Below are 113935 nucleotides of genomic sequence, written 5' to 3'. Positions count from 1 at the left end.
TTCTCGTGTTTTCTCATTCACTGCCTAAGAAATACCGAAAAGCGGTGACTTATATTTCAGGGATCAGCGGCTTTATCATTCCGTCCATCCTGATCATGGTTCTTCCAATTACCCATGGTGGATTTATCTTTCAGGAGAACAACGTCTACTCTTTAGATCTTGGACTGGTCTTTACAAGTGCAAATGTTTATTCTTTTGTCGGCTTTGCCATCTTCAGCACCCTTTTTCTTTCGTCCTTGCTTTTAGCTGATTTCTCTAATGTAGCTAATGAAGATGAAGCTTACAGCATTTATAGAAGAGGGGCGCTCATTACGGGTCCACTTTCACTCATGATGGCCTTTTTTATCATGCTGACATTACGAAGCGAGGCGAATTGGCTGTTCACAAAAATGATGCAGAACATCCCTATTCTTCTTGTATCTCTCCTAATGTTCCTGCTAGCAGGACTAGCTCTATTTTTACCAAACAGCCGTTTTAAGCATCGGAAAGGGAGACCACGCCTTGCCGTCATTGCGATTACCATTCAATATTTCTTAGCAAGCTACGTGTACGGGCGTGCTCACTTGCCTTACATGGCCTATCCAGATATTACAATCATGTCTGGATTTACAGACCCTGTCACATTTAGGGCATTATTCATCACCTATATTGTAGGTTTTATCATCTTATTTCCTGGGTTCTATTTCTTCTGGAAATTATTTATGAAGGATAAGCGCTATATTCGTCAGGAAGATTAACATGAATGGACGTGCTTCATTTCGGTTACATTATAGATGAAAGACATACTCAAAAGGAGGTCATCTGTATGAGTCAAAAAATCCTTTGTGAAGTCAATAACTGTTCCTATTGGAATGCTGGAAACCGCTGTGGTGCAGATGCAATCTATGTCGTCAGCCACACAGGAAATACGGCTGAGAAAAGCGAAGAAACGGATTGTAAAACGTTTAAACCACAAGATCTTTAAGTCTCATTAAAGGAGGCGCTTCAATTTGAAACATGATCGGCTGCTTCAAACGTTTTTTGACGAAATTCATGACGCGGATGAAGCCGCATTCCATCAAGCCGCTCACTCCTTTTTAAACCTTTGGGATTATGAATATGGACATGCAGCAAACATGCCCAATGAAATGCATCAGTATATCGGACAGCTTGCTTATGACAGCGAGCTGGTTGAAGAGTAAGAAAGAGCGGATCACCGCTCTTTCTTTTTTGTTCAGACAGGAAGGAAAAACTTTCTCTCACTTTACATAGATTCTATTTGATATGCAAAAGGTGATTCCTTCGTTTTTATCTCACAAAATCATGTTTTGTAAACACGTCGATTTTATCTGAAAACGAACGGAGCGCTTGGTAATCAACTTCCACGCCCATTCCTGGCGAACGAGGCACCTCAATAAACCCATTTTCAACCTTAATTTCAGGAAAAATGATATCCTGCTCCCAAAATTTTGACGAAGCTGAAATATCACCGGGAATTGTAAATTGAGGAAGCGAAGCAAGTGCCACGTTCTGCGCTCGGGAAATACCTGTTTCAATCATCCCTCCGCACCATAGCGGAATTTGATGCTCCTTACTGAACGTATGAATTTTAAGAGCCTCTGTCAGTCCGCCAACTCGTGAAGGCTTCACATTAATAATTTGACAGCTGCCAAGCTCTACAGCTTTTCTGGCATCAGCTAAAGAACAAATACTTTCATCTAAACAAATCGGCGTTTTTAAATGCTTTTGCAAATGGCGGTGGTCCACAATATCATCTGCAGCTAGAGGCTGTTCAATCATTAATAAACGAATATCGTCGAGCTGCTTAAGCTTGCTAATATCTTTTAATTCATAAGCAGAGTTTGCATCTGCCATTAATGGCAAATCAGGAAAAGACTCTCTTATCTTTTGAAGAAGTCCAATATCTTGTCCCGGTTTAATTTTTACCTTCACCCGCTGATAGCCTTGATCAACAAATTGCTGGATTTGCTCAAGCATATCGTCAATTGGGCCTAACCCCGCCACAACACCAGATGGTATTCTATCTTTTGTGCCGCCTAATACATCGCGTAAAGACTTATTCTCACGCTTCGCATAAATATCCCAAACAGCCGCTTCAATGCCTGCTTTCGCCATCCTATTGCCTTTAAAATGATACAGACTGTCAGGTATTTCTGAAGGATGTGTAAAGGTGCGCGTCAGCACGTTCGGGATAAAGAAAGCCCTCAGCATATGATAGCAAGTCTCAATTGTTTCTTCTGTATACCACGGAGAAGAAAAGGCAGATACCTCTCCCCATCCAGTCAATCCTGTTTGATCTTTTACTTCAACAATAATAAACTCACGCTCTGAAATGGTTCCAAGACTTGTTGTAAATGGTTGTTTAAGCTTCATCGTGACATGATATAAAATTACTCGTTCAATTTGAATCATTTGAAAACCCCTTTGATCTGAGTCTGTGCCTTTGCAATTTATTTGATGCATTTCTTGGCAGCTCGTTCACAAAGTGAAAAGCGGTGGGCCATTTATATTTGGCTAAATGCGACTCACATAAAGCATAGAGCTCATTTTCCGGTATCTTATCATCTGTTACAAGGAAAGCTGCAGGTACCTCTCCCCATCTATCATCATACATACCCGTTACTCCGGCTTCCTTTACATGCGGATGTGTTAACAGAACCGCTTCAATTTCCGCAGGATAAATATTTTCTCCGCCAGAAATAATTAAATCTGAACGGCGGTCAAGCACAAATAAGAACCCCTCCTCATCCACATAGCCAATATCACCCGTTTTCAGCCAGCCCTCATCAAAGGCAGCCGCGGTCGCTTCTTCACGGTAAAGGTATCCTTTCATCACATTTGCACCTTTCACCATAATTTCGCCATGCTCAAAAGGACGGCAAATGCGATCACCATCTAGAATTTTCAGCTCACAACCAAAAAGAGGTTTTCCTGCTGACCCAAGCTTCTCTACACTAAATTCAGGTGCAAGCGTCACAATTTGTGAACAGGTTTCCGTCATACCGTACGATTGAAAGACAGGAAAGCCCTTCTCTTTGCTTTCTTGGAGCATCGCATAAGGCGCAGGTCCTCCGCCTAATAAAAGACAACGCAAAGAAGACGGACATTCTTCTAGTCTGCTTAATAAACGAGCTAACATCGTCTGCACAACAGAAATCATCGTCACACGATGCCGTTCAATAGAATCCTTTACTTCATCGACGTCAAACTTCTGATGAAGCACGACTGTCATTCCATATATTACAGACTTAAATAAGGCAGATAAGCCGCTAATATGAAAAAGAGGCAGGGCAATGAGCCAGCGGTCATCCTCTCTGAGACCCAAATTCAATGCAGAGGAAACAGCACTATGAAAATGATTGCCAAACGTTTGCTCTACCCCTTTTGGACGTCCTGTTGTCCCAGATGTGTACATGATGGTCGCTGTTTCATTCAAATCAATTCCGCTCTCGATTGTCTTTTCATGGCCTTTCTCTGGTTGAGGTAAAGTTTCCATTGTATAAACGGGTAAATCACCCTCATGATCGCTTGCATAACTAGATTCTGTTAATAACGCCACTGCTTTTGCATCTTCTAGCTGATAGAGCCTTTCAGCTTTTGTCAGCTTATTATTCAATAGCACGATTTTTACCCCTAATAAAAAACAGGCATGTACAAGCAGCACCATATGAGGATGATTGTTCATCAAAAGCGCAACCGTTTCCCCTTTTTTCAATGATGCCTGTGCAAGTCTATTTGAAAGCTCGTCCGCTTCTTGAGCTAATTCGTGAAATGTCCACTCTGTCTCTTGATAAATAAGTGCAACTCGATCTGGCGTTAAATAGGCACGGTGCAGCAGCCAATTAGGTTGCTTCATCATGACACCTCCTTTTCGTAAAAGAAAACAGCTTAGTCTGATGCACTAAGCTGTTGTTCATTGATATCATTGAATCAAGGGAAACGCGGGAACTGGCCGAAGTCCGGCTTGCGTTTTTCCTTAAAGGAATCGCGTCCTTCTTTTGCTTCATCTGTTGTGTAATAAAGAAGTGTCGCATCTCCTGCAAATTGCTGAATTCCAGCTAATCCATCCGTATCTGCGTTAAATGCAGCCTTCAAGAATCGTAAAGCAGTCGGGCTCTTTTCTAGCATCTCCTCACACCACTTCACTGTTTCCTCTTCAAGCTGATCTAATGGGACAACTGTGTTAACAAGTCCCATATCAAGCGCTTCTTGTGCATTGTATTGACGGCATAAGTACCAGATTTCTCTCGCTTTCTTATGACCAACAATACGTGCAAGATAGCCTGAACCGTAACCGGCATCAAAGCTGCCTACTTTTGGACCTGTTTGTCCAAAAATCGCATTATCTGCTGCAATTGTCAGATCACATACTATGTGGAGAACGTGTCCGCCTCCGATTGCATAACCTGCAACCATTGCAACAACTGGCTTTGGAATGACACGAATCAAACGCTGTAAGTCTAAAACATTTAGACGTGGAATTTGATCGTCTCCTACATAACCGCCATGGCCGCGGACTTTTTGGTCTCCACCAGAACAGAATGCTTTTCCGCCAGCACCTGCAAGTACGATCACACCAACTTCTGAATTATCACGAGCTCGTGAAAATGCATCGATTAATTCACTAACAGTCTTTGGGGTAAACGCGTTATGTACGTGTGGACGATTAATCGTAATCTTTGCGATCCCATTATACGTTTCATATAAAATTTCGTCATACTGACGCTCAGTTTGCCATTCAATAGCCATCAATATTTCCTCCTCTAATCTTGCGCTAAAATAAACTCACTTACTATTTTACCAAAAAAATGTGGTTGTTCCACATGAACTGTATGCCCGGTATGCTCTGCCAATATGAATTGACTTTCCTTCAGCTCCTGCTGCATACGTTTGCCGATATGGCAGAACTTTTCATCAAGCGTTCCGCAAATAAGCAAAACAGGCAAATGAATATGCTTTAATGCCTTCCAAACAGACGGCTGTGAACCTGTTCCGATGCCTTCTAAGCTGCGAGCCAGCCCAAGAGGATTGGCTTTCAGTCTTCCCTCTCTCAGTTCAGTCTGCCTTTCCGCTGATAAAGTTTTCTGCGAAGCAAACAAAGGAATACTTTCCCAAAAATCCACAAACTTCACTAAGCCTTCATGCCTGATTTTTTGAGCAAGCTGATGATCCTGCTTCAGTCTTGCCATCCGCTCTTTAAAAGAGTGAAGCCCTGGAGACGTACTCTCAAGGATCAGTTTGTTGACACGATCTGGATAACGAGCGGCAAATGATAAAGCAATACGCCCTCCCATAGAATATCCGAGAATATTCACTTTGTGAAGCTTTAATTGGTTTAAAATCTCTGCAAGATCTGCCAGCTGCTGAGACATGGCATATCTTCTCACACTTTCTGGCGAGTCCGTACGCCCATGTCCGAGCAAGCTGACCTGAATCAGTCTTGTATTCTCCAAATAACCATTCAAGAACGTCCAAGACGCTGCACTTCCAGTGAAGCCGTGTAAGCATAATGTGGCATTTGCTGCCGAAGGGTTCTGATCCACCACTTCGTACGCTACCCCATCACGCATTCTTATGATGAGAGAAGGCATTCTTTTTTCACTTCTTTCAATATGTCATCCATCATATGACGATGCTTGTCTACACGGGAATGACGATCTGTTTCAACTTCAATTAAATGAAGCCCAGGTTCATCGATATGCGCCATATACACATCATGTAACTCTTGTTTCGTTGCGGGTTTCGAATAGGTTCCCCCATATAACTTCGATGCATACTCAAAATTCAGTCCTGTCGGCGTTCCAAAGAGCTTTTCATAATAAGGTTCATCAGACGCCTGCGGAAGGAAAGAAAAGATACCTCCCCCATCATTGTTTATCAAAACCACTGTCAGCGGAATGTCCATCAGCTTAGCTGCAAGCAGACCGTTCATATCATGGTAAAATGATAAATCTCCAATGACTAAAGTGACAGGCTGCTTCAAAGCTGCATACGTGCCAAGTGCTGTGGACACAACGCCGTCAATGCCATTTGCTCCGCGATTCGCCATCATTCGAAAAGGCTTGGACTGAGTTTCAAAAAAGGTATCTACATCACGAATCGGCATACTATTTCCGATAAAAAGGACACTCTCTTTTGGCAAGAGGTGCTGAAGCTGACGATATACATTCCCTTCGAAGGACAAATCCTCATCTGAATAGCGGGCTGCATTCGTTCTGAATGAAGAATTAGCATTCTGCCATCGGTTTAAGAAACTTGTCTCTTTACGTTGGACTGCTTGCTTTAATGCTGCTTCTACAAAAGCAGCCACATGACTTTCTATAACGTATGAAGCACTTAACCCAGGATCACGGAAACCTCCGGCAGCATCTACAACAATCTGCTTCACTTCCGCATGTTTTTCCAGCCACTTGAATAAAGGCTTAGATACAGGCATCGGTCCAAAACGAATGACCATATCCGGCAATAGATGCTGCTGTAATGCTTCATCTTTTAATAAAGAATCATACGCATCGATAATGAGATCTTGATTTTCATGCCCGTTGCGCAAAAGAGAAAGTGGGTCAGCTAAAATAGGTAAATGCAGGGCTTTCGAAAGGCGTAAAACTGCCTCTTTTTCTTCCTGTGTATGAAGTTCACCAGCCACAATCAATCCCTTTTTGGATTGGTTCATGACGGTTACGATTTCAGACATCACCCGATCATTAGGGAAAGCCTGACCTGATGCTAATACCTTTTTCGTATCCTCTTTTTCTCGCGAGAAAGGATCAATAGACAGATCAGGAAGCAATGGCTCTCTCAGAGGTACATTGACCTGAACAGGCCCCTTTGGCTCCTGCATCGACATGTGATTTGCTCTCGCAGCTGCCGCCTGAACATAACGCAGCATCGTTTGACTGTCCTCCGGCAATGCTAAGTCTGTGAACCATTTAACAAACTTACCGAATAAGAATTGCTGATCAATCGCTTGAGGTGCCCCAACTTCCCTCAATTCGTGCGGCCGATCAGCAGTTAAAACAATAAGAGGTACACGAGAATAATGCGCCTCTACAACGGCTGGATAAAAGTTAGCAGCTGCCGTACCTGATGTACAAATAAGCAGCACTGGTGATTGACTTGCTTTTGCAAGACCAAGCGCATAAAAAGCAGCAGACCGTTCGTCCACTAAAACATGAACATGGATGTCTTGATGAGCAAGAGCCAGCATCGCAAGCGGAGTTGAACGAGAACCAGGACAGACAACTGCCTCTTTCACACCACCTTGGACGAATTCATCCATCAATCTGCCTATATATGTTGTCATGATGTGATTATTCAATAGGATGACCTCCAAGAGCAGACAGCATTGGTCTTAACTTCACTTGTGTTTCTTCATACTCCTGCTTTGCAAGGGAATCCTCTACAATTCCGCAGCCAGCGAACAAACGAACTCGGTCTTCCTCAATAAGACCTGACCGAATGGCTACAGCAAATTCTCCATTATCCTGAGAATCAATCCAGCCTACCGGCGCTGCATACCAGCCGCGCTTGAGCGGTTCGATTTCACGAATCACTTCAACCGCCTTTTCCTTTGGATATCCGCCTAGTGCCGGCGTCGGGTGGAGCTGCTCAATTAATGAAAAGAGGGAACAGCTGCTTTTAATTTCTCCCACAATCGGTGTAAACAAATGCTGAATGTTTTTTGTTTTATAAAGACTTGGTTGATTTGGTTTATGCACATGAAGGCAATTGGCTTCAAATGCTTGCTCAATCATATTGACGACAATTTGATGTTCAATCAAATTCTTCTCATCATGCAGCAGTTCCTCACCTAATGCGTGATCCTGCGCTTCATCTTTTCCGCGAACAATGGAACCTGCTAAACAGGAGGAAAAGACCTCTCCCCCGCTTTTTTTCACTAAGCGTTCCGGCGTCGCTCCGACAAATGCTTGTCTTCCCTGTTCAACCGCAAATACATAACTCGTTGTTTGATGCTTTAATAATTCCGCTAATAGTGGAGCGAGTTCAATTTGATTTTTATAGTGAAGCAAGACTTCTCTTGCTAAAACAACCTTTTCATATTCGTTTGCACGAATGTGGTCTGTCGCTTCTTGGATCGCCTTCATCCATTCCTTCACATCCAGCTCTTCCACATGAACAAGTTCAGCTTGTCCACCAGTCCGAACTGGTAATGTCTCGAAACGTGAGGCTTTTTGTTCTAATTCCTGAATAAGCTGATGAACATTCCCGTCCACCTGCTTCCACTCATTGATCGTAAGAAAACTGCCTTCTTTTGAAACAGTCAGCATGATCGATGGCACAAAAAAATGAGCCTCGCCAAATGCTTCCCAATGACGCGCCTTCTCTTCAAACGGATCAAACGAGAATCCTCCAAATAAAAGCGGACCAACAGCCGCTTGCTTTAACTCCTTCTCATCATGAAAATGGAACATGTGCTGCTTGAGCTGTTCCCATTCTTGATGGACTATATCGAATCGTTCCTTGCCTTGCTCAGATGATTTAATGACGGCCGCTCTGCCAAGTCCAGAAAATATCATTTGGCTTTCTGGATCAGACCAAAAAAACCGCTCGCCTAAAAAATCCGCTTCGCCGCTTTGGAAAAAGGCAAGAGGATCCAGATCGTCAACTCTTCTGGAGTAGCTTATCAAAACAGCATGGTTGACGTTATTCGCTTCTTCTAATGTCGCAAGCGCTTCCTGCCGGAAAGTACTTTGCACTGTTGTCACCATGATACATTCCTCCAAAATCCATGAATTACATAAAAAATAAAAACATAATGAAAAAATACATGAACATTCGAATATGTCGAATGACCTGCTTTTCTATTATAAACCTTAACAGATGAACTTAGTAAAGAAAACAGCTTCTAAAACCTCGAATCCTTATTATATCACGCTTTCAAGATTTTTTCGCTCCTCCTTATTGAAACGAGAGCATCTAAAGCAAAATGGCAGGACCGTTCTAAAATCAAAGCTTCCTTCGATATGGCAACGATTAGCAAACATCTTTTTCCCGATTCATCGCATCAATATATTGACACCTTTTTGAACTTTGCTAAACTGGAATTTGGACGTGTACGTATTTTTTTATTTAAAGGAGTATATTTTATGCAGCATCAATCGATATCAGATCAGCTTTCACCAATAAAGCCTGATAAAAACTGGCGTATTTGGTGGAATTTACTACGACCGCATACACTAACAGCGGCATTTATTCCCGTTACTTTAGGAACTGTTTTAGCACTTCCAAGTGGTCAAATACATGTTGGGCTATTTTTAGCCATGCTGTTTGCATCTATGTTTATCCAAATCGCAACAAACATGTTTAATGAGTACTTTGATTATGTTCGCGGGCTGGACAACGAGAAATCTGTCGGCATCGGCGGAGCCATTGTAAGAAACGGTGTGAAGCCAAAGACAGTCCTCAGCCTCGCTTATGCATTATTTGCGCTTTCTTTATTACTTGGGGTCTATATTTGCATGATGTCTAGCTGGTGGATTGCACTAATAGGACTTATTTGTATGGCAGCAGGCTATTTCTATACTGGCGGCCCTGTACCAATTGCATATACACCGTTTGGAGAACTTGTTTCAGGTGCTTTTATGGGATTAGGAATCATCCTGATTAGTTTCTATATCCAAACAGGCACACTGACGTCTAAAGCAGTTCTCATCTCACTACCAATTTCTATTTTAGTTGGTGCCATCTTACTGTCGAACAATATCCGTGATTTAGACGGAGATAAGGAAAATGGACGAAGAACACTTGCCATTCTTGCTGGACGTAAAGCTGCAGTGAACATTTTACTTTCCATGTTTTTGGTATCATATGTACTCATTTTTGTTTATATCTTCACAGATATCGTCGGTCTTTGGAGTCTTCTTGTTTTACTCAGTGTGCCAAAAGCCTATACAGCCATTAAAGAGTTTAAGCAAAAAGAAAAACCGATTGAATTAATGAATGCCATGAAATCTACAGCTCAAACCAATACATTTTTTGGTTTTCTGCTGACGATCGCTTTGATCTTACAATACTATATCGCGTAACAAAGAACGCCTGCAGCCGCAGGCGTTTTTTAATAAGGAATTGCTTCAAATTGGAACTAGTCTTACATACAAAATTGCTCATACTAACAATATGTTTGATATGAAAGGATGATCGCTTTGTTGTCAAAAGACGAATTACACCATTTGAAGCAGCGCCTTCTCGATGAAAAGAAAGAACTTGAAGCCAAAAGCCATGACGATGAACAGAAAGTATCCTTTCCTTACGATTCAGTCGGAGAACTATCTGCCTATGATAACCACCCGGGTGATCAAGGGACAGAGCTGTTCGAGCGTGGGAAAGATATTGCTTTAAACAGTATGGAACATGAACATTTGCTAGACATCAATGAAGCACTTCAAGCCATTGCAGACGGCTCTTATGGACTATGCAAGGTCTGTAAAGCCCCTATTCCAAAGGAACGCTTAGAAGCCTTGCCTACTGCCGTCACATGCACAGAGCATTCAAAAGAACAGACCGTTTCACAAAACCGTCCGATTGAAGAAGATTTATTAAGTCCGCCAGCGGGACAATTTGAAAATGAAGAAAGTGCTGCGTACGATGGAGAGGATGCCTACCAAGACGTAGAACGCTACGGAAACTCTGAGACCCCGTCTGATATGGAATTCCCTCCTCTGACATACGATGATGTGTATACACAATCAGAAGATGAAGATTATGTGGAGGACTACGAAGGATTTGCAGCTGCTGATATTGAAGGAAAAGCAAGCAAGGTGTATCCGAACAAAGCACACGAGGCCTATGAAGAAGCATTAGACGAAGAAGGTGTCATGACGGTATTTGGTGACTTGAAACCGTACGAGGAAGAACCTTATACAGAAGAAAATCATTAGTCCCCTCATATTGGGGGCTTTATGTTTATATCATGTAATGATTGGGAAATCACTTTAAGAGTGAATTTGATTGGAGGAGATTCTTGATGGCTAGAAAAAGTATCATTTGGGCGATTGTCGTCTTCTTTATTACATACGCACTATTCTCTATTGCCGGATTCTTGTTCCCCATCGACAGAGAATGGTATGACGCATTAAATAAGCCAGAATGGACACCTGGTGGCGGTGTGATTGGTGCTGTGTGGGCTGTCTTATTTGCACTCATCTCATTGTCCGCAGCGATCATTTATGGAAAATATGGTTTCCAAAAAATCACTTTACCATTTTGGATTCTTTTCCTTTTAAATTACGTATTCAATCAAGCCTTTAGCTTTTTTCAATTTACACAAAAGGATTTGTTTGTGGCTACGATCGACTGCCTGCTCGTTGCACTGACAGCACTTGCACTTGTCATCGTCTCACGTAAACTAAGCAAAGTTGTTCCAATTTTACTGATCCCTTATGTCTTATGGGGCTTCTTTGCGACATACTTGTCTTATACGATCTATTCCATGAATATGTAAAAAAAGACCGCCATGATAGCGGTCTTTCGTTTTGAAGAAAACAAAAAAGAGATCTTTGACAAGATCTCTTTTAAAAATGACCCGTACGGGATTCGAACCCGTGTTACCGCCGTGAAAGGGCGGTGTCTTAACCGCTTGACCAACGGGCCATACAATAATGGCGGAGAAGGAGGGATTTGAACCCTCGCGCCGCTTACGCGACCTACACCCTTAGCAGGGGCGCCTCTTCAGCCACTTGAGTACTTCTCCATTTGGCTCCGCAGGTAGGATTCGAACCTACGACCGATCGGTTAACAGCCGATAGCTCTACCACTGAGCTACTGCGGAAGATCATGGTGGGCCTGAGTGGACTCGAACCACCGACCTCACGCTTATCAGGCGTGCGCTCTAACCAGCTGAGCTACAGGCCCATGAACAGATATACAAATGGAGCGGGTGATGGGAATCGAACCCACGACATCAGCTTGGAAGGCTGAGGTTTTACCACTAAACTACACCCGCAAAAATATGTATGGGGCGATTGATGGGAATCGAACCCACGAGTGCCAGAGCCACAATCTGGTGCGTTAACCACTTCGCCACAACCGCCATACTATGAATATTTTTATAAAAGTGGCTCGGGACGGAATCGAACCGCCGACACACGGATTTTCAGTCCGTTGCTCTACCAACTGAGCTACCGAGCCAAGTATTATTTTGAAAAATGGCGGTCCGGACGGGACTCGAACCCGCGACCTCCTGCGTGACAGGCAGGCATTCTAACCAACTGAACTACCGGACCATTTTGGTTGCGGGGGCAGGATTTGAACCTGCGACCTTCGGGTTATGAGCCCGACGAGCTACCGAACTGCTCCACCCCGCGATGATATGGTTTTTAAAAAAATATGGCGGAGGAAGAGGGATTCGAACCCCCGCGGGCTTTGACACCCCTGTCGGTTTTCAAGACCGATCCCTTCAGCCGGACTTGGGTATTCCTCCGTATAGATGGTGGACCTTGTAGGACTCGAACCTACGACCGGACGGTTATGAGCCGTCTGCTCTAACCAACTGAGCTAAAGGTCCTTTATAGCGGCGGAGGGGATCGAACCCCCGACCTCACGGGTATGAACCGTACGCTCTAGCCAGCTGAGCTACACCGCCATGATCAAAACAATCTTTTAAAAAGTGGAGCCTAGCGGGATCGAACCGCTGACCTCCTGCGTGCAAGGCAGGCGCTCTCCCAGCTGAGCTAAGGCCCCATAAAAGATGGTCGGGAAGACAGGATTCGAACCTGCGACCCCTTGGTCCCAAACCAAGTGCTCTACCAAGCTGAGCTACTTCCCGATCTTAATGGCGCGCCCGAGAGGAGTCGAACCCCTAACCTTTTGATCCGTAGTCAAACGCTCTATCCAATTGAGCTACGGGCGCTTATTTATAATGCCGAGGGCCGGACTTGAACCGGCACGGTAGTCACCTACCGCAGGATTTTAAGTCCTGTGTGTCTGCCAATTCCACCACCCCGGCGTGGATGGTATAAGCGGAAGACGGGATTCGAACCCGCGACCCCCACCTTGGCAAGGTGGTGTTCTACCACTGAACTACTTCCGCATTACAGGATTTCTTTATTTTATTTGGCAATGCGGGTGAAGGGACTTGAACCCCCACGTCATAAAGACACTAGATCCTAAGTCTAGCGCGTCTGCCAATTCCGCCACACCCGCATGAAACATGGTGAGCCATGAAGGACTCGAACCTTCGACCCTCTGATTAAAAGTCAGATGCTCTACCAACTGAGCTAATGGCTCGCTTTAAAAGCGACTTGTCTATCTTACCATATGAAAGTGGTGCCGGCAAGAGGACTTGAACCCCCAACCTACTGATTACAAGTCAGTTGCTCTACCAGTTGAGCTACACCGGCTTTATCTATCCTAACATTATGTAAGAATAAATATGGTGGAGGATGACGGGCTCGAACCGCCGACCCTCTGCTTGTAAGGCAGATGCTCTCCCAGCTGAGCTAATCCTCCACTATGTAGGAATCTCTCGATCCGACAAAGATTATTATATACAGGTTTTAATCATTTGTAAAGGCTATATTAAAAAAATTTTATTTCATTTTTCATTGCGTATTTCTTTTAACAAATGATCGTCATTTCACCTATTCAAACAGCTGCTGTTCCACGTTCAGCAACTGAACTTCTCTCTTCTATATTCTCTTTTAAAACGCTCAATTCCTTCAGAAATATTAGCAGTCCCTCATTTTTATACTTTAATGATATATGTATCGCTTTAGCCGTAAGCATTTATAATAATCATATAGGCCTACACATCTTTAATTTAATCAAAAATGTGTGTAGTTTCCCTATATAAGCTGTACTCTGTCTCTCTATTGTTTTTATAGATAAAGTTTCATGCTCATTTTCTCTTTTTGTCCAAGTATTTCACACGCTGCTTTTGGACATAAAATGAAGCCACGATCTTTTATCAAACAAGTGAATGTATGTACCCTCAACTTGCACAAAAAAGACCAGTTCCGACTGGAACTGGTCCTTATAGAAGCTTGGCGGCGTCCTACTCTCACAGGGGGAAACCCCCAACTACCATCGGCGCTGAAGAGCTTAACTTCCGTGTTCGGTATGGGAACGGGTGTGACCTCTTCGCTATCGCCACCAAACCTGATGGAGAGAATGTTCTCTCAAAACTAGATAACAATGTTCATGCTTCACAATTTAATATAGGTTAAGTCCTCGATCTATTAGTATCTGTCAGCTCCACGTGTCACCACGCTTCCACCTCAGACCTATCAACCTGATCATCTTTCAGGGATCTTACTTCCTTGCGGAATGGGAAATCTCATCTTGAGGGGGGCTTCATGCTTAGATGCTTTCAGCACTTATCCCGTCCGCACATAGCTACCCAGCGATGCCCTTGGCAGAACAACTGGTACACCAGCGGTGCGTCCATCCCGGTCCTCTCGTACTAAGGACAGCTCCTCTCAAATTTCCTGCGCCCGCGACGGATAGGGACCGAACTGTCTCACGACGTTCTGAACCCAGCTCGCGTACCGCTTTAATGGGCGAACAGCCCAACCCTTGGGACCGACTACAGCCCCAGGATGCGATGAGCCGACATCGAGGTGCCAAACCTCCCCGTCGATGTGGACTCTTGGGGGAGATAAGCCTGTTATCCCCGGGGTAGCTTTTATCCGTTGAGCGATGGCCCTTCCATGCGGAACCACCGGATCACTAAGCCCGACTTTCGTCCCTGCTCGACTTGTAGGTCTCGCAGTCAAGCTCCCTTGTGCCTTTACACTCTGCGAATGATTTCCAACCATTCTGAGGGAACCTTTGGGCGCCTCCGTTACATTTTAGGAGGCGACCGCCCCAGTCAAACTGCCCACCTGACACTGTCTCCCTGCCCGATAAGGGCAGCGGGTTAGAAGGTCAATACAGCCAGGGTAGTATCCCACCGATGCCTCCACCGAAGCTAGCGCTCCGGTTTCCAAGGCTCCTACCTATCCTGTACAAGCTGTACCAACATTCAATATCAGGCTGCAGTAAAGCTCCACGGGGTCTTTCCGTCCTGTCGCGGGTAACCTGCATCTTCACAGGTACTATAATTTCACCGAGTCTCTCGTTGAGACAGTGCCCAGATCGTTGCGCCTTTCGTGCGGGTCGGAACTTACCCGACAAGGAATTTCGCTACCTTAGGACCGTTATAGTTACGGCCGCCGTTTACTGGGGCTTCAATTCGCACCTTCGCTTACGCTAAGCGCTCCTCTTAACCTTCCAGCACCGGGCAGGCGTCAGCCCCTATACTTCGCCTTACGGCTTCGCAGAGACCTGTGTTTTTGCTAAACAGTCGCCTGGGCCTATTCACTGCGGCTTCTCGGGGCTTTAACACCCTAAGAAGCACCCCTTCTCCCGAAGTTACGGGGTCATTTTGCCGAGTTCCTTAACGAGAGTTCTCTCGATCACCTTAGGATTCTCTCCTCGCCTACCTGTGTCGGTTTGCGGTACGGGCACCTCTCACCTCGCTAGAGGCTTTTCTTGGCAGTGTGGAATCAGGAACTTCGCTACTAAATTTCGCTCGCCATCACAGCTCAGCCTTTACGGGAAACGGATTTGCCTATTTCCCAGCCTAACTGCTTGGACGCGGATATCCAATACCGCGCTTACCCTATCCTCCTGCGTCCCCCCATTGCTCAAATGGTGAGGAGGTGGTACAGGAATATCAACCTGTTGTCCATCGCCTACGCCTTTCGGCCTCGGCTTAGGTCCCGACTAACCCTGAGCGGACGAGCCTTCCTCAGGAAACCTTAGGCATTCGGTGGACGGGATTCTCACCCGTCTTTCGCTACTCATACCGGCATTCTCACTTCTAAGCGCTCCACCAGTCCTTCCGGTCTAGCTTCACAGCCCTTAGAACGCTCTCCTACCACTGTTCGTAAGAACAGTCCGCAGCTTCGGTGATACGTTTAGCCCCGGTACATTTTCGGCGCAGAGTCACTCGACCAGTGAGCTATTACGCACTCTTTAAATGGTGGCTGCTTCTAAGCCAACATCCTGGTTGTCTAAGCAACTCCACATCCTTTTCCACTTAACGTATACTTTGGGACCTTAGCTGGCGGTCTGGGCTGTTTCCCTTTCGACTACGGATCTTATCACTCGCAGTCTGACTCCCAAGGATAAGTCATCGGCATTCGGAGTTTGACTGAATTCGGTAACCCGGTAGGGGCCCCTAGTCCAATCAGTGCTCTACCTCCGAGACTCTTACCTTGAGGCTAGCCCTAAAGCTATTTCGGAGAGAACCAGCTATCTCCAGGTTCGATTGGCATTTCACCCCTACCCACACCTCATCCCCGCACTTTTCAACGTGCGTGGGTTCGGGCCTCCATTCAGTGTTACCTGAACTTCACCCTGGACATGGGTAGATCACCTGGTTTCGGGTCTACGACCACGTACTCATGCGCCCTATTCAGACTCGCTTTCGCTGCGGCTCCGCATCTTCTGCTTAACCTTGCACGGGATCGTAACTCGCCGGTTCATTCTACAAAAGGCACGCCATCACCCGTTAACGGGCTCTGACTACTTGTAGGCACACGGTTTCAGGATCTATTTCACTCCCCTTCCGGGGTGCTTTTCACCTTTCCCTCACGGTACTGGTTCACTATCGGTCACTAGGGAGTATTTAGCCTTGGGAGATGGTCCTCCCGGATTCCGACGGAATTTCACGTGTTCCGCCGTACTCAGGATCCACTCTGGAGAGAATGACATTTCAGTTACAGGGCTGTTACCTTCTTTGGCGGGCCTTTCCAGACCTCTTCGCTTATATCATTCCTTTGTAACTCCGTATAGAGTGTCCTACAACCCCAAGAGGCAAGCCTCTTGGTTTGGGCTGTTCCCGTTTCGCTCGCCGCTACTCAGGGAATCGCATTTGCTTTCTCTTCCTCCGGGTACTTAGATGTTTCAGTTCCCCGGGTATGCCTTCTCATACTCTATGTATTCAAGTATGGATACTACTCCATTACGAGCAGTGGGTTTCCCCATTCGGAAATCTCCGGATCAAAGCTTGCTTACAGCTCCCCGAAGCATATCGGTGTTCGTCCCGTCCTTCATCGGCTCCTAGTGCCAAGGCATCCACCGTGCGCCCTTTCTAACTTAACCATTTCTTACTTTAGAAAGAATCACTATGTGTGATGAACTTTGCATTGCATTCAATGTGAATGTATTACTTATTGTTATCTAGTTTTCAAAGAACAATCCTGTCTCGCTAGAGACATGTTTTGAAGGAATGATCCTTCAAAACTAAACAAGACGAAAACGTACGCTGCTCCATATATCCTTAGAAAGGAGGTGATCCAGCCGCACCTTCCGATACGGCTACCTTGTTACGACTTCACCCCAATCATCTGCCCCACCTTCGGCGGCTGGCTCCATAAAGGTTACCTCACCGACTTCGGGTGTTGCAAACTCTCGTGGTGTGACGGGCGGTGTGTACAAGGCCCGGGAACGTATTCACCGCGGCATGCTGATCCGCGATTACTAGCGATTCCAGCTTCACGCAGTCGAGTTGCAGACTGCGATCCGAACTGAGAACAGATTTATGGGATTGGCTAAACCTTGCGGTCTTGCAGCCCTTTGTTCTGTCCATTGTAGCACGTGTGTAGCCCAGGTCATAAGGGGCATGATGATTTGACGTCATCCCCACCTTCCTCCGGTTTGTCACCGGCAGTCACCTTAGAGTGCCCAACTGAATGCTGGCAACTAAGATCAAGGGTTGCGCTCGTTGCGGGACTTAACCCAACATCTCACGACACGAGCTGACGACAACCATGCACCACCTGTCACTCTGTCCCCGAAGGGAAAGCCCTATCTCTAGGGTTGTCAGAGGATGTCAAGACCTGGTAAGGTTCTTCGCGTTGCTTCGAATTAAACCACATGCTCCACCGCTTGTGCGGGCCCCCGTCAATTCCTTTGAGTTTCAGTCTTGCGACCGTACTCCCCAGGCGGAGTGCTTAATGCGTTAGCTGCAGCACTAAGGGGCGGAAACCCCCTAACACTTAGCACTCATCGTTTACGGCGTGGACTACCAGGGTATCTAATCCTGTTCGCTCCCCACGCTTTCGCTCCTCAGCGTCAGTTACAGACCAGAGAGTCGCCTTCGCCACTGGTGTTCCTCCACATCTCTACGCATTTCACCGCTACACGTGGAATTCCACTCTCCTCTTCTGCACTCAAGTTTCCCAGTTTCCAATGACCCTCCCCGGTTGAGCCGGGGGCTTTCACATCAGACTTAAGAAACCGCCTGCGAGCCCTTTACGCCCAATAATTCCGGACAACGCTTGCCACCTACGTATTACCGCGGCTGCTGGCACGTAGTTAGCCGTGGCTTTCTGGTTAGGTACCGTCAAGGTGCGAGCAGTTACTCTCGCACTTGTTCTTCCCTAACAACAGAGCTTTACGATCCGAAAACCTTCATCACTCACGCGGCGTTGCTCCGTCAGACTTTCGTCCATTGCGGAAGATTCCCTACTGCTGCCTCCCGTAGGAGTCTGGGCCGTGTCTCAGTCCCAGTGTGGCCGATCACCCTCTCAGGTCGGCTACGCATCGTCGCCTTGGTGAGCCATTACCCCACCAACTAGCTAATGCGCCGCGGGTCCATCTGTAAGTGACAGCCGAAACCGTCTTTCACCCTTGAACCATGCGGTTCAAGGAACTATCCGGTATTAGCTCCGGTTTCCCGGAGTTATCCCAGTCTTACAGGCAGGTTACCCACGTGTTACTCACCCGTCCGCCGCTAACATCCGGGAGCAAGCTCCCTTCTGTCCGCTCGACTTGCATGTATTAGGCACGCCGCCAGCGTTCGTCCTGAGCCAGGATCAAACTCTCCGAGGTATGCAGGATGCATATCACACATGCGTTGCTACACGATGTAGCGAACTTAGCATGTGATCATTTCCTGCCTCGCCAGCGTTTGACTGACTACCTATGAAGTATCATAGGATTTTTTTATAAAAACTCGAATTAACAGGTACGTTTTGTCTTGTTTAGTTTTCAAAGATCATTTTCGTCGTCTCTCAGAGGCGACTTTATTAATATAACATTCTATCAAGATAAAGTCAACAACTTTTTTCTTAATGTTATTTATCAACCGCGCTGTTTCAGCGGCGAATACAAATATAACACCTTTTGAAAGAAGAAACAAGTATTTTTTCTAAATAATTTATTTTTCCTTATCTCTTCCTATATATCGATACAAATGCTGCTCATCTCGGGAATTGTCTATTGTTGATCCTGCAGGTCTTTAGTATATTTATAATAGATTGAAACTAAATAACCGCAGGGGGAGCTTTGTGCTGAGAGTGAACATTCGTTGTTCTGACCCTTTGAACCTGTCAGTTAATACTGAAGTAGGAATGTGGAATCACTTGGATACATGGTGTATTCAAATCGATATGTTTTTCTATGAATAACATACTCATCCTTACACAGTCTCTCCTTGCTCAATTCATGAAAAAGGAGATTTTTTTATGCAGCAATCAAATCAATTGGTACGACTGATGGAAATCGCGATTATGACTTCACTTGCACTTGTATTAGATTACTTATCAGGTCTCTTTTTAAGAATGCCGAATGGCGGATCTCTTGCTCTGATTATGATTCCCGTCATTCTCATGTCTATTAGATGGGGGATATCTACCGGATTTATCATCGGTGTGTTAATCGCAGGTCTTCAGCTGATGAATAGCCCGATCATCGCTACACCTGTTCAAGGATTCCTCGATTACTTCGTTGCATCTGTTGTCATTTCTTTAAGCGGCTTGTTTTCTGGATTGATCAAAAAGGCCATTCAGGATCAAAAGCGAAAGCAGCAATTTTTCTATATTACCTTAGCTGTTTTTGTTGCTAGTTTCTTCAGGCTACTGACGTTCTTTATTTCTGGCGTCGTTTTCTTTTCTCACTATGCACCGAAAGGAACACCAGGATGGGTCTACTCTTTAATTTATAACAGCACATATATGGTTCCTTCATTTATTATTTGCAGTATTGTTCTTTGTATACTCATTCCAAGTGCGTCCCGTTTGGTTTTTCCTCATCAAAAATAACCGGCTGATGACAGCTGGTTATTTTTTTATGCATAATTTTCTGCTCTATGGAATCTATTAATAATAGAAGATTTCATGCTGGAGGTACGACAATGAGCCCTTACTCCATTATGCTTTGCTGTTATATTCTCAGTCTGGCTTATTTCTTGGCAGGTTTCTATGAAGCTTTAAAAATAGCAGGTGTGAAAGGAAAAGTAGAAGCTTCACCGTTTATTTCTTACATGTTGCTTGCTGTACTTTTCACTTTTTTCTCTCATTATTACTGGAAGCTGACGATTTAATTCGTTTTACATGGTTATTCAATCTAGACAGCTCCCATCCATACCCTATTTCATTATGGTTCTCGCCAGCCAGCTCGAACTGGCTGGTAACGACAAAACTAGGTTGAAGCTTTTGATAAAATTGTTTCGCCGAATTTTGTTCAAACACCCATAGCAGCATATTCTGATAACCCTTTTCTATTAAATATTCCACTCCTTTTTCCATTAGAGCAATACCCGCACCTGATTTCTGTTTCTGTTGGAATAAATAGATGGCATATAGCTCTCCATCATATGTAGAATAACGTTCATCACGTTGTTTTCCGAAAGTGGCAAAACCAAATACGCCATCCTCATCTTCTGCGACAAACGTGCCTTCAAGCGATCTTTTTCTCCAGCTCTCTTCCCGATCTTCAATGGTTAAACCATCTAAATATTCCTGCGAAATAATCCCTTGATAAGTCGTCTGCCAGCTTTTCACATGAATCTCGGCGATTTTTGGAATATCTTGATGTACAGCATGTCTCACCTTCATCCGCTCCACTCCTTTTAGCTTTTTCCACCTTATCTTCATTATGATAAATTTCTATTACATAGAATTCAATGACTAGCGTTTTGTCAGCACATCTTTCAATGGTTAAACCTTTTTCTATAAAAAAGAGACACCTTCTGGTGGAAGGTGTCTCTTGATTTTATTCTTCTATTTGATGGTCAGCTTTTTCAATTTTTCTTGGTTGTTTGATTTCATTTGTCAGCTCTTGAATGCTTTGTTTGACATTGCCTTTGCCAGAAAAGTTCTCGATAATTTCTTTCACATCAATTCCAGAGGATGCTTTCAGGCTTTCTTGCAGACTGGACATGAGATTTGTGGCATAGCCTGTAACTTTATTGGCACCGCTGCCTTCACCGTTACCGCCTGTATCCACAACAGTAATTTTATCAATGTTAGAAAGTGGTGCAGATACTTGCTTCGCATATTCAGGAAGCATTTTGACAATCATATCAAGGATCGCTGCCTGACCATACTGTTCGAATGCTTCCGCAATTTTCTCTTTCGCCTCGGCTTCTGCAAGTCCTTTTAGTCTAATGACTTCTGCTTCTGTTTCCCCTTTCGCACGATCCGCTTCCGCTTTGGCAAGCCCATCAATTCGGACTTTCTCAGCTTCTGCTTTTGCCATTGCTTCAATGCTGTATTTCTTCGCATCTGCTTCAGCAAGACGTTTCGCTTTTTCTGCCGCAGCCGACTGCTCAACAGCATAACGGTCCGCATCCGCTTTCTTTTTCACTTCAGAATCGTATTGACGTTCACGACGCTGAATCTCTTTTTCTTCTAATTCAATTTGTTTCTGACGCTCTATGATTTTGACTTGCATTTCTTGTTCAGTTACGTGCTGACGGTTACGAGCTGTTTCTAGATCGTACGCTTGGTCAGCACTTGCTTTTGCTGTATCCTGTTCACGTCTGAATTCTGCTCTTTTCAGCTCATTAATCTTTTCTGCTTCAGCGATTTCAGTAGCGCGCTCAAGCTCAGATTTCTTCGCATCTTTATCTGCTTCGGCACGTTTGATCCGTGTTTCTTTATCTGCTTCAGCTGTTGCAATATCTGCATCGCGTTTTACTTGGGCAATTCTTGGTTTACCTAGAGATTCTAAATAGCCATTTTTATCACGAACATCTTTGATCGTAAACGAAACAATGACTAGACCCATTTTCGCTAAATCTTGAGAAGCAACGCGTTGTACTTCTTGTGAAAATTTCTCTCTGTTTTTATAAATCTCTTCAACTGTCATTGACCCTAAGATGGAACGAAGGTGACCTTCTAATACTTCTCTCGCTTCGTTTTCACGGTCTTCTTTTGTTTTACCTAAAAATTGCTCTGCAGCAGTAGCAATTTCTTCAATCGATCCACCAATTTTTATGATGGCCGTTCCATCCGCCATGACCGGCACACCTTGTTCGGTATAGACTTCAGGTGTTGAAACATCTAGCTTGCTAGATAGTAAGCTGAGCGGCTCTGCTTGTTGAAAGACTGGAAGGACAAAGGTACCGCCGCCTCTTACAATCTTAATCTTGTTTCCACCTTCGTCCACGTGGACATTTTTACTTCCTAGATAACTTCCTGTGACGATTAATGCTTCATCTGGACCTGCTGTCCGGTATTTAGAAACAAATACACCAATAAGTGCAATAAGAATGACAAGCACAATTCCAATGATCACTAAAATAGTTGTTCCTGGCATTGCATTCCCTCCTAGATTTCTTCATTTGGTATAACAGATAAGACGCCTTTGTTCACTTCGACAACTAGCACACGGGTCCCGTATGGAATCTCCTCTTGGTCGAAACTGACAGCTGGCTTTGAGATTTTCCCGCTGTTACTGATTAACAGCACTTCTCCAAACCCGTCTTTTGGAACAGATACAATGATCTCCCCAGTTCTTCCTTTTAAATCGGCCTCCGTATATGAGAGAGATTCTTCAGCAGAGGAAAGCGGGATTAATACAAATACATTCAAACAGGTCACAAGGATCACTGCGAGAATGGCAGATAATAGTGCACCAAGTCCACTTCCTACAATTGCTGTTTTTTCAGAAATAAACCCTCCAGCCGAGAAAAAGGTAAGAAATGCGAGGATCAATGTTGGTTGAAGGAATGGAATAGGGATCGCTTCAAACCATCCATCAAATACATCGCCGAAAAAGACGAAAACAAGTGTCAGGATTCCTGATATCATTAATATGTATAAATACAGCGTCTGAAGAGGCAGCCCGAACACATCCATCTTCCTCATCCTTTCTTCATGAAATGAACATCTTTTGTTTCATTTAGAGCTCACCCACCTCCAATGTATTCCTTCTAACAGGTAATACGAACCACTTTTGTAAAGGTTTCATATTTCATCACAATTCTTCAAAGGGATTTTCGGATAGCTCAAGAATGATTGTCATGTACCATTATGTTAAAATTTGATCTTGAGGTGATGAAGAAAATGAGTTTATTACATGAAGCAAGACAAGAATTGTGGCACGAGCTGCAAGGTTTGAGCGAAGAACAATTGAACCAAAAATTATCTGATGATACTTGGAGTATTCAAGAGGTAGCAGATCATTTAAAGAAAATGGACCTAGTTGCAGCAAAACATCTCGCTGCTGAGGGAAAAAAAGCACCGATCAAAGAATATGAACCAAAGCCGGTGGAAATGGCAGAGGATCGTTCAAAAAAAGCCACTGCGCCTAGTATTGTTGCGCCTGAGCGCAAGCATGTGACACCTACACATTTAAAGGATGAGCTCGATACAGCTCGTGAGCAGCTCAATCAAATTTTATCAACATTTACTGAGGAAGATTTCAAACGTGTCATTGCACACCCTGTGTTTAAAGAGCTATCCCTTAAGCAATATCTTGATTTCATCGGCGCACATGAAAAACGCCATATTCATCAAATCAAAGAAATTAAAGAACAACTTTAAAACATAAAAAGGACTCCCTTTTGGGAGCCTTTTTTCATTGTTACACTGTTTTAGGTGTTAACTCAAAGCAGCGCGCATATATCCATTTGTATGCTTTTTCGTTTAGATCTCTTGGGTTTCCTACTGTTTGCGGATCTTTCATCGCTTCTTTAGATAAACGATCAATCATATCTTTTGATACACCTTGTTCTTCTAATGAAGGAATTTCTAAATCTTCTACTAAATCATACATCCAGTTCACGGCTGATTTGGCTGCTTCCTCTATTGACATTCTGCTTGTATCAATCCCAAACGCTTGCGCAATTCGAGCGAATTTTTCCGGATACCCTTTCCAGTTATACTCCATCACTGGTCCCATCATCGCTGCAACACACTGACCGTGCGCGACAGGAATAATGCCTCCGAGTGTTTGACTCATCGCATGTGCAGCGCCAGCTGATTCACTTCCATAAGAAAGCCCGGCAAGCATCGCAGCTTGTGCCATTCCATATCTGGCTTCTAAGTCCTCACCATCAGCAAAGGCACGGCGAATATAATGAGCTGCATATTCAATGGCCATGAGCGCTACCGCATCTGTAATCGGCTGAGCAAATTTCATCGTATAGCATTCAATCGCGTGAGCAAGCGCATCAATTCCAGTCATTGCTGTCACATGAGGCGGCATGGATACATGAAGCTCTGGGTCAATCACTGTAAGATGAGCTGCAATAAGAGGTCCACCAGTATTGAATTTGAATTCTCTTTCTTCATCAGTAATGACTGCCCATTGCGTCACTTCTGAACCTGTACCAGCTGTTGTCGGAATAGTGGTTAATGGCGGGATTCTGTTTTCAAGCGGTTTTTTCCCCTCTGCCGCTTCGTAATCAAGGACTGAGCCTTCATGAGTCGCCTCTACTCCAATTGCCTTTGCTGTATCCATTGAGCTGCCGCCGCCTACTGCAATTAATCCATTACAGCCTTCTTTTTCATATAAAGCAGATCCTTCGTTCACTAGACGGACTGGCGGATTTGGCTCTACTTTATTAAATAGAACGACATCAATTTGTGCTTCTTTTAATGAAGCAATTACGGGGTCCACCACGCCCGCTTGATAAATGCCGGGATCTGTTACAAGCAATACCTTTGAAACGCCGTATGCTTTTACTTCTTCCCCTACATGTTTAACTGCACCAATGCCGTGTTTGATGACAGTCGGAATTTCAAATGTATGGAATTTCTGCATGCTTTCAATTTTCATATTTAGTGTCATATAGAATCTCCTCCAAATGCGTAATTTTTATTTAAACCAATGAACCGCTTCAGGTTTTGTATTTCGATATAAATGCTTCACCTCGGTATATTCTTCAAGTCCCGTGCGTCCTAATTCACGCCCAATGCCTGATTGCTTGTAGCCACCCCAAGGTGCTTGAGCGAAATAAGGATGGAAGTCATTGATCCAAACCGTGCCTAATCTTAATTGCCGAGCCACTCTTTCGGCTTTGCTGATATCCGAAGACCACACAGCTCCTGCTAATCCATAAATCGTATCATTTGCCAGCTTAATGACTTCTTCCTCTGTACGGAAGGATTCAACTGTCAGGACAGGTCCAAAGACTTCTTCCTGCACAATCCGCATATCTGACGTGCAGCCTGAGAAAATGGTCGGCAAGTAGAAGAACCCATTTTGCAGCTCCTCTGCGTCAGGTCTTTTTCCACCTGTCTCTAACTTAGCGCCTTCTTCTAAACCGATGCTGACGTATTTTTCTACTTTTTCACGATGCTCAGCTGAGATGAGCGGTCCGCTCTGCGTCACTTCATCAAAGCCGTTGCCTAGCTTGATTTGTTTCGTACGCTTCACCAGTTCTTCTACAAATTCATCATGAATGGATTCTTCCACCAGCAGACGTGACCCCGCTGAACACACTTGCCCTGCATGGAAAAACACAGCATTCATTGCCTGGTCAACCGCTACGTCTAAATCAGCATCTTGAAACACAATATTCGGATTCTTTCCGCCAAGCTCAAGGGCTATTTTTTTCACATTCCCGCTGGCTCCCTGCATAATTTTCTTCCCTGTTTCAATACCGCCTGTAAATGAAATCAGATCTACTTGATCATTTACAGCAAGCTCATCACCAACGGTTGCCCCAGGTCCAAGCACTAGGTTTGCAACGCCTGCTGGAACGCCCGCTTCTTCCATGAGTTTAAATACTTTTATTGTGGTGAGTGGTGTGATTTCACTTGGCTTTAGAACGATTGTATTTCCCGCCGCAAGTGCAGGAGCGATTTTCCAGCTTGCTTGAAGCAATGGATAGTTCCAAGGAGTGATTTGTCCGCATACACCGACAGGCTCTCTGACTAATTCACTTTTCGAGTTTGGAATTGGCGATGCAATGATTTCCCCGCCATCTTTATCAGCCAGACCTGCGTAATATTGGAACACGTTCGCAATATCGTCCATATCTGCCTTGCTTTCCTCTAATGTTTTGCCTGTATCAAGCGATTCCAATTTGGCTAGTTCATCAAGATCACGTCTAATCAATTCAGCTATCTTAAACACAATATTTCCTCTTTCAAGTCCAGGCAGGTTTGCCCAGTCCCCTTGATCGAAGGCTTTTCTCGCTACTTTAATGGCTAGCTGCGCGTCATTTCTAGATCCTTCGCTGACTGTCGCGATCACTTCTTGATTGAACGGATTGATGATATCCCGTGTGTCGCTACTTTTAGCGCCAACCCATTGTCCGTCTATAAATAGCGTTTGACTCATAGAAGGAACCTCCTCTGATTCTCTTTAGTAAGTTTGTTAAATAAAAATTTAACGTTTTGAACATAATTAACTTATCATGTTCAAATTTTTCTGTCAAAGGGAAATATGCTTCATTTATTTTGACATTTTGTATTCTTCCGTTAACATATAGTCCATAAAGATTTTTTTGAACGGATTGAATTTTCTTAATAGAAAGCAGGGACAAAATGAAAAAGCAGGAACAGCCGCAAGCAGAAGATCGTATTTTAGCTGCTAAAGATCTAGTCATTGATTCCATAGCTGAAACGATGGATCTCTATGGCATTACACGAAGTGCAGGTATTCTATATGGGACGATGTATTTAAATGAGGAAATGACTCTGGATGAAATGCGTGAAGAGCTGCAAATGAGTAAGCCGAGTATGAGCACAGGTGTGAAAAAGCTGCAAGACATGAATATTGTCAAAAAGACGTTTCACCGTGGCCGAAGAAAACACAGCTTTGTTGCTGAAAAAGACTTTTTTAAGTTTTTCACTAACTTTTTTCCACAAAAATGGGAACGAGAGGTTGAGGTGAATTTAACGGCAATTGAAGAAGCGCAAGAGCAGCTTCAAGAGGTGGCGCATGATGATCAGCTAGAGGAACATATAAGAGAGGAAGCGCAGCAGCTCATTGAGCAGCTTGAAAGCTCAAAAGCCTATTATGACTGGTTGAGACGATTAGCCCAATCTGTTCATTCTGGTGAAATTTTTGATTATATTCCAATTGAGCAGAAGGAAAAATAGACGATGTGTTTACGTTTTACAGCTTGAATTTCACAGGAGGATTGATTATAATAAATTATGTCGTCATACCTCGGGGCATTAGCTCAGCTGGGAGAGCGCTACGCTGGCAGCGTAGAGGTCAGCGGTTCGATCCCGCTATGCTCCATACGAAAAACCATTCTTGAGAAATCAAGGATGGTTTTTTTATGTACATATCTTCTACAGTTCTGTTTGTTCTTTGTTTTTTCTTAGTCTTAATAACTTTATGATGCGGTATGTAATCACAGAAAGATAAGTAACGATGAGAATGATTGTATAGGACACAGGAAAATCACTCGTCATTCCGTGATAAATGAAATAGATGAGCAACGCTGACAGCATGATGATCTGGAACAGTTCTTTTTTCATTTTTCTCTCCTCTCACAATAGTGATTTGGTTGATTATATCACAAAAGATGTTATTTTTTGTTAGCTATCAGCAAGGAGGCATTTCCTCACTTGCTGATAGTTTTTTTATACATCATCACTTTTTCAGCAATTGTTCGATTTTGTTCTTCGTCTTCGGTCCGTAAATTCCGTCTGCAGCTAAGCCGTTCATAAGCTGAAAACGCTTGACTGCATTCGCTGTTTTCGGTCCATAATAGCCGTCAATCCCGTTGTTTTTTGCCCCTTTGTCTGGGTAAAAATAGAGGGAAGATAAGGCTTTTTGGACGGCTGTGACTTGAGGGCCTTTTGTTAAGGGCCTGGTTACTTTTAAAATGCCCGACGGCAGGTTTGACGATTTCTGTTTGGAAGCGGGTGCTTTGTGGCTCAAGCTTTCTGCCTGAACTGGTTTTCTTGTGCTTTTGCTGCCGGTATGTGCTGTGGCTATGCCAGCTTTAAACTGATCCCATCGTCCAAGAAGTTTCCTTGGACACTCTTTCCCGCTCCAATGTTTATGAGGCACTACATTTGATAAAGGAATCCCCAAATCTCCAATCAGCTTGCGAATGAGCCATTGGGCATTTTCGACTGCTTGTTCAAAGTTACCGTCTGCATTTTCACAAATTTCAATTCCAATTGACTTCATATTGCCGGTGCCTCTGCCATCCCCTGCGTGCCAGCCGTTTTCGTTTAACGGTAAATGCTGATAAATCACCTGATCATCAACAGTGTAATGCCAGCTGACACCTGTACTTGAACGTGCAACAAACGCTGCATGACTGGCCGCATTAGCACCTTTTGCACTGTTTGACGTATTATGCACTGTAATATAGAGCGGCTTCATCGTGTTTCCTGGTCTGTTGCGATGTTGTTTTGGGATCAATGCTTGAATGATTTTCACCATGTCGTTTCTCCTTCAAGTATTATTTTGTTAGCCCTCTTTGTTTCAGAGCATCTTTTTGTAATTGGCCTTTGTAGGTCACATAATTGTTTTTAAACCAAGCTATTACCGCTGTGACCATAGTAAAAATCGTAGAACCTGCCACATAAAGTGCTTCACCTGCGGTTTGTACTTGCTCCTCACTAATCGGCAGCACCGTCTGTCCAAACATGACAAGCGTTTGATTGATCAGAGCAATAAAAAGAAGCACTGTGCGAATCACAGTGCCTTTGTCGAATGTTTTCATGATCTTTCCTCCTATTTTAAATTTCGTTCTATTTTGTCGAGTTTGTCGATCACGACATCATACTTCTCACTAAACTTTGCTAGTACATCATTTTGCGCCTCGATTTGCTCATTGAGCTTGTTTTCTCGTTCCTTTGTTGTGTTTAATACGTAAAACAGCACCCAACAAAACAACACCGCAAACGGTCCTTGTGTCATTAAATATTGAGTCAAATCCATTTCCACTGCACTCACCTACTCCCTCACTTTGCCCATTTTAAAGAAGGCAAAATAAAAACGCCTATTCAGCGTTTGTTGGATATTCTTCTTTTGTTATTTCTTTGTATTGTTCCGGCGTAATCTTCTCGAAACGAACAAATTTTGCTACATCTTCATTTTCATAACACTTCCATTGATAGAACAATGAAATACTACGGAACCAATCCAATTAAATGACCCCCTTTTCATTCAGCAACATGATAAGTTCTGATATTGTTTTTGATTGTTCTTCTACTCTCTTTTCTGACTCTGTAAGCTGCTGAAGCAGGTCAACATTTTGATGTTTTAATAGATCAATTTCTGTTGGTGGCAGCGTTTTTGGCTGCAAGCTATCAATGTATTCCTGTGTTGCCGACTCATACCATGCTTTTTTCGTTTCATTGTATTTACCTTTGTACAAACCATCTTGAGGTCTTACATTTGTATATCCTTTTGGGATGTCTGCATCCTCTTCAATTTCTATTTCTTCCCCTGGAAGGTAATTGAATTTTTCGTCGTATTTATATATCCAGTTCACTTTCATCCCTCCTGTGCCGCCATGAATTTAAAGCCGAAAGTAATAAATTCATTTGGGTTTGTTGAATTGGAGACACTTTGTATATACACATTACCATCAGTATCAATATGTGTCCTGTGTGTTTGCGGTGTTGAACCAGCACCAATACTAGATGCTACCCCTATGAAATGCATTCCCTGTATAGGACGATAACCACTTGGCAATGTAAAAACAGGTACTGCAAAACCGATAGTACCCCCTGTAATAGAACCAATTAACTCTACCTCTCCAAATGGATTCTTATAAAATTGCACTTTTTGAGTGCCGTATTGTTTCCATCCATTTATTATTGTTGTCGGGGATTTCCATTCTATTTGCTCTGCGCTGGTTAACAAACGTTCCCATTTTGACCATACGCTATTTACAACTGTTTTTCGCCATGTCCGGCCGAGATTATCAAAAGCAATAATAGAACCGTAGTTTCCTGCACTATTACATACCCAAACCCCTCGTAAAGCAACACCTGGTCCGTTAATAGCTGATGTGTCTGAGGTGAAATGGACAAAACCTTTATAACGAGGTAGTATGTCATGAAAATCAACAGAATTGATTATGTGAAATTTTCCAAAACCATCTGGATTGGTAATAGGAAATGCTTGAATAGCATTTAAATCTTTAACTGTGAGCTGCCTTTCCCATTCAGTCCATGTATAGTCAGTCTTCCTAATTCTATAAAAAGAGTTCAGACCATTGACTGCATCATAGATAGCTTGTAGCAGGGTATTCCCATAACTGATAACAATCATAAATGCCCTTTTGATCCCTTGTGGACCATTTAGACCTGCATTATAAACGAGATACATTCCTGTTTCCGTAATTTCGTTATAGTCGGTGGTCTCACTTGTACCTTTATAAAAGGGTTGACCGTTATCCCTTGTTATTTTATGAAGCTGACTGTTGTTCCATTTATCTTTTTCAGCTGCTGTCGGAATCTGAGTCCAAGTGATAGACAAATGGCTAGAATTATAGTAGAAGTAATATGCATTGCCTGATGTATCTATCGCAAAACCTGTTCCAATGTTATTTTGTCCCACTGTCTGTATCCCTCTAATGGCGAATTGTGAAGGGCTATCCTCTATTCCACTGGGCGCATAAAATGTACATGTCCCTTTGTCTTTAATTGAGTCATAAATTTTTGAGCCGACAGGAATATTTAAAAGTTGTACTCCATTATCTCCTGTAATTTTATATAGCTGCGACTCATTCAATTTCTTTTTTTCTAGTTCTGAAGAGTGCTGTCTCGAATCATCGATATGATTAGTTAATTGTTCTGATAGACCAGTGTCGTTATGAATCAGTATTTTCAACATATCGTTGAATAGATCAGCATGAGCTTTATCACTCGTTTCAAAAGAACGAGGAGTTTTTATATCCAATTTGTTCTCTCCTTTGTTTCAATGAGATTGAGAATAATTTATGATTTAATAGTTTTTTAACGCCATCGCAATCACCTTTTTTCCGGCAAAAAAATAAAGCCATTAGGCTTCGTATTTGTCTCCTGTTATGTGTTGATAGTCATCTGCCGAGATCCAGCCGATGCTTACATAAAATGCAATGTCCTCTGGGCCGTAACACTGCCAATCCCAAAATTGTTTGATATCTGCTACAGTTGGAAACATCATTCTGAAGTCCTCCCTTTCTGCATAGCCAATAGCTTCGTTAATTGTTTTGATAATAAAGCATTTTGTTTCTTTAAAAGTTCTATATCACTTGGTGGGAGAGGGGCTGATTTTAAGCTATCTATATACTCTTGTGTCGCTGATTCATACCATTGTTGTTTTTCCACATCAAATGCTGCTTTATAAAATGAAGGATTATTGGGTGGTGCAATTGTTGTGCATTGCTCTGGAATGACATAATTGCCTTCATCATCCCTTTCGAACACTTCGATAGGTCTGACCAATTCATTTTGATGATTGTATTCATAGGCTTGTATCATCTTTATCACTTCCTTAATTTAATGGGACGACTGTGTCAAAATAATAGCCAGTTACTGCACTGTTGTTCACTGCATGTAAACCAGTTAGTTTTAGCTCTCCTGTCTTATATATATATAGTTTACTATGACCTGTTGTGCCTGATACTGGGACTGATACTACTATGCCTTTATCGGGTAAGCCTGTATTTGGAATACTTCCACAGATCACTTCTCTATTTGCTTTCAGATGGCCCCTTAACAATAATAAGTTTCCCCATTTAACATATTGGACCGGTCTGTCTCCAATAGAGGAACCATTGGCTAGTGTGACATCTAGCCACTTGACACTTTCAAAATCAGCATCAGTTACTATTTTTTTCCACCCTTTGAAAACACCGTCAGTATGAACCGTACCAAACCAATGAGTGTTGTCATAACTTCTAATGATATGAATAGTCTTTCTACCATTTACAGTTTCTAAGATATCGATATTAAACCAAGAAGAATCATTATCGACAGGCATATTTACAACATTAGATCCAACAGCAAAGTAAAATCCGGATGGCAGCGTTAAAATATCGGTACCTATTGGCATTGAAAGTCTTAATCCCTTTGAGTTTAATAGATTATGGTCATTGAGACGTTTCCAACCGCTCCACTCTTGTTGAGTACCTGTTACATCAGTTGTTGAACGATTAATATAGACATCTCCTGTATTGTTTGCACCGATGATCCAGCCGTAGGTATTTTCACTAAAAACAGACAAAGCCCTCATGGAACTTCTTGTCGGAAGATCTGGATGTGCTTCATGGATGTACCATGAGTGAACTCCCGGCAATTTTATCAGCTTATCTAAAATGCTAGGATCATCCGCATTAATTCTTTCAAAAGCTTTTCCATCATCAGCAGTGATTTTAGATAATTGTCCTGCATCCCATTTGTTTTTTTCATTTCGAGTCGGCATTTGCACCCAGTTGATTCCAATGTCTTTTACATAATAGGAAAAATAAAATGCATTGCCTAATGTGTCAATTGCGATTCCTACACCAATATTGTTTTGTCCTACAAGCTGGAAGCCTCTTAATGCAGCGTTCCCAATAGCAGGAGAATCAACTACTCCTGAACCTCCTGGGGCATAGAATGAGCAAGCACCTATCGCTTTAATCTCCTCATAGATACTGCCACCAGCAGGGATATTAATCAATTGGGACCCGTTATCATTTGTTAGTTTATATAGCTGTGATTCATTCCATTTCTTCTTTTCTGAATTAGAGACGTGAGGGTTTGTATCTTCTGCATGATGATGAATTTGAGCTAATAGTTCTGTATCATTTTCAATCAAGATCTGTATCATCTTATTAAATAAATCTGCATGCGCTTTGTCATTTATCTCAAAAGAACGCGGTGTTTTTAAAACCATATTTCTCCCCCTTATAAAGTTTTAAAGTGATTTTAATTCTTTTATGTCATGTAATATCTGTGTCATTTGTTTGGTTAAAAAGGCATTTTGCTCCTTTAATATTTCAAGATCATTAGGTAATGGTTTTGTTTTTAGGCTATCGATATAATCTTGCGTAGCTGTTTCCTCCCATTTCTGCTCTTTAGGATTAAATTTTGCAATATACGATTCAACAGGAGGAGGTACATCGGTAAACCCTTCAGGAATTTTTTCATGTTCATTGATGAGTTTTTCTTCACCAGGCATATAAATCAATTGATCATTATATTTATAAATCCACATTTTAGTTCCTCCTATAATGTACTGAATTTAATTAAAAAAGTAATGAATTCTGTAGGGTTGACAGAGTTAGAGGAAAATTGTACACATACTCTTCCGTCATTTGAGATAAATGTTCGATGATATTGTGGTATCCCAGATGTACCAAGACTAGAAGCAACCCCCACATAATAAACAGAATGTTTCGGGCGATATCCCTCTGGAAGGACAAAAACAGGAATTTCACCTAAGGCACCATCTCTAACAGCACCATTTATCTCCACTTCTCCCAAAGCATTTTTACCAAAACGAATAGGCAGCGCACTTGAACTATATTCTTTCCATCCGTTTAAAAGTCTTGGTGTGGTCCATGTAATTTGTTGATCAGCCTCACTCAAATTACGTCTCCAGCCTTGCCAGCCTAAATTTAGATCAAGGTAATTCGTATACATGTTGTTTTTGTTATCAATAGCAATGACCCATCCATAAGTTCCTTTATTATTACTATCAGACGAAGTAAAATGATAAAATCCTCTGGCAGATGACTCAGAGGGGTTATCTTTTGCACCAGCCACGGAATAAAAAGTGCCGAATGTTTTACCAGTTTCAGATATTTTATCTAGAAGACTATCTGCTGCATCTACAGATACACGAACACCACCTGTGTCATTAGTAATTTTAATTAATTGACTTCCATTCCATTTATTTAAATCGTTTATACTCGGAAGAGGTGTCCAAGTAATAGTCATATGCCCATGATTGTAATAAAAGCTGTATGCCTTCCCTGCTATATCTACCGCAAAGCCTGCCCCTATGTTATTTTGGCCTACTATTTGCATGCCTCTCAGTGATATATTTGACGATGATGGAGAATCTTCTACTCCAGGAGCTGCATAAAATGTACATGTTCCTTTATCCTTAATCGCATCAAATATTTTTGAATCTGCTGAGACATTGATAAGCTGCATACCATTATCTGCAGTTATTTTATAGATTTGCGAGTCATTCCATTTTTTCTTTTCTTCTTCAGATGCATGTAAGTTCATATCTTGAGTGTGACTCGTAAGCTGTTCTAACAGTCCATTGTCGTTTTCAAGCAAGGTTTGGACCATTTCATTGAATAAATCAGCATGAGCTTTGTCACTAGTTTCAAATGTTTTCGGTGAATTTATTTCCATTAAAATCCCTCCATTAATAAATATCATCAATCTCAAAAACGAATTCGATGTCGCCGTCTTTTTGTTTGTCTGTCATGGTGCGGATGGCGGTGAATTTGCCGTTTTCGTCGACAAGTGCTAGTTCGTTGATCACTTCTCCTGCCAGTTCTCCTTCGGCAATCGTGCAGGTATAGCGGATTTTTGCTGGTTCCATGAAGGTAAATGAATCAATATTTTTTTGAACTAATTCCTTTTTGAGTGCTTGTTCGGTACCGTCGAGAGAGATCGGTTTTCCATCCTTCGTTCCCCCATTTCCAAATGCCATTTTGACGACTTTTGTGAGTTTTGTTCCTTCTGCTCTTGCCTTTGCCATTTGTTGACGTGCATACAGTGTTGTTACGGTTAATTGATCAGCCATTGTGATCCTCCTTATAACTCTATTTTTTTAGAAGTTGCTGCGAGCATTTTTGATCCGTCCAGCGGAACAGATCCATCAAGAATCCAGTAATGGTCCTTGATCAGTAAGCTTCCCCCCTGCTCAGTTTGGACATGTACAGGCAGACGGAATGTCATCTTCTTTTTGGTTTGATGCTGAAGATGATTTTTTGTGCGTAAAGTCAATGCCGCTCCTTGCTTCGTTTCATGTACTGCTCCAGTCATGACATAGTTCATGCGATGTGCTGTTTCTGACTGATGTTGAAGCCGCATTCTCATGTTTAATGAATGCCGAAAACGAGCAGGCACATCCGTTGTACCTCGTGTTCCACTGAGATAAAACGTACCATTTAAGACAAATTCACCATTGAGTAAAATCGGGATATGATCGAAAAAACCCACCCTGCTGCGCAGTGTGAGCCTCCCGTGATGATCATTTTTTTCATGTACGTCGGTATGATGAAAAGCAGTGAACGTATAAGCCAAGTGAGCAGGCTTTAACGTTTCAAGAATTTCTACAATATATCTCGTGTTTTGCAGATCATCTAGATTCACACGTAAGGCGAAGTGATAACGATTGGTTGTGAGACGGATGACAGCACTTGGATTCTTGAGAAAGCGATTCACTGATTTCTCTAATGAAAGATACGTGATTGGTGGAATATTTGACATCATATTGAGTAAGCGCGCCCTGCGCAGTTCAATTGAATCATCTGATTCCCGCTGCACCTTCAGCATTCTTTCCCATCTGTTCAATCCCCATGTCGCTGTTAAAGGAAAGAACTGATCCGTTAAATCGAAAATGGATTCGTCCAATTGCTCAAATTCCGGTGCCTCTGTCTTGAGCAGGTGATCCACTTCATAAATTTCTGTAAAATATGGCGGCAAATAGTTTTTCATTTCATCCTGTTTGCTCAATAACCTTCACCTGCCTAAGACGCGGAATCTCAATGTCCTGTAATACTAAGTTTTTCGACTCGCCATTCAATAACACATCTGCATAATCTGACACACTTTCTGAATGATACAAAATATCATTTAAGGCGGACATTCGAATGGTACTCTTTTCAAATGCGATTGATTTCAACAACGTCTTGACCTTTTCTTCTATTTCTTTCTGAGCTCCTTCAAGGGTCCAGTCCATTTGAAGTTCGACAGCCACTTCTATGTCGATATCTAGCCATTTGGCGCTTTCAACGGTTGCTTTTGAGCCTATAGGTGCTTGTCCTTCTCCTTCACCTGGCACTGGGTCGATATATTCCTGTACCCTTTTGACAAGAAGGTCTGATGCAACATCTAAATTGCCATCTGTGATGACAATTTTGACCGTCCCTTCTCCGTTCCAAAGCGGGAACACTTTCGCTCTACCAACACCGGCTACTTCCTCAGCCCATTTTTTATAATGCGCCCTGTTGGCACTGACAGCCTCTCGCCTCGCACGTATTAAATATCGATCGTATAATGAAGCGTCATCTTCCTCCTCTTGACCTGGTATTACCAGTTCTTTCATCTTAATCGATTCAAGTCCTGGAATTGTATCAAGTGACAGCAGCGGCTGATCTGTTAATTGAACATTACCGGCTTTACCAGGTGTCTCGCATTCTAGCGTGCCATCCTTCGAATATTGGAAATAAACGTCTTCAATAAAAAAACGTGAGCCAGCTGGAATATTGATATTTTCTGGCTGAATGGCCGCTGACCAAACCGCTTTAGTGGCTGGTTTTCTTTCGATCCCTACTTCAGCAGCCCGCCGATCTAGAAACTCTCCTTGTGCTGTATCTGCAAAGACCAGCTCAAACACTTGATCAAGCCAAATATAGGATTGGGCCAGTTCAGCAGCAGCAGGTGCCAAGGCATTCCAAATCACACTGTTTTCTCTTTTATCTATATCATCTGGCAGTCTGTCCAGCATTCTTTCCATTAATGCTTCGTACGTCTGTTCCTCAAACATCGCCCTCCATCACCTCCTCTATTTCTAATGTGCCCTCATCTGTGACAATAGCTAATTTGACATGAAACGAGTCATTTTGCTTTGTGACCTCTAACTCTTCAATATGATCAATCCGCTCGTCAACGAGCAGTGCCTCCTCTAGCAGCCTTGGAATCTCCATTTCTTTGTATTCATCCGTGGCTTCTGTATCCGTCAACAGCTCCTGAATTTCTGTGCCAATGTCGTGACTGTAGATAGGATGTGCATACCGCTCTGTCCTAAGTGTCATATAAATAAATTGCCGGATTGCTTCAATACCTGAGATGGTTTCGCCTGTCAGTCTGCCAGTTTCAAAATCTATTCGATACGTCGACGAGGTTTCGACCTCTTCGTCTTCTTCTATTTCCTCGATTTCTTCCTCTGGTGAAAGTGCCACGTTCATCACCTCCTTTACAATTTGTCGATGATGTAAAAGGACTGCCCTCCTGCCATTGCAAGCACCATAATACTGTCTCCTCTTTTCAGCTCATCATCCTCACCCTTATTTAAGCGCTTCGGCCAAATCAGTAATTCTTCTGGAATGATCAGCTTATGATTTTCATTTAATCGGATGCTCAGCGGGGAAACCGCCGTGACTTCTCCAATGACAAGATCGATTGGAGATTCTGCGTCTACTGCATTCACTGCCAATCGTTTAATCGCTTCACTTAATCTCACGCTTGATCACCCTTTGGCATGGAATTTTTCTCAACAACATCAATTGTCATGGTGTGTTTCACCCCACTGAATTCGTGTTTGTCTTGATCGATCCAGTAAGTTTTTTTTACGTTGATTTCAGGAATTTTCAAATAGATTGGGAGACCGCTTTGCAGCTCAGGAATTCCTAGCGCTTGGATGCTTTTGACTTCTTGTTTGACGCCTTTTTTCTCTGCCAGCCGTACTTTGGCTCTTTTTTGCAGCTGCGGCTGGTTAATTTGCCCCGTGACTGTCTCAACATGCTGTAAAATACCGTATTTATTCTGACCGGCTTTATCCTGTTCGATCACAACAATCTCGGATTTACTGCCTTTTTTCTTATTTTTCCCCTGTTCATCAGCAGACGTACGCATCTTAACACGAGTGGCTGTCTCTTCAATCGAGGTGCTGTATTGATAGCTGATGAGATTGACGCCTGATTCAATGACCCATACGTCCTCTGGGTCAGGCCAGGCTCTCAGTCCCATCTTGCCTTTAGCAGAATAGATTTGATAGTTTCTTCCCGTTTGCCGCTTCGTTTCTTTCAATGCTTTCAATATCATGTCATACAGGCTCGTGTCATTTTTAAAGACTAGTGATTTGATGACATGTCCTGTATTGGCAATAGAAGTCATTGGAATTTGAAAGTCAGCTCCAATCCGCCTTAAGATTTGATCTGCTCTTTGATTTGAAAAAACATAGACATCTTGGTTTTTCACCAAATATTGAAGCATATCGTATGCGGTAAAGGTCATCTTCCCTTCAACAGGAGTTCGGGAAAAAACGATGCCTCTAAAAAGCTCTTTTCCTTTCCATTTAAAAAGAACCGTGTCTCCTTCCGAGACACGGTAATACGTTTGACTGCCTTGCTTTGTGATAATATTTGCCTGAATAGAGCGAGGGGCTTGATACCTTTGCCCCTGAAGTGTCACACTCTCTGTGACAAGCTCATACATGGTGCCGCTTCTGATGGCAAAAAGCTCAATCAATGCCAGCCCCCCTATTGTGGTATTTTTAACCTTTGTCCAGGGAAAATCCAATGCCCCGGCTGCTTAATATTGCGTCTGCTACGTTTAATCATCGCTAATTTATTGGCATTCCAAATACGCCGCCATTTTGTACTGTCGTCATAAAACCTGCCAGAAATGGCCCATAGCGTATCCCCTTTTTTGACGGTGTACATTTTTGGTGGTGTTTTTGAAGGCCGCTTCTTTTTCGTTTGTTTTGCTTTTTTCTTTCGTTTGATTTTCCTAGGCGATGCGGTTTTATATTCCTTTAACTCGATCGTAAATTCACGATCTCCAATATCATATGACCCTTCCTTGTGTGTGAAGCTTTCAATGCTGCACGTCATATTGATTTTTGTTCCAGTTACAATCAACCGCACGGATTTCTTTGAACGCATCATTCGTTCAATTTTCGCGATCGCATTCTCTGGTGATGGAATGTTTTTATATTCAGCAATCGGCGAATATTTCTTAGGAAATAATGAGGTGAATGATACTTGTTTCGCCGATGGTACGTCAATAAAGGTCAGTTCTCCAAAAGAGGCGACCTTTACCGTTTCATTTTGTACGTTATTTGTGATTTCGAGTTCGGATGGAAGGACAGGGAATCGCAACTTGTCCTTTCCTTGGGAAATCCACAATTGATACACTGATTTACCCATCGATCACGACCCCCTTTGTTCCTGTATGAAGCTCTACTTCCAGTTCATCTACAAGCATTTGTTTAATTTTTTCGACTAGCGATTGCTGATCTTGTCCATTATGGAAATGCTGATCTCCATTGAATTGAATCGTGATTTGTTTATTACCTGACGATGTTGTACTACCAGTAGACTCAGCTGAGGTGACTTGATGCATCTGTGCTTCTGGTAAAGGAGCAGATGCATTTGATGGATCATAAACTTGCATCCCAAGTGCCTTAGCTGCCTGCGTCAATAAATACCTTCCGCGAATGCCTCTTTCCTCGGGAATAATCCATTCACGTTTGTTTCCTTCACCGACTCTAGCCACCTGCTCTTGAGTAATCAATCCGCCATTTGCGTAGCCTTTATAAGGGCCGCCTCTTCTCATACTTCGTAATCCCGGCGTATTGAAGACTGTTCCATATCTGCCCTTAATGTAGTTAATGGCTGCAACGGCATTATGAATTGGGTTCCAAATGTCATTCATGCCCTTGCCTTTATTGGCGTTAAACGTCGTTCCAATGGTTTGCATTAAGCCTTTAGAAGGTGTTCCCTTTTTGGCGTTGGAATCCCATAAGTTGATCGCTCTCGGATTTCCACGTGACTCATGCTGCGCGATGGTCATCAGACCTGGAAGCCAGCTCATAGATGTGCCAGTTGCCATGATGGCCGCCATGAGCCATTGCTTCACATTAAGATTTGAAGCTCCCATGCCGCTGAAGGCTCCAATTAATGAACCAGCCTGATTTTCAGCAAATTTTTTCACATCAACTGAATCGAGCCCTTTGACGACACCAATCGATGCAAATTTCCCAAGACTCATCATGACGCGTGAAGGGGAATGAATGTCTAATTCCTCTCTAAACGCCTGTTCTACTTTCTTCGCCATTTCTTTGGCCGCTTGCGTGACTTCGCTTCCTTTGGAACGCATACCGCTGTTAAAGGCGTCAATCATTCCTGAACCCCAGCTTGGTGATTCTTGTTTTGCTTGCAGGAATGGTTGTTTGATGTGTTGATCTACGTATTGGCTCGTGCCAATTGATGTGGCATTTTGGCCTGTTGCAAAACCACTCACCGTTCCAGAACCCCAAGTTGGTGATGCGGTCATGACTTGTTGGTATGGTGTTTTTACACGACTTTGTAAGAAGCTGGCTGTTCCTGTTGGTGTCATCTGCTGACCATTTGCAAAGGCTGAAACCGTTTGTTGACCATACTTTCCTGAGTCTGATGTCAATTGACCAAAAGGTTGCTGAATATTCTTTTGTTTCCATTGATCAAGGGAGATTACTTTGCGGTTTAACCCTTGTTCAAAATCGTTATTAAATTGCTCGCCAATGCTAGAGGCTTGAATGTCTCCAGTCATCGAGACCGATCCGTCTATTGAACCGACAGAAGATGATGCAGCTACTGCTGTAGGAGCTGGAGAGCTTGACACTGAATTTCCTGCCGCTCCGCTCGGTACAACAGACATTCCAAGTTGAGAAGCGGCCTGTGCCAGCAGCATCTTTCCGCGTCCTCGGTTATTTTGAGTTGGAATGACAAATTCGTTACCTGCTTCACCGACCCATGATAAGGTTGGCTGGGTGATATAGCCGCCTGTGGCGTTATTATCAGGTTTTTTCTTCCCAACGATCCAATTTATTACTACATCTACAATACCGCCTGCTTTGTCAAAAATCTTTTTTACCCAGCCAAATGCTGCAGAAAACCCCTTACTAATGGATTCTGCTACTTTTACAATCGGCTTTTGAATGTTATTCTCAAACCATTTGGATAATCCATCCCATATATCTGTCACGACTTTATACGCTTCTTCAAACTTTTCCCCGAAACTGTCTTTAATGGTTCCTACCGTATCTACAAGTGGATTCCACACATTTTCCATAAACCATGTCGATACAGCTCCAAAGATTGATTGTATCTTTTTCCATGCATTTGATAATGCTGTCCAAATCCCTGTAGCGACTGTAACAACTGTGCTGCTTAGCGGCGTCCAAACGTTCTCGATAAACCACCCTGCAACTGCACTGAATGTTTCTTGGATCCACGTCCAGGCATTGACTAGGCTTGACCAGATGGTCGTTGCTACCGTAACGACTGTACCGCTTAACGGTGTCCAGACGTTTTCAATAAACCACCCTGCGACTGTACTGAATGTTTCTTGGATCCACGTCCAGGCATTGACTAGGCTTGACCAGATGGTCGTTGCTACCGTAACGACTGTACCGCTTAACGGTGTCCAGACGTTTTCAATAAACCACCCTGCAACTGTACTGAATGTTTCTTGGATCCACGTCCAGGCATTGACTAAACTCGACCAGATCGATGATGCTACTGTGACAACCGTGCTGCTTAATGGTGTCCAGACATTTTCTGTGAACCAAGTCGCAACTGTTGACCAAACTTCAACAATTTGGTCTTTGATTTCAATGGCTTTTTGGCCAATCTTTTCAAATCCGCCGCCATCAAACCATTTTCCGATCGTTTCACCGATAGATTCGCCGCCCATACTTCCAGCAATGCCGCCTACAAGACCGCCGATGGCTGTACCTACTCCTGGAACTACGCTTCCAATAGCTGCACCTGCTGCTGCACCTGCCATCCCGCCGGCGATACCGCCTCCAGTCGTACCGATCTTTTCACCAGCATTCTCTTTTTTCATACCGATTAAATTTGTTGCACTAAGTAAACCACCTAGAATAGGTACTTTCTTTAATAATTTACCGCTCCCTTTACCGATATTTTTCACCGCATCCCCTAGTCCACTTAACCCCTTGCCACCTTTCATTAGACCCGTAAGGCCACCAACTGAAGCTGCGATACCCGCACCTTTCTTTAGTCCACTAGGGATTTTTCCAAATAACTTACCTGCATTTGTTTTCAGTTTCCCTAATTTACTTGGAGGCCTTCTATTCATTTCGGTTCTTGATGTGGCATTTGGATTTGTTGATCGTCTCGGTGAACGGCCATTTCTCGCTTTAGTAGATCCTCGGCTGCTTATACCTCTTGCACAACAAGGGCAACAACTACTGCGAAACAAACCTTTTCCACCTCGCGGCTTAGGCTGCGTTTTAGGTGCCGAATTAGATGGTGTTGATGTTGGTGCAGTTGTCGGAGCCGTTGTTGGCGCTGTTGTTGGTGCTGTTGTTGGTGCTGTTGTTGGTGCTGTTGTTGGTGCTGTTGTTGGTGCCGGAGTGGTACTGCTATTTTCACTTGATTGATCACTTGCTCCAAAGAGACGATCTAATCCAGTCTTCACCCATTGATCTAGTTTTTTTTCAGGATTAAATTTAATCTTCTCTTTAATTCTTCCGATCACATCTTGTTTGTACTCTTCCATTTTATTTTCAACCCAAGGAAGTGCTTTTTCATCCCAAAACTTTCTAGGACTCAATTTTTCCTTCACTTTGTCTGCAACGTCACCTGCATATTTTTGAATTTCATTTAATCCTTTATTGGCAAAGTTCTGTAGCAAACTCTGTTTAGGTTCATCCGTTTTAGCTGACGGACTAGCAGCCTCAGGCTCTTTTTTTATGGTTTTTTCTTTCACAACAGACTCTGCCTGATCTCGTTTTTTCAGCTTACTTTTTGCATTGTCTTGAACTGACACTCTGATTTCGTGTTTTGACATCGTCAAGCTTTTGAGTGTCTTTTTGATTCGTTGAATTGCTGCGGTGGCTTGGTCAACCATGTTTAATCTCATATAGTACGTTCTGTTGATGAGCTGAAGGATTGATTTTTTGATTGATGATATTTTACCTGACAATTGATCGTTCAATTTAAACGTCAGCATAATGGGACTTGTCCCCACTTGTTTCAAACGATCTATGCTGGTTTTAATGACATCCAGTCCCTTTGCTTGAATGGATATGACCATATGATTCGGTAACATATTTAATTGATTTTTTAATGATTTTAGATCACGATAGATTCCCTGATCTAGCCTCATGGAAACAGCTGAAATTTTCCGGAGTGATAAAGTGAGATTTCTCAGCTTCTTTTCATCCATTTCCAGACTTATTTTCACTGGTTTTCTGAATGGTTTGAGCTGCTTCTCAAACGTTTGAAATCGTTTTTGAATGCGTAATAACTTCTTCGACACCCGGTCTTCTAATTCAAATCGCGCTGTAAGTTTTGCCATTTATTTACCTCCTTTCTTTGCTTCTTTTTCTAGCATGTCTAGCTTATAGCTGATGAGTCCGAAAAGGAATGCTTTGAATGGTCTTGGTGATTCGTATAACTCAAGGAGTTCAGATGGGGAGTAGTGAAGTTCGTGCATCGCGTAATATAAAAACACGGCTTCTTTATCCCCATCTTTTATTAGTTTTTTGCTGCTTCTTCTAAATCTTCAATTTCATCTTCGAATCCGTTGATTTCGATCGCTTTGTTTAACCAGTTCGCATATTCACCGCCGACTGATAGGACACGTTTTGCTACTTCAACTGGATCTTGTGTGCTGTAGGCTTCTCTTAATTCCTTTGAACGGAAATCTGGATAAATCGTCGATTCAATCGCAATACGTGCATAGAAGCGCTGGCTGTCTAAATCTTTTACACGTCCTCTGCCTTTGACATTTTTGAAGGTTGTGTTTTCTTTTTCCAATTCATCAATACGTTCAGTTGTAATAGCTTTAAAGACAAAAGGAATGACATTCCCTTTTTTATCAACAAAACGCTTAGAAATTGGTACTTTGACTTCTTCCGCTTCTACTGTTTGTCCTGGCATAAAAAATGAAAGATCAAATGTTTGTTTTTCACTCATGTTTAAAAACTCCCTTTGTTATGTTTTTTTGAATGCAAAAAAGCACATCCATTTTTTGAATGTGCTTTCCAATCTTTTCATGTATAATTTAAATTGTACAATTGAACGGCTTGCTCAAGGGCGTCTGGCTCATCCCCAATAGGAAGGGGATGATGCATATGTCAACATTTGAAGCGATTTCCCTTATGCTTTTATTCGGGATGTTTATCTTTACTTTGTTGACGTATATAGATAAAAAATAGACTCCCCCTTGAGCTGTGGAAGGTTAAAGGGAAGTCTACCTAAAGAACCTATTCGATAAGCCAGCCCCTTAAAGGGCCTCATTGTACATTGCCGGGATGTTAGAGCATCCTGGCTTCTTTTTATTTTATGCAAAATGCTTTGCATGTAAACATATTTTAATTAATCGAATACAAGACGTTACCAGACGAAATTAAGACGGCTTCAAGACGGTTGTATTACAACTGCATTATAGCATATTCAGTTGTTATTTTGCTAATTAATTAGCTAATTTCCTTCACTTTTCTTAGAATGTATTCTTCAGCTTTTCAGGCAGATCAAAGTCCTCGAATGTGAAAGGAACTTCTTCTTCAAGCGCCTCTGAATCAACATCTAACCCAGCGATTTTAGCTGAATCAAAGTTGACATCAAATAATGTCACACGCTCAGTGCCACGGCCTGATGATTTATCGTCAATGACAGCTTGAAGAGTGAAATATGGATCTTCTCCTTTTTTCACATAATTGAGCATTAATTGAACGAAACGGGACGTAACTTTATAGAAGGTTGCCGTTCCTGTTCCGTTTGCTCCCGTTGTTTTATGGCCAGTCATTCGGCGGCCCATGACGTTCACTTCTGATTTGTTTTTCTCCACGTTTGCTTCGAAGGTTTTGATAAATGCAAGCTCCTCACCTTCTAAGAAAAGACGACCTTCTTTACCTGAAATTGTATTTTGCGCTTTAAAAGCCATCTTACTTCACCTCCACATTGAAATAGAATTTTTCTGCTGCATCTACTGGTTGAACCGCTAAATCGATGATAAATCCATCACGATCTTCATTGAGGCCGATCACGATATCTGTTTCTGAATTAAAGCCTGTAATGCCGCTGCCATCTTGAAGCTGTGTGAGATACTGGGTAATCAGTGTTTTTACAAGCTGCACACCATCATCTGATGCTGGAATGTCATTTCCATTGGCTTTGCGTAATTTAATCAGATTTTTTAATTCGAATGTTAAATCATTGTTGATCGCATCAAGTACACGAATGATTTTGTTTTTCGCCATTTGCTGGTTCTTTTCAGTTGTGAAGCTTGTCAAGGAGTTAATATCTTTTTCAACACTCACGGTACGATCTCTCGCATCAAAGGTGAAGAGGAACTCCCCTTGTGATAATCGGTATTCTACTTGATCGTTGTCAAGGCGTTCTAATGTATCGACTGCTCCTTCGTATTCAACAAAGGTCAGTGACTGATTAAAGTTTGCCCCGGCACTTGCCCCTGCGACCCATGCTGTTGTTTGAGCAGGTGTTAGTTCTGTTCCATCTTCGAGTACAACACCGCTTGTCACATTGATGATTCCTTCTTGGTCAGCTGCATAATTCGCCACAACCCCTTGCACCTTACGTCCTTGCTTATCACGTAAACGCTCAATAAATGAAGCGAAGGTTGCTTTTAATTGCTCACTATTATTGACTGGAAGTGCAATGACATCAAAGTATTCTGTTTCTGCTGCTTCTAGGAAAGCTGTATAATCTGCGACACTTGCCACGCCGTTTTTCCCGCCTTTTAGTGTCACGCCAGCTGTAATGACGACTGCACCTTCACCAGAAAATTGAACGTATTTGTTTTTCACAAGGTCTTTGACATCAGTAACGACCTGTTTATCCACAATATCTGTTCCAAGATAAGTGATAACATCGCGTTTTGTGCTATCAAGTACATTTTCTGCGACTTGTACTGTAATCTCATTTCCTTTTTGGCCGCCATAATTTGCTGTGACGACAAAGTTTTCAGCAATTTCGGCTTTGGCCGGTTCTCCTTCATTTAGGCGGTAAAGCAAGACCGTTTGCGCTTTTTTCTTTGCTTCACGGAAAAGAAGAAGTGACTTTTCATCAATGTTGAGTCCAACCTTTTTATTTAAATCTTCCATATTTGAAACGGAAATAAAGGTTTTTGGCTCTCCCCAGCTCATCACAAGGGGAAGTGCCACCGTACCTCGATCCCCTAAAGTAATTCGCTGCTCTGCTGTTGTTTTAAAATTAAAGTAAATGCCAGGACGCTTTTTCTCTGTACCTGGTGTAAATGTGCCTCCGTTCATCCTTTAAACCTCCTTGGACAAAAAAGCATCAATGTGCTTTTTCGCTTCTGTTTTTGTAATTGGTTGATGTTTGATATAAAAAAGAGCACCTTCAAGGATTTCTGGTTTGACCCCAAAAAGATCCTTACTGTGCTCCTTTAAGGCTTCAAATGAAAAGCCAAATTCTTTTTCTTCGCCGGCTGTTTGAGCGGGCTGTGCATTTTTAGTCTTGCTCACGTTTGATCACCCCATCTGAAAAGTTGATATCTTCAAGGCTTGCCTGTTTGTCCCGGTTGTACCAATAGCTGCTATTCCACGTCAGGACAATCGCTGCTACGCCTTGATCTATCATTCTTGTTTCCACTCTTTTTATGCGGACATAATCATCAAGCACCTCTCCGTCTTCACTCATCATCTGAATGATTTGACGATCAGCAAGCAATGCATCAACGATTGTTTCTGCCGCATCATGTGCTTTTTCTGTATCAATATGAAAGACTTTCACTTGCAGCGAATAAGATTTCATAAAGGTAGAAACCGTATCTGGACCACTGATCACTGTCACAGGCGGCACGTAAACGGATGGCACTTGAAAGCGTTCTGGCAAAAGACGATCATACATTGTCACAGGAAAGTGTGTGTAGATATAATGCATGATTGCCCCGACTTCTTGATTCATTCCATCACCTCCCAAAATGTCGATCGAACCAGCTTTGCAGCTTTCGATCCAGCGACTGTTCAAACATTTGCTCATAGAGCATGATAGCATGATCCCAGTAGCCATTGCCTTCAATCCATTGAGAGGCAAGCATCATTCCTGTACTTGCATTCGGATCATATTCAAAGCGGCTGCCAGTCCATCTGCCAGGCACCCATCTTCGCTCTCCACTTGAAGAAGTGGCATGTCCGTCATTAACATAGGAGGCATATTCAAGCTGCGTTCCCACTTCAAGTGTGAGACCGCCTTTTGACATGAGAAAATGATTCTCCTTGTCGCCTTGTATAAAGGATCTTAGAAGCCGTCCTGTATCAACAGCATTCTCCTTGATCAATTCATCTTGAATGATGTCTAAAAGCTGTAAGCCCATGTCCTCTAGCCATTCTTGATATTCTGCCTTTAAGCCGCCATCACACGCTGACTGCAGCTGTGAAAGCAGCCGGTCAAGTCCATCAATTTTCATAGATTTTCCTTCCTGACTGCCATCACTTCGATGTGATGATTTTTCACTTTTTTAGGCTGCTGTAATTTGAGTGACACGCCATTCCACACCATTTTGTCATGCAGGCGAATATCACTTTTTAAAGGAAAATGGACGAGATAAGATTGATAAATGACTGTATTTGGCTCTTCTTGCACAAGTGACTGGTTCTTTTCTATGACATAACAAGCTAGATCGGTCAGGCTGGGAGCGTCGGGATAGGAAAGTGTCATTTGTAAATCATCAGCTGGAATTCCAAATTTCCCGCGGGCAGACTCCTTATGTTCAAGGTGAAAAAGATCACAGCGATCTGTTAATAGAGATTGATAACTCATAATGATCTCACCTTTAGTTTGGCACTGCCGGCAGTTAATGTTGGTTCAATGTAATCTACTAGCAGGGCATATACATAGGGTCTGCCTTTCACTTGATCAGCTGCCTTCGCATATGAATAATCGCCCATTTTCTCTGCCGTAAAGCCTTTCATCATAGATTCATCATCATTCAGCATGGCAAAATATTGGGCCATTTTTAATAATGCGATTCTTGCTTTTTCAGGGAGAGGCTGATATTTTATGCTTGTGAAATCGTGACCTACGATCTGAAATACCGCAGCTTCTGCTTCGATAATATCTGCTGTCAGTCTTTCTACAGATCGATTTTTCACACGATCAAATACAGAATAGGCCTGCAGTTCTTCAGCAGAAATGATCATGGTCTGCCGTCACCTACTCTTTCACTTTCATCACTTTTGCTACAGCATCCTCTTCCTCAAATTTGCTGTCTAGCTTCGCTGTGAGGACAATAATAAATTTACGGCTGCGAATATCTTTTTCTACTTCAATTCGAATATTTCGAGAGAAACCTACAATAATATTTTTAGGATGTGTCAGCAAAATATCTGATACGTCTGTTCCCGCTTCGTCATATGGCTGCATATTGGCAAGACCTTTGACCGGCACACCGAATGCAGAAGAAAGTCCGCCTTGAATGGCCGCATCTCCAAGGCCCGTCTGACGGTTTGCTACTTGATCCTTCCACTCAACTTCTAAGCTTGGGGATGTGTAGAAACGGAAATCCTGAGGGACGCGTAAATATTTTGACGGCATTGCTTTATAAGCTTGCTTAAACATTTGTCGGCTGATTTCCGCTCCATTTGCATCTACGATATGAGATACTGCTTGTTTTCTCACGCCATCCATTTGAGCTAAAAATGGATCTGCTGAAGTCGTATCGCCATTGACGATGAGCTCTTCAATGTCAACGGCTGCTCGTTCAGCGAGCATTTGCATAATCGTCTGCTGAATGCCGTCTTTCTCAATATTGTTTTCAATGCTGTCGTAGGTCATGTGGATCTCTGCAATGACCTCTTTCGCATTTAGCTGGACAGTGCTTGTCGCTGGGACAACACGGTCTTTTGCATCAAGCGCTTTGCCTTCTTCTGCTGGGCGCAAAATACGCTGGCCAAAGCCGATTTTTTCGATTTTTTGTGAATCACTTTCCATCGGAATGATACGTGCATCATTTAAAACGGTTGGTGTATTTTGCATCATTCTAATGAATGTGTTGGATTGGGTTGCGTTCATGAGACCGCCGGTTTTTAAGCTGGCAAGTGTCATTTCGGCCTTGCGAATCAACTCTTGATTTCTCACACTGTTTCCTCCTTATTTAGGCTTATAGTAAGCCATCCCATATGGGCTTTGTACTGTCGTTTTGTGTATCATGGATTGTTTGTTTTGACATGCCGCGCGCTTTTTCAAGCATGTGAATCCGCTCTGAAATAGGCAAAAGCTGCTGCTGAAGCACTTGCTCAAGCGCAGCTTTTTCTCTGCTGGCTGATTTCTCTAAAGAAGAAAGCTGATGACGAATTGGTGCTACGACTTGCTCAAGCACCTTTTGGACAGGTTCTTCCCCAGTTTGATCTGTTTCCTGCTGTTCAGCATGCTGTAAGACGTTTTCGATGGCCATTTTTGCTTTTTCAAGCTCTCGTACTTGCTCCGTCGTCAAAGCGGCGTCTTGTTTTTGTACGGAGGCTGGCCTTTCACCAATCGTTTGAAGCACATCTTCTGTCTTCAAAATCTCCTGCACGATTGGCAGCAATTGCTCAAGCGCTGATCTTACACCCGCCTCATCACCATCACTTGACTGTAAGGTTTCCAGCAGGTGGTCTAAAACGCTCCAAAATTGTTGTGACATGTTTGCACCTTCCTCTTTCAAAAAGAAATTTTTCAGCAAAGAAAAAAGCCCTCTCTCATTCGTGCTTTGAGATAGGAGCTGATCTTGTTCTTCTATTGCTACGATGTCCGCCGTTCCTGCCATTGAATATCCTGTAATGTGACCTTTCTGAATTTGATCCCAAATCTCTTGGGAAGCCTTTGTTACAAGCACCCAAGATCCTTTTCGAATCAGCTCACCGCCTACTTCAAAATCAGCTGGTGCAATGTATGATTCAACCACTTCTCCAACACCATGTTGAAAATCATGCTGCTTGTCAATGTGGCGGGCATCTTTCATAAAACCATGTGCTGCTCTTTCAATTTCTTTGGCAGACATAAAGTCTTGGTGTGCATCAGGTGTATTCGGTTCATACACGACACCATACACAAGGCGATGAGCATCTTCTGCCTTTGTCAGCACACTGACCTCTTTTTGAAAGACAGGCTGGCTTTTCTTTGCCTTCATCAAAAAGAATTTCTTTTTGTTCGCGGCTCTGTCCACGTAGGAAACATGCGTAATTTTTGCGTTTTTTAATTCTCTTGGCATATGTTCACCCCCTTTCAAGAAAGCGCACGCGCTTCGGTTTATTCTTTCAACTGATCTGGCTCTCGTTGAGGCTGTAGTTCAGCTGATGTCATGCGGCTTTCTAAAGGTCTGTGATAGAGATCATCTGGCCATTCCTCTAACGTTTTCCCAAGGATACGTCCCGCGAGATCTCGTAAATCGTTAGGTGACACTGCCCCAGCCTGAATAAATGGTGTCAGAACCTTGGCAATCTCTAATGGGTCTCTAAAGTCAGGACCATTTAATAGGAAACGGACATGCCAAATATCAAGATCCGGCAGGAAAAGGGTATTGAGTTTCCCTGTGATGAGATACCGTTCAGGCTGAAATACCTGCTCCTCTGTAGTTTTCCGCGCCGTATCGGCTGTCGCTTTGTTATAGTCCTGAGACTCACCTGTGTAAATAGGCGGCAGGCGAAAAGCAGAGCGGATTTTGTTCCTTGTTTTTTCATCGTATTCTAAAAAGAGTGCATCTTCTTGCAAGATCTCAGCTAGGGATTTGAAGTTCACTTTGACATTTGAGACATCTTCTTCTCCAGTTAATCCTTTTTCCGTCGGCAGACCTTCGACTTCAAGCAATAGAAACTTATGTGCATGATCAGAGCCTTCAATATCGTCCATATAATCTTGAAGCTGCTGATAGGATGACTCAGACAGCATTCCATTTTCGACAATGATGGCACCAGGTACGTGCCGCCCTTGTTTAAAATAAAGGTAGTTCAGCTCTTCTGCCTTGCGTGCCCCATACATATTGACGATGTTGCCAATCCAGCGGGGAATCCCATACGTTCCACTGCCGATTTTAAAATGAATCACTTCTGTTGCGCGCAGCGGTTCTGGGGTGGTGTCATCGTATTTACCTGTTTCACAATGTAAAATGCGCGGATCACCGTACTCCTTGAAGAAGACTTTCTTTTCATTGATCACCTGCACATATTTACGGAATCGCTTCTTTCGATTCATTGTTTTCAATTCGCCGTTTTCTGTATACCGAAATTCGACGTCGACTGGCTCACTCAGCTTGCAAATGCGGATATGGAGCGCATCTAAATACTCGATTCCTGCCGGCTTTCCCTGGCCATCTCGGAGAACTTCTAAAAAACCATTCCCTGTTTTCTCCCGGTCTTCGATGACATAGCCAAGCACCACATCAGCAGACTCATCATAGTTCATGTATTTCGTAAACTCTTCAAGTCTTGTCCATTCCTTCTCTGCGGCCTTCTTTTTTGCCGGTTTCACGCCTTCTGCATTAAAGTCAAAGGCATATTCTACACCAAATCCAAAGCCTAGAATATTGGTCTTATACGCATCAATACATTGCTGAAGAATGGTTGAATATTCTGCCATACTTTTTAATTCGTTGATATTGTAAGGCGGGGGAACAATGTCATCCTTTTCGTAGGAAAATTCATCTGCATACATTTGTTTTGTATGATCAGACATATTTGCCTTCATAATGGTTGCTTTCAATTGTTTCATTGTATGGACCTCCTCTCTCTGTTTGGACGGACACGCTCCGAGGCAGTCTGTTTCAAATCTGTCACTTCATAATCATCCAGCGCATACCAGATGGCTGATAATGTGTGTGGATCGATTTGAAATTCATCTTCCTCTAGACGTCCATCCTTATCTGCCTTATAGGTTAGTGATTGAAGTTCATAGATGGTATATGGACATGCATCAGAACAAATAATCTTCTTAAACCGTTTGATCTTTTTTGTATACTGCAAACGTGAGCCTTGGAACTTATGTGCCGCCACCATTTGAAAGCCGCGCTGCCGAAAATAGTGAATGGTTTTAGGTTCGGCTGCATCGGCTTTAATCAGTTCCTTTGATTCAATAAACTCTTTCAGGTCATTAGCTGTTTCATCATCCGTTTTTCCGCGGTCGTAATATTCCCAATAAATATATAAGTACTTTTTTTCATGATCGACAGCTAACTGAATGAGCGCATTGTACGATTCAACAAATCCAAAATCCATGCCCGCTCGTTTCAGCGGTCTGTCAATCTGCTGAATGGCTTCTAATACATCAGAATGGCTTCTCACCTCAAATTGAGGAAAAACCTTTGTGCCATTAATGCCGAAATATCCCTTCCTCGCAATGCGATACAGGTCTGGGTCATACTCTTTCAGCTCATCCAGCTGCTTCACGTAGCTTTTAGGAAGGAATAGATTATCTTCTGCCGTGGAGTGATGATAGTACGTATCCTTGATAACAACAGTTCGCTTTTTGTATAAGGTTTCATCATCTAAAACAAAACGCTTCAGCTGTTCATCTCGAAAAAAATGTCTATACGTCCAATTATCCTGACCAACAGGATTGGTCGATAACATCATATAAAGCGGTAAGGATGGATGCCTTAGCCTTCCAAGCAGCTCTTTAAAGCCTTCATAAGAAACCTCTGAACATTCCTCAATCCAAATGATCGAGATGTTGTTGATTGATTTCAATTTTTCAGGTTTGTCCAGCCCTTTAAATAAGATGCTGCTGCCGTTTCGAAACGTCAGTGCAAGCGGCGAACTTCGGCACTTCACCACATGGTCGATGCCGAGGTCGCTGACGATCTCTTGTAATAAAGAAAAGGTTGATTCGCGGTGCGTATCATACACTTCTCGAATGACAAGTGCTGTCCGCTTTTCTTCCAGCAGCTTTAAGACGAGCTTTAAAGCAATGTGATAGCTTTTAGAGGAGCCATAGCCTCCAACTAAAAATTGAAACTTTTGATTCCAATCGAATAGAAAGTGTTCAAAGTGAGGATTGACTTCTTTTTCAATCAATGGCGTCATGAGTCGTCCTCTTTTCGCTTGATCATGATTTGAAGATCTTCCTCTTTTTCTTCACGCACTGCTTTTTTTGTTTTTTCGATCGTCAGTTCAATTTGTTTCAGCCTTAATCTTCGTTCATCCTTCGCATGTGCGAGCTCTTCAAACTGTTTTATTAAACGCCTGAGTTCACCCATTGCACGGGATTGTGCATTTAAAAACGTCGCATGCCGATCCCATGAAAATTGAAACGAATATTCTTCTGACGTGATGTCTAGTTCTGGCTGAATGCCTTCTCCTGTTTCTTCTAATGAAGAAGGCATGTATGCCGCCTTTTTCCGCTCTTTGATCATATCCTCTTGATCTGCTACATACATGATTCGCTGCGCCCGAATAATGGCTGCATATTGAATTTGAATTTGATCCCAGATTAAATCAAGCGATGTGCGTCCATCCATTTTCTCCATGATTTCAATCGTTTCATCTGAAAGAAATTGATTGAAGATCGAGTGTGCTTGCTTAGACGAAGTTTTTTGTCTTTGCCATCCGTATCGCCTTTTCCACGATTTGACGGTATGGATCGAGACATTGTAATGATCAGCAATTTGCTGGTACGTCATCCCCTTCATATAATCCTGCTTGGCCTCTATCCGTTTATCTTTCATTTACATTCACCTGCCGCCTCCTTTTAATTCGAATGATTCCCTCTGAAGGAATCATTTGTGTAGGGCTAGCAAACATTCGTTTGGTCTTTCTAACTATAGGTGGCAACTGTAAGACAAGCTTTAGCTGATTTATTTTGGATAGAAAAAACGCCTATTCAGCAGCTCTGAATAGGCGTTTTTGTACTTTTTTGGACATCTTCGTCCGCGCTCTTTCCATATGTTTTTGCACAGTTCCTTTTTTGACATCCAGCATGACCGCAATCTCACTAAACGATAATCCTTGTGTTGTGTGCATAAAGAATACGTCCTTTTCTCGATCTGTTAAGACAGACAAAGCTTCATCAATTCGTTTTTTGTCTCTCTCACTGACTTCTCTTTCTTTCTCTTGAATAAGGGTATATTCATGTGATAAAGCCTCTAACACTTCTGGATTTGCAAGAATCGTGCGCTGATAGACTGAACGTCTGTCTAACCCTCTGCGCGCACCTGGCTCTCTTCCGATTTGTAGCCATTCTACTACGTATTCTAGATCGCTCACCATACTGGCGATCATTTTTTTATCATGCTTGTCTTGAACGGACAGCTGATGTTCTTCTTTTTCTTTAAATGGTTCATATTGTTTTCTAGCATTCTTTAAGGCTCTTTTATATTCAATGAGTAAATCTTGCATATTGGCTCTCTCCCTTTTTTAAGAAAATAAAAAACGGACACCAATCAGGTCCCCTTTTAACAGGGTCTTGATCAGTGTCCGCAGGCTTTCCGTCTTGGACATATTATGATTTGATGTGTTTAGTCAGTTAGCTGATTTTAAAACCAATCTCGTGATCTACTCTTGCAAAATGACCTTTTGCCGTTTGAATAATGGTTTTTCCATGTTCAGGTACATCCATTTGATAAGCCGTTCCTACATTTCCATCTAACACGATGACTTGAATTTTTCCTTTTTCCATCTCACCGACAAATGTTTGGTTATCTTGAATGACTAGTTGTTTTGGCTCGTTCATATGCTTGTCTCCTTTTTTGGTGATGGCCTCGTGCCACCACCTACCGTATTGATAATGATTTCAACTCTTTCACACATACTATAAAACTGGGAAACTCTTAAATCGACAATCTGCAGAGGGACTTGATCGGCTATAGAATGAAGTGCTTCTTGAATATGCTGTAGACTTGGCTGTAAGATGCTGACGTGTATCGGGCGTATCAGCCCTTTTTCTGCGTATGTACGCTTTTTTTGGCAGTCAGCTATGTCAAGCGGCATGTGATCAAATAAACGAATTTCAAGTGATAGTGCACCTTCTAATTTTTGCGGGCATTGTACTTTTGCAGCTGATCGTATTCTTTTCATCAATGTCTCTTTTGTTAACAAATGCTCATGTTCAATGATTAAATGGATGACCATGTTATGATCTCCCATCATCCTCTGCCCACTGGCGGATGTCTTGTTCGTTTTTACTCGCTTTGAGCAAGCATTTCAAAAATGTCATGATTTGCTTCCATCGTTTCACGTCGCCCTGATTCCTCCTTTTTTGTCATCGACTTAGCTTTCAGGAGGGTCATATATGTCTCTTTCTCTTCTGCTGTGGCAAAAACAAACATCGGTTTCTGTTGAAAAAAGGCGATCCAGCCGCCAGCTTGGTCTAAACAAAGCTGCGCTTCTTTTCTAGCATCAAACATCAGCTGATGTCTCATCTTCTTCAGATCCCTCCAAACTGTCATCAATTTCTGTTTGGTATCCATATCGTTTCATGTCATATGACCAGTAGCTTTTTGGATAACCAAAGTCACTCATCTGTGTCACCATTGGATGTTCAATATTCACTCTGCTCGTCTCTCCTTTTCTAAGAACTGATCTTCTTCTAGGAAATTACTCTTTTTGTGTAACTTTTGACCAAAAAAAAGCTCTTGAACTCCGGTATTCAGCAGATCTGCAATATGCTTTGCTATTTCTAAGCTAGGCTTTGTTCTGCCCATTTCGATATTCGCATAGCCGCTTGTGTACTTATATCCCAATTTTTTCGCCATATAGGTTTGTGTTTTTCCTTGCAATATGCGCTCTTCTCGTAAATTTTCAAGTTTCATCTTTCCACCTCTTACTCAATATGTGTAAGTTATATTCATTATGATAATATACACAAAACGAGTAAGTCAACCATATTTTTATTCTTTTTGTGTATTTATTTATCTTTTCCGTGTAATTCATGATAAAATTTACTCATAACATGAAAAAAGGTGTTTCTGATGGATAATTTGACTGGGAAGATTTTAACTGAATTAAGAGAGAAGCATGGATGGAGCAAGTCAACAGTTGCTAAAAAACTCGGATTAAAGGCGATGTCCACTTATGCAAACTGGGAATACGGCTTGAGAAAGCCTGACGGTGAAATGATTGTGAAAATTGCTGAGTTATATGGGGTCTCAACCGATTATCTTCTCACAGGTAAGGACAAAAGCAGGCCCGATGACGATCTTGCTGACGATCCTGATTTGCAAATTGCGTTTAAAGCCGCCTCAGATTTTTCCGAAGAAGCACGAAGACAAACCATCGATTTTATTAACTACATTAGAGAGAAAGAGAAGCAAAAAGGCCGTCAGCCAAAAAAGCGAGACGACCATTGATCATCTCTTTTCATCTGCTTTACGCTGGGGCGAACCCAGCTTTTTTTATACCTTCTTTTCCCCTAAAAAAAGAAATAGCATATGAATAAAAAATCATGTCTTTCCCAACAAATATATGACAATTTTCTCCATAATTACTCTTTTTTCACATAATTAATTTGACATATAATTCTATTAATATTAATATATGTATATACCAAAAAAAGGAGTGTTACCGATGAAAAAATTCATGAAAGTCTGTACATTGTCTTTAGTTGCTTTAGGTGCTCTTACGTTCTCCCAAACTGAAGGTGCTCATGCAGCTGCACAGCCAAAAGAACCAGTCTTAGCAAAAGCTCCTATTATGAATAAAGTAATTACGATCGACCGTAAAGTTAAGGTAGGATGGTCTGGTGCTTTTTCAATTCCAATCAGTAAAATAACTTTGTCCGGTAGTACAGATGCTGTTGAACTGAAACAAACTGCTCCAAATTTCACTTGGGTTTACTTTGTAAAACCTGGCTTTGTTAAAATATCTTATCTAAATTCAGATGGTGAACTTGTAGTTAACAACTATACAATTACCTACTAAAACTCTTTTAAATTTATTAAACTCAAGGCGATGATATCATATCATCGCCTTTAATAATGGACAATCCTCTAAAACCAGCTAGACATTCAATTCTTGCTATAGACCAACCAATATGTTAACTTTTTAATATAATAAGTTTACATATTAAGGGGCTGATGATGATAAAACACATATCTTTTTCTTGGGAAGCGATAGCGGAGAAGGCCATGAAAAATGAACCGATCACGGTGCAAGAGGGTTTAGACATTCTTGAAGCTGACGATAGTGAATTGTTACCTATTATGCATGCAGCCTATCAAGTGCGATTTCATTTTTTTCAAAAAAAGGTGAAATTAAATATGATTTTTAACGCAAAAAGTGGATATTGCCCTGAGAACTGTGGATATTGTTCACAGTCGATGATTTCAAAAGCACCGGTTGAAAGATATACAATGCTTGATCAAAAGACCATTGTAGCTGGTGCGCGTGAGGCTCTCAAAAGAAAAGCCGGGACTTATTGTATTGTGGCAAGCGGGAGAGCGCCTTCTCATAGGGAATTAGATGAAGTCACAGCAGCAGTCAAGGAGATCACTGAAACGACGCCTTTGAAGGTGTGTGCCTGTCTTGGGTTATTAAACGAAGACAAAGCGAAGCGGCTGAAGGAAGCGGGTGTTCATCGGTATAATCACAATATCAATACACATCATGATCATCATGCTCACATTACGACAACTCATACATACGATGACCGCGTGTCGACCATCGAGCAGGTCAAACAGTCTGGCATGTCACCTTGCTCAGGGGTCATTATTGGAATGGGTGAAACCAATCAGCAAATCGTAGAAATGGCTTTAGCGCTCAGAGCACTTGATGCGGATTCAATTCCAGTCAACTTTCTTCATGCCATCGAGGGAACACCGCTTGAACATCAAGAACGGACACATCCGATCAAAGCATTGAAAGTGCTGGCAATGATGAGATTTGTCAATCCAACAAAGGAAATTCGGGTATCCGGAGGTAGAGAGTTTAATTTACGGACACTCCAGCCACTCGCACTTTATGCGGCAAACTCGATTTTCGTTGGTGATTATTTAACAACAAAAGGCCAGCAAGTCCAAACGGATCATCACATCATTGAAGATTTAGGGTTTGAAATAGAAGAATGTGCGTTATAAAAAAGTCTGCCGATTCACCGGCAGACTTCTAAGATTAGAATCTTTTATGAAAATCGACAGTTCCGCTTCCATCTTCTCGGTCAAAGCTGCCAACAAACGTCCAGTTAATATATCCACCGTCACCATTGTTGACAAACGTACCATCTTCAAATACCCAAATACCAAACGTAATACCGTCATATTCAACACTATCATAGTAGACAACATTGTTCAGACCGCTAAAGTCGTGATCTTGGCTTAAGTTTTGGACAACTACGTTGTAGTTTTGACCTGCTTCATAGAACGCACTATATGCCGCATTTTTTACGAATCCATCACGATTTTGAGATGATTTTACTGCTTGTTCAATTTTATCGGCAATGGCTACTGGATCAATAGAGACACTTCCATCAACACCTGTTGTTGTAGCAGCTTCAGCCGTTTGACCAAAAGTCGTAAGAGATAGAGGGGCAGCAATCATTGACGTAGCGATGACAGAACCAACAAACATTTTACTTGTTTTTCTCATATTTTCTAACTCCTCCTTTAATTGGTATGTTTATGTACTACCCCTTTATCTGTCACTTAAACACTAATTTATGAAAAAAATTCTTATTCTACCAATTAAGAGGGTGTTTTTACTGTTTAATTAGGCGAAATAACAAAGAAACTACTCTTTATAAAAGAGTAGTTTCCAGTATTACATGAACAGGATAAATAAAATCACACCTAGGATAATTCGGTATATCGCAAAAGGCACCAGTTTGATTTTATTGATCAGTTTTAGGAAGAATCGAACTACAAAGAGAGCCACAACAAACGCACTCACAAAACCGACGATAAAGAATGGCAGCATGTCTGTTGTTAAATATTCGGCATTTTTCAAAAGGGTTAACAGGCTTGCTCCCGCCATAATCGGCATCGCCATGATAAATGTAAAGTCTGCCGCAGCACGGTGATTCAAACCAAGAATAACCCCGCCTGCGATCGTCGAACCTGAGCGCGAGAAGCCTGGCCATAATGCCAAACATTGAAACAGTCCAATATAAAGCGCCTGTCTGTATGTCATGTTATCGACAGAGCTTGTATCTGTTTTCCGTTTATTGATCCAGTCAGCGACAAGCATCAGCACTGCCCCTAAAATCAAACCGACAGCGACCGTTCTGACGTCAAATAAGTATTTATCAATATAATCTTCAAATAAGAATCCTAAAATGACGGCTGGAACAAGTCCAACAGCAATTTGGGCGATGGTCAGCTTATGCCCGCTGCGCTTTTGTTCTTCGGTGATATTTTTCTTTAAGCCCAATAAGTTTAAAATACGATCTTTAAACACGATCATGACAGCTAAAATAGAGCCTAACTGAATCACGACTTTAAATGTGTTAGCCGCTTCTGGCGTAATTATTTCCTTTGATTTTAACCAAAGATCATCGACAATGATCATGTGACCTGTAGATGAAACAGGTGCATACTCTGTTAATCCTTCGACAATTCCTAAAACCAGTGCCACGAATAAATCCCATAGATTCATGATTTTCTTTCCTTTCAATTCTGATCTTTTGAACACGCCAAACATCTATGTCCACATAAAGACAAGCTTCCTTTATCGAAAGCTCGTCTTTATGATACTATATTTTTTTCAAAAAAAGATTATGACATCAAACCTTTTCTTCTTTATACAAATTGGACCGCATTTTGAACCAATCAAACAAGTGGGTTGTGATGACCTTCAGAACGGCATACGTCGGAATAGCGACAATGATGCCGATTACGCTGAACAATTTACCAGCTGTTAATAGAACAAAAATAATCGTAATTGGGTGAATATGAAGGTTTTTCCCCATCACCTGAGGAGAAATGAATTTCCCTTCTATGAGCTGAACCACTGTCCAGACAATAATGAGTTTTAACAGCATCACTGGTGACGTCACAAGTGCAATCACAATCGCTGGTGTAATCGCAATTGTTGGACCAAGGTAAGGCACTACGCTTGTACATGCCGCAATGATAGCGAGCAGCAGCGCATAGTCAAGTCCAATAATCATATAGCCGATTAACAGAAGAACACCGATACAGAAGCTGACAATAATCTGTCCGCGAATATACGAGCTCAGACGGTGGTTCATTTCGTGAAGCACGATATGTGTATGTTCTCTCATTTTATTTGGAATGAATTTCAAGAAATAGTCAGGCAGCTTTTTGCCGTCTTTTAATAGATAAAACAGGATGAACGGCACAGTCACGATCGAGATGATAACTTCTGTGAGCGCCCCTAAGAATGTTCCTACACCGGTAAAGGTGCTTTCCAAAATCTTCGTCGCTTGACTAGATGCTTTACTTACCAATTCAGACACATTAAAGTTCATCGTTTTTTGCACTTGATTAATAAAGTTACTTCCTGTTAATTGTCTAATTTGATCTTCTACCGTATCGACGTATTTCGGAAGATTATGAAATAGACTCATGGTTTGAGCTTGTAAAAAAGGAATAATAGACACGATGGTCACTGTAATAATCCCAATAATGACAATATATAAAAGCAAAATGGAATAGATCCGCTTGATTCTTGCTTTCTCTAACAAGTTGACAATTGGATTTAATAAATAATACACGACCCCCGTTAAAATAATTGGTAAGGCAATGGTTTTGACGAGTACAATGAGCGGTGTGAAAATAAATGATGTTTTCATGAAAACAAGGATATTCAATCCGATTAATAGCAGGACGAGTAAAAAGAGAACAAACTTGTTATCAAGAAAAAATTTTCTAAATCGACTGCTCCACATTTGCATAGAATTCATATCGTTCCTCCAAACACGGGCTATTTTATGAGTAAATTGTACACTACTTGATCATGATATGGTGATCATTGTTTCAGCTTTTTTTCCCATTTTGCAATAGACATCGCCCATACAATGAGAATCGGCTGTCCAATAAGTCTTATCCATAGCAAAGCTTGTTCTGTATTTTCTTGACCTGGAAATGGTATTCCCTCACGTGCAGCAAATAAGTTTGCCGGGAAAATGAGTACAAGATAGACAGCAATGAATTTTGCCGCTGCAATCCTGGAATTCGGCAAAAGCAGCAGCACGGCCAGCAGCCATTCAAGACATGCAGTCGCATAGACCATTACATATGGAAATGGCCAGCCTGGCATCATGCGGGCAAAGCCACTCGGCTCTATCACATGAAAAATACCAGCCGTTATGAATAAAAGCGCAAAGGTGTATGTACTTCCTATATGCAGGACGCGCTTCATGTTTCCTCCTCTCCCTTCTATCCAGAGTATTACCCGAAGAAGGAAGAAACTACCCACTTTTCGTACATTTATATCCTTTATGTAAGACGCATCAGCCTATATAAAGGTTTCATCCGCTTTTCAATAAAAAGAATATTCTTTCATACAAACGCTTTCAAAGCATGTATAATCAGAGGAAAGCAGAAGGAGGGAATCACATGATTCGATTTGCTGTCATCGGAACGAACTGGATTACAGATCGGTTCTTACAAGCTGGTGAAGGAATCGCTGATTTTACATGTACAGCCGTCTATTCACGATCCGCTGAAAAAGGACAGGCCTTTGCCGAAAAATACGGGATTGAGACGGTTTTTACGAACTTACAACAAATGGCGGAAAGTGATACGTTCGATGCCGTGTATATTGCGAGTCCAAATGCCCTTCATAAAGAGCAAGCCATGTTGATGATGGAGCATCAAAAGCATGTTTTATGCGAAAAACCATTTGCCTCTCATCGAAAAGAAGTGGAAGAAATGATTGCCGCAGCAAAAAAACATCAAGTGTGTTTGATGGAAGCGATGAAAACGACATTTCTGCCAAACTTTCTGCAAATCAAACAGCACCTTGATCAGCTTGGACCTATCAGGCAAGTGGTCGCGCATTACTGTAAATATTCCTCAAGATACGATGCCTATCGAAATGGCGAGCTTCCAAATGCCTTTAAGCCGGAGTTATCCAATGGTTCGTTAATGGATATCGGGGTGTACCTCGTTTACCCAGTCATATCCTTATTTGGTCTGCCGAATGAAATCACCGCGAGAGGCTATAAGCTTTCTTCTGGTGTGGATGGTAATGGTTCAGTCCTTTTACAGTATGACGGGCATCAAGCACTTCTTTTTCATTCTAAAATTTCAACGTCTCATTTATCGGCTGAAATTCAAGGCGAGGATGCCACGATGGTGATTGATCAATTCCACCGGCCTTCACGAATCACGATACATGACCGTGACGGACATCAAACTGACATCTCGCTCAAAGATGATCAGCCAGCTATGTCTTATGAAATCAATCATTTTATTGAATGTATTCAGCAGGGAATGGGGCAGTCCCCGGTCAATACATTTGCGTTATCTGTTCAAACCATGTCCGTCATGGACGAAGCAAGAAGACAAATGGGCGTAATGTATCCTGCCGACAGACAAAATGTATAGGGCATGAAATGATGAACAAAGGGCGAATGATTTATTTGTTCGCCCTTTGTTTTTTACGTTTCGTGTCAGTCGCTTATTTTGCCGCTAACACATCCGCAAATGCTTTCACATACGGCGGAAGGTCCGGCGGGCGTCTGCTGGAGATGAGGTGGCCATCTGTGACGACTGCCTCATCGAACCAGTCCGCACCAGCATTTGTCATATCATCTTTAATACCAGGTGTACTTGTCACTTGTCTGCCTTTTAGGATTCCTGCTGATATCAGCACCCAGCCTGCATGACAAATCTGCCCAATTGGTTTTGACTTCGCATCAAATGTACGGACGATGTCTAATACTTCTGGATAACGGCGCAGTTTATCAGGCGCCCATCCGCCAGGAACAAGCACAGCATCATAATCATCAGCTTGAATGGAATAAAAATCTGCATCGGATACCGCCGGCACACCATACTTCCCGATGTACTCATGATTTGCTTTTTCACCTACAAGATGGACTGTTGCCCCTTCTTCTCTTAAACGCAGAACCGGATACCACAGCTCTAAATCTTCAAAATCATCACTGACAAACGCAATGACCTTCTTATCTGATAAACGCATACTATCTCTCCTCTTTTTTCAATTTCCTCTATTGTACGAGATGATCTCTTAAAAAGAAAAGCGGTTCCCCTCGAGGAGAACCACTTGACCTTATTCGCTGATCTTGAATTTTTTAATTAAATCGCGTAATTCTTCCGCCATTTGGGAAAGAGTCGTGGATGAAGAACTAATCTCTTCCATCGAAGCAAGCTGCTCTTCAGCAGATGCTGCGATATCTTGGATGCTTGCTGAACTCTCTCTTGATACATCTGCAATTTCATTCACTGCTTTAGAAATTTGCTGAGATCCTTTCGACAGCTCGCGCACCGTTGTATTCATTTCATTCATTCTTGCTGCGATTTCCGCTGTTTGTTCATTTATTTGTGAGAAGCTTTCTTTCGTTTGATCTGTAATTGTAAGACCATTCTTCACTTCTTCATTCACTGCTTTGAACATATTTTGAGATGTTTCAATTTCAGTGACGATTTCATTCACTAGCTTTTCAATCTCTTTTGCTGAATCCGATGATTGAACCGCTAGTTTACGCACTTCTTCGGCAACAACAGAGAAGCCTCTGCCTGACTCGCCTGCCCGTGCTGCTTCAATAGCGGCATTTAGTGCAAGTAAATTCGTTTGATCCGCTATGCCGTTAATCACGCCTAGGATGTTTGTGATATCTTTTGATTTATGCTCTAGTCCGTTGATCACGCCTTCAGCTTCTTTCACTGAATGGTCAATCGTCTTCATTTGGCCGACAGTTTGCTCCACAAGCTGACCGCCTGTTTCTGCAACTGTTTTTGATTGAACAGATGACGATGTGATGACATCAGACGTTTCGGCAACTTCGTTCAGTCCTTCATTCATTTGTTTTAAATGAACTGCGCTTTGCTCCACCATTTCACTTTGATTTTCATTGCCGTTTGAGAATGTTTCAATAGACGATGTAATATGTTCGGTTGCTTTTGTTGTTTGACCTGCGCTTGCCGTTAGTTCTTCAGATGATGAAGCGACATTCTCAACAGATGTTTGTACAGCTTGAATGACGTCTCTTAGGGACTCACTCATTTCATTAAAGCTTGTGCCAAGCTGTCCAAATTCATCTTTTGAGCGGACATCAATTTTTTCTGTCAAATCTCCTTGACTGATCTTCTTCGAAGAAGAGACAAGAGTGGAAAGTGGTTTTGTAATGGAACGGATGATAAAGAAGATCAGAATCCCGCCAATGATAAGCGCGCCTGCTAAAATGATGGCGGCCATATTAAAAACTGGCTGTGCAGCTTCTTCTACTTCACTGACAAACATCGTCCCGACAATCTTCCAGCCAGTCGCCTTGTTTGTCGTGAACTCCATTTGCTTTTCTTTCCCTTCAAACATATAGCTCATAGCTCCGTTATCTTGTGAATACAGTTTTTCTAACCATTCACCACCAGATATTTTTGTTCCCGCTTTTTTATTTGGATGCGCCACATATGTGCGATCTGGACTTCCAATAAAGGCAAAGCCTTGTTTCCCAATATTAATGCTATTGGACTCTTTAACTAGATTCGCAATGTCTAGGTTCATCGCGATGACGCCTGATCCATCCTCTAATTTTTTAGAGATGGTCACCACAAGTGTACCGGTTGAAGCCGTTGCATATGGTGCTGAAACAGACAGCTCACCGTTTTTCGCCCAGCCGTCTTTATACCAATCCCGCTCAGTTGCGACATAATCGGCAGGCATTTTTTGATTAGGATATCTTGAAAACACTTTGCCGTCACTTGAAGCGACAAAAATGCCTTCTGTGTCATCATTCATACTCATGAACTGCTCAAAGCGTCCTTGAATATCGGTCGTTCCTTTTTGCTTGAGCTTTTTCTCCGTGATCCATTTGCTAAAGAAATCGGCTGCGTCTGTTTTCACTTTTACAACTTTCGTAATATTTTTATCTAGCTGCTCTACGTTTTCCTTTGCACTTTGCATAATTTGATCATTTAAGGAGGTGCTTGCCGTATGGTATGAAGAGAATGCCAATACGATGATTGGGCATAAAAGAATAAATAAGAAAGAGAATACAAGCTTTTTTGATATAGATGGCTTTCTGAAATACTGTATGAATTTCATAAAAAAGAAAACTCCTTTTAGTAAGATAGTATATATATCGGAAGTACTACTATGTTCTTTACTTTTTTAACTTATTAAAGTCTAAATAAGTCCAAAATACCCAATTTATATGCATTGAATGGAAAAACACCTGACGTTTTGGCGTCAGGTGCTTCGCTAATGTCTTACATTTTAAATTGTTTAATAAGCTCTCTTAGTTCTTCTGCCATTTCGGATAAAGTGGCAGAGGATGAGCTGATCTCTTCCATAGATGCAAGCTGTTCTTCTGCTGAAGCCGCGATATCTTGGAAGCCTGCTGAGCTTTCTCTTGAGAGTTCTTTGATTTGATTCACCGCATGTGAAATATCGTTTGAGCCGTGCGATAGTTCTTTAGCTGATCCGTTCATTTGTTTCATTTGTTCTGTTATTTCTGATGTTTTATCATTGATTCTCTCAAAACTCACTTTCGTTTCATCTGTAATATTTAAACCAGATTGTACTTCACCTGCTACTTGTTTAAACATTTTCTGCGATTTTTCTATTTCCTCAACAATTTCATTCGTCAGACTTTCAATCTCTTTTGAAGAGCTTCCTGACTGCTCCGCCAGCTTGCGGACTTCTTCTGCGACAACAGAGAAGCCTCTGCCTGCTTCACCTGCTCGTGCGGCTTCAATTGCAGCATTTAAAGCAAGGAGATTCGTTTGATCAGCAATACCGTTGATGACCCCCAGAATGTTTGTAATATCCTTTGATTTCTGCTCTAATCCTGCAATGACAAGCTCTGCTTCTTTTACTGCCTGCTCAATGGTTTGCATTTGACCTGCTGTTTTTTGAACGAGTTCTCCTCCAGCCTGAGCGGTTTTGCCCGATTCAATCGACGATTCCATCATATGAGAAGTCGTGTCGACCATATGCGATAGGCTGCGATCCATTTCGTTTAACTGGACTGAGCTTTTTTCGATCATATCATTTTGATGTTCAGTGCTGTTTGAGAACTGTTCAATAGATGATGTGATATGCTCGGTTGCTTGAGCTGTCTGTCCTGCACTTGCCGTTAACTCTTCAGACGAAGCAGCCACATTTTCAATAGAATTTTGGACAGCTTGAATGACTTGTTTCAGCTTTGCTGACATGTCGTTAAAGCTTTGTGCAAGTTTACCAATTTCATCGTGCGTACGAACTTCAATATGCTGGGTCAAATCACCTTGACTAATTTTTTCAGCCGATTCAGAGAGCTCTATCAGTGGCTTTCGAATCGATTTAATAATAAAATAAATCGCGATTCCGCCAATGGCAATCGCAGCCGCAAGGATGATCATTGTTAAATCGAGCACTGGCTGTGCGGCTTCTTTTACTTCATTCACATACATCGTTCCAGCAAGCTTCCAGCCTGTTGCTTCATTTGTGTCAAAAAACATTTGCTTCGGCTGGCCATTGTATTCATATTCAAAGCTGCCTTCTTTTTTATCATATAGTTTTGAGATGAAGTCACCAGTCAGCTTTGTTCCCGCCTTATCGGTTTTATGGGCCACATAACGCTGATCTGAGGTGGCGATAAACGCATAGCCTTCTTGGCCAATTTTGATGCTGTTTGTATCTTTTACAACCGTATTTAATCGTACATTCACCCCGATCACACCAGATCCATCTGCTAATTGTTCTGATATTGTGATGAGCAGGTCATCTGATGATTTGTCGGCAAAAGGTTCTGAAATGATGAGTTTCTTCTCTCCCATCGATTGCTGAAACCATGGTTCATTTTTTGCGCTCTTTGCATTACCTTTGTGAATCTTGGAATATTCAGTTAGTTTACCATTTCGATCTGCAACAAATACTTCTACTACATCGTCATCTGTTTCCGATAATTGCTCTAATTTCACTTTGAGTAAATCTTTGTTTTTAGCAGTCAATTCTTCCTTTTTGACCGATCTGGATAAATATGAAACAATGTCAATTTTAGGCTGTATATCTTTATTAATGAGTTCGTTTAATTGTTGAACACCATTTGCAGCACTAGACATAATCTCATCATTAAGAGACTTTGATGCCACTTCATAAGAAAATGCAGCCAATACGAGAATTGGCACTAGGAGAATCGCTAAAAATGCAGTAATTAATTTCTTCGACATCGTAAAGTGCTTAAAAAAGTTGATTTTTTTCATGACTCTACTCCTTTTGATTTATGTTTTGTGATCTTTCTCTTCTATTCTTAGGTAATATGAATTATTTTTCAAGGAATAATGTTCAAGAAAAACAAAAATAAGTATAATTACCCATTCCTTTTGATTTATCCAATGAAAAAGAGCCTCTAGCTGGAGGCTCTTTTCTTCCTGTCTATTCAACCTTAAATTTGCTAATTAAATCGCGTAATTCTTCTGCCATCGAAGAGAGAGTGGCAGAGGACGAGCTGATTTCTTCCATTGATGCCAGCTGCTCTTCTGCTGAAGCAGCAATGTCTTGAATATTTGCCGAGCTTTCACGTGATACGTCTGCGATCTCACGAACAGCCTCTGACACATGTGCAGAGCCTTTTGAAAGCTGGACAACGGTTTGATTCATTGTTTGAAGCTGGTTAGAAATTTCTTTTGTCATTTCGAAAATATTGTGGAAGCTTACTTTCGTTTGTTCAGTGAAGCTTAGGCCTGATTGAACTTCTCGATTCACCGCAGTGAATACTTCCTGTGATACGTCGATATCTTGCACGATTTCTTTGATCAAATTCTCAATTTCTTTTGCCGAGTTGGCAGATTGAACAGCCAGTTTTCTTACTTCTTCAGCTACAACGGAGAAGCCTCTGCCAGATTCACCAGCTCTTGCTGCCTCAATTGCTGCATTTAGTGCAAGTAAATTCGTTTGATCGGCAATTCCATTGATGACACCAAGAATTTGGGTAATGTCTTTAGATTTACTTTCAAGCGCACTGATGACGTTCTCTGCCTTTTTCACGGACTGATCAATGACATTCATTTGAGAAGCCGTTTTTTCAACAAGCTGTCCGCCTTCTCCTGCGATATCTGTTGATTTGATCGATGAAGCAGTAATAGATTCGGCCGATTCATTCATATTTTGAAGACCACGGTTCATTTCTTCTAGCTCGACTGAGCTCAATTCGACTTTATCATTTTGACTTTCATTTCCGCTGGAGAATTGTTCAATGGCTAATGTAATATGCTCTGTTGCTTTACTTGTCTGTCCTGCGCTGGCAGTCAGTTCTTCTGATGAAGATGCGACATTTTCGACTGAAGCTTGAACGGCTCCAATGAGAGATCGCAATGAGTCAATCATCGTATTAAAGCCTTTACCAACTTGTCCAATTTCGTCATCTGATTGGATTTGAAGCTTATCGCGTAAATCACCTTCGCTGACTTTTTTCGAGAAGCGGGCAAGATTGGATAATCTTTTTGAAATTGAGCGGACGATAAAGAAAATGAGGGTTCCTGCTACAATGAGTGTGACACTGAATACGATAATGGCTGTATTGAAAACGGGCTTTGCCGCTTCTTCTACCTCAGATACGAGCATCGTTCCACCAATTTTCCAGCCGGTTAATTCATTGGTGACATATGCAACCTTTTTATCTGTTCCTTTGAGGGTATAGCTGCCGCTTCCTTCTTTGTTTTTAAAAATAATACTGGCCAGATTCTCATTGACCTGACTTCCTGACTTTTGGGTTGGATCTGCTAAAACGGTTTTATCTTCCTCCATGATAAAAGCATAGCCTTTTTGCCCAATTTTGATTTCTTTAAGTTTTTGGAGCAGGCTATCAATTTCCATATCAAGACCAATGACTCCTGAACCATCTTTCATCTTTTGGGCAATTGTGATCACCATTTTGCCTGTGGATGCTGCTACATATGGTTTTGTGATGACTTGTTTGCCGTTTTCTGCTTTCAATGCCTCTTGATACCAAGGACGTTCTCTTGGATCGTAGCCATCCGGCATCTTTTGAACTGGATATTGCATAAACAATCCCTTTTCAGAGCCTGCATAGATCGCAGAAACATCTTTTTCATTAATTTTTCCAAATTGCTGTAATTCTTTAATGGTCGCATTTCTATTTTTTTCTTGAAGGTTAGACGCTTTGAGTGAGTCTGCAAACAGTGTCACAGCATCTGCTTTGTTTCCAATATTCTCATTGATTAAAGTATCAAATGCATTGACCTGACTCATCGCACTGCCCATAATCTGTTTGTCTAGCTCTGTCTTTGATGTGAAAAACGCACTAATTGTCAGTGCAACGGTTGGCAGGATTAGGACTACCAAAAAAGCAATGATTAATTTCTTTGAAATGGATGGTTTTTTGAACCATTGGATCATTTTTCCCATTTTAACTTTCCCCCTTTACTTCTCTAAAGTTATTATCGGATGAAAGGTTTATTTTTAGAGACTGGAAATGTCGTTTAAAAATAAAAAAAATACCCAGACAATTCTGGATATTTTTTCATCATTATTTAATTAATTTTAAATTGACTTGTGAGCTCTTTTAGTTCCTCTGCCATGTTGGCAAGTGTCACAGAAGAAGATGTGATTTCTTCCATAGATGCTAGCTGCTCTTCTGCGGAAGCCGCAATGTCCTGAATGTTTGCTGCGCTTTCTCTAGAGACTTGGCGCATCTCCTGCATCGCTTGTGAAACAAGCTTTGAACCGCTCGATAGGTCAATGGCTGTATCGTTTAATTGCGACAGTTTTTTCGACATTCCTTCTGCCGCCTCATAAATGTGCCGGAAGCTTTCTTTTGCTTCTTCTGTCATACCGAGTCCTGCGTTTACTTCTCGATTGACTGCTTTGAACATATCTTGAGATTTAGCAATTTCTAACACAATTTCTTGGATAAGCTTCTCAATTTCTTTCGCTGAATCTGCGGATTGGACAGCTAGTTTTCTCACTTCTTCTGCAACGACGGAGAAGCCGCGTCCCGATTCACCTGCTCTTGCTGCTTCGATTGCTGCATTAAGCGCAAGTAAATTCGTTTGATCCGCAATGCCGTTAATGACATTTAAAATACTCGTAATATCTTTAGACTTGTATTCTAATTCTTTCATGACCTGTTCTGCTTCTTGTACAGATGTATCAATATGTTTCATTTGGCTCGCTGTGCTTTCAACAATTCGTCCGCCTTGACCAGCCGCCTCTGTTGATTGAAGTGAGACGGCAGCCACTTCAGATGAGGTTTGTGACATATCTTGTAATCCTTCGTTCATTGCCACAAGCTGATTCGTACTAGATTCTACTTTCTCGTTTTGTGCTTCATTTCCATTTGAAAATTGTTCAATCGACATCGTGATATGCTCTGTTGCTTGACTCGTTTGGCTGGCACTTGCCGTCAGCTCCTCTGAAGCCGAAGCCACATTGTCGACAGATTGCTGTACAGCACGAATGACGTCACGAAGTGATTCACTCATCTTGCTGAAGCTTCTTGTGAGATCTCCTATCTCATCCTTCGATTTCGTTTCAAGGGTTTCTGTTAAATCCCCTTCACTCACTTTTTCTGAGAAATCAACGAGCCTTCTCAGTCCAATTGTGATCGAGCGAACGATGAAGAAGATAGCGACACCGCCAAGAATAAATGAAGAAATTAAAAGAATAATGGCAGAATTCCAAACTGGCTGTGCTGCTTCTTCTGTTTCTGATACAAACATCGTTCCAGCAATTTTCCAACCTGTTAAATCATTTGTTACAAAAACGATACGTTTTTGTTCTCCTTTATTCTCATAAGTTGATGTTCCTTCTTTGCCGCTGTAAAGGATAGATGAAATATTTTCTGTGACCGTAGATCCTGATTTTTCTTCTGGATGGGCTACAATTTGTTTGTTTTTATTTGCAATAATTGGATACCCTTCTCGTCCAATTTTAATATCTTTTATTTTATCTACAATGTCTTGCACATCAATGTCAATTCCGATCGCTCCCGACCCGTCCTTCAGACGCTGGGCAATCGTGACTACCATGCCGTTTGTTGTAGCAGAGATGTATGGATTGGTGACAACTGGCTCTCCTTTTTCATTCTGCATCGCTTGCTGATACCAATCGCGTGTTGTTGGATCAAAGCCTTTTGGCATGTCTACATTAGGAAACTGAATGAAATCACGATTTTTACTTGCTGCATAAAAACCAACCACATCTTCTTCATTGATTTTGCTGTATATCTCAAGATGCTCATACAGTTCGTCCTGGTTTTTCTTTTTAAAGTCTGCAGCAGTAGATGTTTCAGTAAAAAGTTTCACCGCATTTTCCTTATTCGAAAGCTTTTGCTCGATCATGTCATTCAGTTCATTGACTCTTGCATTTGCTCCGTACATGATTTCATGATCTAGTTCTTCTTTGGCAATCTGATATGAAATCGTACTGAGTGTAATAATGGGCAAGACGAGAACAAGTGTGAATGAAATAATCAATCTTTTAGAAATCGATGGTTTTTTCAACCATTTTATTACACTTTTCATGTTTTTCCTCCTTTTAAACGTTATTTTATATATCGGACGGCTTGATATTATTTTCATGTTTTTCAAATAAAAAGGATGACTTTTTGTTTATTTTCACAAATTGATTCCTTGCCCAAGCACCCTGCATACGCTAATACAAAAGGGGGCGCTTTTCATATGATTATCCTTTCAGGACAGCCAGTGACAAATGAGCAGCTGGCATCGTTTCAGCTAGAAGGACAAAAGCGGATCATTTTGATGCAGTTACAGGCCTCGAATGATACGTTCCGCTATAGGCAAGCATCTGATTTGTTATTTGAAGTCACTTTAAGATCCAACATTATGAATGCTGCAAGAGATTTGAATAAAAGCGGTGCCTCATTTGCCATCTTTCAAAGATCGCGTGCAAATGATGCGTTTTGGCGTGTATCAGAAGCAGGAGCACTAGAGCTGCGCTATCAAGTCGAGCCTTCTAGAGGCATTAAAGACATTTTTGAAAATGGTTCAAAATATGCATTTGAATGTGCAACGGCGATTGTCATTGTGTTTTATATGGGGGTCTTGCAAACAGTAGGCGAGGAGAAGTTTAATCGAAGACTTCGCAGTTTAACACTGTATGACTGGCACTATGATACTTTGTCAATTTATACAGAGCGCGGAAATGATTTTATCTATGGGGATTGCTTATATTTTGAAAATCCAGAGTTTAGCTATCAGCAGTCGCAATGGCGCGGGGAAAATGTGATTTACTTAGGAGAAGATCAATATTACGGTCATGGGCTTGGAATTTTAACAGCGGCAGAAATTATCGACAAACTGAATAAGAGAAGACGGCCAGGTGCGGTTCAATCCGCTTATTTATTACCGCAGACTACCCGGATGGATGTGATTTATCTCAGGCAAATGTTTGGCAGCTAAAAAAAGCCTCTTGTCTATTGGTTATGACAAGGGGCTTTTGTATGCCTTGCGTTTACGATAATTTTGGAGTGTGCCAAGCATCGTGTTAGCAAGGATCTCCATTTCTTCTAAATCTTTTCTTGTGACCGGTGGATCGTGCCGGCTCCATTTCACGTATCGAACAAAATAGTAGTGACGAATGGGCGTAAGGACGGCAGGAGAATGAGGAAAATCATCAAACCAGAATTCAATCTGACCTTTTTTTCGGTAAGAATGTTTTAAGATGTCCATCCGTCACACCACCCGTCATGATTTTATATCTGCGTCAGTTCATGCATGATGTCTTCAACGGTTAAAATCGAGTGAATACGTCCAACGCCCTGTCCTGCCCACAGAGCCATTTGTTCAGGGTTACCGCCGGCAGCGGCTGCTTTTCGCATCGGTGTTGTCCATACATGCTGAACCGGATAAGGAAGAACCCTATCTTCATGCTGGCTTTCATCCTCCATCCACTGATTCACAATGCCTCTCGCTCTTTTCCCAGAAAAAAGCCTTGTCACCCTTGTTTCACTGCCTTCTGCCTGTAAAATGGCCTTCTTGTATACCTCTGCCGCAGCACTTTCCTGGCTGGCTAAAAACCTTGTGCCGATTTGAACCGCATCTGCCCCAAGCGCTAGCACTGCTTTCACACCTGCTCGGTCCGTGATGCCTCCGGCGGCAATCAATGGCACGCGGCAGAGCGGTTTGACATCAGAGATCAAACTGATCAGTCCCAGCAGTGCGTCTCCTTTTGCACGTAAAAATGTGCCGCGATGCCCCCCTGCTTCACTTCCTTGCAAAACAATGGCATCCATTCCTTTATCCTCTAAAAGCAGTGCTTCCTCTTTTGTAGTCGCCGTTCCGATTAAAAGAATCCCCTTTTGTTTTAAGCGCTGAATCGTTTGTTCATTTGGACAAGCAAAGGTAAAGGAAACGATCGGAACGTCTTCTTCCAGAAGAATGTTGATTTTCTGTTCAAAATCATCCCATAATTCCTCTTCAGTCGGCATCCTATCTGCTGACGGGCATGCAGGCAGTCTCTTTTCCCAAAATGCCACATCCTCTTTTTTCACTTCTAGAATTGGCTCTGGTACAAACACATTGACCTGAAACAGGCGAGATGTCAGTTGTTTGACCTGTCTAATCTGCTGTCTCAAATGGTCAGGCTGCACATATCCACTTGCCAGGCTGCCAAGCCCTCCGTATTCCGAAACAGCGGCTGCCAGCTGCGGTGTTACAGCTCCTCCTGCCATTGGCGCTTGGATGATTCCATGTTCAATCTGCAGTAACTTTTTGATATCCCCCATTTACTTCCCCCATCTCTTACTCGTTTGACGACACTTGTACATAAAAATGACGATGTCTCGGCCCGTCAAACTCACAGAAATAGATTCCCTGCCACGTGCCAAGTACAAGATCTCCATCATGAATGAGAACATGCTGAGACGCCCCCATATAACTCGATTTCATATGTGCTGCCGTATTTCCTTCCATATGGCGATCCTTTGGATGTTCCCACGGGAAGACTTCATCAAGCCGGCGAAGCATATCCCGTTTCACATCTGGATCCGCATTTTCATTAATGGTGATCCCTGCTGTTGTATGTGGACAATAGACGATGACAGTTCCGTTTTGTATGCCTGTTTCCTTGACATATTGGAGAACCTCGTGTGTGACGTCGATCATGTCATCGCGTCTGTCTGTTTGTACATTGATTTTTTTCATATGAGCTGCCCCTTTTTGACGTTTCTATAAATCCATACCCTTTTTAAATGAAACAAATCTTCTTACCTAAAGTTTACCAAGCAAAAAAACCTCGTCAAGCAATACGAGGTTTTTAAGAAAAGTGAACCTTTTTGACTTCAATGGTTCGAATATGGTGGTCTTCAGCATCAATGATCGTAAATTCACAGCCTTCTGCTTCAATCGTATCTCCAATGTCAAAATCAAATTTATGCGTCATCATCCAGCCTGCAATTGTATCAACATCATCATTCTCAATGGCTAAATCCAATAAATCATTTACTTCATCAATTAATGCTTTCCCATCCATCACATAATGGAAATCACCTTTTTTAACAATGTGAGGTGTTTCATCCTGATCATATTCATCTCGAATCTCTCCAACAATTTCCTCTAATATGTCTTCCACTGTGACAAGTCCCGCTGTACCTCCGTATTCGTCTACGAGCACTGACATATGGATTCGCTCCTTTTGCATCAAAATGAGCAATTCTTGAACAGGGGTGCTTTCAATGACTCGGATCACCGGACGCATTAAGTCTTCAATAGATACATCTTGATTTAGAAAACTCGCTTTAAATACATCTTTGCTATTAATAACACCTATCACATGATCTTTGTCTTCTTTAATAACAGGGTAGCGCGTGTACCTTTCGTTCAGCATATAATGAGTCACATCATCCAGGGTCTGTTCAATCTCTATAGCTGAAATTTCTGTACGCGGAATCATGATCTCTCTCGCCACTCGGTTATCAAATTCAAAGATTTTATTCACATATTTGTACTCAGATAGGTTAATCTCACCCTTCTCATAGCTTTCAGATAAAATGAGACGCAATTCTTCCTCACTGATCGCCACTTCATGTTCTTTGACAGAATGAAAACCAAATAATTTCACAATGCCTCGTGCTGCACCATTTAATGCCTTAATAAACGGGTACATGACTTTATAGAAAAAGATGAGTGGTTTTGCTGTCACAAGGCTGACGGCCTCTGCCTTTTGAATGGCAATCGTTTTAGGCGCCAGTTCTCCAACAACAACATGTAAAAATGTAATGATCACAAACGCGATGATAAACGAAAGGATGTCAGTTAATGCGGAATGAAGCCCGATTTTTTCAAAAAGCGGATGCAGAAAATGCTCCACCGTCGGCTCACCCAGCCACCCTAGGCCTAAAGCTGTGATGGTAATGCCAAGTTGGCAGGCCGATAAATATTCGTCGAGATTTGATATCAGCTTTTGAACATGGATGGCTCTCTTATCACCGCTCTCAATCAGCTGGTTGATTTTAGAGCCTCTAATTTTCACAATCGCAAATTCAGTGACAACAAAAAAAGCTGTTGCAGCAATGAGTAAAATGACTAAAAATACGTTTAAAATATACAAAAAAACCCTTACCTATCACTGGTAAGGGCTCACCTCCTCTGGCATCAATTAATCATTACGGCCATTTAGGAAGATCATTACAAAACGGAGCAATTCAAACAGAGAGACAAGGGCCGCTGCTACGTAAGTCAGAGCTGCAGCATTTAACACCTTGTTCACGCCTCTTTCTTCACTGCTTCTAATGATTCCTTCTGAAACAATGATATCTTTTGCACGAGAACTTGCATTAAACTCGACAGGCAATGTCACAAGCTGAAAGAATACAGCTGCTGAGAATAAAATGATCCCAAGCCCGATTAAGTTAAGGCTGCTGAGCAAAATTCCACCAAGGAAAAGAAGCGGAGCAACACCAGATGCAAAGTTCACGACAGGAAAGATCTTATGTCTCAAAACAAGCGCACCATAGGATTCCTGATGCTGCAAGGCATGTCCAACCTCGTGTGATGCAACTGAAATGGCCGAAATGGAGTGGCCGTAGTACACAGGTTCAGATAAACGAACCACACGCTGTGTCGGGTCGTAATGATCAGTCAAAGTTCCTCTTACCGGTTCAACGGGCACATCGTATAACCCGTTGCGATCTAAAATATATCGAGCGGTTTCAGCACCTGTTTTCATACTGGATGCTTCCACCTTTGAATACTTTTCAAAATTATTCTTCACTTTAAATTGTGCCCAAAATGATAATCCCAATGCGGCAAATGTTAAAAAATAAAAAAACAGCATGCTCATCAGCTTCCTTTTTATTTTATATATTTATTTACAATTTTAATGACTTTTATGTACCATGTACAGCAAAAAGCACTAGGTCTTTTTTAGGGGAAAAATCGCACCAATGAGAAAGAAGAACACACCTAAGCATGCTGTATAAAAGGTCACTGTACCATAAAGGTCTTGAAAAAAGTGCAGCCATGAAAAATCATTCATAAAATGATTCACAGCATTTAAATCAAACACGAGTAAGATGACAGCTGATGATAAAAAGTGCACACCAATAAAAAGAAGTACGGTCTTTTGAACGAACGACATTCGAATTTCCTCCTTCTTCTCCCTTATTTTAAGATATGGGTTCTATTTCAATACATGACAAAGATGAAAAAATGTGTTCTCAATCGGGCATACTGATATTAGCAGTCTCCTGAAAGGAAGAGTCCGATGAAATCAAACCGTATCTTTATCGCTTGGCTAAGGTGGCCGCTTTATCTTCGAATTGCCATCATTATCTGTTTTTTGCTTCTCTTTTTTGGACAATTAATCGTTTTGCTTGAACCGAAGCAGTATCATACGATCTTTGATGGGATCTGGTGGGCGCTCATTACAGTCTCTACGGTTGGCTACGGTGATTTTGTGCCGCAAACCATGCCAGGGCAGGTGGCAGGTATGGTGCTCATTTTTATCGGAGCCAGCTTTGTCACCGCTTATTTCGCCACACTTGCCGCCGCTGTGTTCAGCAAACAGCACCATTATGTTGAAGGCAAGGTAGCCTTTAAGGGGAAAGGACACCTGATTATCGTCGGCTGGAATGAGAAGACGAACAAACTGCTTCAGTCGTTTCAAACGATTGATCCAGCCATGCCGATTGTGCTGATTGATGACTCCTTGAAAGAGGGTCCTCTTTTAGAGAATGTTCATTTTATTAAAGGACATGGAACTGAAGACGTCACACTTCGCAAAGCCAATATTACCGGTGCAGATGCACTGATGATAACGGCAGATCAGCATGAAAATGAAGTGACAGCCGATATGCAGAGTGTTTTAACTTTACTTGCTGCAAAAGGATTAAATCCTTCCCTATATTGTCTGATTGAAATCTTAACAGATCGTTACGTGAAAAATGCCGAGCGTGCTGGCGCCAACCAAGTCATTCATACCTCTGATGCTGTCAATCATTTAATGGTTGAACATTTTCTAATAAAGGAACAACTTACGGCGTTTAAGAAAAAACGACATATGACGTTGCATAAACACGTCACCATCATACCTGTACCAGCTTCATTAACCGGAGAAACATTCTTAACAGCGCTCCATCACTTTTTAGAGCATCATGTGATCATCGTCGGCGTACAAAAAAAAGAAGGACCCATGATGAATCCTCCCTTTGGCTATGAGCTTCATCCAGAGGATGAACTGATCAGCCTTTAAAGCAGTGCGTCTTCTAATTCCTTGACGAGCGAAAAGCCAATCTCAGCATAAGCCTTTGATACATCCCCATCTTTCTCTTTTGGTTCTTGGAATTGGTTAAACGAAGCGCCTACATTTCCAACCATCGCATGATCATCTAACTTGTCTTGATATACATGCTTTAAGAGAAATGGATGTCCCAGTTTCACCACAACACCTGGCTGATCCAGCTGACCTTTCTCAGCTGTAAAAGGAACTCTGAGAAAGGTATAGCCATCACGGTTATCAATTTTATAATCAAAATATCCGTGATCATAATCCCAGTTGCCATTAATGACATAACCGAGCGGCTTCATTGTTTCTTCTAAATGGTAAAGTGAAAAGCTTTCACCAGGCAGTCTGGATGGTACATGAATCATACGAAACCCTCCTTTTTGTATAGGGTTCGTTAAAGAGAGGAATTCATACATTAGCCCTTCGTGATTTGTGCATTGTTTGTAAACGCCGCATCAAATAGGCTTTGATTGGATAATTGATTCGTCTCGTTATCGCTGCCAGAACCTGCTGTTTCCTTCGTAGCACTCATAGAACAAATGCGTCTGACATTGCCAAAGTTCACGATTGCCTGGCCAGAAATATCATGAATATAGACATGATTCGTCCTCATTTTTCACCCTCCTCCATTTATTATTCTATGTACAGAACATAGGAAAGCTTGCACAGGAACCTGAAGAAAACAAAAAAGGCACACCTTTATGTAAAGGAGTGCTTTTTCGTCTTATGATTGTTTTAAACGGCTTTCAAGCTCTGCTTTTTTCTCTTCGAAGCCCGGTTTGCCTAGTAAAGCAAACATATTCACTTTATAAGCTTCTACTCCAGGCTGATCGAATGGATTGACGCCTAGTAAATATCCAGACATCGCACATGCTTTCTCAAAGAAGTACACAAGGTATCCAAATGTATAAGCATTCATCTCAGGAATTGTCACGATAAGGTTCGGTACTTTTCCATCTGTATGGGCAAGCATCGTTCCTTCAAATGCTTTTTTATTGACGAAATCAACCGTTTTTCCTGCCAGATAGTTCAAGCCATCAAGGTCTTGTTCTTCTGCTTCAATCACAAGCTCATGTCGAGGCTTGTCTACATTGACGATTGTTTCGAACAAGTCTCTTCTTCCTTCTTGAACATATTGGCCAAGTGAATGAAGATCTGTTGAGAAGTTAGCAGATGAAGGATAGATTCCTTTTTCATCTTTGCCTTCACTTTCACCGAATAATTGCTTCCACCATTCTGCGAAATATTGCAGGCCTGGCTCATAGTTAATCAGCATTTCAATCGTTCTGCCTTTATTGTAAAGGACATTGCGGACGACAGCATATTGGTAAGCCGCATTTTCAGAAAGCTCAGATGAAGCGAAGTCTTCGCTTGCTTTTGCCGCACCTTCCATCATCTGATCAATGTCTGCACCGCTCACAGCGATTGGCAAAAGACCGACTGCTGTTAATACAGAATAGCGTCCACCTACATCATCAGGGATGATAAATGATTCATAGCCTTCTTCAGTTGCTAATGTTTTCAGTGCACCGCGTGCCTTGTCAGTTGTCGCATAAATACGTTTTTTCGCTTCTTCAGCACCGTATTTTTCAATGAGAAGCTTTTTAAAGATGCGGAACGCAATGGCTGGCTCTGTTGTTGTACCAGATTTTGAAATCACGTTAATGGAGAAATCTGCATCTTCCAATAGATCCATCACATCTGTTAAATAAGAAGAACTAATGTTGTTTCCAATAAAAATGATTTGTGGTGTCTTGCGCTTGCCTTTTGGCAAAGTGTTATAGAAAGAATGGTTCAAAAACTCAATCGCCGCACGTGCGCCTAGATAAGAGCCGCCGATTCCGACAACAAGCAGGACGTCAGAGTCAGACTTAATTTTATCTGCACTTTTTTTAATGCGGGCAAATTCTTCGCGGTCATATTGCTTCGGCAAGTCGACCCAGCCTAAATAATCACTACCTGCACCCGTTTGTTCATGAATATTATGATGGGCCACCTTCACAAAATCTTTTAAATATGTAAGCTCATGTTCTTGAAAGAAAGGTAACGCTTTCGAGTAGTCAAATTGAATATGTGTCATCGCTTGTAAGCCCTCCATTACGTTAGTTCTGTCCCTTTCACTTTAGCGGAACTAGCTTTTGAAATCAAGTGATCGTCACTGGCATAGCAAAAAGCCGCCTCTCATTCGGAGAAGCGGCAATCTGGATTATAAAGAAGCTTTCAAAATCGATAGAATGTCATCACGGTTAAGTTTCATAAAGTTTCCAAAACCACCATATTCCATTTCTTTTGCTGCAATGTCGGCAATTTTGTCCAGCTGATCCTCACCAATGTCATAATCAGCTAAACGGCTTGGTGCACCAAGACTTGTCCAGAACGCTGACAGTTTGTCGATTCCTTCTAATGCGATGTCACGATCTGACTTTCCTTCTGTTTCGATGTCAAACATGTTCAGCATAAGGTTTTTAAAACGTTCCACATTATGATCAAGCGTGTGGCGCATCCAGTTTGGGAAGAGGATAGCAAGCCCGCCTGCATGCGGAATGTCATAGACAGCCGATACAGCATGCTCAATCGTATGGGACGCCCAGTCGCCAAAGTAACCCATTTGTAGCGTGCCATTTAGGGCAATCGTTCCTGCATAGAGAATCGTTTCACGATGCTCATAGTTTTGTAAGTCCTCCAGCAGTTTTGGTGCTGTCTCGATGACCGTTTGAAGAACAGCAAAACACATCCGATCCTGTAAAGGCGTGTTTTTTACATTATGGAAGTATTGCTCAAAAACGTGGCTCATCATATCGACCATACCATACACTGTCTGGTTTTCTGGCACAGAATACGTATGCTCAGGGTCTAGAATCGAAAAAGCAGGGTGAGTGACTGAGCTGCCCCACACATATTTTTCATTCGTTTCCCAGTTTGTGATAACAGAGTCTGGGTTCATTTCTGAACCAGTTGCTGCAAGTGTCAGCACTGTGCCAAACGGCAGTGCTTTTTGAGCAGTTGTTTTCTTTGAAATAATATCCCACACATCACCGTCATACTCTGCTCCAGCTGCAATCGCTTTTGTACAGTCGATGACACTGCCTCCGCCAACAGCTAATAAGAAATCAATGTTCTCCTTCTGGCAGATATCGATTCCCTTTTTTACTGTTGTGAGGCGCGGGTTTGGTTCAACGCCAGACAGCTCAAACACTTCAGCACCTGCTTCATTTAACGCACTGATGACATTGTCATAAAGACCATTTTTCTTAATGCTGCCTCCGCCATATACAAGTAACACTCGTTTTCCATAACGAGCGAGTTCGCTTTTGAGTCCTTCTAGTTGTCCTTTTCCAAACATTAATTTTGTTGGATTGTAGTAAATAAAATTCTCCATCTGTTGAAACATCTCCTTACAACGAATATATCCAAAAACATGAAAGACTACTGTAACATATGTACACGATGAACTCAAAAAAGATAGCTGCTAAAAGCAGCTATCTTTTGGATGTTCGATTATAAAGAAGCGTTTAGAATAGCTAGAACATCTTCTTTGTTTAGCTTTTTAAATTGACCAAATTCACCACGTGCCATTGCACGGTCTGCAATCAAGTCAATTTTCTCATCGCTGATGTCATAATCCGCTAAACGGCTTGGCGCACCAAGACTTGTCCAGAAAGCTGATAGCCTGTCGATACCTTCTAAACCGACCTCTTCGTCTGTTTTGCCCTCAGGGTCTACATCGAATACTCGCACCGCTAGTTGTTTAAAGCGGCCTGGGTTTTCTTGAATCACATGCTTCATCCAGTTCGGGAACAAGATTGCAAGCCCGCCTGCATGAGGAATATCATAGACAGCAGATACTGCATGCTCAATGTTATGAGATGCCCAGTCACCACGTGCCCCCATTGAAAGCATTCCATTAAGCGCAATTGTGCCAGTGAATAAAATGGTTTCACGCAGCTCGTAGTTCTCTAGATCGTTGATCAACTTCGGTGCCGTTTCAATGACAGTGCGAAGAAGTCCTTCACACATACGATCTTGATAAGGCGTATTTTCCGTGTGATGGAAATATTGTTCGAACACATGCGACATCATGTCAACCATGCCATAAATCGTATGGTTTTTAGGCACAGTGAATGTATTGACTGGATCCAGAATAGAGAATTTCGGGAAAACTGCTGGACTTCCCCAGCCATACTTCTCATTTGTTTCCCAGTTTGTGATAACTGATCCAGAGTTCATTTCAGAGCCTGTTGCGGCAAGTGTCAACACAGTCCCGAACGGAATAGCTTCCATAGGAACGTGCTTACGTGTCACGATATCCCAAGCATCTCCATCGTACTTCGCACCAGCTGCGATTGCTTTTGTCGCATCAATGACACTGCCGCCGCCAACTGCCAAAATAAAATCAATATCGTTCTCTTTGCAAAGCTCGACCCCTTTTCTTACTGTTGTTAAGCGCGGGTTTGGCTCCACACCAGCAAGTTCAGTGATGGCAGCCCCTGATTCTTTTAGGATGCTGACAACTTGGTCATAAAGGCCGTTTCGTTTAATACTGCCTCCACCATATACAAGTAATACGTTTTTTCCGTAGTGTTTGAGTTCATCTGAAAGGGCTGATACTTCTCCCTTTCCAAAAATTAATTTCGTTGGGTTCCAATAAGTAAATCGATCCATGTGATCTCCTCCTCGCGCTACATTATGCGCCTCATTCATTCCAAAAGTAAAGTAATTTGCTTTCATCCATTTTCTTACGCATAGTTTGGCTAAAAATCTGCAAAATATAAATGTATTGATGCTGTAGCGAAAGGAGGAATCACGATGAGTGCTATTCAGCGTATTGCCCTCGTGCTCACGATTATCGGTGCTATTAACTGGGGACTAATCGGCTTTTTTCAATTTGACTTAGTAGCAGCGATCTTTGGCGGACAAGGTTCTGCATTATCACGTATTATTTATGGTCTTGTTGGAATTGCAGGTCTTGTCAACCTTGGTCTGTTGTTCAAGCCAAGCGAAGAAGCTGTTCGCCGTGACGAGCCGAATCCAGAAGTTCGTTAAATAGAAGGACATAAAAAAGGCTGCCTACATGAGGCAGCCTCAGCGTGTAGACAAACCCTCGCATTCTTTGTCAGGTCTGCGCGCTGGTGCTCACGAATTCTAAATTCGCTCCGCTCCAGTGCTCGCCCTTCCTAGATTTCAAAGGTTTTCTATCACACTGAAAAAGAAGACAAAGGGCTAAAATAAAGATCATTTTAGCCCTTTGTCAACAATCTAAGGCACCGTTTGAAGCGGTGCTTTTTTATTATTTCTTGATAAGATCTTTACGGTTTGATTGCTCAATCCACTCTTCAAGTTTATCTTTAAGCGTATTGAAACCTTGTGGTGCAGCAGCTTCTTCTTTCACTTGCTGTGGTCTTTGTTTCTTTGGCTTGCTTTCTTTTCTTTCAGGTGCTTCTTGTGTCGCACGGATAGAAAGGCTGATTTTACCTGCATTTTCATCAACAGAAAGAACTTTTACTTGTACTTCGTCACCAATTGAAAGGTGCTCGTTGATGTCTTTTACAAAGCCATGTGTTACTTCAGAAATATGCACAAGTCCTTGAGTTTCTTCATCTAATGCAACAAACGCACCATACGCTTGTAATCCTGTTACTTTACCAGTGTAAACACTGCCTACTTCAAACTTTGTCGCCATGATAACAACTCCTAAATAAATGTTTTAATATTCGTTTATACGCAATTAAAAACTATATCACAGAACGGGCAGTTACGCAAAATATTTTTTAAATGGGTTTAGATCAGATCAAAAGGGGGAATACCTGAAAACAAGAATGCTTTCTAGTATTCCCCCCTAATTTGTGAGGCATGAGTCCATTTGGATTGATGCCTTTTTTTATTTTAAAATGGCTGATGCTGCTTCCTTCACTTGTCGAGCCTGCAAAAAGCGCTGAATTCTTGAAAGTGATTCCTGAAGATGATCAAGTGACGAAGCATATGAACAGCGAATATGACCCTCACCGCTCGGTCCGAATACATTCCCAGGAACAACAGCGACTTTTTCACTTAGGAGCAGCTCCTCAGCAAATTGTTCTGATGTCATGCCTGTGCTTTTAATCGATGGGAACGCGTAAAATGCTCCGTTTGGCTGGTGGCATGTGAGTCCTAGTTCATTAAGGGAACCGACAAACAAATTACGGCGCCTTCTATAGCTTTTCTTCATTTTCTCTACATCTTCAAGCCCATTTTTTAATGCTTCTTCTGCCGCATATTGTGCCATCGCCGGCGCGCACATCATAGAATATTGATGTATTTTCAGCATGGCATCGCGCAGTACAGGTGGTGCTGCCACATACCCTAAGCGCCAGCCCGTCATGGCAAACCCTTTAGAAAAGCCCGAAATCAAGATTGTTCTTTCCTTCATATCCTGAATAGCCGCCACGCTTGTAAAAGCTTCATCGTATGTTAGCTCTGCATAAATCTCATCTGTAATAATGAGCAGGTCATGCTCTTTCGCAAATTGAGCAATATCTTCAAGCTCTTCCTTTGAATAAACAGACCCAGTCGGATTTGATGGCGAGCAAAGCAAAATGGCTTTTGTCTTCGGTGTCAGTTTCGTGCGAAGATCAGCAGAATCTGCTTTGAAATCTTTTTCAGCGGATGTACTTAAATAGACAGGCACTCCGCCTGCAAGTGTCGTAAGTGCCCCGTATGCTACGAAACAAGGCTCTGGAATGATCACTTCATCCCCGCTGTTTAAAATCGCACGAAAGGCCAAATCAAGTGCCTGGCTTCCGCCAACTGTGATAATGAGTTCTTCTTCTGGACTGTAGTCAATGTGAAACCGCTTATATAAATAGTGGCTCAGTTCTTTTCGCAAAGAAATTAAACCTGCATTCGCCGTATAGGAGGTCAGTCCTTGTTCTAATGACATAATACTTGCTTCTCTGACATTCCAAGCTGTCACGAAATCTGGCTCGCCGACACCAAGGGAGATAACCCCCTCCATTGTGGCAGCCAAATCAAAGAATTTCCGAATACCTGACGGCTGAATGCTTTGTACCGTTTCAGATAAATAAGACTTTTTCATTTAAGGAGACACCACGATTCTTTTGTCATCGTCTCCTGTTTCAAACACTTTCCCATCATGTTTATATCTTTTCAAAATAAAGTGGGTAGTTGTTGAAACAACGGAATCAAGTGTCGATAATTTTTCAGATACGAAGCGGGCAATATCAGACATTGATCTTCCGCGGATCACAACGGAAAGATCATAAACACCTGACATGAGGTAGACAGACTCCACTTCCTGAAACCGATAAATTCGTTCAGCAATTTCATCAAATCCGACGCCTCTTTTTGGTGTCACTTTTACATCAATCATTGCTGTAACGCCTTCATGACCATCCACTTTTCGCCAGTCAATCATGGTTGAATAATCAATAATGACTTTTTGATCTTCAAGCTTTTGAATGATGGCTTCGGCTTCTTCTGTTGTCACGCCTGCCATTTTTGCAATTGTATTTAAATCGGCGCGGCTGTTTTCATCTAAAATCTCTAATATTTCAGTTTCTTTTTCTGTTAGTTTCATTTGATTTCACACCTCAGATTATAAAAGCTAGTTTTAAAAAATCTTCTGAACATTATAGCACGTTTTTCCCATTATGCTAAGCAGGGAAAAGATTCTAATAATAGCTTAAAATCCACTTTTTAGGGTACAATACAGTCACCTAACAGAGAGAGTATCAAGTATCGGAGTGAAGAATGTGGACATTGTTCAGCCAGCTTATATGAAAAGTACATTCGGTTTAGATATCTATTACGAGTACTATCCAAATGAGGGCAAGAAGACATTGATCTTAATTCACGGTCTCTTCTCTTCTACCTTCAGCTATCGAAAACTCATTCCGCTTCTAAAGCAGGACTTCAATTTAATTGCGATTGATCTGCCCCCATTTGGACAGTCCGAGAAGTCGAATACGTTTATTTACAGCTATCGCAACATGGGTAAAATTATTATTGAGTTAGCTGGTTATTTACAGATTCAGCATGCGATTCTCGTGGGTCATTCAATGGGCGGACAGATCGCCTTATACGCTGCTTCCGAACGGCCGGACCTATTTGAAAAGGCGGTTCTTTTGTGCAGCTCTGGATATTTGAATAAGTCAAAAAGATCACTTGTTTACAGCACATATATTCCTTATTTTTATCTGTATCTAAAAAGAAAGCTTTTAAAACAGGGCATTATGAAAAATTTAACAGCTGTTGTTCATGATCATTCCATCATTGATCAAGAGATGGTGGACGGCTATTTAAAGCCATTTTCAGATGATCAAATCTTTCGGGGAATCTTTCGTTTGATTCGGCACCGGGAAGGAGATTTAACCTCGGACGTTTTAAAGAAAATGGAAACACCCGTGCTGCTCATTTGGGGCGAGGAAGATCGAATCGTTCCCATTCAAATAGGCGAAAGACTGCACAAAGATCTGCCAAATTCGACCTTACATGCATTAAAAAAAACCGGCCACCTCATTCCTGAGGAAAATCCGGTCTTTGTGTCTGATCAAATCGGACATTTCAGCCTGTCTTAGCGTGAACAGGAGCTGCTGTCTCGCAAGACAAAAAGCTTATTCGCTATATGCTGACAGCTTTCTATCGGAAGAAGCTGTTCAAATGAGAGATGGTAAATGGCTTGAATCTCTTTTGCTAAAGATAACGGGTCTTCTGCGTCGTATAATGCACTGATGACGTCAACAGGCTCCGTTTCATAAAAATCCTCTCCATAATGAAAAGGGTCCCATGCCTTAATAAATTGAATCATCTCTTCTACAGCTTGACTATCTTTCATCGGTATCACCGCTTATAATAAATTTTGTGATGTTTATTTTAGCACAACCAAGAATGGTTGAAAAACAGCTAGAGGTGGGTTTCATGAATTTCGACGAACAGATCATACGTAAAGGTTCAAAATCAGTGAAATGGGATCAAGCAGAGTCTTTGTTCCTAACAACGGATGCCCTCCCGATGTGGGTGGCCGATATGGATTTCAAAGCGCCGCAGGTCGTCCTTGATGCATTGAAAGAGCGATTAGATCATGGTGTATTTGGCTATGCATTTCAAGATCAGGATACGCAGGAAGCAGTAGCTGGATGGCTCAAAAGGAGACATGGATGGACCATTCAGACAGAAGCCGTCACCTTCACACCAGGTATCGTGACGGCACTTAGTTTTGCTGTTCAAGCCTTTACGGCACCGCATGACGAAGTAGTCATACAGTCACCAGTGTATACACCTTTTTATCAAATGATTGAGCGAAATGGACGTACAGTCTCAACCAATCCTTTAAAAATAGAAAACAACCGCTATATGATGGATTTTGATGATTTAGAGAAAAAACTGAGCAGACCACAAGCAAAACTCATGTTCCTTTGCCATCCTCATAATCCGTCCGGAAGAGCCTGGTCAAAAGAGGAATTAAAGCGAGTTGGAGACCTATGTGTGAAGCATGGAGTCACAGTTGTTTCAGATGAGATTCACTCGGATTTGATGCTTTACGGGAAGCAGCATGTGCCCTTAGCCAGCATTTCTGACGACATTGCACATATAACGGTAACGTGTATTGCGCCGAGTAAAACCTTTAATCTAGCGGGGCTCCAAGCATCTGCTATTATCATTTCAGATGAAGAAAAAAGAACCCTTTTCACCAATGAATTGCAAAGAAACGGACTGTCCAAACTGAATGCATTTGCGATTCCAGCGATGGAAGCAGCATACCGCCACGGGGATGAGTGGCTTGATGCCCTTGTTCTTTATCTCGAAGGCAACATGAAGATGGCGATGGACTATATCGACGAATATCTTCCAAATATGCGTTATATGAAACCAGATGCTTCTTATTTATTGTGGCTGGACATTCGGGATTATCAATTCAGTCAAGCGGAATTAAAGCGGAATCTGCTGAAGAAAGGGAAAGTGATCCTAGAGCTTGGACACGTGTACGGACACGAAGGAGACGGCTTTATTCGGATGAATCTCGGCTGTCCGGCTTCAACAGTCAAAGAAGGACTGAAACGTCTTCATCAAGCGTTCACGCTATCAGCTGAATAAGACCTATACGGTAGAAAGAACATCCTAACGGGTGTTCTTTTTAAAGAAAAAAACCCTCCTTTTATCATATCTACTTTGTACATGAAATGATATAATGAGAGGAATTACTATTATTTACGAGGAGAGCATTTAAATGGAAATGTTCAAGGATTTTCTGCTCCATGTATCTTTTATTCTATTTCCAATCTTTTTATATCATGCGCTATGGCTAAGCCGGACCCCTGCTCATTTCCCAAAAACGAATAAACTGCTCATCACAGTATTCGCATCCATCTCTTCAGCACTATGTATTATGTATCCAGTTGGTTCGATTTTAGATTTGCAGACTGGGCTTCAATCCATTCCCCTTGTACTTGCTATTTTATACGGAGGATACATGGCGGGGAGCGTTGCCATCTTGATAAGCATCATTGTTAAATTCGTGATGTATGGCTCTTTCTTATGGATTGGACTCATTGTTGTCCCAATTTACTTTTTCATCCCGTTCCTGTTCTACCGAAAATGGCATCAATATTCGAAGCCAAATAAGCTTTTTTACGGAGTGCTAATCGGTTTATCTAAGGGATTCTTTATTTACATTGGACTGCTTGCGGTCAGCTTAATGGCATACAGCCCAGCTTTTATTATGCAGCAAAAGCTCCTTGAGTTATTTTTCTCAACTCTTTACTACATATTCTTTCTTGTGCTCAGTATCTATTCCATTGAATTCGTTAAAGAAAATGCGGAAATGAGAACACAGCTTGTCCAATCAGAAAAACTGACCATTGTAAGTGAACTTGCTGCAAGTGTCGCCCATGAAGTACGCAATCCGCTGACAGTTGTGAGAGGGTTTATTCAATTGCTCTTTTCGAGTGATCATACAAAAGAGCCGCCTGCCAATAAAGATTATAAAAATCTCGTTCTGTCCGAATTAGACCGGGCGCAGGACATTATCACGAGTTATCTTGACATCGCAAAACAAAACTATTATCAAATTGAATCTCTCAATCTATCTAAATTACTTGAGGAATGTGCATCACTGATGACATCCTATGCGAATTTTAAATCGGTCACGATTCATCAATCCATTGAACCTGACTTATACATTCAAGGTGACGTAACGAAGATCAAGCAAGTCATGATTAATTTAATCAAAAATGCGATAGAAGCAGCTCCCGAACATGAAGGGAAAATTGAACTTTTTGCTTCGAAAGAAAATCATAAAATCTGCCTTTATTTCGTTGATAACGGTGTAGGTATGACAGAAAGCCAAATGAAAAAGCTTGGCGAACCGTATTACACCTTGAAAAATAAAGGGACTGGGCTTGGGCTGACAGTGACATTTTCAATTATTGAAAATCACCATGGAACCATTCGTTTCAAAAGCTCGCTGCAGTCTGGAACAACCGTCACCGTAAAATTTCCTGAAGATACAAGAAGAAAATAATTAATCCATTTTTTTTGTTCTTTTTTCATCTATCCGCTCCTGCTTCTTAGACGCACGCACGATGAGACGAAAACAAATAAACGCAGCAATAAAGAAAATCACCGTGGTGATAGCCGCCGGGATGTACTCCCTTTTATCTTCAGGAAAATATAGTAGAAAAAGTACGATGAATGACATCTCGCCATTCCCCCTTTTGCTCGTTTACTTCACTATATTGGCTAAAAGAAATGAAATACCTTCCTATGAGAAGGAAATGGAGGAATTTCACATGACAGACATTCAAATTGGACAAGTTGTGAAAGGTTTTTATAAAACAGGTGTATACGTTGGGGAAGTAACAGCAGTGAAACCATCGACCTATCTCGTTCAAGTAAAAGCCGTTCTGACACATCCCACTCAAGGCGACCTGCATCATCCGAAAGAAGCAGACGTGCCTTTTTTTCAGGAGAGGCGGGCTTTGGCCTATAGAGAACAGACAAATATCCCTCATCATATGGTGAAGCCTTATGATGGCGATATACCTGATTATGAAGTGTCACTGAAAGAAGCTGTAGAAAAATTGAAACAAGCACTCCGTGCGGATGATTCCAAATGGGCTGAAAAATCAAGAGCGTGCCTATCCTCTCTTGAGAAAGATTATTTTCCAGAAGACGTCCGCTAATCAGCCGAATCAAAAAAATGTGAGAAATCGATCAGCTCACCAATTTTGGTTGTTTGCGGATTTTCCACATAGGCTCTGTCTTTTTCAAAAAGGGTTAACAGCTGATAAGTCGTCATGGCATCATCGAGTGCTTTATGATGCTTACCAGCTCCTTCACTGCCGTATTCCTTTGCCGCTTTTCGAAGCCCTGTCAGTGTGCGGTCACCAAAAAAGGTTTTATATTCAAAGGCAAGATCCCTCAGCTTCCCCTTAAAAGGAAAGGCAATGTGATTGAGCATACAATTTTGCTTCAATACCTTCATGTCCATGTTGCCCCACGTAATAATCTCACAATTCTCTCCCCCATCAAGTGATAAGAGCTTCTCGATAAACGCCTCAAAAGAAATCCCGCTCTCTACATCCTGCTGCGTAATTCCGAGGAAAGATTTACAGCGCTTCGTCAGCTTCGGGAACTTTTTCGGTTTGACGTAGCTAGAGAATGTGTCTATGATCGTTTCATCTGCTGCTTTCACTACCCCAGCTTCAATAATTTCAGGAAAAAAGTTTTGTGGATGATATTTTCCATCAGGCATCGTAAATTCAAAATCGACCACAAGCACCGTCTTCTGTTCCACCAGTCTCACCTCTCTTTTTCGTCAGTTTTCATTCTCATACCATTATATTAAGATGGACCTTGAAATCACTTCATTTTCGTGAAAATAATGCAGATTCACTACGCCCAACCTATTCATCTGATGAAAGATCGTTTATTTTCCTTTATAATTATTAAGGAACACGAAATAAATAAAGAAGGTGGTCTCTATCACAAACAGGAAGAAAAACTTGTACATCATGTGGTTTGTGAACTTTTTTGTATCAGCGAGCATTACAATGATCGTCCCTTTTTTATCACTTTACATAGAATCTCTTGATAGCAGCTATTCAAATGAATTTGTTCAAAGATGGAGCGGCTATGTCTTTGGAGTCACGTTTTTAACGGCCTTCCTGATCTCTCCGATCTGGGGGCGGATTGGCGACCGGCATGGCTATAAAAAAATTTTACTAATTAATGGAATTGGCATCGCCACAAGTATTCTATTAATGGGGCTTGTGCACACCGTGTATCAGCTATTCGCACTAAGGCTCTTCATGGGGCTTGTCACAGGCTTTATCTCGACTTCAATGGCACTGATTTCTGCACAGACCGAAAAGGCAACTGCCGGTAAAACCCTTGGAACGATGCAGATGAGTAATGTCGCCGGAGGATTGTTTGGTCCATTAATGGGCGGATTCATGGCAGACAGCGTCGGATTTATTTATACGTTTTTCCTCACAGCGGCTGTCATTTATGTGTCAGCTATTGTGATTATCTTCGGAGTGAAGGAACAGCCGATCCGGTCAAAAGAAGCAAAGCGTGTTTCTTACTCACGGAAGGATGTACTCTTTCACATTTTCAAACAGCCTTTACTTGTAGTCACGATGCTTTTAACGTTTATTACACAAGTAGGAAACTTTAGCATTCAGCCGCTTTTGGCTTTATACATTCATGATTTACATGGTCCTGTCAATCTCGCTTTTTATGCGGGGCTTGCATTTTCTGCAACTGGACTTGGCAATTTGCTGTTTACGCGAAAATGGGGAGATCTCGGAGATCGAATTGGTCACGACAAGGTGCTGCTTGCCCTTCTCATCCTCTCCTCTATTTTATTCATCCCGCAAGCAATGGCGGATTCGTACGTGATGTTAGTCATTTTCCGTTTTCTATACGGGATGGCACTTGGTGGGATTATTCCGTGTACGACGGCGTATATTCGGATCAAAGCACCTGCTTCTATGCAAGGGGAAGTGCTCGGATACAATGTCAGCTTCCGCTTTCTTGGGAATGTCGTTGGTCCGGTGATCGGGGGCATTGTGGCGAGTCATTACGGGATTCCAGCTGTCTTTTATGTCACTGCCGGCATTTTTCTGTTTGGCGCGTTATTTTTATGGGCGGTCCGCTCGCATGCGAAGACAAACGAAAGGAGTGTCTGATCATCTTCAGATACTCTTTTTTCTTGCGGAAAAGCCTTATTCACTAGACTTCACGCCCATTCTTTTCTAAAAATAACCTTCTCGTATCCGCAAAAGAATGGTACGATATGGCTAGAAAATTGAAGAAAGTGAGTGACCTCATGTTTCGTGCAATCATTGGTTGGTTATTACTTGCTGCCCTCATCCCATTATTTGCTCTGACTTTTTATCTATCAAAGGAAGAAGCTGCAAGTGTAAAGCCTGTTAACGAAGTGCTTGATCAAAAAATCAAGCTGGAAAAGATAGATTTTTCCCAAAACAGTTATATGTATGACCGGGATGGTTCCCTCATCTCCGAGATCGTCTCAAACGATGAGAACCGAGTGTTCGTGAAATACGATAAAATTCCTGAACCTGTGAAGGAGCTGTTCCTCCGTTCAGAGGACCGTAACTTTTATGACCATAAAGGCATTGACTTTATGGGGGTGGTTCGTGCCCTTGCTGCAAATGTCAAAAACCACGGCATCAGCCAAGGAGCGAGTACAATCACACAGCAGCTGTCCCGCAACTTGTATTTAAGCCATGAACGTTCGTTCAGCCGAAAGTTTACAGAGCTGCTCTATTCCTATGAACTTGAGCGGAAATTCTCGAAAGATGAAATTCTCGAAAGCTATTTAAATACGATTTATTTCAGTAATGGTGTTTACGGTGTCGGTTCTGCGGCTAATTACTATTTTGATAAGCCGCTTAGTTCTTTAACACTCGCACAAATGGCATTTATCTCTGCTATTCCAAACAACCCAACACTGTATGACCCATTAAAACAGTTCAAGCACACAAAGAAACGCCAAGAACGGCTGCTTGGTATTTTGAAGAAAGATGGCGTCATCACCAAAAAGCAATACAAAAAAGCCGTTAAAGAAAAAATCAGCCTATCCTTAAGTGAAAAGAAAAACCTTTATCCTGACTATGTGACATATGCCAATGAAGAGTTTACCGATCTTGTGTCTGATCAGGAGGGCTTTACAAAACGATTGAAGAAGGCCAAAACGGCTGAAGCAAAAAAGGCGATTCAAAAAGAATTATCTGAAAAGGTCAGTGCTCTGCTCCAGGATGGCGTGAAGATTTATACGGCGCTTGACCCTTCCTTACAGCAAAGAGCTGTCTATCAGCTCAATGCTCAATTGCCTTACCAAGGGGTCGAAGGCGGATCAGCCGTCATTAATCATGAAACGCATCAAATTGTTGCACTTGCTGGCGGGAAAAACTATAAGAAATTTGATTTCAACTATGCTTATCAAGCGCAAAGACAGCCTGGTTCTGCGATTAAGCCGCTTTTAGACTATGCGCCTTATATTGATCAAACCGGTGCAACGGCTTCAAGCACTATCAGTGCCGGCAAGTTTTGCAGCAGCGGATACTGTCCGCAGAACTATAATCATAAAACGTATGGAACAGTCACACTTGAAACAGCCTTTAAAAATTCTTACAATACCCCTGCGATCCGAATGCTGGATACAGTAGGTGTCAAAAAAGGCTTCAGCTATTTAGAGAAGTTCTCATTCGAGCATATCGTAGCAGATGATTACCGCCTTCCTTCTGCACTTGGCGGATTTACGAAAGGCTTCTCACCGCTAGAAATAACAGATGCGTACACCGTTTTTGGCAACCAAGGAGCCTACACACAAAGTCATTCGATCACAAAAGTGACAGACTTAAACGGCAAGACCCTATACAAGTGGAAAGAGTCGCCAAAGCAAGTATATTCTCAGCGGACAAATGAAACGATGCGTAAGCTGCTTTCCTCCGTTGTAAAAAGTGGAACAGGGAAAAAAGCGAATTTCAATGCCCCTTACATCGGTGGTAAAACAGGGACATCCAATGACTACAAAGATATTTGGTTTGTGGGACTGACAGATCAGTACACAATGGGTGTCTGGGTCGGAAGAGATAGAGGAACGGTTGAATCGATTTATCGTTCAAGCCCGCACTTACGTATTTGGAAAAATACGATGCAATACGCCAGATAAACAGGAGGTTTGATTGCGATGCATTCAACACATCCACCCCATTTAATTTTATTTGACGGTGTCTGCAACGTGTGCAGCGGCGCTGTTCAATTTGTGATTAAGCGCGATCCGAAAGAACGGATGATGTTCGCTTCATTACAATCAGATACAGGACAGCGTATTTTAAAGGAAAACGGTTTGCCTTTAGAAGAGTTCAATTCTTTCATTTATATTGAAAAAGGAACACTTTATACGAAGTCAACAGGCATCTTAAAAGCCGCGCGGCATTTAAAAGGGATCTACAGATGGAGCTTTTTACTCCTTGCCATACCTCGCCCAATCCGTGATTGGTTTTATGAGCTGATTGCAAAAAATCGCTACAAATGGTTTGGTCAAAAAACATCTTGTATGATGCCTACACCCGATATTCAAAAGCGGTTTCTTTCATAAAAAAAAGCATCCTCCAATGATAGGAGGATGCTTTCTTTGTCTGCTTACGAAGGCAGACTTGCCATCACACTGTTATAAAGCTTAATAAATAAGTACAAAATACCGATCAAAAACGTCGCCCAAAACAGCAGAATAAACATCATAAATCCAATCAAATTCAGCATATTAAGCGATTGATAAATGCGAACCACAACCCAGATAAAATAGACAAGACTTGCTAATGCAAAAAGTCCGACTAGCAGAATGAGCTGCTGCGTCAACAGAAATGCAAGTAAGCTGGCAAATAAATAAACAACGGATGCAATCCGAATTTTCTTTAAGTTCTCCCCTTCAGGGTCCTTAGCGAAAAAGAGTAACGCCAGCTCTAATACCGTATCTGCAATCAGTTTTAAGGCAGATAAGATCATAAAATAAACAAGTGCAAAAGCGGCAAACAGAGCAAGACGGATGCCCTGTTCTGAGAAAAACTCCAGCATTCCTTTTAAAATACCTGCTTGAGTCAAGAAATCAGTTGTGATACCTACTGTAAAAATCGAAAAAGCAGAGCTGAATAGTAAAATTGAAATCAGCGGAAAATATCCAGTCAAATATGTATTTTTCATAAATAGTTCCTTTCTCATAAGCTCACATTTATTATGGCTCACTTAAAACGGATTGACAAGATGCTTTCAAAGTAAACTGACAGCAAAATCAAATTTATGATTTTGCACGTACATTCCTTCACAAACTTACATTTTCCCGTTAAAGTATTACTGTTACGAAAAAATCGTTCGTTAGGGGTATACTCGTGAAAAAAACTTTAAGACTGCAAACTCGGCTGACGATCTTTGTGTGTATCGTTGTCCTGATCTCCCTTTGTATCACATTCTTTACGATATGGTCGGAAACAGCCAAGAACATTCATCAGCAGGAGCGTGACATTGCTCTCTCTACTGCCAAAATGGTCGCAGAGGCACCGATCACAGCACAATCATTAGAAGATCATTCATATTCAGCATTACGAAAATATACAACAAATGTTCAGCAAATCACCAAAACCGAATTCGTTGTCGTCATGGATATGAACGGTATCCGTAAAACACACCCGAATCCGCAGAAGATTGGGAAACGGTTTGCCGGCGGTGATGAAAAAGCAGCATTACAGGGAAAAGAACATATTAGTACGGCTTCTGGAACACTCGGCAGATCCATGCGTGCTTTTGTTCCTGTTTATGATCAAAATGGTAAGCAGCTCGGGGCTGTGGCCGTAGGGATTACGTTAAAGGAAATTGACTTGATTATTCATCAAAGCTTACTTCCACTCTACTTCGTCACATCACTCAGCCTTCTATCTGGCATCATCGGGGCACTCATTGTGGCAAGAAAAGTGAAGAAGATTATGTTTGGACTTGAGCCGGATGAGATTGCCACATTGTTAAAAGAACGAAGTGCCATGCTAGAATCAACAAAAGAAGGGATTCTTGCCGTCGATCAGCACGGTAAAATCAAGCTGGCCAATGCAGAGGCAAAACGTCTCTTTCATAATATGGGCATTATGGTTGATCCTAGAGAACAAGATGTTCAAACTCTCCTCCCTTCAAGCGGCTTAAAACAGGTCATTAAAACACGCAAGCCGCTGCTTGATCGTGACGTGAGAATGAATGGACTGGAGCTCGTTTTTAATGAAGTACCAATTACAGTAAATGATGAGATTGTCGGGGCCATCGCCACCTTCCGCGACAAAACAGAAGTCAAACACCTGGCTGAGCAGCTTAGCGGGGTCAAAATGTATGCGAATGCCCTCCGTGCCCAGTCACATGAATTTATGAACAAGCTTCATGTCATTTTAGGTTTGGTCCAGCTCAAAAACTACGATGACCTTGGCACTTATATCAAAGATATTGCAATTTATCAGCAAACGGAAACAAATGAAATTATCAACCATGTGAAAAACTCTGTTTTAGCAGGATTTTTACTAGGAAAACAAAGCTATATCAGGGAACAAGGCGCTGCCTTGGAGGTTATTTGCAGCACACAAGTGCCAAATACGGAGGATCCGGCAGTGACGCATGACCTCATTACCGTGATTGGCAACTTGTTAAATAACGCACTCGATGCGGTTTCACATACTGAGACAAAAAACATCTCGATCTCCTTCAGATACGTCCAGGAGCAGCTTCACATTGAAATCACGGACACAGGTGTTGGTCTCACAAAAGAAGAACAAGACATCATGTTTGATCAAGGTTTTTCAACTAAAGGAGAAGACCGAGGGTTCGGACTCTACTTTGTTGACCAAAGCATTAAGAAATTGAACGGACATATGATTGTCACGAGTGAAAAAGGAGAAGGAACGACCTTTAGTCTCCGCATTCCATATAAACAAAAGGAGGATTCACATGATTAATGTGTTAATAGTAGAAGATGATCCAATGGTTGGGGAGCTGAACAAACGCTACCTGACCCAAATCGACGGCTTTGAGTTAAAGGGGATTGCCACCTCCTTTCAGCAGGCACTTGAATTGTTAAAAACAGAAGTCATACACCTCGTACTGCTCGATATTTATATGCCTGGACAAAATGGGCTGGCATTACTAACAGAAATTCGCCAGCAAAATCATGCCGTTGATGTCATTGTCATTTCGGCTGCAAATGAAGTGGACGTTGTTCAGCAAACGATGCGAAACGGAGCGGTTGATTATTTAATCAAACCTTTTGAGTTCGAACGATTCCAATCAGCACTGGCAGAGTATAAACGGAAACACGCCCTGTATCAATCCATGAACAGCATTTCGCAAAATGATTTAGATGCGAAGCTTTTTCATAAAAAAGCAGAGGCAGAAAAAGTCCTTCTGCCAAAAGGACTGACCAAAAGCACACTTAAACTCATCTGGACAAGCATTCAATCATTCGGTCAACAGGCTTTCACGACCGAAGACCTAGCCAATCATACAGAAATCTCTCAAGTCTCCATTAGAAAATACTTGAAATTCCTTGAGGACATCGAAGTGGTGGATGTTGAAATGGCTTATGGGACAATTGGACGTCCTGTTTTCCAATATAAACTGAACACGAGCAATATGAATTTGATTCAGCAATACCTTTAAAATACTACATCTGACCTTTCACAAAGGCCAGATGTTTTTTTATGGCATACGATGTAACAAACCCCTTGATATCAGTGGTTCTGCTGTAGCGGAGCACATCACAAAAGCGGCATTATATCATATTTCAGCAGATAAAAAGACATCAAATAAAGCCATTTAACATTTTTTTAAAAATAAAACAAATTTCTATTTATTTATTCGATCGGAAATGATAAATTATGATTGATTAGTTCAACGAGATATAAGTCTGATGTCTTACATCTTCTCTCCTGTCCTCCATAAGTTTCACGAGAAAGCAGGATAAAATACCCTCTTTAGGGTGAGAAGAAGATAGATCGGTCTTTTTTCGCGAGACTTTTCTGAAACTTTTAAATTTTATAGGGGGTTATGTTTTGAAGAAGCGCAAAATTGGACTAGCATTGTCCTTAGTCGTAGCAGCAGGAACCATCCTTGGAGCATGCGGCAACTCTGGCTCAAACAGCGGTGAAAGCAAAAAAGATAAAGATCAATTCACTGTTGCAATGGTAACTGATGTCGGTGGTGTCGATGACAAATCGTTTAACCAATCAGCTTGGGAAGGTTTACAAGCATTTGGGAAAGACAACAATCTAAAAAAAGGTAAAAACGGCTTTGATTACTTACAATCTAAATCAGATGCTGACTATACAACAAACTTAAACACACTTGCTCGTGAGAAATTCGACCTGATTTACGGAATTGGTTTCTTAATGGAAGATGCTATTTCTGAAATTGCGGATCAACGTAAGAAAAACCACTTTGCTATCGTTGATGCAGTCGTGAAGAAAGACAACGTAGCCAGCATTGTGTTTAACGAAAACGAAGGATCATTCCTTGTGGGTGTTGCGGCTGCTCTTTCTACAAAATCAAACAAAATTGGTTTTGTCGGCGGCGTTGATTCTGAATTAGTCAGAAAATTCGAAGTCGGTTTCCGCGCAGGTGTTGAAGCAGCGAACCCAAAAGCAAAAGTTGAAGTGAAATATGCTGGTGCATTCGATAAGGCTGACATCGGTAAAGCAACAGCTGAAAGCATGTACAAATCTGGCGTCGACATCATCTATCATGCTGCTGGCGGCACTGGAACTGGTGTCTTCACAGAAGCGAAAAACCTGAAAAAAGCAGATCCTAACCGTAAAGTTTGGGTCATCGGTGTAGATAAAGACCAGTATGACGAAGGAAAAGTACCTGGAACAAAACAAAGTGTCACTCTTACTTCTATGGTTAAGAAAGTAGACACAGCGGTACAAGACTTAACAACGAAAGCAAAAGATGGTAAGTTCCCTGGCGGCGAAGTGATCACATACGGTCTGAAAGAAGGCGCTCTTGACATCTCTCCATCTAAGGAAAACCTTGATAAAGATGTATTAAAGAAAGTGGAAGAATGGAAACAAAAAATCATCAAGGGCGAAATCAAAATCCCTGCAACACGTGATGAATTAAAAGATTTTAAAGCTTAATTTGAGCATCGGGATAAGCGCGCCTTATCCCCTTGCCTCTCCTTTACCTCCTCTTTATTCGTAAAAGGTGGTAAAAGAAAAGCTGCAGCCTCGTTTTGCAGCTTTTCTTTTGCTAGTTTTTATCTTCATCAGCACCCTAAAAAAGGAGCGGTTAAACCTGTGGATTATGTCATTGAAATGTTGAATATACGCAAAGAATTCCCTGGCATTGTAGCAAACGACAACATTACGCTGCAGCTAAAAAAGGGCGAAATTCATGCGCTGCTTGGTGAAAACGGCGCTGGAAAATCAACGCTCATGAACGTGCTTTTCGGACTGTACCAGCCTGAAAAAGGTGAAATCAAGGTACACGGAAAACCTGTGACCATCTCTAGTCCAAACGATGCTAGTGATTTAGGCATCGGAATGGTGCATCAGCACTTTATGCTTGTCGATACCTTTACTGTCGCTGAAAACATCATTTTAGGTAAAGAGCCAAAGAAGTTTGGAAAGATTGACAAAGAACAAGCCATACAGCAAGTACAAGAGCTTTCTGACCGCTATGGTTTGAAAATAGATCCTGCCGCAAAAGTATCTGACATCTCTGTCGGTATGCAGCAGCGTGCAGAAATCTTAAAAACACTTTACCGCGGCGCTGACATTTTGATCTTCGACGAACCAACGGCCGTTTTAACACCTCAAGAAATCAAAGAACTCATACAAATCATGAAAAACTTAATCAATGAAGGCAAATCCATTATTTTAATCACCCATAAGCTGAAAGAAATTATGGATGCATGTCATCGCGTGACCATTATCCGAAAAGGCCAAGGCATTCGTACACTTGATGTGGAAAGCACAAATAAAGACGAACTTGCAAGCCTCATGGTTGGCCGTGAAGTGTCATTTAAAACAGACAAAAAAGCTGCTTCTCCTGCTGAGGAAGTTCTTCAAATTCAAGACCTCACAGTAAAAGACGCCAGAGGAATTGAAGCGGTCAAACAATTGAACCTCTCAGTGAAGGCTGGCGAAATTGTTGGAATTGCTGGGGTAGACGGCAATGGCCAGTCTGAATTAATTGAAGCCATTACAGGGCTAAAAAAATCAGAATCTGGCACGATCATGCTAAACGGGAAAGCCATTCAAAATCTCCCGCCTCGTAAAGTGACCGAATCTGGGATTGGGCATATTCCTCAGGATCGTCATAAACATGGACTTGTACTCGATTTTTCAATTGGAGAAAACATTTCCTTACAAACGTATTATCAGCGTCCTTATTCAAAATTCGGCTTATTGAATATGAAGAATATTTATCAAAAGGCAAAACGAATCATTGCGGAATATGACGTTAGAACACCGAGTGAATATACAGAAGCGCGCGCCCTATCAGGCGGTAACCAGCAAAAAGCTATTATCGGCCGTGAAGTTGACCGCAATCCTGATTTATTAATTGCCGCTCAGCCAACACGAGGACTTGATGTTGGTGCGATTGAATTTGTTCATAAACGTCTCATTGAGCAAAGAGACTCTGGCAAAGCCGTTTTGCTCATCTCCTTTGAGCTTGATGAAATTATCAATGTCAGTGATAAGATCGCTGTCATTTTCGAAGGCAGCATTGTGGCCATTGTTGATCCAAAAGAAACAACAGAGCAAGAGCTTGGCCTATTAATGGCTGGAAGTACGCAACAGGAAGTGGGGAAAGAAGCAAATGTCTAATCGCTTAACAAATCTGCTGATTCCGCTTATAGCCATTGTACTTGGTCTTTTGGTTGGGGCCATTATTATGCTGGCAAGCGGTTATAGTGTCATCGAAGGCTATGGCGCCCTTTGGAATGGCGTTTTCGGTGAAACCTATTATATGGGAGAAACCATCAGGCAAGTGACACCTTATATTTTATCAGGTCTTGCTGTTGCCTTTGCATTTCGGACAGGCCTGTTTAATATCGGTGTCGAAGGTCAAATGCTTGTTGGCTGGGTAGCTGCTGTATGGATTGGAACAACTGTCCATGCACCTATGTATATTCATCTGCCTCTTGCACTCATTACCGCAGCTGCTGCAGGTGCTTTATGGGGCTTTATTCCTGGATTTTTAAAAGCTCGTTTTTATGTGCATGAGGTCATCGTCACCATTATGATGAACTACATTGCCCTTCATGTCACAAACTATTTAATCTCAAATGTCTTAACAGATAATAAAGATAAAACAGATAAAATCGATGCCACTGCATCTCTTCGCTCTGGATTTTTTGAGCAGATCACTGATTTCTCCCGGATGCATAACGGTATTTTTGTTGCCATTATTGCGGCCGTCGTGATGTGGGTCATTATTCAAAAAACTTCTAAAGGGTTTGAGTTACGGGCTGTTGGAATGAATCAGCAGGCATCACAGTATGCTGGCATGAACGTTCGCCGCAATATCATTTATGCGATGCTCATTTCAGGAGCTTTTGCAGGTCTTGCAGGCGCTATGGAAGGCCTTGGTACATTTGAATATGCCTCTATTAAAGGCTCGTTTACAGGCGTAGGTTTTGATGGAATTGCCGTCGCTTTATTAGGTGGAAATACGGCTGTTGGTGTTGTCCTTGCTGCATTATTGCTTGGTGGATTGAAGGTCGGTGCATTAAATATGCCGCTTGAATCAGGCGTACCGACTGAGGTTGTTGATATTGTCATTGCGATCATCATTCTTTTCGTCGCCTCAAGCTATATTATTCGTCTTGTGATTCAACAAATGAAGAAAAAGGGGGGAAAATAAGTGGGATTTCTGCAAATACTTGAAATCATCGTCCCAGCTACACTTGTTTATGCTGCACCACTTATTTTAACCGCTCTTGGAGGCGTCTTTTCAGAAAGATCAGGTGTTGTCAATATCGGTCTTGAAGGTTTGATGGTCGTCGGAGCATTTTCCAGTATTATCTTTAACTTATTTTTTGCTGATACGTTTGGAGCCTTGACCCCGTGGATTGGGCTTCTCGTCGGAATGGCCGTTGGCGGATTGTTCTCACTGATTCATGCAGTTGCGACCATTACCTTCCGAGCTGATCAAACGGTCAGTGGTGTGGCCATTAACATGCTGGCACTTGGCGCTACATTGTTTGTCGTAAAACTGATTTACGGAAAAGCACAAACTGATAAAATTACAGAGCCTTTCTATAAAGGAGATATTCCCCTTCTAAGTGACATTCCGATCATTGGTGATATTTTCTTTAAAGATGTTTATTATACGTCCATACTTGCTTTAGCCCTTGCGGTTGTTGCATGGTTTGTTTTATTTAAAATGCCATTTGGTCTTCGTCTTCGTGCAGTCGGAGAGCATCCAATGGCAGCAGATACAATGGGAATCAAAGTGTACCGGATGCGTTATATCGCTGTCTTCATTAGTGGACTGTTTGGCGGTCTTGGCGGGGCTGTTTATGCCTCAACGATCGCGCTTGATTTCTCCCATGCCACCATTACTGGACAAGGCTTCATCGCACTAGCTGCGCTTGTATTCGGTAAATGGCATCCATTTGGCGCAATGGGAGCTGCTTTATTCTTTGGATTTGCTCAAAGCTTAAGCATCATTGGTTCTCTCCTGCCGCTGTTCCAAGATATACCGAATGTATATATGCTTATAGCACCATATGTGCTCACCATCTTAGCACTTACTGGCTTCATCGGACGTGCTGATGCACCGAAAGCACTTGGTACACCTTATTTAAAAGGAAAACGATAAATACGATGTATGATCAATCCCCTGAAGGACAAACTACCTTCAGGGGATTTTTGTATGATAAAAAACTCAAAAACTCCTGTTTATTTTACTTTTATTACACTTATTTTAGTTTAATAAATAGATGAGTGTCACAGAATCTTCTACAATTGAGACAAATAGCATTTGGGGGTGTTTATGTGGCTAATGCACAACAATTGAAATCGATTACAGACGATTCTGACAATAATAAAAGCGTTTTCCGTAAGATCATGTCTTGGAAAATTGGTGTTATTGATCTACCTGTGTATTTAGTACTTGCAGCGATTATTTTAACTGCCGCTTATTTTAATAAAATTCCAGCAAATATGCTTGGTGGTTTCGCTGTTATTATGATTTTGGGGATTTTCCTTGGAGATGTAGGACAACGTATTCCAATCTTAAAAGATATTGGTGGACCGGCGATTCTTTCTTTATTCGTACCATCGTTCCTGGTCTTTTTTAATGTTCTGAATCCGAACTCATTGGAAGCGGTTACGTCTCTTATGAAAACGTCGAACTTCCTTTACTTCTATATTTCTGCTCTTGTAGTAGGTAGTATTCTTGGGATGCAGCGAACTGTTTTAGTACAAGGCCTTATTCGTATGTTTGTCCCTCTAGTTGCAGGTACAATTGCAGCTGTGAGTGCTGGTATCCTTGTGGGCCTTTTAGTTGGTTACACACCGCATCATTCATTCTTCTTTATTATTGTACCGATTATTGCCGGTGGTGTTGGAGAAGGGATTTTGCCATTATCTATCGCTTATTCACAAATTCTTGGTGTATCAGCAGAGTCATTAATTTCTCAATTAATTCCTGCGGCTGTCATTGGGAACGTCATTGCCATTATCTGTGCTGGTGCAATGAAGAAGCTTGGTGAGAAACGTCCTGAACTGAACGGGAATGGCCGTCTTGTGAAATCTAAAGAAGCAAACGAAATTTTCGAACAACCAGATATGGATGCAAAAGTTGATTTCGGTTTAATGGGTGCTGGTGTACTCGTTGCTTGTACAACCTTCATCTTTGGTGGTTTGTTAGAAAGCTTTGTTCATATTCCTGGTCCAATCTTAATGATTGTTCTTGCTGCTTTAATCAAATACTTAAACGTGATGCCTCAGCATCTTCAAAACGGCTCACAGCAGTTCTACAAGTTTGTATCTAGAAGCTTTACATGGCCGCTAATGGTTGGTCTTGGTATTCTATACATTCCACTTGATGATGTAGCAACTGTCATCTCAATTCCTTTCGTATGCGTATGTATCGCTGTTGTACTCGCAATGGTTGGTTCTGGTTACTTCGTTGGAAAACTAATGAACATGTATCCAGTAGAATCTGCTATTGTCACTGGCTGTCACAGCGGACTTGGCGGTACTGGTGACGTTGCAATTCTTTCAGCTTCTGGAAGAATGGGTCTTATGCCTTTCGCCCAAGTATCTACACGACTTGGCGGAGCAGCAACTGTCATCTGTGCAACGATCTTACTCAGAATGTTTAGTTAAACATTCACACAAAAAAGCATGGGCATTCACATGAGCCCATGCTTTTTTTATATTTCTTTTCTCCTATAGGATCTTATTCATCAGCTAATACAATTCGTATATATTCCCTTGGCTGAAAAGGATACAGCTTGGTTTCTTGATAGCTCATGTGAAGAAGATGCTCAGAAAACAGCGGCCATTCACTCCCGGCCTGCCACCTTTTTTGATCATTTCGGTCAATCAAGAATGCTCCTCCTAAAATCGTGCAGAATAGGCTTAAGCTGATGGCGATCTTTCGTTTCATTTGATCAGCTCCTTTAAGAAAAGCATGTACGAAAAACAAAACAATATACAATGAGTATCATTTTTGATAAAATTATTTTTGTGGTCAAAAGAACTTAAAACAAATACAGTTTGCTTGAAATCGTTTCAAACCAATGCACTATGGCTGTATTTACGCTATAATTTTAATTACCAGTTCTTTAGAACGTGAATTTATATTGATCAAAGGAGGTTCATTTTTTTGCAGCTTATTCACTTCGCCATCCTATCACCTTTTTTACTCGCTTTTGTTGTACCTTTCCTTTACAAATATGTGAGACGTATACATACAGGATGGTTTGTTCTCATCTTGCCGATTCTTTTATTTACCTATTTCATCCAAATGTTACACATCACTTCGAATGGACGAACGCTTTTCTCACAGGCTGAATGGATTCCATCTTTAGGGATGAATTTCACTGTGTATGTCGATGGTCTCAGCCTGTTATTTGCTTTATTAATTACAGGTATCGGCTCACTTGTGGTGCTGTACAGTATTTTCTACTTATCAAAGGAAAAAGAACAGCTTGGCTCTTTCTACACGTATTTGCTCATGTTTATGACCGCGATGCTGGGTGTCGTTCTTTCTGACAACATGGTGGTTTTATACTTGTTTTGGGAGTTAACGAGTATCTCTTCCTTCCTCTTAATTGGGTATTGGTATAAGCGGGAGCGCTCTAGGTATGGAGCAACGAAATCACTGCTTATTACTGTTTTTGGCGGATTAGCTATGCTTGGTGGCTTCATCCTCATTTACCTGATTACTGATTCATTCAGTATTCGAGAAGCAGTCAATCAGCTTCAGCTCATTATGGCATCACCTTACTTTCTCCCTGCCATGATCCTAATCTTACTAGGTGCGTTTACGAAATCAGCGCAGTTTCCATTCTATATCTGGCTGCCTGATGCAATGGAAGCACCGACCCCTGTGAGCAGTTATCTGCATTCTGCTACGATGGTGAAAGCCGGTATTTATCTTGTTGCCCGCTTCAGTCCAATCTTTGCTATATCAGAGGTATGGTTCTGGACCATTTCCATCGTGGGACTTGTCACATTATTCTGGGGATCATTCCACGCCGTCCGGCAAAACGATTTGAAAGCCATTCTGGCCTATTCGACAGTGAGTCAGCTCGGCATGATTATGCTCATGCTTGGCGTCGGCGCAGCTGCAATTCATGAAAACAATCCTGCCTTTTTTGGCGCAGCCGTTCTTGCAGCTATTTTTCATCTCATTAACCATGCTACGTTTAAAGGCAGTCTCTTTATGGCAGCTGGTATTATCGATCATGAAACAGGAACTCGTGACATTCGGAAATTAGGCGGATTAATGACGATCATGCCGATTACCTTCACCATTACGTTAATCGGTACATTTTCAATGGCCGGATTACCGCCATTTAACGGTTTCTTAAGTAAAGAGCTATTTTTCACAAGTATGAGACGGATTTCTGATATCAGCTTTACGGACGTTTCAACATGGGGTGCCATCTTCCCGACACTCGCTTGGCTCGCTAGCGTCTTTACGTTCATTTATAGTATGATGCTCCTCTTTAAAACTTTTAGAGGCCGTCTAAATATAGACCAATTGGAGAAAAAACCGCATGAAGCACCGATCGGCATGCTCATTCCGCCAATCATTCTGGCTGCACTTGTGGTCACCTTCTTCTTTTTCCCTAATATCCTTGCCTATTCTGTCATCGAACCCGCAATTGCGGCGATCATTCCTGAAGCGATTGAAACAGGAAGCCGTTTTTCTGTGAAAATTAAAGCATGGCATGGCTTCCAGCCAGAGCTCTATATGACAATAGGTGTTGTTGTACTCGGCACAATCGGTTACTTGACGCTTTCAAAATGGCGTCCAATGTACAACATCTTTAAGGAAAAGTGGTCATTTAACGCTTTATACGACCGCTCTCTTATCGGTTTGGAAAAAGGTTCATACCGCCTGACAAACAGTTATATGACTGGTTTTCTTCGTGACTATCTTGTCTATGTGTTTGGGTTCATGATTATCGTCATTGGCGGCGTGATGTTTTATCAGCAGGCCTTTTCATTTCAAACAGATCAGGCTGCCTCAATTGGCACGTATGAGGTGATTCTTTCACTTGTAATGGTGGCGGCGACGATTGCAACTGTATTCGCAAGCTCACGATTAACAGCTATTATTGCTCTAGGTGTCATGGGTTACACGCTGTCATTATTCTTCGTGATTTTCAGAGCACCTGACCTTGCGCTGACGCAGCTGATTATTGAAACTATTTCTGTCGCACTGTTTTTGCTTTGCTTCTATCATTTGCCGAAGCTGAGCTTAAAGCAAAAAACGAGAAGGTTCAAAATGACCAATTTCATCATTTCATTAGGTGTTGGGGTTGTTGTCACTTGTCTAGCTTTTGCTTCCACAAGTCAGCAGTCAATTGACACTATCTCAACTTACTTTATTGAGAACAGCTACAAACTTGCTGGCGGTGACAATATTGTCAATGTCATTCTTGTAGATTTCAGGGGCTTTGATACCCTCTTTGAAATTACCGTGCTCGCCATTGCAGCACTTGGTATTTATGGGTTATTAAAAACACAAGCAAAACGGAAGAGAGGTGTGCGGCGATGAGAAAGGTTGATACGAATGATATGCTTTTGCAAGTCACAACAAAAATAACAGCATTCATCATCTTGCTTTTCTCCCTTCACCTATTTCTTGCGGGACATAACAATCCTGGCGGCGGATTCATAGGCGGCCTGATGAGTGCTGCGGCTTTCGTTCTTCTTCTTTTAGCCTATGATCTGAAGACAGTAAGACGCATTTTGCCATTTGACTTTATTTATGTAACTGGAGCCGGTTTGCTCGTTGCGATCCTGACAGGTATGGGATCCTTTCTATTCGGTGCACCTTTTCTATCCCATGCATTTGATTATTTCCAATTACCGTTTTTAGGGAAAACAGAACTGGCGACAGCCGTCCTGTTTGATATCGGTGTGTATTTGGTTGTTGTCGGTGTCACCATGACCATTATTCAAATGATTGGAGAGAAGGAATAATGGAATTTCTAATGTCTATTATCGTCGGAATTATTTTTATGGCGGCGACCTATTTGATGCTGTCAAAGAGCCTTCTGCGGGTCATCGTCGGTACTGCTGTTTTGAGTCACGGCGTCCACTTGCTTCTTTTAACAATGGGCGGCTTAAAAAAGGGAGCACCTCCAGTTCTAAAAGAGGGGCTCACATCCTATGTGGATCCATTGCCACAAGCATTAATTTTAACAGCCATTGTCATTGCTTTTGGTGTGACATCCTTATTACTTGTCATGGCCTTCCGTGCCTTCCAAGAGCTGCGAACAGATGACATGGATCAAATGAGAGGAAATGATCAGCATGAATAATCTCGTGATCCTGCCTATTTTAATTCCATTACTAGCTGCTACACTATTGATCTTTATGAATAAAAACATCATGCTGTCAAGAGTCTTTAGTGTCTTAACATCTCTTTCAGCCATTATATGTAATGCATATTTGGTTCAAACGATTTTCACAAATGGGATACAAACCCTTTATTTAGGCGGATGGAAAGCGCCATTTGGGATTGCCCTTGTGGCCGATCAATTTGCTGCACTCCTTGTGCTGACCGCTTCCGTTGTCGGGCTTGTGACAGTCCTCTTCTCCTTTCAAACGATTGGGAAAGAAAGAGAGCGGCTCTTCTATTATTCTGGCGTACAGTTTTTATTAGCTGGCGTGAGCGGAGCCTTTTTAACGGGAGATATTTTCAACCTATTTGTATTCTTTGAATTACTGCTGATGGCATCTTATATGCTCATTGTATTAGGCGGATCAAAGCCTCAGCTTCGTGAATCACTCAAATATATTGTGTTTAATATCATCTCGTCGGCATTATTTATTGTCGGAGTCGCCTGTTTATATGCAGTGACGGGTACGCTCAATATGGCTGATTTAAGTGTGAAAATAGCTGAATCAGGGCAAACAGGGTTAATCACTGTTATTTCCATTCTGTTCCTCATTGTATTCGGCTTAAAAGCTGGGATCTTCCCGCTTTATTTCTGGCTGCCAGGATCTTATCACGCGCCGCCAGCAGCGATTTCAGCTCTATTTGGGGCTTTGCTCACAAAGGTTGGCTTATATGCGATTGCCAGAGTCTTTACATTAATTTTTATACACGATATAGGCTTTACCCATACACTCATGGCGTGGCTTGCCGCACTGACAGTGATATTCGGTGTGATAGGCTCGATCGCCTATTCTGACGTTCAGAAGATCGTGATTTATAACATTGTCACAGCTGTTGGGGTCATTTTGTTTGGATTTGCAGCCAACACACCTGCATCACTCCAAGGTGCCATTTATTATCTCATTCACGACATGGTGATCAAAGGTGCTTTATTTATGCTGGCAGGTGCCCTCTTTGTGTATGCTGGTACAAATCAACTAAAAAAAATGGGCGGACTGATTCAATCCCAGCCTCTATTAGGATGGATGTTTTTCATTTCGGCTTTATCGCTGGCAGGAATTCCGCCGCTGAGTGGCTTTGTTGGAAAACTAAAAATTGTGGAAGGTGGATTTTCTGCTGGACACATGACGTTTTCTATCCTGGTCTTACTGTCCAGTCTCCTTGTCCTCTACTCTATTATGAAGATTTTCATGTCCGCATTTTGGGGTGAGGAACAGGATATGCGAAGAAGAAAGCCGTCAATTAAAGGAATGGTGTACCCTGGCGTACTGCTTGTCGTCTTATCGCTTGCCATTGGGTTAGGGACAGAGTTCATTGCCCCTTATATCAATCAAGCAGCGGAAATGCTCTCTACACCAGAAAAATATATTCAAGCTGTGCTGAAGGAGTAGATGAACATGGCCTTTCAAATATTACTAAACGCTCTCCTCGCCTTTACATGGATGTTTATGAATGATACATACAGAGCCGCAGACTTTGTATCAGGTTTTGCATTAGGGATGATCGCCATTTTTATGCTGCGTCGATTTTTCCCGCAGCGTTTTTACGGCTATGCCCTTTATGCGATTTTCAAACTTATCATCATTTTTATTCGCGAGCTGCTTCTTGCCAATTTAAGTGTATTAAAGACTGTATTATCTCCAAAGCTCAAGATTAAGCCCGGTATTTTCGCCTTTCGCACGGATTTGAAAACAGATTGGGAAATCACCATACTGTCCAATATGATTACATTGACACCAGGTACACTAGTGATTGATATTTCCGATGATCGTTCCATTTTATACATTCATGCGATGGATATTGAAGATGCTGAAAAAGCCATTCATGATATCCGGGTTTCATTTGAAAAAGCGATTCAGGAGGTGAGCGGTAAGTAATGGAACTCATTTTGCAAATTTCACTTGGCATTCTTGCGCTGTCTACCTTGCTTTTTGTAATACGAGTGATCAAAGGTCCCTCTATTCCTGATCGTGTGAGTGCGCTTGATGCGATAGGAATCAATTTAATTGGGATGACAGCCATCGTTTCAATTTTACTGAAAACCACTGCATTCTTTGAGATTATTTTACTGCTCGGCATCCTTGCCTTTATCGGTACTGTCGCTTTTTCCAAATTCCTTGAGAAAGGGGAAGTGATTGAAAATGATCGTCATCGCTAAAGCCATCGTGATTTTCTTTATCCTGCTAGGCGCTATCCTCTGTTTGATTTCAGCCATTGGTGTCCTTCGCCTGCCGGATGTTTACACACGAATGCATGCTGCATCAAAAGCATCGACCCTTGGCGTTGTTCTGATTTTAGTAGGTGTGTTTTTTCACGAATGGTTTCTTGCAGGCGTTATTTCTGCAAAAATCCTTCTCGGCATCGTATTCATCTTCCTGACAGCACCAGTCGGCGCACACTTAATCGGAAGAGCCGCCTACAATACTGGTGTTAAGCTCGACAAACGCAGTGTCCAAGATGATTATGGCGGTTTCCGTAACTTTGTGATTAAGCGAAAAGAAGATTCTTATTTATAAAAAGCGAAAAAGAATGGCCTGCCATGTTGGGCCATTCTTTTTTTCGCTCAACCTCATATAAAAAAAGCTTCCGCTGCACCGGGAGCTTTTTTATATGCGATCAATGACAGCAAGTGTGCATCTTGACGTACAGATGTGCCGGTCTCGATCATCTTTTATATCGATTTGAAATACCATTGTACGCCGTCCTACATGTACAGGAACAGCTGTCGCTGTCACAACTCCATCGCGTACAGATTTTAAATGATTGGCATTGATTTCAATACCTGAGCAAACTTGCTGCGTTAAGTCTAAATGAGCCGCAGCCCCCATGCTCGCCACTGTTTCTGCTAGAGCAGCAGATGCTCCTCCGTGCAGCAGCCCAAATGGCTGTTTTGTTCTGTGATCGACTGGCATCGTTGCAACGCATCGTGACACATTGCACTCTACAATCTCAATGCCTAGTGCCTCAAGCAGTGTATTTGATCCGCTCACATCCATTAAGGCCCTCTCCCTTCACACGTTTACAGCACACTTTCAGACTTAGCAATTAACACCGCTTCTGTACGAGATCCAACATTCAGCTTATTAAAGATGGATGTCAAGCTGTACTCAATTGACCGTTTGCTCAAATGAAGCACATCGGCAATCTCTTGGTTCGTGTATCCTTTTTCTACTTCTCTAAGGATCAAACACTCCCGTTCGGTTAAGAGATCGTGATCAGTCTGCTGCGCCTGTTCTGGCTTTTCTTGCTGCTGTGAAATTAATTTCTTTAAATAGGACAGCTGAATGACAACTTCCCCTTGCAATGTCCGGTGTATGTATTCAATAATTTTGTCTTTCGTCTCTGTTTTGCTAATTGCACCGTGTAATCCAGCCCGAATAGCCTCTTCAAAATAATCATCTACTTCATACCCTGTATAAATGATAATTTTCACTTGATGGTTGGTTTCTAAAATTTGTTTCGCAATGTCCATTCCATTGATATCCCCGAGATTTAAATCCATTAAAATCACATCATAGATGGAAAAGTCATGCGTCTTTAAAAAGGCGGCTTCTGCATCAGGACTTAAACAATCGACTGATAGCTGCTGGTCTGATTCTAATATGCTTTTTGTCCCTTCCATGACAGCCGGATGATCATCAATGACCAATATCTTCTTCATGTCTTCCTCCCTTTAAATCACTCACTTCCATTTTATATAAAAGACTTGGCTGATGCCAAGTCTTAATCCTTAATAAATCGTTACAATTCCATTTCAATTTTCACCTTGAGCCCTCTTTCAGGGGCTGTGTGAATTTGAAGCTTTCCATTTAATGCTTTGACTCGTTCTCTAATTCCCGAAAGCCCCATGCTCATTGTGTGCTGATCAAGATGACTTGCATCAAAACCGACTCCATCATCCTCATAGTGAAGAACAACCTGATCTTTAATACAAATCAGCATCACTAACACTTGAGTGGCTTTAGAGTGCTTCAGGGCATTGGATAACAGCTCCTGAACAATTCGGTAAATATTCAGCTGTGAATCAATATCAATGTCCAATTCTTTATCAAAGCGTGTCGTATTCAGCCTAATATGAAACGGTGCTTCCTCCTGAATTTGAGAAGTCAGCTTGGATATCGCCTTTACTAAACCTAAATCATACAGCAGCTGCGGCCGAAGCTCATGACATGTTTCTCTCGTCGTTTGAATCACCTTAGACATTTGATCGTTCCATGAGATAAGCGAATTTTCAATAGATGTCGGGCATTGATTGTTTTGGAAATTCGTTAAAAACATCTCCGACTGTCTTTTTAGTGATATCAAGTCCTGCAGCACGGAATCATGAAGATCCCTTGCTAAATCTGAGCGCTGCTTTTCTTCCATGGCAAACATGATTTTCTTCAGCCAGGCAGGATTGGCCTCGCGCTGTTTCAAATCGTCAAGATGCTCCATCAACTCTTCGATCTTGACGACATTTTCTAAACTGACACTGGTGTAAAATGCCAATGTTTTCAGCCAAGAAATCTCATCACGCGTCAATTTCGGTGTCTGTATATTGGATAAGCAGCAAATCATAAACGAGTGACCGCCCCGCTCGCCAATTTTCATCATAAACCCTTTATCAAGCTCGATGATTTTACCAACTTCACCTAAAATATCTTGAAATTGATCCACGTATTCTTTCCATAGCTTACTATCATTTGTTGATTCATCAATTTCAATAATTTGTCCGTCAGCCTTCACCTCAAGCACAAAGGCTTTATTCACAACAAGCACTTCTAAAATGGTGTATTTCAAATGATACAGCACTTGATGAAGTGATGATGCCTCACGAATAAGCTGCGTGAATTTAAACACGCTGTCCTGGTAATTATGCTTCTCTGAAAAACGCTTCAGACGAAAACGGAAATCTAGAATTTCTTTGAAATAGAAAACAGCCAGCATGAGTGTATAGGTAATTATTGCGAGCTTCAGTGTGTACTTCAAATCTTCTGGTTTTTGCAGAATATAAAACGTGACAACAACAAAAATGGTCGGTGTAATGGCAAGAAATCCATAGTATTTCAGTCTACTAATCAAAAAATCCATATTGTAAAGTTTGTTCGTCATGAATTGATACACCAGTGAAAAAGGAATGAGCAAGACAAAAGAAGTTAAGAAAAAGGGATCTACGACATAAATACGAAACAAAACATATGGAATTGCAAATAAAAAGATAAATGGACAAAATGCTATGATATTTATCATGACAAAAAACTTTAAAACAGACCCCTGCTCTGTCTCTTTATATTTCCGCATTCCATTGATAATCACTTTGAATGACATGATAATAGAAGCGAAAAAGAATAAAAGATTTAAACTTGGCATGTATCTGGCTATCACCGAATCAATTGGAACAATTAACTCTATTACTAGATTAATTATAGGAAGACTATATAAAAAGCGAATCGTTTTTTGAGTCGTTAAATGTAGGTCAAACTCTTTGAAATATTGATAAATGAAATGAATATAAAAGATAAATACACTTGATAAACAAAATGTGATGACATAATGGCTAAATCTATCACCAATACCTGAAGTACCTGCACTAAGATATCCGATACAAATCGTTAATAAAAATAAAATTAAAAGGAATGCTGATTTTCGTTGGGCCTCTTTGTTAATTCGAATGATAAAGAAGATACAAAATAAACAAATTGAATACAGGATAAGAGGAATTAAATAGACAAATAAACTTTCTTGACCAATCAATGTCTTATTTTTTAGGGTGATCATTTGGTTGCCTCTTTGAATATCAATTCTTTGCACATTCCTAAGCTCACCATTGATCAAATGATCTTTGTTGTTAGCAGGTTCCCCATTGATTTTAAGTATAATATCTCCTTCTTCTAATCCTGATGTGTAGGCTAAAGAAAGATATTCAACTTTGACAACTTCTGCTTGACCGTTCTTGTTCTCCGCTACACGT

General features: G+C 41.8%; 119 protein-coding genes, 22 tRNA genes, 3 rRNA genes and 1 riboswitch (2 of these 145 cut by a window edge). Of the genes, 38 read left to right on the top strand and 106 right to left on the bottom strand.

The genetic code is table 11. From position 1 onward, the window contains the following. The 3 genes from V6Z54_RS12325 to V6Z54_RS12315 all read left to right on the top strand — a co-directional run. Positions 1-737 carry the 3' portion of a cytochrome d ubiquinol oxidase subunit II gene (locus V6Z54_RS12325; protein WP_169510868.1) on the top strand. The gene continues 310 nt to the left of window position 1, outside the view, so only the last 737 of its 1047 coding nucleotides appear in the window; its start codon lies off the left edge, out of view; the stop codon is at positions 735-737. A 68-nt stretch (positions 738-805) separates the two neighbouring features. After that, positions 806-964 (top strand): DUF1540 domain-containing protein, encoded by a 159-nt coding sequence (locus V6Z54_RS12320; protein ID WP_008360682.1) that lies wholly within the window; start codon positions 806-808, stop codon positions 962-964. A 25-nt stretch (positions 965-989) separates the two neighbouring features. After that, a complete protein-coding gene (locus tag V6Z54_RS12315) occupies positions 990-1181 on the top strand; it encodes a hypothetical protein (RefSeq protein WP_041086813.1) in 192 nt (63 codons plus the stop codon). A 106-nt stretch (positions 1182-1287) separates the two neighbouring features. On the opposite strand, the gene menC is transcribed toward V6Z54_RS12315, so the two are convergent. From menC to V6Z54_RS12285, 6 genes are all read right to left on the bottom strand, one after another. Continuing rightward, a complete protein-coding gene (gene menC / locus V6Z54_RS12310; RefSeq protein WP_041086815.1) occupies positions 1288-2412 on the bottom strand; it encodes an o-succinylbenzoate synthase in 1125 nt (374 codons plus the stop codon). Further along, a complete protein-coding gene (locus V6Z54_RS12305; RefSeq protein ID WP_338527371.1) occupies positions 2399-3859 on the bottom strand; it encodes an o-succinylbenzoate--CoA ligase in 1461 nt (486 codons plus the stop codon). The genes menC and V6Z54_RS12305 overlap by 14 nt, the downstream gene beginning before the upstream one ends. A gap of 71 nt (positions 3860-3930) precedes the next feature. Next, the gene (gene menB / locus V6Z54_RS12300) at positions 3931-4749 is read right to left on the bottom strand and encodes a 1,4-dihydroxy-2-naphthoyl-CoA synthase (RefSeq protein WP_039180914.1); all 819 of its coding nucleotides are present in this window, start codon (positions 4747-4749) and stop codon (positions 3931-3933) included. Positions 4750-4763: 14 nt separating this feature from the next. Beyond that, positions 4764-5591 carry a 2-succinyl-6-hydroxy-2,4-cyclohexadiene-1-carboxylate synthase gene (gene menH / locus V6Z54_RS12295; protein WP_075611807.1) on the bottom strand — a complete coding sequence of 276 codons (828 nt, stop codon included), beginning with the start codon at positions 5589-5591 and terminating at the stop codon, positions 4764-4766. Beyond that, a complete protein-coding gene (gene menD, locus V6Z54_RS12290; protein WP_075611808.1) occupies positions 5573-7318 on the bottom strand; it encodes a 2-succinyl-5-enolpyruvyl-6-hydroxy-3-cyclohexene-1-carboxylic-acid synthase in 1746 nt (581 codons plus the stop codon). Before menD ends, menH begins: the two co-directional genes overlap by 19 nt. Beyond that, complete coding sequence (locus V6Z54_RS12285; protein WP_075611809.1) at positions 7311-8729, bottom strand: isochorismate synthase; 1419 nt, start codon at positions 8727-8729, stop codon at positions 7311-7313. Before V6Z54_RS12285 ends, menD begins: the two co-directional genes overlap by 8 nt. Positions 8730-9107: 378 nt before the next feature. Here V6Z54_RS12285 and V6Z54_RS12280 point away from each other — a divergent pair, with 378 nt between their 5' ends. From V6Z54_RS12280 to V6Z54_RS12270, 3 genes are all read left to right on the top strand, one after another. Continuing rightward, complete coding sequence (locus tag V6Z54_RS12280) at positions 9108-10046, top strand: 1,4-dihydroxy-2-naphthoate polyprenyltransferase (RefSeq protein WP_024424940.1); 939 nt, start codon at positions 9108-9110, stop codon at positions 10044-10046. 117 nt (positions 10047-10163) lie between these two features. After that, entirely contained in the window at positions 10164-10898 is a 735-nt protein-coding gene (locus V6Z54_RS12275) for a TraR/DksA C4-type zinc finger protein (protein ID WP_073978695.1), read from the top strand. Positions 10899-10984: 86 nt separating this feature from the next. Then, a complete protein-coding gene (locus tag V6Z54_RS12270) occupies positions 10985-11461 on the top strand; it encodes a tryptophan-rich sensory protein (protein WP_024424942.1) in 477 nt (158 codons plus the stop codon). Between the two features lie 77 nt (positions 11462-11538). Here V6Z54_RS12270 and V6Z54_RS12265 read toward each other — a convergent pair. From V6Z54_RS12265 to V6Z54_RS12150, 24 genes are all read right to left on the bottom strand, one after another. Then, positions 11539-11610, bottom strand: a tRNA-Glu gene (locus tag V6Z54_RS12265). Between the two features lie 9 nt (positions 11611-11619). Beyond that, positions 11620-11710: transfer RNA gene (locus V6Z54_RS12260), tRNA-Ser, on the bottom strand. Between the two features lie 3 nt (positions 11711-11713). Next, positions 11714-11788, bottom strand: a tRNA-Asn gene (locus tag V6Z54_RS12255). Positions 11789-11794: 6 nt separating this feature from the next. Further along, positions 11795-11871 (bottom strand) — tRNA-Ile (locus tag V6Z54_RS12250). Positions 11872-11888: 17 nt separating this feature from the next. Next, positions 11889-11962, bottom strand: a tRNA-Gly gene (locus V6Z54_RS12245). Positions 11963-11973: 11 nt separating this feature from the next. Beyond that, positions 11974-12049, bottom strand: a tRNA-His gene (locus V6Z54_RS12240). Positions 12050-12074: 25 nt separating this feature from the next. Beyond that, positions 12075-12147, bottom strand: a tRNA-Phe gene (locus V6Z54_RS12235). An 18-nt stretch (positions 12148-12165) separates the two neighbouring features. Then, a tRNA-Asp gene (locus V6Z54_RS12230) sits at positions 12166-12242 on the bottom strand. 4 nt (positions 12243-12246) lie between these two features. Then, positions 12247-12323: transfer RNA gene (locus V6Z54_RS12225), tRNA-Met, on the bottom strand. A gap of 23 nt (positions 12324-12346) precedes the next feature. Further along, a tRNA-Ser gene (locus tag V6Z54_RS12220) sits at positions 12347-12439 on the bottom strand. Between the two features lie 7 nt (positions 12440-12446). Beyond that, positions 12447-12523, bottom strand: a tRNA-Ile gene (locus tag V6Z54_RS12215). 4 nt (positions 12524-12527) lie between these two features. After that, positions 12528-12601, bottom strand: a tRNA-Met gene (locus V6Z54_RS12210). Positions 12602-12626: 25 nt separating this feature from the next. Then, positions 12627-12699 (bottom strand) — tRNA-Ala (locus V6Z54_RS12205). Positions 12700-12707: 8 nt separating this feature from the next. Beyond that, positions 12708-12784: transfer RNA gene (locus V6Z54_RS12200), tRNA-Pro, on the bottom strand. Between the two features lie 7 nt (positions 12785-12791). Continuing rightward, positions 12792-12868 (bottom strand) — tRNA-Arg (locus tag V6Z54_RS12195). 10 nt (positions 12869-12878) lie between these two features. After that, positions 12879-12964 (bottom strand) — tRNA-Leu (locus V6Z54_RS12190). Positions 12965-12976: 12 nt separating this feature from the next. Beyond that, positions 12977-13048, bottom strand: a tRNA-Gly gene (locus V6Z54_RS12185). Between the two features lie 30 nt (positions 13049-13078). Continuing rightward, a tRNA-Leu gene (locus V6Z54_RS12180) sits at positions 13079-13161 on the bottom strand. A gap of 8 nt (positions 13162-13169) precedes the next feature. Further along, positions 13170-13245, bottom strand: a tRNA-Lys gene (locus V6Z54_RS12175). 37 nt (positions 13246-13282) lie between these two features. Then, positions 13283-13358 (bottom strand) — tRNA-Thr (locus tag V6Z54_RS12170). Between the two features lie 33 nt (positions 13359-13391). Beyond that, positions 13392-13467: transfer RNA gene (locus V6Z54_RS12165), tRNA-Val, on the bottom strand. Between the two features lie 531 nt (positions 13468-13998). Beyond that, positions 13999-14114 (bottom strand): 5S ribosomal RNA (rrf, locus tag V6Z54_RS12160). Positions 14115-14175: 61 nt separating this feature from the next. Beyond that, positions 14176-17106: ribosomal RNA gene (locus V6Z54_RS12155) — 23S ribosomal RNA — on the bottom strand. 182 nt (positions 17107-17288) lie between these two features. Then, positions 17289-18837, bottom strand: a 16S ribosomal RNA gene (locus tag V6Z54_RS12150). The 16S, 23S and 5S rRNA genes sit together here, the layout of an rRNA operon. A 437-nt stretch (positions 18838-19274) precedes the next feature. Further along, positions 19275-19376, top strand: a riboswitch (TPP riboswitch). Between the two features lie 96 nt (positions 19377-19472). Between V6Z54_RS12150 and thiT the strand changes: the two genes are divergently transcribed. Then, on the top strand, positions 19473-20048 hold the full coding sequence (thiT, locus tag V6Z54_RS12145) for an energy-coupled thiamine transporter ThiT (protein WP_073979171.1): 576 nt from the start codon (positions 19473-19475) through the stop codon (positions 20046-20048). Between the two features lie 240 nt (positions 20049-20288). Here the strand turns inward: thiT and V6Z54_RS12140 are convergent, their stop codons facing one another. The 3 genes from V6Z54_RS12140 to V6Z54_RS12130 form a co-directional block, all read right to left on the bottom strand. Next, entirely contained in the window at positions 20289-20843 is a 555-nt protein-coding gene (locus tag V6Z54_RS12140; RefSeq protein ID WP_047204081.1) for a GNAT family N-acetyltransferase, read from the bottom strand. Between the two features lie 157 nt (positions 20844-21000). Next, positions 21001-22548 carry a flotillin family protein gene (locus V6Z54_RS12135; RefSeq protein ID WP_041085252.1) on the bottom strand — a complete coding sequence of 516 codons (1548 nt, stop codon included), beginning with the start codon at positions 22546-22548 and terminating at the stop codon, positions 21001-21003. Between the two features lie 11 nt (positions 22549-22559). Continuing rightward, positions 22560-23090, bottom strand: a complete 531-nt coding sequence (locus V6Z54_RS12130) for a hypothetical protein (RefSeq protein WP_073979170.1) — start codon at positions 23088-23090, stop codon at positions 22560-22562. A gap of 207 nt (positions 23091-23297) precedes the next feature. Here V6Z54_RS12130 and V6Z54_RS12125 point away from each other — a divergent pair, with 207 nt between their 5' ends. After that, positions 23298-23777 carry a DinB family protein gene (locus tag V6Z54_RS12125; protein WP_041085250.1) on the top strand — a complete coding sequence of 160 codons (480 nt, stop codon included), beginning with the start codon at positions 23298-23300 and terminating at the stop codon, positions 23775-23777. 40 nt (positions 23778-23817) lie between these two features. Here V6Z54_RS12125 and V6Z54_RS12120 read toward each other — a convergent pair whose 3' ends face one another. Both V6Z54_RS12120 and betB read right to left on the bottom strand, forming a co-directional pair. Further along, positions 23818-25026 (bottom strand): iron-containing alcohol dehydrogenase, encoded by a 1209-nt coding sequence (locus V6Z54_RS12120; protein WP_073979169.1) that lies wholly within the window; start codon positions 25024-25026, stop codon positions 23818-23820. Positions 25027-25053: 27 nt separating this feature from the next. After that, entirely contained in the window at positions 25054-26523 is a 1470-nt protein-coding gene (betB, locus tag V6Z54_RS12115) for a betaine-aldehyde dehydrogenase (RefSeq protein ID WP_338527370.1), read from the bottom strand. A 206-nt stretch (positions 26524-26729) separates the two neighbouring features. Between betB and V6Z54_RS12110 the strand changes: the two genes are divergently transcribed. Then, positions 26730-27287 (top strand): GbsR/MarR family transcriptional regulator, encoded by a 558-nt coding sequence (locus V6Z54_RS12110; RefSeq protein ID WP_041085247.1) that lies wholly within the window; start codon positions 26730-26732, stop codon positions 27285-27287. Between the two features lie 72 nt (positions 27288-27359). After that, a tRNA-Ala gene (locus V6Z54_RS12105) sits at positions 27360-27432 on the top strand. Positions 27433-27485: 53 nt separating this feature from the next. Here V6Z54_RS12105 and V6Z54_RS12100 read toward each other — a convergent pair. The 40 genes from V6Z54_RS12100 to V6Z54_RS11905 form a co-directional block, all read right to left on the bottom strand. Beyond that, on the bottom strand, positions 27486-27674 hold the full coding sequence (locus V6Z54_RS12100; protein ID WP_041085470.1) for a hypothetical protein: 189 nt from the start codon (positions 27672-27674) through the stop codon (positions 27486-27488). 115 nt (positions 27675-27789) lie between these two features. Further along, on the bottom strand, positions 27790-28593 hold the full coding sequence (locus V6Z54_RS12095; RefSeq protein ID WP_338527369.1) for an N-acetylmuramoyl-L-alanine amidase: 804 nt from the start codon (positions 28591-28593) through the stop codon (positions 27790-27792). Between the two features lie 19 nt (positions 28594-28612). Further along, on the bottom strand, positions 28613-28876 hold the full coding sequence (locus V6Z54_RS12090; protein WP_019743388.1) for a phage holin: 264 nt from the start codon (positions 28874-28876) through the stop codon (positions 28613-28615). 11 nt (positions 28877-28887) lie between these two features. Further along, positions 28888-29100 (bottom strand): BhlA/UviB family holin-like peptide, encoded by a 213-nt coding sequence (locus V6Z54_RS12085; protein ID WP_008344062.1) that lies wholly within the window; start codon positions 29098-29100, stop codon positions 28888-28890. A 55-nt stretch (positions 29101-29155) separates the two neighbouring features. Next, the gene (locus V6Z54_RS12080; protein WP_008361668.1) at positions 29156-29302 is read right to left on the bottom strand and encodes an XkdX family protein; all 147 of its coding nucleotides are present in this window, start codon (positions 29300-29302) and stop codon (positions 29156-29158) included. Then, positions 29303-29656 (bottom strand): hypothetical protein, encoded by a 354-nt coding sequence (locus V6Z54_RS12075; RefSeq protein WP_338527368.1) that lies wholly within the window; start codon positions 29654-29656, stop codon positions 29303-29305. It lies immediately after the preceding gene. After that, the gene (locus V6Z54_RS12070) at positions 29653-31065 is read right to left on the bottom strand and encodes a pyocin knob domain-containing protein (RefSeq protein ID WP_338527367.1); all 1413 of its coding nucleotides are present in this window, start codon (positions 31063-31065) and stop codon (positions 29653-29655) included. The genes V6Z54_RS12075 and V6Z54_RS12070 overlap by 4 nt, the downstream gene beginning before the upstream one ends. Before the next feature lie 102 nt (positions 31066-31167). Next, a complete protein-coding gene (locus V6Z54_RS12065) occupies positions 31168-31311 on the bottom strand; it encodes an XkdX family protein (protein ID WP_338527366.1) in 144 nt (47 codons plus the stop codon). Beyond that, positions 31308-31628 carry a hypothetical protein gene (locus V6Z54_RS12060; RefSeq protein ID WP_269102282.1) on the bottom strand — a complete coding sequence of 107 codons (321 nt, stop codon included), beginning with the start codon at positions 31626-31628 and terminating at the stop codon, positions 31308-31310. The genes V6Z54_RS12065 and V6Z54_RS12060 overlap by 4 nt, the downstream gene beginning before the upstream one ends. A gap of 13 nt (positions 31629-31641) precedes the next feature. Continuing rightward, the gene (locus tag V6Z54_RS12055) at positions 31642-33027 is read right to left on the bottom strand and encodes a hypothetical protein (protein ID WP_338527365.1); all 1386 of its coding nucleotides are present in this window, start codon (positions 33025-33027) and stop codon (positions 31642-31644) included. Positions 33028-33048: 21 nt separating this feature from the next. After that, positions 33049-33348 carry a hypothetical protein gene (locus V6Z54_RS12050; protein WP_041085455.1) on the bottom strand — a complete coding sequence of 100 codons (300 nt, stop codon included), beginning with the start codon at positions 33346-33348 and terminating at the stop codon, positions 33049-33051. Between the two features lie 11 nt (positions 33349-33359). Next, entirely contained in the window at positions 33360-34502 is a 1143-nt protein-coding gene (locus V6Z54_RS12045; RefSeq protein WP_041085453.1) for a hypothetical protein, read from the bottom strand. Between the two features lie 13 nt (positions 34503-34515). Beyond that, positions 34516-34899, bottom strand: a complete 384-nt coding sequence (locus tag V6Z54_RS12040) for a phage tail protein (protein ID WP_338527364.1) — start codon at positions 34897-34899, stop codon at positions 34516-34518. Between the two features lie 11 nt (positions 34900-34910). Continuing rightward, positions 34911-35834, bottom strand: a complete 924-nt coding sequence (locus tag V6Z54_RS12035) for a YmfQ family protein (protein WP_073979161.1) — start codon at positions 35832-35834, stop codon at positions 34911-34913. Beyond that, positions 35818-36867, bottom strand: a complete 1050-nt coding sequence (locus tag V6Z54_RS12030; RefSeq protein ID WP_269102287.1) for a baseplate J/gp47 family protein — start codon at positions 36865-36867, stop codon at positions 35818-35820. The genes V6Z54_RS12035 and V6Z54_RS12030 overlap by 17 nt, the downstream gene beginning before the upstream one ends. After that, on the bottom strand, positions 36860-37282 hold the full coding sequence (locus V6Z54_RS12025) for a DUF2634 domain-containing protein (protein ID WP_041085444.1): 423 nt from the start codon (positions 37280-37282) through the stop codon (positions 36860-36862). Before V6Z54_RS12025 ends, V6Z54_RS12030 begins: the two co-directional genes overlap by 8 nt. Before the next feature lie 14 nt (positions 37283-37296). Further along, a complete protein-coding gene (locus V6Z54_RS12020; protein ID WP_024423253.1) occupies positions 37297-37563 on the bottom strand; it encodes a DUF2577 family protein in 267 nt (88 codons plus the stop codon). Then, positions 37560-38570 carry a hypothetical protein gene (locus tag V6Z54_RS12015; protein WP_041085439.1) on the bottom strand — a complete coding sequence of 337 codons (1011 nt, stop codon included), beginning with the start codon at positions 38568-38570 and terminating at the stop codon, positions 37560-37562. Before V6Z54_RS12015 ends, V6Z54_RS12020 begins: the two co-directional genes overlap by 4 nt. An 11-nt stretch (positions 38571-38581) precedes the next feature. Beyond that, positions 38582-39250: a LysM peptidoglycan-binding domain-containing protein gene (locus tag V6Z54_RS12010; RefSeq protein WP_338527363.1), complete on the bottom strand. Its 669-nt coding sequence runs from the start codon at positions 39248-39250 to the stop codon at positions 38582-38584. Further along, complete coding sequence (locus V6Z54_RS12005; protein WP_338527362.1) at positions 39243-43412, bottom strand: transglycosylase SLT domain-containing protein; 4170 nt, start codon at positions 43410-43412, stop codon at positions 39243-39245. The genes V6Z54_RS12010 and V6Z54_RS12005 overlap by 8 nt, the downstream gene beginning before the upstream one ends. Continuing rightward, entirely contained in the window at positions 43413-43550 is a 138-nt protein-coding gene (locus V6Z54_RS12000) for a hypothetical protein (RefSeq protein WP_095357030.1), read from the bottom strand. Positions 43551-43591: 41 nt separating this feature from the next. Next, positions 43592-44032, bottom strand: coding sequence for a phage portal protein (locus V6Z54_RS11995; RefSeq protein WP_012011040.1), 441 nt, complete (start codon positions 44030-44032; stop codon positions 43592-43594). A gap of 526 nt (positions 44033-44558) precedes the next feature. Then, positions 44559-45002, bottom strand: a complete 444-nt coding sequence (locus V6Z54_RS11990; RefSeq protein ID WP_024423257.1) for a phage tail tube protein — start codon at positions 45000-45002, stop codon at positions 44559-44561. Position 45003: 1 nt separating this feature from the next. Further along, positions 45004-46350 carry a phage tail sheath family protein gene (locus tag V6Z54_RS11985; RefSeq protein ID WP_269102307.1) on the bottom strand — a complete coding sequence of 449 codons (1347 nt, stop codon included), beginning with the start codon at positions 46348-46350 and terminating at the stop codon, positions 45004-45006. Positions 46351-46353: 3 nt separating this feature from the next. Beyond that, positions 46354-46566: a hypothetical protein gene (locus tag V6Z54_RS11980; protein ID WP_024425900.1), complete on the bottom strand. Its 213-nt coding sequence runs from the start codon at positions 46564-46566 to the stop codon at positions 46354-46356. Next, entirely contained in the window at positions 46553-47008 is a 456-nt protein-coding gene (locus V6Z54_RS11975) for a hypothetical protein (protein ID WP_041088571.1), read from the bottom strand. The genes V6Z54_RS11980 and V6Z54_RS11975 overlap by 14 nt, the downstream gene beginning before the upstream one ends. A 4-nt stretch (positions 47009-47012) precedes the next feature. Next, complete coding sequence (locus V6Z54_RS11970; protein ID WP_338527361.1) at positions 47013-47510, bottom strand: HK97 gp10 family phage protein; 498 nt, start codon at positions 47508-47510, stop codon at positions 47013-47015. Next, positions 47507-47863, bottom strand: a complete 357-nt coding sequence (locus V6Z54_RS11965; RefSeq protein WP_041088568.1) for a YqbH/XkdH family protein — start codon at positions 47861-47863, stop codon at positions 47507-47509. The genes V6Z54_RS11970 and V6Z54_RS11965 overlap by 4 nt, the downstream gene beginning before the upstream one ends. Next, the gene (locus V6Z54_RS11960; RefSeq protein WP_338527360.1) at positions 47860-48243 is read right to left on the bottom strand and encodes a DUF3199 family protein; all 384 of its coding nucleotides are present in this window, start codon (positions 48241-48243) and stop codon (positions 47860-47862) included. The genes V6Z54_RS11965 and V6Z54_RS11960 overlap by 4 nt, the downstream gene beginning before the upstream one ends. A 13-nt stretch (positions 48244-48256) precedes the next feature. Further along, positions 48257-49180: a phage major capsid protein gene (locus V6Z54_RS11955; protein WP_024425904.1), complete on the bottom strand. Its 924-nt coding sequence runs from the start codon at positions 49178-49180 to the stop codon at positions 48257-48259. Between the two features lie 22 nt (positions 49181-49202). Continuing rightward, positions 49203-50291 (bottom strand): XkdF-like putative serine protease domain-containing protein, encoded by a 1089-nt coding sequence (locus tag V6Z54_RS11950; RefSeq protein ID WP_075611828.1) that lies wholly within the window; start codon positions 50289-50291, stop codon positions 49203-49205. A gap of 38 nt (positions 50292-50329) precedes the next feature. Then, a complete protein-coding gene (locus tag V6Z54_RS11945; RefSeq protein ID WP_338527359.1) occupies positions 50330-51787 on the bottom strand; it encodes a phage portal protein in 1458 nt (485 codons plus the stop codon). After that, positions 51784-53085, bottom strand: coding sequence for a PBSX family phage terminase large subunit (locus V6Z54_RS11940; RefSeq protein WP_338527974.1), 1302 nt, complete (start codon positions 53083-53085; stop codon positions 51784-51786). Before V6Z54_RS11940 ends, V6Z54_RS11945 begins: the two co-directional genes overlap by 4 nt. An 8-nt stretch (positions 53086-53093) precedes the next feature. Continuing rightward, positions 53094-53738, bottom strand: coding sequence for a phage terminase small subunit (gene terS / locus V6Z54_RS11935; RefSeq protein ID WP_269102309.1), 645 nt, complete (start codon positions 53736-53738; stop codon positions 53094-53096). Positions 53739-53889: 151 nt separating this feature from the next. Beyond that, entirely contained in the window at positions 53890-54408 is a 519-nt protein-coding gene (locus V6Z54_RS11930) for a sigma-70 family RNA polymerase sigma factor (RefSeq protein WP_338527358.1), read from the bottom strand. Positions 54409-54535: 127 nt separating this feature from the next. Continuing rightward, positions 54536-54742, bottom strand: a complete 207-nt coding sequence (locus V6Z54_RS11925) for an XtrA/YqaO family protein (RefSeq protein ID WP_041088552.1) — start codon at positions 54740-54742, stop codon at positions 54536-54538. Continuing rightward, on the bottom strand, positions 54739-55140 hold the full coding sequence (locus tag V6Z54_RS11920; protein WP_041088550.1) for a hypothetical protein: 402 nt from the start codon (positions 55138-55140) through the stop codon (positions 54739-54741). The genes V6Z54_RS11925 and V6Z54_RS11920 overlap by 4 nt, the downstream gene beginning before the upstream one ends. Positions 55141-55190: 50 nt before the next feature. Continuing rightward, complete coding sequence (locus tag V6Z54_RS11915) at positions 55191-55430, bottom strand: hypothetical protein (RefSeq protein ID WP_117616630.1); 240 nt, start codon at positions 55428-55430, stop codon at positions 55191-55193. Further along, on the bottom strand, positions 55408-55560 hold the full coding sequence (locus V6Z54_RS11910) for a hypothetical protein (protein ID WP_175297167.1): 153 nt from the start codon (positions 55558-55560) through the stop codon (positions 55408-55410). Before V6Z54_RS11910 ends, V6Z54_RS11915 begins: the two co-directional genes overlap by 23 nt. Continuing rightward, a complete protein-coding gene (locus V6Z54_RS11905; protein ID WP_338527357.1) occupies positions 55557-55820 on the bottom strand; it encodes a helix-turn-helix transcriptional regulator in 264 nt (87 codons plus the stop codon). The genes V6Z54_RS11910 and V6Z54_RS11905 overlap by 4 nt, the downstream gene beginning before the upstream one ends. 159 nt (positions 55821-55979) lie before the next feature. Between V6Z54_RS11905 and V6Z54_RS11900 the strand changes: the two genes are divergently transcribed. From V6Z54_RS11900 to bioB, 3 genes are all read left to right on the top strand, one after another. Then, a complete protein-coding gene (locus V6Z54_RS11900; protein WP_338527356.1) occupies positions 55980-56357 on the top strand; it encodes a helix-turn-helix transcriptional regulator in 378 nt (125 codons plus the stop codon). A gap of 217 nt (positions 56358-56574) precedes the next feature. Next, complete coding sequence (locus tag V6Z54_RS11895; RefSeq protein WP_041088544.1) at positions 56575-56928, top strand: hypothetical protein; 354 nt, start codon at positions 56575-56577, stop codon at positions 56926-56928. Positions 56929-57086: 158 nt separating this feature from the next. Continuing rightward, on the top strand, positions 57087-58082 hold the full coding sequence (gene bioB, locus V6Z54_RS11890; RefSeq protein WP_338527355.1) for a biotin synthase BioB: 996 nt from the start codon (positions 57087-57089) through the stop codon (positions 58080-58082). A gap of 34 nt (positions 58083-58116) precedes the next feature. Here the strand turns inward: bioB and V6Z54_RS11885 are convergent, their stop codons facing one another. The 4 genes from V6Z54_RS11885 to V6Z54_RS11870 all read right to left on the bottom strand — a co-directional run bounded on the left by V6Z54_RS11885 (position 58117) and on the right by V6Z54_RS11870 (position 61323). Then, positions 58117-58590 (bottom strand): hypothetical protein, encoded by a 474-nt coding sequence (locus V6Z54_RS11885; RefSeq protein WP_024423274.1) that lies wholly within the window; start codon positions 58588-58590, stop codon positions 58117-58119. A gap of 171 nt (positions 58591-58761) precedes the next feature. Further along, the gene (locus tag V6Z54_RS11880) at positions 58762-59595 is read right to left on the bottom strand and encodes an undecaprenyl-diphosphate phosphatase (protein ID WP_269102313.1); all 834 of its coding nucleotides are present in this window, start codon (positions 59593-59595) and stop codon (positions 58762-58764) included. Between the two features lie 127 nt (positions 59596-59722). After that, positions 59723-60865 (bottom strand): AI-2E family transporter, encoded by a 1143-nt coding sequence (locus V6Z54_RS11875; protein WP_041088540.1) that lies wholly within the window; start codon positions 60863-60865, stop codon positions 59723-59725. Between the two features lie 65 nt (positions 60866-60930). Further along, positions 60931-61323 carry a hypothetical protein gene (locus V6Z54_RS11870; protein ID WP_338527354.1) on the bottom strand — a complete coding sequence of 131 codons (393 nt, stop codon included), beginning with the start codon at positions 61321-61323 and terminating at the stop codon, positions 60931-60933. Between the two features lie 197 nt (positions 61324-61520). Between V6Z54_RS11870 and V6Z54_RS11865 the strand changes: the two genes are divergently transcribed. Continuing rightward, complete coding sequence (locus tag V6Z54_RS11865) at positions 61521-62513, top strand: Gfo/Idh/MocA family oxidoreductase (protein WP_041088538.1); 993 nt, start codon at positions 61521-61523, stop codon at positions 62511-62513. A gap of 73 nt (positions 62514-62586) precedes the next feature. Here the strand turns inward: V6Z54_RS11865 and V6Z54_RS11860 are convergent, their stop codons facing one another. The 5 genes from V6Z54_RS11860 to V6Z54_RS11840 all read right to left on the bottom strand — a co-directional run bounded on the left by V6Z54_RS11860 (position 62587) and on the right by V6Z54_RS11840 (position 71615). Then, positions 62587-63111, bottom strand: a complete 525-nt coding sequence (locus tag V6Z54_RS11860; protein WP_073979098.1) for a type 1 glutamine amidotransferase domain-containing protein — start codon at positions 63109-63111, stop codon at positions 62587-62589. Between the two features lie 90 nt (positions 63112-63201). After that, positions 63202-65193: a methyl-accepting chemotaxis protein gene (locus V6Z54_RS11855; RefSeq protein ID WP_338527353.1), complete on the bottom strand. Its 1992-nt coding sequence runs from the start codon at positions 65191-65193 to the stop codon at positions 63202-63204. A gap of 164 nt (positions 65194-65357) precedes the next feature. Beyond that, the gene (locus V6Z54_RS11850) at positions 65358-67334 is read right to left on the bottom strand and encodes a methyl-accepting chemotaxis protein (RefSeq protein WP_338527352.1); all 1977 of its coding nucleotides are present in this window, start codon (positions 67332-67334) and stop codon (positions 65358-65360) included. 172 nt (positions 67335-67506) lie between these two features. Further along, entirely contained in the window at positions 67507-69498 is a 1992-nt protein-coding gene (locus V6Z54_RS11845) for a methyl-accepting chemotaxis protein (protein WP_041088530.1), read from the bottom strand. Between the two features lie 125 nt (positions 69499-69623). Further along, positions 69624-71615: a methyl-accepting chemotaxis protein gene (locus V6Z54_RS11840; protein ID WP_041088528.1), complete on the bottom strand. Its 1992-nt coding sequence runs from the start codon at positions 71613-71615 to the stop codon at positions 69624-69626. Positions 71616-71771: 156 nt separating this feature from the next. On the opposite strand from V6Z54_RS11840, the gene V6Z54_RS11835 reads away from it, so the two are divergent. Further along, complete coding sequence (locus tag V6Z54_RS11835; protein WP_034282523.1) at positions 71772-72512, top strand: protein-glutamine gamma-glutamyltransferase; 741 nt, start codon at positions 71772-71774, stop codon at positions 72510-72512. Between the two features lie 21 nt (positions 72513-72533). On the opposite strand, the gene V6Z54_RS11830 is transcribed toward V6Z54_RS11835, so the two are convergent. From V6Z54_RS11830 to V6Z54_RS11805, 6 genes are all read right to left on the bottom strand, one after another. Beyond that, positions 72534-72782, bottom strand: coding sequence for a hypothetical protein (locus tag V6Z54_RS11830; RefSeq protein ID WP_058838062.1), 249 nt, complete (start codon positions 72780-72782; stop codon positions 72534-72536). 23 nt (positions 72783-72805) lie between these two features. Further along, a complete protein-coding gene (locus V6Z54_RS11825; RefSeq protein ID WP_338527351.1) occupies positions 72806-73837 on the bottom strand; it encodes a nitronate monooxygenase in 1032 nt (343 codons plus the stop codon). Between the two features lie 16 nt (positions 73838-73853). Continuing rightward, positions 73854-74255, bottom strand: coding sequence for a secondary thiamine-phosphate synthase enzyme YjbQ (locus tag V6Z54_RS11820; RefSeq protein ID WP_338527350.1), 402 nt, complete (start codon positions 74253-74255; stop codon positions 73854-73856). 112 nt (positions 74256-74367) lie between these two features. After that, entirely contained in the window at positions 74368-75660 is a 1293-nt protein-coding gene (locus V6Z54_RS11815; protein WP_073979092.1) for a hemolysin family protein, read from the bottom strand. Positions 75661-75708: 48 nt separating this feature from the next. After that, positions 75709-76383: a zinc metallopeptidase gene (locus V6Z54_RS11810; RefSeq protein WP_024423288.1), complete on the bottom strand. Its 675-nt coding sequence runs from the start codon at positions 76381-76383 to the stop codon at positions 75709-75711. An 81-nt stretch (positions 76384-76464) separates the two neighbouring features. After that, entirely contained in the window at positions 76465-76689 is a 225-nt protein-coding gene (locus V6Z54_RS11805; protein ID WP_041088517.1) for a hypothetical protein, read from the bottom strand. 126 nt (positions 76690-76815) lie between these two features. Here V6Z54_RS11805 and V6Z54_RS11800 point away from each other — a divergent pair, with 126 nt between their 5' ends. Further along, positions 76816-77802, top strand: a complete 987-nt coding sequence (locus tag V6Z54_RS11800; RefSeq protein ID WP_073979091.1) for a potassium channel family protein — start codon at positions 76816-76818, stop codon at positions 77800-77802. Here V6Z54_RS11800 and V6Z54_RS11795 read toward each other — a convergent pair. From V6Z54_RS11795 to V6Z54_RS11775, 5 genes are all read right to left on the bottom strand, one after another. Next, positions 77799-78200, bottom strand: coding sequence for a YugN-like family protein (locus V6Z54_RS11795; RefSeq protein ID WP_041088513.1), 402 nt, complete (start codon positions 78198-78200; stop codon positions 77799-77801). The genes V6Z54_RS11800 and V6Z54_RS11795 overlap by 4 nt on opposite strands. A gap of 50 nt (positions 78201-78250) precedes the next feature. Continuing rightward, complete coding sequence (locus V6Z54_RS11790) at positions 78251-78448, bottom strand: spore germination protein (RefSeq protein WP_338527349.1); 198 nt, start codon at positions 78446-78448, stop codon at positions 78251-78253. Positions 78449-78559: 111 nt separating this feature from the next. Then, positions 78560-79915: a glucose-6-phosphate isomerase gene (locus tag V6Z54_RS11785; RefSeq protein ID WP_073979090.1), complete on the bottom strand. Its 1356-nt coding sequence runs from the start codon at positions 79913-79915 to the stop codon at positions 78560-78562. Between the two features lie 126 nt (positions 79916-80041). Then, positions 80042-81214, bottom strand: coding sequence for an iron-containing alcohol dehydrogenase (locus tag V6Z54_RS11780; protein ID WP_041088509.1), 1173 nt, complete (start codon positions 81212-81214; stop codon positions 80042-80044). Between the two features lie 119 nt (positions 81215-81333). Beyond that, on the bottom strand, positions 81334-82497 hold the full coding sequence (locus V6Z54_RS11775) for an iron-containing alcohol dehydrogenase (RefSeq protein ID WP_338527348.1): 1164 nt from the start codon (positions 82495-82497) through the stop codon (positions 81334-81336). Between the two features lie 144 nt (positions 82498-82641). Here V6Z54_RS11775 and V6Z54_RS11770 point away from each other — a divergent pair, with 144 nt between their 5' ends. Continuing rightward, positions 82642-82878 carry a DUF378 domain-containing protein gene (locus V6Z54_RS11770; protein WP_003212952.1) on the top strand — a complete coding sequence of 79 codons (237 nt, stop codon included), beginning with the start codon at positions 82642-82644 and terminating at the stop codon, positions 82876-82878. 244 nt (positions 82879-83122) lie between these two features. Here V6Z54_RS11770 and yugI read toward each other — a convergent pair whose 3' ends face one another. The 3 genes from yugI to V6Z54_RS11755 all read right to left on the bottom strand — a co-directional run bounded on the left by yugI (position 83123) and on the right by V6Z54_RS11755 (position 85408). Further along, positions 83123-83515: a S1 domain-containing post-transcriptional regulator GSP13 gene (gene yugI / locus V6Z54_RS11765; RefSeq protein WP_008345795.1), complete on the bottom strand. Its 393-nt coding sequence runs from the start codon at positions 83513-83515 to the stop codon at positions 83123-83125. A 198-nt stretch (positions 83516-83713) separates the two neighbouring features. Further along, entirely contained in the window at positions 83714-84907 is a 1194-nt protein-coding gene (locus tag V6Z54_RS11760) for an aminotransferase (RefSeq protein ID WP_041088504.1), read from the bottom strand. After that, on the bottom strand, positions 84908-85408 hold the full coding sequence (locus V6Z54_RS11755) for an Lrp/AsnC family transcriptional regulator (RefSeq protein WP_003213765.1): 501 nt from the start codon (positions 85406-85408) through the stop codon (positions 84908-84910). Between the two features lie 175 nt (positions 85409-85583). Here V6Z54_RS11755 and V6Z54_RS11750 point away from each other — a divergent pair, with 175 nt between their 5' ends. Next, positions 85584-86408, top strand: a complete 825-nt coding sequence (locus tag V6Z54_RS11750) for an alpha/beta hydrolase (protein ID WP_041088502.1) — start codon at positions 85584-85586, stop codon at positions 86406-86408. Here the strand turns inward: V6Z54_RS11750 and V6Z54_RS11745 are convergent. Further along, the gene (locus V6Z54_RS11745) at positions 86405-86665 is read right to left on the bottom strand and encodes a DUF1871 family protein (RefSeq protein ID WP_041088500.1); all 261 of its coding nucleotides are present in this window, start codon (positions 86663-86665) and stop codon (positions 86405-86407) included. The genes V6Z54_RS11750 and V6Z54_RS11745 overlap by 4 nt on opposite strands. 83 nt (positions 86666-86748) lie before the next feature. On the opposite strand from V6Z54_RS11745, the gene V6Z54_RS11740 reads away from it, so the two are divergent. Both V6Z54_RS11740 and V6Z54_RS11735 read left to right on the top strand, forming a co-directional pair. Beyond that, positions 86749-87924 carry a MalY/PatB family protein gene (locus V6Z54_RS11740; RefSeq protein WP_338527347.1) on the top strand — a complete coding sequence of 392 codons (1176 nt, stop codon included), beginning with the start codon at positions 86749-86751 and terminating at the stop codon, positions 87922-87924. A 133-nt stretch (positions 87925-88057) separates the two neighbouring features. Continuing rightward, positions 88058-89350: a HAMP domain-containing sensor histidine kinase gene (locus tag V6Z54_RS11735; protein ID WP_073979087.1), complete on the top strand. Its 1293-nt coding sequence runs from the start codon at positions 88058-88060 to the stop codon at positions 89348-89350. Here V6Z54_RS11735 and V6Z54_RS11730 read toward each other — a convergent pair whose 3' ends face one another. After that, a complete protein-coding gene (locus V6Z54_RS11730; protein ID WP_162860193.1) occupies positions 89351-89527 on the bottom strand; it encodes a hypothetical protein in 177 nt (58 codons plus the stop codon). A gap of 91 nt (positions 89528-89618) precedes the next feature. Between V6Z54_RS11730 and V6Z54_RS11725 the strand changes: the two genes are divergently transcribed. Next, positions 89619-90011, top strand: a complete 393-nt coding sequence (locus V6Z54_RS11725; protein WP_075611849.1) for a kinase-associated lipoprotein B — start codon at positions 89619-89621, stop codon at positions 90009-90011. Here V6Z54_RS11725 and kapD read toward each other — a convergent pair. After that, complete coding sequence (gene kapD / locus V6Z54_RS11720; protein ID WP_041088492.1) at positions 90008-90625, bottom strand: 3'-5' exonuclease KapD; 618 nt, start codon at positions 90623-90625, stop codon at positions 90008-90010. The two genes, V6Z54_RS11725 and kapD, sit on opposite strands and share 4 nt — an antisense overlap. Before the next feature lie 217 nt (positions 90626-90842). On the opposite strand from kapD, the gene V6Z54_RS11715 reads away from it, so the two are divergent. The 3 genes from V6Z54_RS11715 to V6Z54_RS11705 all read left to right on the top strand — a co-directional run bounded on the left by V6Z54_RS11715 (position 90843) and on the right by V6Z54_RS11705 (position 94459). Then, positions 90843-92021, top strand: coding sequence for an MFS transporter (locus V6Z54_RS11715; RefSeq protein ID WP_220396373.1), 1179 nt, complete (start codon positions 90843-90845; stop codon positions 92019-92021). A 107-nt stretch (positions 92022-92128) separates the two neighbouring features. Beyond that, a complete protein-coding gene (locus V6Z54_RS11710) occupies positions 92129-94030 on the top strand; it encodes a transglycosylase domain-containing protein (RefSeq protein WP_047203301.1) in 1902 nt (633 codons plus the stop codon). Positions 94031-94048: 18 nt separating this feature from the next. Then, entirely contained in the window at positions 94049-94459 is a 411-nt protein-coding gene (locus tag V6Z54_RS11705) for a thiol-disulfide oxidoreductase DCC family protein (protein WP_099663615.1), read from the top strand. A gap of 44 nt (positions 94460-94503) precedes the next feature. Here V6Z54_RS11705 and V6Z54_RS11700 read toward each other — a convergent pair whose 3' ends face one another. Next, positions 94504-95061, bottom strand: a complete 558-nt coding sequence (locus V6Z54_RS11700; RefSeq protein WP_039181089.1) for a YufK family protein — start codon at positions 95059-95061, stop codon at positions 94504-94506. A gap of 185 nt (positions 95062-95246) precedes the next feature. Between V6Z54_RS11700 and malK the strand changes: the two genes are divergently transcribed. From malK to V6Z54_RS11665, 7 genes are all read left to right on the top strand, one after another. Next, positions 95247-96845: a malate sensor histidine kinase MalK gene (gene malK, locus V6Z54_RS11695; protein WP_073979084.1), complete on the top strand. Its 1599-nt coding sequence runs from the start codon at positions 95247-95249 to the stop codon at positions 96843-96845. Then, a complete protein-coding gene (locus tag V6Z54_RS11690) occupies positions 96838-97545 on the top strand; it encodes a response regulator (RefSeq protein WP_073979083.1) in 708 nt (235 codons plus the stop codon). The genes malK and V6Z54_RS11690 overlap by 8 nt, the downstream gene beginning before the upstream one ends. Positions 97546-97937: 392 nt before the next feature. Continuing rightward, positions 97938-99020: a BMP family protein gene (locus V6Z54_RS11685; protein ID WP_041088485.1), complete on the top strand. Its 1083-nt coding sequence runs from the start codon at positions 97938-97940 to the stop codon at positions 99018-99020. Positions 99021-99179: 159 nt separating this feature from the next. Beyond that, positions 99180-100715, top strand: coding sequence for an ABC transporter ATP-binding protein (locus tag V6Z54_RS11680; protein WP_039181099.1), 1536 nt, complete (start codon positions 99180-99182; stop codon positions 100713-100715). Further along, complete coding sequence (locus V6Z54_RS11675; protein ID WP_039181102.1) at positions 100708-101754, top strand: ABC transporter permease; 1047 nt, start codon at positions 100708-100710, stop codon at positions 101752-101754. The genes V6Z54_RS11680 and V6Z54_RS11675 overlap by 8 nt, the downstream gene beginning before the upstream one ends. Then, a complete protein-coding gene (locus V6Z54_RS11670) occupies positions 101755-102714 on the top strand; it encodes an ABC transporter permease (protein ID WP_041088483.1) in 960 nt (319 codons plus the stop codon). A gap of 176 nt (positions 102715-102890) precedes the next feature. Then, positions 102891-104228, top strand: a complete 1338-nt coding sequence (locus V6Z54_RS11665; protein ID WP_047203307.1) for a 2-hydroxycarboxylate transporter family protein — start codon at positions 102891-102893, stop codon at positions 104226-104228. Positions 104229-104301: 73 nt separating this feature from the next. Here V6Z54_RS11665 and V6Z54_RS11660 read toward each other — a convergent pair whose 3' ends face one another. Further along, complete coding sequence (locus V6Z54_RS11660) at positions 104302-104511, bottom strand: hypothetical protein (RefSeq protein ID WP_041088479.1); 210 nt, start codon at positions 104509-104511, stop codon at positions 104302-104304. A gap of 219 nt (positions 104512-104730) precedes the next feature. On the opposite strand from V6Z54_RS11660, the gene V6Z54_RS11655 reads away from it, so the two are divergent. Genes V6Z54_RS11655 through mnhG form a run of 7 tightly spaced genes read left to right on the top strand, consistent with a single transcriptional unit; the run spans position 104731 to position 110501 of the window. Beyond that, positions 104731-107136 carry a Na+/H+ antiporter subunit A gene (locus V6Z54_RS11655; protein WP_338527346.1) on the top strand — a complete coding sequence of 802 codons (2406 nt, stop codon included), beginning with the start codon at positions 104731-104733 and terminating at the stop codon, positions 107134-107136. Continuing rightward, entirely contained in the window at positions 107133-107564 is a 432-nt protein-coding gene (locus V6Z54_RS11650; RefSeq protein ID WP_041088475.1) for a Na(+)/H(+) antiporter subunit B, read from the top strand. The genes V6Z54_RS11655 and V6Z54_RS11650 overlap by 4 nt, the downstream gene beginning before the upstream one ends. Beyond that, complete coding sequence (locus tag V6Z54_RS11645; RefSeq protein ID WP_024423316.1) at positions 107564-107905, top strand: Na(+)/H(+) antiporter subunit C; 342 nt, start codon at positions 107564-107566, stop codon at positions 107903-107905. The genes V6Z54_RS11650 and V6Z54_RS11645 overlap by 1 nt, the downstream gene beginning before the upstream one ends. Continuing rightward, complete coding sequence (locus V6Z54_RS11640) at positions 107898-109376, top strand: Na+/H+ antiporter subunit D (protein WP_338527345.1); 1479 nt, start codon at positions 107898-107900, stop codon at positions 109374-109376. Before V6Z54_RS11645 ends, V6Z54_RS11640 begins: the two co-directional genes overlap by 8 nt. A 6-nt stretch (positions 109377-109382) precedes the next feature. Next, complete coding sequence (locus tag V6Z54_RS11635) at positions 109383-109862, top strand: Na+/H+ antiporter subunit E (RefSeq protein ID WP_024423318.1); 480 nt, start codon at positions 109383-109385, stop codon at positions 109860-109862. Further along, positions 109862-110143: a Na(+)/H(+) antiporter subunit F1 gene (locus V6Z54_RS11630; RefSeq protein WP_039181117.1), complete on the top strand. Its 282-nt coding sequence runs from the start codon at positions 109862-109864 to the stop codon at positions 110141-110143. Before V6Z54_RS11635 ends, V6Z54_RS11630 begins: the two co-directional genes overlap by 1 nt. Further along, entirely contained in the window at positions 110127-110501 is a 375-nt protein-coding gene (mnhG, locus tag V6Z54_RS11625; RefSeq protein WP_024423320.1) for a monovalent cation/H(+) antiporter subunit G, read from the top strand. Before V6Z54_RS11630 ends, mnhG begins: the two co-directional genes overlap by 17 nt. Positions 110502-110591: 90 nt before the next feature. Here the strand turns inward: mnhG and V6Z54_RS11620 are convergent, their stop codons facing one another. The 3 genes from V6Z54_RS11620 to V6Z54_RS11610 form a co-directional block, all read right to left on the bottom strand. Beyond that, positions 110592-110981 (bottom strand): hotdog fold thioesterase, encoded by a 390-nt coding sequence (locus V6Z54_RS11620; RefSeq protein WP_041088470.1) that lies wholly within the window; start codon positions 110979-110981, stop codon positions 110592-110594. Between the two features lie 23 nt (positions 110982-111004). After that, complete coding sequence (locus V6Z54_RS11615; RefSeq protein WP_024423322.1) at positions 111005-111646, bottom strand: response regulator transcription factor; 642 nt, start codon at positions 111644-111646, stop codon at positions 111005-111007. Positions 111647-111726: 80 nt separating this feature from the next. Then, positions 111727-113935, bottom strand: the 3' portion of a protein-coding gene (locus tag V6Z54_RS11610) for an ATP-binding protein (RefSeq protein WP_041088467.1). 104 nt of this gene lie beyond the right edge of the window; the window shows 2209 of its 2313 coding nt (coding positions 105-2313); the start codon falls outside the window, past its right edge; it ends in the stop codon at positions 111727-111729.

Origin of the sequence: Bacillus sp. MAG717A, from assembly GCF_036884855.1 — a bacterium.
In the GTDB taxonomy this organism is placed as follows: domain Bacteria; phylum Bacillota; class Bacilli; order Bacillales; family Bacillaceae; genus Bacillus; species Bacillus safensis.
The sequence above is the reverse complement of the archived record's forward strand: the minus strand, read 5'-3'. Positions and strand labels throughout refer to the sequence as shown.

Bases quoted from the DNA above. Each gene is read 5' to 3' on its own strand.
- V6Z54_RS12320 (WP_008360682.1), top strand. From the start codon at position 806: ATGAGTCAAAAAATCCTTTGTGAAGTCAATAACTGTTCCTATTGGAAT.
- menC (WP_041086815.1), bottom strand. From the start codon at position 2,412: ATGATTCAAATTGAACGAGTAATTTTATATCATGTCACGATGAAGCTT.
- V6Z54_RS12305 (WP_338527371.1), bottom strand. From the start codon at position 3,859: ATGATGAAGCAACCTAATTGGCTGCTGCACCGTGCCTATTTAACGCCA.
- menB (WP_039180914.1), bottom strand. From the start codon at position 4,749: ATGGCTATTGAATGGCAAACTGAGCGTCAGTATGACGAAATTTTATAT.
- menH (WP_075611807.1), bottom strand. From the start codon at position 5,591: ATGCCTTCTCTCATCATAAGAATGCGTGATGGGGTAGCGTACGAAGTG.
- V6Z54_RS12285 (WP_075611809.1), bottom strand. From the start codon at position 8,729: ATGGTGACAACAGTGCAAAGTACTTTCCGGCAGGAAGCGCTTGCGACA.
- V6Z54_RS12280 (WP_024424940.1), top strand. From the start codon at position 9,108: ATGCAGCATCAATCGATATCAGATCAGCTTTCACCAATAAAGCCTGAT.
- V6Z54_RS12270 (WP_024424942.1), top strand. From the start codon at position 10,985: ATGGCTAGAAAAAGTATCATTTGGGCGATTGTCGTCTTCTTTATTACA.
- thiT (WP_073979171.1), top strand. From the start codon at position 19,473: ATGCAGCAATCAAATCAATTGGTACGACTGATGGAAATCGCGATTATG.
- V6Z54_RS12140 (WP_047204081.1), bottom strand. From the start codon at position 20,843: ATGAAGGTGAGACATGCTGTACATCAAGATATTCCAAAAATCGCCGAG.
- V6Z54_RS12135 (WP_041085252.1), bottom strand. From the start codon at position 22,548: ATGCCAGGAACAACTATTTTAGTGATCATTGGAATTGTGCTTGTCATT.
- V6Z54_RS12130 (WP_073979170.1), bottom strand. From the start codon at position 23,090: ATGGATGTGTTCGGGCTGCCTCTTCAGACGCTGTATTTATACATATTA.
- V6Z54_RS12125 (WP_041085250.1), top strand. From the start codon at position 23,298: ATGAGTTTATTACATGAAGCAAGACAAGAATTGTGGCACGAGCTGCAA.
- V6Z54_RS12120 (WP_073979169.1), bottom strand. From the start codon at position 25,026: ATGACACTAAATATGAAAATTGAAAGCATGCAGAAATTCCATACATTT.
- betB (WP_338527370.1), bottom strand. From the start codon at position 26,523: ATGAGTCAAACGCTATTTATAGACGGACAATGGGTTGGCGCTAAAAGT.
- V6Z54_RS12110 (WP_041085247.1), top strand. From the start codon at position 26,730: ATGAAAAAGCAGGAACAGCCGCAAGCAGAAGATCGTATTTTAGCTGCT.
- V6Z54_RS12100 (WP_041085470.1), bottom strand. From the start codon at position 27,674: ATGAAAAAAGAACTGTTCCAGATCATCATGCTGTCAGCGTTGCTCATC.
- V6Z54_RS12095 (WP_338527369.1), bottom strand. From the start codon at position 28,593: ATGGTGAAAATCATTCAAGCATTGATCCCAAAACAACATCGCAACAGA.
- V6Z54_RS12090 (WP_019743388.1), bottom strand. From the start codon at position 28,876: ATGAAAACATTCGACAAAGGCACTGTGATTCGCACAGTGCTTCTTTTT.
- V6Z54_RS12075 (WP_338527368.1), bottom strand. From the start codon at position 29,656: ATGAAAGTGAACTGGATATATAAATACGACGAAAAATTCAATTACCTT.
- V6Z54_RS12065 (WP_338527366.1), bottom strand. From the start codon at position 31,311: ATGATGTTTCCAACTGTAGCAGATATCAAACAATTTTGGGATTGGCAG.
- V6Z54_RS12060 (WP_269102282.1), bottom strand. From the start codon at position 31,628: ATGATACAAGCCTATGAATACAATCATCAAAATGAATTGGTCAGACCT.
- V6Z54_RS12055 (WP_338527365.1), bottom strand. From the start codon at position 33,027: ATGGTTTTAAAAACACCGCGTTCTTTTGAGATAAATGACAAAGCGCAT.
- V6Z54_RS12050 (WP_041085455.1), bottom strand. From the start codon at position 33,348: ATGTGGATTTATAAATATAATGATCAATTGATTTATATGCCTGGTGAA.
- V6Z54_RS12045 (WP_041085453.1), bottom strand. From the start codon at position 34,502: ATGGAAATAAATTCACCGAAAACATTTGAAACTAGTGACAAAGCTCAT.
- V6Z54_RS12040 (WP_338527364.1), bottom strand. From the start codon at position 34,899: ATGGCTGATCAATTAACCGTAACAACACTGTATGCACGTCAACAAATG.
- V6Z54_RS12030 (WP_269102287.1), bottom strand. From the start codon at position 36,867: ATGTTTGAGGAACAGACGTACGAAGCATTAATGGAAAGAATGCTGGAC.
- V6Z54_RS12010 (WP_338527363.1), bottom strand. From the start codon at position 39,250: ATGGGTAAATCAGTGTATCAATTGTGGATTTCCCAAGGAAAGGACAAG.
- V6Z54_RS12005 (WP_338527362.1), bottom strand. From the start codon at position 43,412: ATGGCAAAACTTACAGCGCGATTTGAATTAGAAGACCGGGTGTCGAAG.
- V6Z54_RS12000 (WP_095357030.1), bottom strand. From the start codon at position 43,550: ATGCACGAACTTCACTACTCCCCATCTGAACTCCTTGAGTTATACGAA.
- V6Z54_RS11995 (WP_012011040.1), bottom strand. From the start codon at position 44,032: ATGAGTGAAAAACAAACATTTGATCTTTCATTTTTTATGCCAGGACAA.
- V6Z54_RS11990 (WP_024423257.1), bottom strand. From the start codon at position 45,002: ATGGCTTTTAAAGCGCAAAATACAATTTCAGGTAAAGAAGGTCGTCTT.
- V6Z54_RS11985 (WP_269102307.1), bottom strand. From the start codon at position 46,350: ATGAACGGAGGCACATTTACACCAGGTACAGAGAAAAAGCGTCCTGGC.
- V6Z54_RS11975 (WP_041088571.1), bottom strand. From the start codon at position 47,008: ATGAATCAAGAAGTCGGGGCAATCATGCATTATATCTACACACACTTT.
- V6Z54_RS11970 (WP_338527361.1), bottom strand. From the start codon at position 47,510: ATGAAAATTGATGGACTTGACCGGCTGCTTTCACAGCTGCAGTCAGCG.
- V6Z54_RS11965 (WP_041088568.1), bottom strand. From the start codon at position 47,863: ATGAGTTATCAATCTCTATTAACAGATCGCTGTGATCTTTTTCACCTT.
- V6Z54_RS11960 (WP_338527360.1), bottom strand. From the start codon at position 48,243: ATGATCATTTCTGCTGAAGAACTGCAGGCCTATTCTGTATTTGATCGT.
- V6Z54_RS11950 (WP_075611828.1), bottom strand. From the start codon at position 50,291: ATGCCAAGAGAATTAAAAAACGCAAAAATTACGCATGTTTCCTACGTG.
- V6Z54_RS11945 (WP_338527359.1), bottom strand. From the start codon at position 51,787: ATGAAACAATTGAAAGCAACCATTATGAAGGCAAATATGTCTGATCAT.
- terS (WP_269102309.1), bottom strand. From the start codon at position 53,738: ATGAAAGATAAACGGATAGAGGCCAAGCAGGATTATATGAAGGGGATG.
- V6Z54_RS11930 (WP_338527358.1), bottom strand. From the start codon at position 54,408: ATGCAAGATTTACTCATTGAATATAAAAGAGCCTTAAAGAATGCTAGA.
- V6Z54_RS11925 (WP_041088552.1), bottom strand. From the start codon at position 54,742: ATGAACGAGCCAAAACAACTAGTCATTCAAGATAACCAAACATTTGTC.
- V6Z54_RS11920 (WP_041088550.1), bottom strand. From the start codon at position 55,140: ATGGTCATCCATTTAATCATTGAACATGAGCATTTGTTAACAAAAGAG.
- V6Z54_RS11915 (WP_117616630.1), bottom strand. From the start codon at position 55,430: ATGAGACATCAGCTGATGTTTGATGCTAGAAAAGAAGCGCAGCTTTGT.
- V6Z54_RS11905 (WP_338527357.1), bottom strand. From the start codon at position 55,820: ATGAAACTTGAAAATTTACGAGAAGAGCGCATATTGCAAGGAAAAACA.
- V6Z54_RS11900 (WP_338527356.1), top strand. From the start codon at position 55,980: ATGGATAATTTGACTGGGAAGATTTTAACTGAATTAAGAGAGAAGCAT.
- V6Z54_RS11895 (WP_041088544.1), top strand. From the start codon at position 56,575: ATGAAAAAATTCATGAAAGTCTGTACATTGTCTTTAGTTGCTTTAGGT.
- bioB (WP_338527355.1), top strand. From the start codon at position 57,087: ATGATAAAACACATATCTTTTTCTTGGGAAGCGATAGCGGAGAAGGCC.
- V6Z54_RS11885 (WP_024423274.1), bottom strand. From the start codon at position 58,590: ATGAGAAAAACAAGTAAAATGTTTGTTGGTTCTGTCATCGCTACGTCA.
- V6Z54_RS11880 (WP_269102313.1), bottom strand. From the start codon at position 59,595: ATGAATCTATGGGATTTATTCGTGGCACTGGTTTTAGGAATTGTCGAA.
- V6Z54_RS11875 (WP_041088540.1), bottom strand. From the start codon at position 60,865: ATGAATTCTATGCAAATGTGGAGCAGTCGATTTAGAAAATTTTTTCTT.
- V6Z54_RS11870 (WP_338527354.1), bottom strand. From the start codon at position 61,323: ATGAAGCGCGTCCTGCATATAGGAAGTACATACACCTTTGCGCTTTTA.
- V6Z54_RS11865 (WP_041088538.1), top strand. From the start codon at position 61,521: ATGATTCGATTTGCTGTCATCGGAACGAACTGGATTACAGATCGGTTC.
- V6Z54_RS11860 (WP_073979098.1), bottom strand. From the start codon at position 63,111: ATGCGTTTATCAGATAAGAAGGTCATTGCGTTTGTCAGTGATGATTTT.
- V6Z54_RS11855 (WP_338527353.1), bottom strand. From the start codon at position 65,193: ATGAAATTCATACAGTATTTCAGAAAGCCATCTATATCAAAAAAGCTT.
- V6Z54_RS11850 (WP_338527352.1), bottom strand. From the start codon at position 67,334: ATGAAAAAAATCAACTTTTTTAAGCACTTTACGATGTCGAAGAAATTA.
- V6Z54_RS11845 (WP_041088530.1), bottom strand. From the start codon at position 69,498: ATGGGAAAAATGATCCAATGGTTCAAAAAACCATCCATTTCAAAGAAA.
- V6Z54_RS11840 (WP_041088528.1), bottom strand. From the start codon at position 71,615: ATGAAAAGTGTAATAAAATGGTTGAAAAAACCATCGATTTCTAAAAGA.
- V6Z54_RS11835 (WP_034282523.1), top strand. From the start codon at position 71,772: ATGATTATCCTTTCAGGACAGCCAGTGACAAATGAGCAGCTGGCATCG.
- V6Z54_RS11830 (WP_058838062.1), bottom strand. From the start codon at position 72,782: ATGGACATCTTAAAACATTCTTACCGAAAAAAAGGTCAGATTGAATTC.
- V6Z54_RS11825 (WP_338527351.1), bottom strand. From the start codon at position 73,837: ATGGGGGATATCAAAAAGTTACTGCAGATTGAACATGGAATCATCCAA.
- V6Z54_RS11820 (WP_338527350.1), bottom strand. From the start codon at position 74,255: ATGAAAAAAATCAATGTACAAACAGACAGACGCGATGACATGATCGAC.
- V6Z54_RS11805 (WP_041088517.1), bottom strand. From the start codon at position 76,689: ATGTCGTTCGTTCAAAAGACCGTACTTCTTTTTATTGGTGTGCACTTT.
- V6Z54_RS11800 (WP_073979091.1), top strand. From the start codon at position 76,816: ATGAAATCAAACCGTATCTTTATCGCTTGGCTAAGGTGGCCGCTTTAT.
- V6Z54_RS11795 (WP_041088513.1), bottom strand. From the start codon at position 78,200: ATGATTCATGTACCATCCAGACTGCCTGGTGAAAGCTTTTCACTTTAC.
- V6Z54_RS11790 (WP_338527349.1), bottom strand. From the start codon at position 78,448: ATGAGGACGAATCATGTCTATATTCATGATATTTCTGGCCAGGCAATC.
- V6Z54_RS11785 (WP_073979090.1), bottom strand. From the start codon at position 79,915: ATGACACATATTCAATTTGACTACTCGAAAGCGTTACCTTTCTTTCAA.
- V6Z54_RS11780 (WP_041088509.1), bottom strand. From the start codon at position 81,214: ATGGAGAATTTTATTTACTACAATCCAACAAAATTAATGTTTGGAAAA.
- V6Z54_RS11775 (WP_338527348.1), bottom strand. From the start codon at position 82,497: ATGGATCGATTTACTTATTGGAACCCAACGAAATTAATTTTTGGAAAG.
- V6Z54_RS11770 (WP_003212952.1), top strand. From the start codon at position 82,642: ATGAGTGCTATTCAGCGTATTGCCCTCGTGCTCACGATTATCGGTGCT.
- yugI (WP_008345795.1), bottom strand. From the start codon at position 83,515: ATGGCGACAAAGTTTGAAGTAGGCAGTGTTTACACTGGTAAAGTAACA.
- V6Z54_RS11760 (WP_041088504.1), bottom strand. From the start codon at position 84,907: ATGAAAAAGTCTTATTTATCTGAAACGGTACAAAGCATTCAGCCGTCA.
- V6Z54_RS11755 (WP_003213765.1), bottom strand. From the start codon at position 85,408: ATGAAACTAACAGAAAAAGAAACTGAAATATTAGAGATTTTAGATGAA.
- V6Z54_RS11745 (WP_041088500.1), bottom strand. From the start codon at position 86,665: ATGAAAGATAGTCAAGCTGTAGAAGAGATGATTCAATTTATTAAGGCA.
- V6Z54_RS11740 (WP_338527347.1), top strand. From the start codon at position 86,749: ATGAATTTCGACGAACAGATCATACGTAAAGGTTCAAAATCAGTGAAA.
- V6Z54_RS11735 (WP_073979087.1), top strand. From the start codon at position 88,058: ATGGAAATGTTCAAGGATTTTCTGCTCCATGTATCTTTTATTCTATTT.
- V6Z54_RS11730 (WP_162860193.1), bottom strand. From the start codon at position 89,527: ATGTCATTCATCGTACTTTTTCTACTATATTTTCCTGAAGATAAAAGG.
- V6Z54_RS11725 (WP_075611849.1), top strand. From the start codon at position 89,619: ATGACAGACATTCAAATTGGACAAGTTGTGAAAGGTTTTTATAAAACA.
- V6Z54_RS11715 (WP_220396373.1), top strand. From the start codon at position 90,843: ATGTGGTTTGTGAACTTTTTTGTATCAGCGAGCATTACAATGATCGTC.
- V6Z54_RS11710 (WP_047203301.1), top strand. From the start codon at position 92,129: ATGGCTAGAAAATTGAAGAAAGTGAGTGACCTCATGTTTCGTGCAATC.
- V6Z54_RS11705 (WP_099663615.1), top strand. From the start codon at position 94,049: ATGCATTCAACACATCCACCCCATTTAATTTTATTTGACGGTGTCTGC.
- V6Z54_RS11700 (WP_039181089.1), bottom strand. From the start codon at position 95,061: ATGAAAAATACATATTTGACTGGATATTTTCCGCTGATTTCAATTTTA.
- V6Z54_RS11690 (WP_073979083.1), top strand. From the start codon at position 96,838: ATGATTAATGTGTTAATAGTAGAAGATGATCCAATGGTTGGGGAGCTG.
- V6Z54_RS11675 (WP_039181102.1), top strand. From the start codon at position 100,708: ATGTCTAATCGCTTAACAAATCTGCTGATTCCGCTTATAGCCATTGTA.
- V6Z54_RS11660 (WP_041088479.1), bottom strand. From the start codon at position 104,511: ATGAAACGAAAGATCGCCATCAGCTTAAGCCTATTCTGCACGATTTTA.
- V6Z54_RS11650 (WP_041088475.1), top strand. From the start codon at position 107,133: ATGAGAAAGGTTGATACGAATGATATGCTTTTGCAAGTCACAACAAAA.
- V6Z54_RS11645 (WP_024423316.1), top strand. From the start codon at position 107,564: ATGGAATTTCTAATGTCTATTATCGTCGGAATTATTTTTATGGCGGCG.
- V6Z54_RS11640 (WP_338527345.1), top strand. From the start codon at position 107,898: ATGAATAATCTCGTGATCCTGCCTATTTTAATTCCATTACTAGCTGCT.
- V6Z54_RS11635 (WP_024423318.1), top strand. From the start codon at position 109,383: ATGGCCTTTCAAATATTACTAAACGCTCTCCTCGCCTTTACATGGATG.
- V6Z54_RS11630 (WP_039181117.1), top strand. From the start codon at position 109,862: ATGGAACTCATTTTGCAAATTTCACTTGGCATTCTTGCGCTGTCTACC.
- mnhG (WP_024423320.1), top strand. From the start codon at position 110,127: ATGATCGTCATCGCTAAAGCCATCGTGATTTTCTTTATCCTGCTAGGC.
- V6Z54_RS11620 (WP_041088470.1), bottom strand. From the start codon at position 110,981: ATGGATGTGAGCGGATCAAATACACTGCTTGAGGCACTAGGCATTGAG.
- V6Z54_RS11615 (WP_024423322.1), bottom strand. From the start codon at position 111,646: ATGAAGAAGATATTGGTCATTGATGATCATCCGGCTGTCATGGAAGGG.